Here is a 115343-nt window from a genome sequence, read left to right on the forward strand (position 1 = left end):
CTCGACAACGACGAGAAAGACCTGAGCTTTGATACGCAAGACAGCGCGCCCTTTATGCCAAAATGCCGCGTGATCGATCCCTATGAGTTTCACTGGCACGATGAGAATCGCCCCAACATCAACTGGTCTTCTGCCGTGCTATATGAAACGCACGTTAAAGGCTTTACCCAGTTAAATCCGGCCATCCCTGCCCCTTTGCGCGGCACCTTTGAGGGCATGGCCCACAAGGCGTCAGTGGATTACATCAAAAGCTTAGGCATTACTTCCGTTGAGCTGATGCCGGTACATTGGTTCCCGGACGATCAGCACCTGCTGGATAAGGGATTAAGAAACTACTGGGGCTACAACTCCCTCGCGTTTTTTGCGCCAGCACACCGCTATTTCGGTCCGCGCGGTATCCAGGGCTTCCGCGATATGGTGCGCGCCTTCCACGATGCCGGTATCGAGGTAATCCTCGACGTGGTCTACAACCACACGGCGGAAGGGAATGAGCTTGGCCCGACGCTCTCCTTTAAGGGCATCGACAACTTCTCCTATTATCGTACGTTGTCCGATAACCACCGCTATTACATTAATGACACCGGTACCGGCAATACCGTTAACACCTCCCATCCCCGCGTGCTGCAACTGATCATGGACTCGCTGCGCTACTGGGTGGAGTTTATGCATGTTGACGGCTTTCGTTTTGATCTCGGCACGATTCTGGGCCGGGAACCTGAAGGCTTTGACCAGCGCGGCGGCTTTTTCGATGCCATAAGCCAGGACCCGCTGTTGTCCCGCGTGAAGCTGATCGGCGAACCCTGGGACATCGGGCCTGGCGGCTATCAGGTCGGCGGATTTCCACCAGGCTGGGCTGAATGGAACGATCAGTACCGCGACACCGTGCGTGAATACTGGAAAGGCGACCATGTTTCGACCGATTTTGCCGCACGCCTGCTTGGTTCGGGCGATCTCTACGATCAACGCCGCAGAAGGCCGTGGGCCGGCGTCAACTTCATTACCGCCCACGACGGCTTTACCCTGAATGACCTGGTGTCCTATAACCATAAACACAACAATGCCAACGGCGAGAAGAATCGTGACGGGCATAACCATAACCGCTCCTACAATTATGGTGTGGAAGGCCCCACCGAGCGGCCAGAGATCAATAGCGTACGTGAGCGGCAAAAACGTAACTTCCTGGCGACGCTGCTGTTCTCCCACGGTACGCCGATGCTGCTAGCCGGGGATGAATTTGGTCGCAGCCAGGGCGGGAACAATAACGGCTACTGCCAGGACAGTGATATTTCATGGTTCCACTGGGATAACCTGCCTGAATCCGCCGAGGCGTTGCGTCAGTTCACGCGCCAGGTGATTGCCCTGCGCGCGCAGCAACCTCTGCTGCGCCGCGAAAGCTGGCGTGATGGCCTGATCGTCAAGTGGTACAACCCCGGCGGCGGCTATCAGTTACCCGAACAGTGGCATCAAGGCACCACGCTGGGCTTATACCTCAGCCAGCCGGATCTGCCCGAGGAACCGGGGCTGTGGCAGGATGTGCTGATCTTGTTCAACCCCTATAAAGGTGCTGTACCCTTTGTTATCCCTACCACTGAAGGCGGGGGCTGGACACTGGAACTCTCCACCTCCGACAACGTAGCGCCTGGTAAGATTTTCGATCAGGAAACCGAATTTCCTCTGGAAGGCCGCAGCCTGGCGCTGTTCCGCCGCCCCTGATGCCCTGAGCAGGCTGCCTGTTGCAGCCTGCCTCTGCCGGGTAAAATTTGCCCGCCCTGCACCTTGCCGGACAATGGGTTATGGAACGATAATTATGCAGATGGCACCCTGAGCGGGCAGTTGCCGCTATACAACGTCACCCGCAATCCCCTACACTAAAGCAAATGCATGCGCCAAAATGTTGATATGAGTAGTAAAAACCGACCCGTCCTGACTAACACCAACAAAGTTAACGCTTAATGCCGACAGATAAAATTTATGCTGAGAAGCAGCTGCCCAGCGCCCTGCGCAACACCTGGCGGTTGTTCTACCGTAATACCAGCGCCATGGTCGGATTATACGGCTTTGCTGCGCTGCTGTTGCTGTGCGTATTTGGCGGTGTGCTGGCCCCTTATGGCATCGATCAGCAGTTTCTTGGCTATCAGTTGCTGCCGCCTTCATGGTCACACTATGGCGATGTCTCCTTCTTCCTTGGCACCGACGATCTGGGCCGCGACCTGCTCAGCCGCCTGCTGAGCGGTGCCGCACCCACGGTAGGCTCGGCGATTCTGGTCACGCTGTGGGCTACGCTCTTTGCCCTGCTGTTGGGCGTGCTCGCCGGGATCACCCGTGGATTACGTTCGGCCATCCTTAACCATATTCTCGATACCTTGCTGTCGATCCCCTCACTGCTGTTAGCGATTATCGTGGTGGCCTTTCTCGGTCCCCGGCTGGAACACGCGATGCTCGCAGTGTTGCTGGCGCTGTTGCCGCGTATGGTGCGTGAAATCTATTTTGCGGTACACGATGAGCTGGAAAAAGAGTATGTGGTTGCCGCCCGTCTGGACGGGGCCAGCAATGTCGATCTGCTGTGGCACGCCATTCTGCCCAACGTCTTGCCGCTGTTGATCACCGAAGTGACCCGTTCCTTGTCACTGGCTATCCTTGATATTGCAGCACTCGGTTTTCTCGACCTTGGGGCGCAATTGCCCTCACCGGAATGGGGCGCGATGCTGGGTGACTCACTGGAGTTGATTTATGTCGCCCCCTGGACCGTTATGTTGCCCGGTGCTGCGCTGATGTTCAGTGTTTTAATGATTAACTTACTGGGCGAAGGATTACGCCGCGCGGTTGAAGCGGGGGTGGAGTAATGCCATTACTGGACATTCGTAATCTGACCATTGAGTTTATGACCGCCGATGGCCCGGTGAAAGCGGTTGATCGTATCAACCTGACCCTGAATGAAGGGGAAATTCGCGGGCTGCTTGGGGAGTCTGGCTCGGGGAAAAGCCTGGTGGCGAAGGCTATCTGTGGCGTGACCAAAGATAACTGGCGCGTCAGCGCGGACCGCATGCGCTTTGACGATATTGACCTGCTGCGTTTAACGCCGCGGGAACGGCGTAAAATCATCGGCCATAACGTCTCGATGATTTTCCAGGAACCGCAGTCCTGTCTGGACCCTTCCGAGCGCATTGGCCGTCAGTTGATGCAGGCGATTCCAGCGTGGACCTTCAAGGGCAACTGGTATCAGCGCCTGTGGTTCTGGCGTAAACAGCGTGCCATTGAGTTACTGCACCGTGTGGGCATTAAAGATCATAAAGATATCATGCGCAGTTTTCCGTATGAGCTCACCGAAGGCGAATGCCAAAAAGTGATGATCGCCATTGCACTGGCAAACCAGCCGCGTCTGCTGATTGCCGATGAGCCGACCAATGCCATGGAACCCACCACGCAGGCACAAATTTTCCGCCTGCTAAGCCGTTTGAATCAGAACAACAACACCACCATTTTGTTGATCAGCCATGACCTGCGCACCATGAGCTACTGGGCTGACCGGATCAACGTGATGTATTGCGGCCAGACGGTGGAAACGGCACAAAGTGAAGAGTTAATGACGTCACCCCATCATCCTTATACGCAGGCGCTGATCCGCGCTATGCCAGACTTCGGCCGTGCACTGCCGCCGAAAAGCCGCCTGAACACCTTACAAGGGGCCATTCCTTCGCTGGAGAGCCTGCCGATTGGCTGCCGTCTCGGCCCGCGCTGCCCTTACGCTCAGCGTCAGTGCATTGAGGCACCGCGTCTGAGCGGCAATAAAAGCCACCTTTTCGCCTGCCATTTCCCGCTTAACATGGAGCGCCCCTGAACATGGAAACGCTGCTGGAAGTGCGCAACCTGAGTAAAACCTACCGTTACCGCACGGGCCTGTTTCGCCGTCAACACGTCGAGGCGGTCAAAAACGTCAGTTTTACCCTGCGGGAAAAGCAGACGCTGGCGATCATCGGCGAAAACGGTTCTGGTAAATCGACGCTCGCCAAAATGCTGAGTGGCGTGGTTGACCCCACCGAAGGCGAGATTTTGATTGGCAATCACCCGTTGGAATTTGGCGATTACGGCTACCGTAGCCAGGTCATACGCATGATCTTCCAGGACCCGTCAACCTCCATGAATCCCCGCCAGCGCGTCAGTCAGATGCTCGATCTACCGCTGCGGCTGAACACGGAACTGGACGATGAAGCGCGCGAGAAACGCATTATTGCAACATTACGTCAGGTAGGATTACTCCGTGACCATGCGGGCTATTATCCGCATATGCTGGCACCAGGCCAAAAACAGCGTCTGGCGCTGGCACGCGCACTGATTTTGCAACCTAAGGTGATCATCGCTGATGAAGCGCTGGCATCACTGGATATGACCATGCGTTCACAGCAGGTCAACCTGATGCTGGAGCTGCAAGAAAAGCATGGTCTGACCTATATTTACGTGACACAGCACCTGGGAATGATGAAACATATCAGTGACCAGGTGCTGGTAATGCATCAGGGAGAAGTGGTCGAGCGCGGCGGCACTGCCGACGTGCTGGCTGCTCCTCTGCACGATCTGACGAAACGTCTGATCACCAGCCACTTTGGCGATGCTTTAACCGCCGAAGCCTGGCGGCGCGATGCCTGACAGAGTGCGGGCTGTGGGAAATCGCGCCCTGATTTACCTGATTTGGGAGAGACGTGCTAGAATCGCACGTCGATTAACGTCGGGCGCTGAAAAAAGAAGCACAGCGTCCGCCAACTACAATGACCATAAGGATTACAGCTATGGGTTTTCTTTCCGGTAAGCGCATTCTGATTACTGGCGTTGCCAGTAAACTTTCCATTGCCTACGGTATTGCGCAGGCGATGCACAAACAGGGCGCAGAACTGGCTTTCACCTACCAAAACGACAAGTTAAAAGGTCGCGTGGAAGAGTTCGCTAAAGAACTGGGTTCAGACATTGTTCTGCCATGTGATGTAGCAGAAGACGAGAGCATTACTGCCCTGTTCACTGAGCTGGCTAAAACCTGGCCTAAGTTTGACGGTTTCGTTCACTCAATCGGTTTCGCACCGGGCGACCAGCTCGATGGCGACTATGTGAATGCCGTTACCCGTGAAGGTTTCAAAATCGCTCACGACATCAGCGCATACAGCTTTGTTGCGATGGCGAAAGAGTGCCGTGCGATGCTGAACCCGAATTCAGCCCTGCTGACCCTGTCTTACCTGGGTGCAGAGCGCGCTATCCCTAACTACAACGTTATGGGTCTGGCGAAAGCTTCTCTGGAAGCTAACGTGCGTTACATGGCTAACGCGATGGGTCCAGAAGGTACGCGTGTTAACGCCGTATCTGCCGGTCCAATCCGCACTCTGGCTGCTTCAGGCATCAAAGATTTCCGTAAGATGCTGTCACACTGTGAAGCCGTTACCCCTATCCGCCGCACTGTAACCATCGAAGACGTAGGTAACTCTGCTGCCTTCCTGTGTTCAGACCTGGCAGGTGGTATCACTGGTGAAGTGGTACACGTTGATGGCGGCTTCAGCATTGCCGCAATGAACGAGCTGGAACTGAAATAAGTACCTCGGGCGAGCGCTGCTCGCCCGTCTCCCCCCGCGTTATAGCTGTTCGCTATTAATTATCACCGATCATTCTTTTGCCTCTGTCCCGGCTTCGGCGACGATACCTGCTGCGCTTACCGCCCCTTTTTTTAGCGTCGCGTCGGTCCACTTTGACCGTTTTTGCAAAAGGAATCCTCATGGAACAACGCCGCTCACCCGGTCACGATCAGTGGTTTTACGAGAGTCAATCCCGTCCACAAACTCAGTCTGTCGCGCCACTGGTGCCAGAGGCCGCCTGGATCGAAGATCGTTTCTTACTGGGGCTACAGCAGGATGCGCAAGCACTTCAGCCGCTGTTACAGCAGTTCCAGCCCGCGTTGCTTGCCGCGCGCGACTTAAGTCATATTCTGTTTCCCGATAAAGTGACAACGTCACTTACTCATACTCTAACGCTGTATGACCGCCTGAGCATCGCCCTCACCGTGGCGCAGGTCGCGGGTGTACAGCGACTGTGTAATCACTATTCCGCTCGCCTTAATCCGTTACCCGGCCCGGATTCGTCACGCGAGAGCAATAACCGCCTGACGCAAATTACGCAATATGCTCGCCAGTTGGCAACACAGCCCGAACTGATTACCCAGGCTTCGCTACAAGCTCTCGACGCCGTAGGGCTAACCGAGCCAGACATTGTCACACTGAACCAGGTGATTGGTTATGTCAGCTATCAGGCTCGCGTCGTCGCGGGGGTACACGCGCTGCTGGGGTTACCGGTGCGCTGGTTGCCCGGCACCACGCAACCGGCAGATGCAGAAGCCAGGGGATTTGGTCGCCCTCCGGAGTGGCGTCCGGGCCTGAAAGCCCTCGAACTGCGTTATGCCAACGCCAGCCAACTGGCCGCGGTGACCTTATGCCAGACGCAGTTGGGTATGGACGATGCGGTATGGCTACTGGCGCATGACGATGCGGCCTTACAGGGTTGGGCCATCCTGATCGGTAAACTGGAGCATCAGCCAGATAGCCCGCAGGCCCTTGCCAGCGCCGTTGCGGCGCGTATCAGTGGCAGCCGCCGGGTGTTCGCCGAATATCAGGGCAATCTCGGTGAGAGTCTGATTGCCGGGATAGATTCGGCACCAGCAGAACAGAGTGACGTGATTGCGTTAGCGGCACAGCTCACCCGTGCGCCCGAGCGTTTCAGCGCAGCTCATTTGCAGCCGTTACTCAATGCCGGCTGGCAGCCTGAGGCGTTATTCGGGCTTATCCAGGCGACGGCCTTAAGCAACTGGAATAGCCGCCTGTGGTATGCCTTAGGTGAAGCGGCTTAATTTCACACTCGGCATCGGGTTGCGCCTGCGCAGCCCGTTTCCTGAGCCACCAGACATTTTGCGCAAAAATAATCGCATCACCGCCAGCTTTTAGTCCAGGTATGGCAACCCTTCCTCAATTCTCCCATTTATCTCACAGAAAGAAATAAATATTACCTTAATATTCAGCTTGTTATTTTTTAATCATCAATAAATTGATTTTGAGCAAACTCCATCATCTTTGCGCTATCTTATTCATTAGTTACCGGTATAATTTACTCAAGCTTGTAGCTTGCAAGCCGCTCCACAACCCATGAGAGGTGACAAATGCGTAAATTACTTATCGCTGTTGCTGCAACTGGAATGGTGTTATCAGGGATGATGGAAGTGGCTCAGGCCAGAGAGAATGTGGCCGGTCAGGTCAGTTTTTACGGGGCAATTTATGACAGCGGTTGCAAGGTAGAAACCCAATCTCAGGTGCTGGCGGTGGTGTGTTTTCCTGCCAACCGCCCGCACAGCAAAGTGAATCAACTCATTACAAAACAGCAGCTGCTCCCCGCTCACTATGGGAGCAGCCAGTTAAAATGGGTGGATGAGGCGCATCACACTGGCATCATCACCTTTAATTACGTCTAGTGGCTACCCGCTGCCCAGCGCGCTTTTCACCTGCTGGGCAATCTCCTCCACCTTCGGCCCATAGATCACCTGGACATCATGCTCACCGATGCGCTTGACGCCGTTGGCCCCCGTGGTCATTAAGGTTTCATCGGCCACTTCCGCCATTTGTTTTACCCGCACGCGTAACCGGGTGAAACAGCAGTCGACATCTTCAATATTCGCGTCACCGCCAAGCCCACTGATGATCACCTGCGTGCGTTCGCTGGCCTCAACCTGGGGAGTCGGCTGCTGCTCCTCGCGTTCACGACCCGGCGTTTCAACCCGCATTCGGGTAATGACCCAGCGGAAAACCACGTAATAGAGTGGTGCATAGAGGGCCCCGAGGGCTAACGTCCACCACCAGTGCGTTTTGCTGCCACCAAGAATGCCAAACACCACCAGATCAATCGCCCCTCCCTGCACATTACCAATCATCAAATGCAGTAACGACATCAGCATAAATGAGAGGCCGGTCATCACAGCATGAAACAGGTACAAAACGGGTGAGACAAAAATAAAACAGAACTCCAGCGGCTCGGTAATGCCCGTGGTAAACGAAGTTAACGCGCCCGCCAACATCAGCGCTTTCACCCGATTTTTATGCTCGGGTCGGGCGGTGTGATAGATAGCCGCTGCCGCCGCCGGTAAGCCAAACATCATCACCGGAATTTTACCCTGCGCTAAAAACTGAGTGGCGTGACGTAAGGTCTCTTCAGGCACCGATCCCGGATTGGTCAGCGAGGCGTTAAAGATATTCAGCGCACCAATGATGGTTTGTCCGTCTACCGTGGCCATCCCGCCAATGGGCGTGAAGCGCACGGTTTCATTGAGGATATGGTGTAGCCCAGTCGGGATGAGCAAGCGTTCCAGCGTGCCCAGCATCAGCGCCCCATACTGCCCGCTTTTGCCGATCATCGTTCCGAGCCAGGCAATACCTTCACCAAGCGTCGGCCAGATCAGGGCGAGCAGTACGCCGATCAGCGGCAGTATCACCACGGTGACAATCGGCACGAAACGACGGCCGGAAAAGAAGCTGATCGCCATGGGGAGTTGCTGAGTATAAAAACGGTTATGCAGTGCGACCGTGGTTAACCCGGCAATCACCCCACCCAGCACGCTCATGTTGTAGGTAAAAATTCCCAGCATTTCAATATATTCGGCGGAGGTTACCAACGCGCGGGTTTGATCCATCCCACTTTGCTGCAACGCCTGGGGTGTTGTGGTCGCCGCCGTCAGCCCCTGAGCGGCCAGCGTCGCGCTGATGCCCACATGCATGGCAATAAACCCAATCACTGCCGCAAACGCCGCAGTTGGCTTCTCCGCCTTCGCTAAACCAATCGCACTGGCCACGGCAAAAAACAGCGGCAAATTAGCAAACAGCGCCCCGGCCACTTTACGAATAAAACTGATAATCAACTGTGGCAGCGGCCAATGGGCAAACACATCACCCGTGATGGCCGGATTTTGCAGCGCGGCGGCTAAACCGAGGAAGATACCGGCGGCAGCAATCACCGAAATCGGCATCATCAGCGCCTTACCAAAGGCGTGAATTTGACTGGTCAGGTTCTGCATCGGGTGCATCCTTTATCCAATTTTAGTAAAAAAGTATGTGTCACCCTGACCAAAACCACCTGTTTTGCTGCCATAACCCGGCACAAAACTTGACCCTGTTCACATAAATCCCCTCGCGGGATAGGTAATAACTATCACCTGATTATTTTAATCAATTAGACGATCCCGCCCGCAAACCTCACACTTTGCATTACTATTTCCATAACAACCTCATAACAAGCCGTCGGAAATCAGCATGAAATTCAAACGCAAAATTCAACCTTATCGCGCCGCAGCGGGCGGCTGGGGTTCACTGGAAGCGACGACCCGCTTCGTACTCGACAGTAAAGCGGCATTGAAGAATATGCGTAACCTCTTGCGCATGAATAAAGCACGCGGCTTTGACTGCCCCGGCTGTGCCTGGGGTGATGACAACAAAAGCACCTTTAGCTTCTGTGAAAATGGCGCCAAAGCGGTGACGTGGGAAGCCACCCGCCGCATCGTAGATAACGCCTTTTTCGCCCAACACAGCGTCAGTAAGCTGTATCAGCAAAGTGACTATTTCCTTGAGTATCAGGGACGTCTGACGCAGCCGATGCGCTATAACAGCGAAACCGATCACTATGAGCCAGTGACCTGGGATGACGCCTTTGCGCTGATCGCCGAACATATCCAGGCGATGGATAATCCCGACCAGATGGAACTCTACACCTCTGGTCGCGCCAGTAATGAAGCGTCCTGGCTGTATCAGCTGTTTGGTCGCATGCACGGTTCGAATAATTTCCCGGACTGCTCCAATATGTGCCACGAAGCCAGCGGTTCCGGTTTGAAGCGCAGTATTGGCGTGGGTAAAGGGACCATCAGGCTGGATGATTTTGACCATGCTGAGGCCATTTTTGTCTTCGGGCAGAATCCCGGCACCAACCACCCTCGCATGCTGCATAGCCTGCGTCATGCCGCCGACCACGGCGCGCGGATTGTCACCTTTAACACGCTGCGTGAACGTGGCCTGGAGCGTTTTGCCGATCCGCAAAAGCCGCTGGAAGTGGTGACGTCAATGGCGGGAACCATCAGCTCCGCCTACTACCAGCCGAACCTCGGCGGCGATATGGCGGCGATTCGCGGCATGGTAAAAGCCCTGCTTGAAGCGCATCGTGCGTTGGTCAGCCAACAGCAGCCGGGTCTGTTTGACGAAGATTTCCTGGCAGCCAACACGCAGGGCGTGAATGACTATTTCACCGCCGTGGATAACACGGGCTGGCCGCAGATCGTGCAGCAATCGGGTTTGAGTGAACAACAGATTCGCGAAGCCGCTGAGATCTATCGCAGCGCAAAACGGGTGATCTGTACCTGGGCCATGGGGATTACCCAGCACAAGCACTCGGTAGATAGCGTGCGTGAAATTGTGAACCTCCAGTTGCTGTTTGGACAGCTGGGCAAAAAAGGCGCTGGGCTGTGTCCGGTGCGTGGTCACAGTAATGTGCAGGGTAACCGCACCATGGGGATTGATGAGAAGCCGTCTGCCGCCTTCCTCGATGCGCTGGGCAAACACTTTAATTTTGAGCCACCCCGCGCCGCTGGGCATAACACCGTAGAAGCGCTGGAAGCGATGCTGCGCGATGAAGTCAAAGTGCTGATCGCCCTCGGCGGTAATCTGGCCGCTGCCGCGCCAGACTCTCCGCGAACCGAAGAGGCGATGAGCCGCTGTGGTCTGACGGTACACATCAGTACCAAGCTCAACCGTAGCCATCTGGTGCCGGGCGGGGACAGCCTGATTTTACCGACGCTGGGACGGACGGAACGTGATGAGCAGGCCAACGGCAATCAGTTTATTACCGTTGAAGACTCTTTCAGCATGGTGCACGCCTCTGAAGGGGTGGGGATTCCCCTGTCACCGCTTCAGCGTTCTGAAACCGCCATCGTTGCCGGTATTGCCCATGCGGTACTGGGCAGTGAGAAAGTGGACTGGCTGGCGATGGCAGGCGATTACAGCCTGATCCGCGATCACATCGCCGCCACCATTCCTGGCTTCCAGGATTTTAATCTGCGCTGCGATATTCCTGGCGGTTTCTATCTGGGCAATGCGGCGGCGGATCTGCGCTTCAATACCCCATCAGGCAAGGCGGAATTCAGTGCGGCAGCCCTGCCCGATTCCCTGTTCCCGCAGCTTGAGGGGCAGCAGGTGCCGTTCACGCTCCAGACGCTGCGCTCTCACGACCAGTACAACACCACGATTTATGGCCTTGATGACCGCTACCGTGGCGTGTATGGCCAGCGTGAAGTGGTGTTTATCAACCCGGAAGATCTGCAAGCTCTGGGGATGACAGAGGGCCAGTTGGTGGATATTGAAACGCTGTGGAATGATGGCATTACGCGCCGTGTCAGCGGCTTCAAACTGGTGCCCTACAATATTCCACGCGGCAATCTCGCCGCCTACTACCCAGAAACCAACCCGCTGGTGCCTCTGAGCAGCTATGGCGACGGGAGTGGCACCCCAACCTCGAAATCAGTACCGGTCAGTCTCTCCCCGAGTGAAGACGCTGTTTCTCTGCGTATTGCCTGATATATCAAAAGCCGGGAAACCGGCTTTTCCCCCCTTTTTGCCTTGCTGTGACGGCATGAATCGCGTAAAACTGTCAGCCGCTAATAGGCCACGAAACGAAAGACGCTATGTTCCAGGATAACCCGCTGCTAGCGCAGCTCAAAGAGAAGCTCCACGCGCAGACTCCTCGCGCGGAAGGTGTGGTGAAAGCCACAGATAAAGGTTTCGGCTTTCTTGAAGTCGACGCGCAGAAAAGCTACTTCATCCCACCTCCACAGATGAAGAAAGTGATGCATGGCGATCGTATCGTTGCGCTGATCAAAACGGATAAAGATCGCGAAAGTGCTGAACCAGAGTCGCTGGTTGAGCCGTTCCTCAGCCGCTTCGTCGGCCGTATTCAGAAAAAAGATGACCGCCTGTCCATCGTGCCGGATCATCCTTTGTTAAAAGACGCTATTCCTTGCCGCCCGGTACGCGAACTGCAACATGATTTCCAGGCAGGTGACTGGGCCGTTGCTGAAATGCGCCGCCACCCGCTCAAGGGCGATCGTGGGTTTTACGCTGAGCTGACGGAGTTTGTTGTCACTGCGGATGACCACCTGGCACCGTGGTGGGTAACGCTGTCACGCCACAATCTCGAACGCGAAGCGCCGGAAGTTGCCTTCAACGATACGCTGGAAGAGAATCTCACGCGTGAAGATCTTACCGCGCTGGATTTCGTCACTATCGACAGCGCCAGCACCGAAGATATGGATGATGCGCTGCACGTCGAAGCCCTGGACGATGGTCAGCTGCGTTTAACGATCGCCATTGCTGACCCAACCGCCTATGTGGCCGAAGGTAGCGAGCTGGACAAGGTTGCCGCTAAGCGCGCCTTCACCAACTATCTGCCTGGTTTTAATATTCCAATGCTGCCACGCGCGCTGTCTGACGACATCTGTTCGCTGCGTCCAAATGTGCGCCGTCCGGTACTGGCCTGCCGTGTCACGCTCGCCGCCGATGGTACGCCAGCCGCTGATGTGCAGTTCTTCGCAGCCTGGATCGAGTCAAAAGCCAAACTGGTTTATGACGAAGTCTCCGACTGGCTGGAAGGCCAGGGCGAATGGCAGCCGACCACCGAAGCGATTGCAGAACAGATTCGTCTGCTGCATCGCGTTTGCCAGGCACGCAGTGCATGGCGTCAAAACCACGCGCTGGTGTTTAAAGATCGCCCAGACTACCGTTTTGTCCTGGGTGAGAAAGGTGAAGTACTGGATATCGTTGCGGAACAGCGTCGCATCGCGAACCGCATCGTTGAAGAGTGCATGATTCTGGCAAATATCTGTGCCGCCCATGTACTGGCCGACCGTCTGGGCTTCGGGATCTACAACCTGCACACCGGGTTTGATACTGCGAATGCTGAACTGGCCGCCGCAGTGCTGGCAAATCACGGCATCACCGTTGATCCGGTCAGTATTGCCACGCTGGAAGGTTTCCGTGTGCTGCGCCGTCAGCTTGATGCTGAACCGACTCAGTACCTCGATAGCCGTATCCGTCGTTTCCAGACCTTTGCGGAAATCAGCACCCAGCCAGGCCCGCACTTCGGTCTGGGACTGGAAGCCTACGCCACCTGGACCTCACCAATCCGTAAGTTTGGCGACATGATCAACCACCGTTTGCTGAAGGCGATTATCCGTGGTGACGAAGCCGCGCGTCCGGATGACAACCTGACCGTGATCATGGGTGAACGTCGTCGTCTGAACCGTATGGCAGAGCGTGATGTGGGTGACTGGCTGTACGCCCGCTTCCTTTCCCCTTCTGCAGGGACCGATCGCAAATTCAGCGCAGAGATCATTGATGTCTCTCGCGGTGGCATGCGCGTTCGCCTGCTGGAGAACGGTGCGGTGGCCTTTATCCCGGCTCCGTTCATTCACGCCGTGCGTGATGAACTGGTTTGCAGCCAGGAGAACGGCACCGTGCAGATCAAAGGTGAAGTGGCTTACCGCGTGACCGACATTATTGATGTCACCATCGCCGAAGTGCGTATGGAAACGCGTAGCGTTGTGGCTCGCCCAGCCGCCTGAGCATAAAGCCGTGCGGGATAAATCGCTTTATCCCGCACTTTTCTCTTTTCATTACGCCCGCTTATAATTTTGCTCCATGCTTCACACTTCTCTCCTGATTCTCTTTCCCTAATATTTCCTTACATTACTTTTAACTTGTTGTTTCCGATCGCCCTTTTTCCGATCCCAACAAGGAGCTTTGTCATGAAGAACGTCAAAACCGGTATCCTCTGGTTCGCTGTGGCGTTAATAGGTGCAGTAGCCTTTGCCATGCTGGCACTGAATCGCGGTGAGCATGTCAATGCCCTGTGGTTAGTGGTCGCCGCCGTAGCCTGCTACAGCATTGCTTATCGTTTTTATAGCCTGTTTATTGCACGTAACATTTTTGAACTGGATGACAGACGCCTTACACCAGCAGAACGTCTGAATGATGGTCTGGATTATGTGCCCACCAATAAATGGGTGTTGTTTGGTCACCACTTTGCTGCGATTGCCGGAGCAGGTCCGTTGGTCGGGCCGGTACTGGCGGCGCAAATGGGTTTCCTGCCCGGCACGTTATGGATTTTAGTCGGTGTGATGCTGGCGGGTGCCGTACAGGACTTCCTGATACTGTTTATCTCTACGCGCCGCGATGGCCGATCGCTGGGTGAAATGGCACGTCAGGAGCTGGGGCATTTTGCCGGCGTGGTGACCATGCTCGGGGCGTTTGGCGTGATGATCATCATTCTCTCCGCACTGGCGTTAGTGGTGGTTAAAGCGCTGGCGAAAAGCCCGTGGGGCCTGTTTACCCTGGCGGCCACCATTCCCATTGCGCTGTTCATGGGCATTTACATGCGCTTCCTGCGGCCGGGAAAAATTGCGGAAGTCTCCCTGATTGGCTTTGTGCTGATGATGGCCGCGATTATTTATGGCGGCCAGGTGGCCACCGACCCATTCTGGGGGCCGTTCTTCACGCTGAAAGGCACTACGCTGACCTGGGTGCTGGTGATTTATGGCTTTATCGCTTCGGTGTTACCGGTGTGGCTGCTGCTGGCTCCCCGTGACTATCTCTCCACGTTCCTGAAAATTGGCGTCATTATCGGGCTGGCGGTGGGGATTGTCGTTGCGATGCCAGAGCTGAAAATGCCTGCGGTGACGCGTTTTGTTGACGGCACCGGACCGGTCTTCTCCGGTGCACTGTTCCCGTTCCTGTTCATCACCATTGCCTGTGGGGCCATTTCTGGCTTCCATGCGCTGGTGTCCAGTGGCACCACGCCGAAACTGGTTGAGCGAGAAAGTCATATTCGCTTTATTGGCTATGGTGCCATGCTGATGGAATCCTTTGTCGCCATCATGGCGCTTATCTGTGCCACGGTTATCGATCCAGGCGTCTATTTCGCCCTCAATGCACCCGCGGCACTGATTGGCACCACCGTTGAAAGCGCCTCGCAGGCAATAAACGGCTGGGGCTTCGTGGTGACACCTGAGATGCTCAGCGGTATTGCGCGTGATGTGGGTGAAAGCTCTATTCTGTCGCGCGCCGGTGGCGCACCGACGTTTGCCGTCGGCATGGCGCATATCATTACCGATGTGTTCAACAGCCGGGCGATGATGGCGTTCTGGTATCACTTTGCCATTCTGTTTGAAGCCCTGTTTATCCTGACTGCTGTGGATGCCGGTACGCGCGCCTGCCGTTTCATGGTGCAAGATCTGGTGGGTACGGTGGTGCCTTCTCTTGCCAATAACCGTTCGTGGATCGGTAATATTGCCGGGACGGCGGTAGCAGTAGCCGGTTGGGGGTTCTTTGTTTATCAGGGCGTGGTTGACCCCCTGGGCGGGATCAATACCCTGTGGCCGCTGTTTGGTATCGGCAACCAGATGCTGGCATCAATGGCACTGATCCTCGGTACGGTCGTGTTATTTAAAATGAAAAAACAGCGCTATGCCTGGGTCACTATTCTGCCAACCGCATGGCTGTTTATCACGTCCATGACCGCAGGATGGCAGAAAATCTTCCATGAAAAACCGTCTATCGGCTTTTTGGCACAGGCGAACAAGTTCAGTAAAGGGATTGCCGATGGGGTGGTGATTGCCCCGGCGAAAAGCGTGGCAGACATGCAGACCATTGTGCTGAGTAATCAGATCAATGCCTTGCTGTGCGGCTTCTTTATGCTGGTTGCCGTGACCATGCTGGTGGCGGCCTTCTTTGTGATTCGTCGTGCACTACATAGCGAAAATCCGACTGTGCATGAATCAGCTGTGAAACTGCGTGAGGAGGTGCGTCATGTCCGCTAAACTCTGCCCGCCGCTGCGCTTGCAAGGCCCATTACAGATTTCACGCTGTATGGCCCTCGCCCTGCCAGCAGGATCACGCTGGCAGCGTATGTGGAAAGGGATAAAAGAGAGCTTTCGCTTAATGGTTGGCGTGCGTGATTATCAATATTATCTGTCGCATATGCGTCAAAACCATCCCCAAACCACACCCATGACTGAAAAGGAGTTTCACCGCTACTGCCTGAATGCCCGCTTCCCGAGCGAGCCAGGGAAAGTGGGGAAATGTCCTTGTTAATGAAATAGTTAAGCCCCGCATGGCGGGGCTTAATTTTGGTTTTATTTTTGCGACAAAAAATTTATTTCGCTTACATCTTGTGCTGAAGTCACGGCTTCAATAGTGTTGCTAAAATAACGAGATAAAGTTTGCAAATGTTTGTCCCGGAGGAGATACCATGACCGATGAACAAGGGCAAACCTTGTTGTATACCTTGTTCGGCACCACCAGCCCACACTGGCGGCTGGCGGCAGACAGTGACGCCCTGAATCTGGCAGCAGATGAGAAATCGACCACCCAGCACGCTTTAGCCTTGTTACCTGCACAGGCTGCCTTGCTCCGCAGTATGACGGTCATCACATCCAGTATTAATCTTACCCTGCTGCTACACGGTGAAGCAGTGCCAATGCACTTTGTCGGTCGCAAGGTCAATCAAAGCTCCTGGGCGGGCACGGCTTCAGCCTGGGGCGATACTACCGCAGTAGCACGCGATCTGACGCAAGGGCTGTCGTTTGCCGAACAGGTGGTGTCTGAAGCCAATTCTGTCATCGTCATCCTCGACCAGCGTGGCTATATCCAACGCTTCAACCGCCTGAGTGAAGAGTACACCGGGTTGAAGGAACAGGAAGTGATTGGCCGCAATGTGTTCCAGCTATTTATGACAAAAGATGAAGCGGCGGCCTCGCGGCGCAACATCGCTGGTTTCTTCCGTGATGGTCACTCTTATGAAGTAGAACGTTGGATTAAAACGAAAAAAGGTCAACGCCTGTTTCTGTTTCGCAATAAATTTGTCCACAGCGGCAGTGGCAAAAACGAAATTTTTCTTATCTGTTCTGGTACGGATATTACGGAGGAGCGACGCGCCCAGGAGCGGCTGCGCGTCCTGGCCAATACCGATACCATCACCGGGTTACCTAACCGGAATGCCATCCATCAGAAAATCAGTGATGCGCTGGAGATCGCCGGTGATAAACAGACTGGCGTGGTCTATCTCGACCTGGATAACTTCAAGAAAGCCAACGATGCCTACGGCCATATTTTTGGCGATCAGCTGCTACAGGCCGTTTCCCTGGCGATCCTGAGTTGCCTCGGCAAGCAGCAAACGCTGGCTCGTTTAGGGGGGGACGAGTTCCTGATCCTCGCCGAAGATACCAGCCTGGCGGCACTGGAAGCGATGGCCTGCCGTATTCTGGATCGCCTGCGCCAGCCGTTCCGCATCGGCCTGATCGAAGTGTATAGCGGCTGCTCATTGGGTATTGCACTCGCCCCGCTCCATGGCGATACGCGCGAGAATTTGATTCGCAATGCCGATACCGCGATGTATCACGCCAAAGAGAATGGTCGGGGACGTTTCTGTCTGTTTGCCAGCGAGATGAATCAGCGGGTGTTTGAATTCCTCTGGCTGGATACCAACCTGCGTAAAGCGCTGGAGCAAAACCAGCTGACGATTTTCTATCAGCCGAAGCTGGATCGCGATGGTGTAGTGCGAAGCGCCGAAGCGCTGGTGCGCTGGAATTCACCCGAACGCGGGATGATTTCACCCGCCAGTTTTATCCCCTACGCCGAGGAGTCGGGTCTGATTGTGCCGTTAGGCCGTTGGGTCATGCTCGCCGTCCTGCATCAGGTGGTTGAGTGGCAGAAACAGGGGATCTTCCTGCGTGTGGCCGTCAACGTTTCTGCGCGCCAGCTACTGGACCAGAGCATTTACAGCGATCTGCGCCAGGCATTAAGTGACTGTGGCCTAACCACCTGCCCGATTGATATTGAACTGACGGAGAGCTGTCTGATTGAGAACGAGGCGCTGGCATTGACCCTGATGAAACAATTCCAGGAGCTGGGCGCGGAAGTTCACCTCGATGACTTTGGCACCGGCTACTCCTCGCTTTCCCAACTGGCCCGCGTGCCGATTAACGCCATCAAGCTGGATCAGAGTTTCATTCGTAATATCAATCAACAACCGGTTTCCCAGTCACTGGTAAGGGCGATTGTTGCGGTTGCCGATGCGTTGGGACTGGCCGTGATCGCGGAAGGGATTGAGACAGCAGAAGAAGAAAAATTCGTGCTCGATAATGGCGTGGATGGCCGTCAGGGTTACCTGTATGCAAAGCCAATGCCCGCAGAGCAACTGGGGCATTGGCTGAAGCATCCTGCCCAGGTCTAACGACGAGGGCGAAGATTAGCCCGCTTTACGCAACGCGGAGGCGATGTGGCGGTTTTGCCGCTGCACCAGACGCTCCATGTAGGCGATATCTTTCGCTTCCAGGGTAAACGCGTAATCGACCCAGTCTTCGGTGATATCCATTAACTCGGTGCGCGTCAGTTGTAAAACTCGCTGACGTGCTTTGAGCATCGCCCTGACGCCATTCAACTTAGGCCGTAGCGTATCAATCAGGGTACGGGTTGTGTGATAGGCCTCACCTGGCTGGAAGACTTTGTCGATCAGGCCACGGGTTTGATACCAGTCAGCGCTGTGCGACTCCCCTTCCATAATTAACTCCTCTGCCAGTTTCATCCCCGCACGACGCGCCACCAGTGAATAACCGCCCATGCCAGGGAACAGATTAAAGGCGATTTCCGGGAAGCCCATCCGCGCATTATCCTGTGCCAGAATGAAGTGGTGCGCCAGAGCCGCTTCAAAACCGCCGCCCAGGGCACTGCCTTCAATCATCGCCAGCGTTACCGCGCCAGTATCAAAGCCCCGTGCGGCAGCGTGGATGCAATCGACGCACGCGCGCGCATAAGCTCGCAATGCTTCCCGACGGTTGTTACGAATACAATCGACAAAAAAGCCCAGATCGCCACCGGCGTTAAACATCTGCGGCACCAGTGAACCCGTCACCCAAAAATCAATGGGGATACCGGCACGTTGAGCGGTATAACTCAGGTTCATGATCTCCTCCATCAAGGCGTGGTTAAAGCTTGGACGGGGCTGCGCACGCAGTAGCATCCACATGGTGTGTCTACCTTCCTCATAGTAAGCAGCGAGTTGAGTCATTTGCCCGGCTTCAGTGAACAGGCGGCAGGTAGGCTGATTGATTACTGTCATAATTCTTTCCTCTGGTTATTTGATGCGTTTATACGCACAACCAGCCTAATGCAGAGTCGGTAGTTACCAAATCGGATATTGATTTTACTGGTAAAATCTCAAGTTATTCCCCGCACTTAAGCGCAGGGAATAAATTAACTTATGTGAAAGAATTATCAGGATTCTGATCGAAGGGGCGTTAGCGGGCCTGACCATACCAGGCATTTTTACCGTGCTTACGCAGGTAGTGGAGGTCGAGCAAGCTTTGCTGCATCTGACTGAGCTGAGGTTGCAATTGCTGACTGTGCAGCGCCATACAGGCGACCTCCTCCAGTACCACAGCACTGTGTACCGCTGCGCCGGCATCTTTCCCCCAGCAGAATGGGCCGTGCGCATTGACCAGAATCGCCGGTACTGCCAGCGGCTCCTGCACCGACTCGATGATCACCTGCCCGGTGTTCCACTCATAATCGTGTTCAATCTCTTCTGTGCGCATCAGGCGGGTACAGGGGATTGCGCCATAAAATTCGTCCGCATGTGTCGTGCCCAAAGGAAGAATCGTGCGTCCCGCCTGCGCCCAAATGGTGGCATAGCGGGAATGGGTGTGCACAATGCCCCCCACTTCCGGCCAGGCAAGATACAGTGCCCGGTGGGTTGCGGTATCTGAGGAGGGGCGTAACCGCCCTTCCAGGGTTTCACCACTGGCAAGATCCACCACCACCATATCTTCCGCCCGCATATCGCGATAATCGACCCCGGAAGGTTTGATCACTAAAACTCCGTGTTCACGGTCTACCGCGCTCACATTACCCCAGGTGAATGTCACCAGTTGATAATGTGGCAAAGCCAGGTTTGCCTCCAGCACCTGCTGTTTTAGCTGCTCCAGCATCGTTGCTCTCCTCCAGCGAAATAATACTCATAGTGTGAACACTTTCATTCCGGGGGTGTTATGGAGGGCGTGGCTGTTGAGGTAGCGGAAACTGACTGTGTGAAAAAAAATGTGCGGGGAATTCGGAGTTTTCTTCCTACGTGCTGCGCGATCGTTGCATAAAATTTACTCAGATACCGGCTGGAACTCACCCTCTGCCTGGTATCGTTTTCCCGCCAGTCCTCTCTGCTCATCAAATTATGTTGTTGCCATCACGGAAGGGGCGTTCGGACCTGGCGCAGGAGAGATGAGAAATGAAGTACCACCTATACTTACTGGGTTGCCTCTGTGTGAAACCCAAGGAGACGTTATGACAACGACAACAAAACGCATTGCAACTACTGTGCTGGTCGCGACGTTGGTGATCGCGCTGAGTGGTTGTTCGAACATGTCCCGTCGCGACCGTAATACGGCTATTGGTGCCGGTGCCGGTGCGGTTGGTGGCTCTTTGCTGACGCACGGCAGTGCGCTAGGGACGATTGGTGGGGCCGCTGTGGGGGGTATTGTCGGCCATCAGGTCGACTAATCGCTGCCCGTTTTTGCTCTCACAGCTACACAATATATGCGGGCGACATACAAGCCGCCCGTTTCTCTTATCCGCCAGCCAGCTTAACTTTCATACCTTTGGCTTCAAGTAACGTTTTGAGTAAATCCCGGTTGTCACCCTGAATTTCAATCACGCCCTCTTTTACTGCGCCGCCACAACCGCACTTTTTCTTTAATTCAGCGGCAAGTTTTGCCAATCCGGCATCGTCCAGATCCACACCGCTGATTAAACAGACGCCTTTGCCTTTACGGCCACTGGTCTGGCGCTGGATGCGTACAATGCCATCCCCTTTCGGGCGCGCCACTTTGACCTCTTCCTGACGGATGCGGCCACTGTCGGTGGAGTAGACCAGGCGATTTTCTTCAGCCATTACGCCACCTCCAGACTCTTGAGGATAGCCTGCAACGTGGCGGCTGGGTCAGCTGACTGGGTAACCGGACGTCCGATAACCATATAATCCACGCCGGCCTGCTGTGCCTGCTGCGGGGTCATGATGCGACGTTGGTCGCCTGCGTCACTGCCAACCGGGCGAATGCCTGGCGTGACCAGTGCGAAGTCCTGGCCGATGACCTGTTTGAAGCGTGCCGCTTCCTGAGCTGAACACACTACGCCATCCAAACCACATTCACGGGTAAGACGAGCCAGTCGCTCAGCCTGTTCAGCCGGGCTCAGCGTGATCCCTAACCCTTTCAGGTCCTCTTCGTCCATGCTGGTCAGTACGGTGACAGCAATCAACAGCGGTGCATCTTTGCCAAACGGCAGCAGTGCTTCACGCGCCGCGTTCATCATCCGCGCGCCACCACTGGCGTGTACATTGACCATCCAGACGCCAAGATCCGCCGCCGCTGCCACTGCATGGGCGGTGGTATTCGGGATGTCATGGAATTTTAAATCGAGGAACACCTCAAACCCACGCTGTTGCAGATCGCGCACCAACGAAGGGCCATAGAGGGTAAACATCTCTTTGCCCACTTTCAGGCGGCAACTGGTGGGGTCGATGCCATCAACGAAACGCAGCGCGTCATTGATATTGTGATAGTCGAGCGCCACCAGAATCGGTGAAGCAATCGCGGTCTGAACGTGAGACATGACTTTTCCTCGGCAATGGGCAAACGGCGTGCATTCTACCCGCTCCGACCATCATCGACAAACGTTGCTGCATAAAACACGTTAAACAGTCACCGCACGCACCCATCAGTGCGCAGCGGCTGTCAGTATGTTGTAACTAGATGGCAAAATTTAGGGGAAAAGGACGTTTACTGTCCATCCAGCCCGCGAATCGGCTTAACGGTAGACCAGGTTCGACAAGAAGGGCAATGCCAGTAAAGTGCACTGCCGGTAAATCCGCACTTCTGGCAGCGATAACGCGGTTTGGTGCGGATTTGCTCGCCAACCATGTCACGCAGCACCATCAGCCCCTCTTTGGCACGTCCCTCTTCGGCTTCATGCAGATGGTAGTCCATCAGGCGCTGGAAAACGCGCATGGTAGGATGACGTTGCAACTGACGGTTGATATACACCTGTGCGGCTTCACTGCCCTGCTGGCGCTCAATAATATCCGCCAGATACAGTTCCGCCGATGCCCCACTGTTCTCATCCACACAACGCTGTACAAACGCAGCCCAGGCCTCAGGCTGATTAAGGCGTTGATAGCAGATATCCAGCATCGGCAGCATTTCACTGACCAGCTCAACATCTTGTTCCAGCACTTTTTGCAGGCGTTCTGCGGCTTTGGCGTACTCTTCACGCTCCATTAAAATACGCCCGGTCATAATGGAAATGCGTGCTGAATTGCGGTCGTAGCCTTCGCCTTTTTTCAGCAAGGTCATCGCGCGATCGAGATCGTCGCTGCTCATTGCCTGTAGGGCCAGTTCGCAATAGAAGTGAGCAATATCGATTTTTTGCTTGTCTTTACCCAGGCGCACCAGCTTCTCAGCAACTTCGATTGCCTGCTGCCACTCGCTGGTGGATTGCTGGATCACTAACAGCTGTTGCAGTGCACCAATGCGGAAATCGGTCTCATCAATCAATTGCGTGAACATGTCTTCCGCGCGATCGTACAAACCTGCGGCCATGTAATCGCGCCCCAGTTGCTGTACGGCCAGCAGGCGCTGTTCGTAACTCAACGACGCACTTTCCATTAATGACTGGTGAATGCGGATCGCCCGGTCAACTTCGCCACGGGAGCGGAAAAGATTACCCAGCGTCAGGTGAGCTTCGACCGTGCCGCTGTCCTCTTTAAGCATATCGAGGAACAGATCAACCGCTTTGTCCTGCTGATTGGAGAGCAAGAAGTTGACGCCTGCGACATACTCGCGCGACAGGCGATTGGCGTCCTGTTGTTTATCCTGGTGCGCACTGCGTCGGCCCATGTACCAACCGTAGGCAGCCGCAACAGGAAGTAACAGAAACAGCAGTTCGAGCATGATCGATCAGTCCCGGGCAACTGGTGTGCTGGCATTCTGCGCTTGTAAACGCTTCAACTTGCGCTGGGCATGAGCCAGTGAGACACGAAGACGCAGCCAGAACAATCCACAAATGGCCCAGCCCAACAAGAAGCCTGCGCCAAACAGGGTTGCCAGCAGCGTTGAAATGCGGAATTGTCCCTGTGCTAACAGATAGTTAAAGGTAACAACCTGGTCGTTATGCGTACCGAGCGTGACGGAAATGATAAAAATGACCAATACCACTAAAAAAATCAGCAAATATTTCACAGTGCATCCTGTTGTGAGGTTATCCGGTACGAGTATGCCAAAATTGCGACAAAAATGCTGCCCTCCAGCGCACATGCTGAAGGACTGTTTGTTTAGCATCACTCTTTATATGGGGTTGAGGAACATAATTACAATCCATTATTACGCTCTTGTACCTCTTTTTGCTCAACCGGCGGCAGGGTCAACGGCCCACAGAAACGCTGCGCGAGCCAGGTGGCTACGCTAACCCATACCCCGGCAACCACCGTTGCCATGACCAGATCCCGTGGCCAGTGCATGCCTAATAGCAACCGGCTAGCCATCACCGCGCAGGCCCAACCAAAAATGATCACCAGCGTCAGGTAGCGTTTGCGCGGCCAGAGTAGCCCCACAGCCAACAGCGCCCAACTGGCGGCAAACAGGGTATGACCCGAGGGAAAAGCAAAGCCGGTTTCAAATGCCCAGTGGCGTTTTAACCAGCCAGGTACGGTCTGCTCATCCACCAGTAAACGATTGACCATGGCACTGCGTTCAGTGCGCGTTTGCTGATAAAAGACCCGCTCATCAATACCGTGATGCTGTTCCAGCCACACCACATAGGGACGCGCTTCCTGCACCTGATTTTTAATCAGTGAGCCGGTATATTGCCCTGCAATCACCGTCACATTCATGATCGCCAGCAGTACCAGCGCAGGCTTAAGGCGAAAGCGCAGGCACCATAATACCCAGGCGCTAATCAGCAGGCTGGTCAGGGTGCCCCATGGACGGGTGACCGTTTCGGTGACGGCAAAAAAGAGTTTTAATTTCAGGTCACTGGCTCCGGGCTGCCAGTGCCAACCCGTCAGCCAGACGGTGATCGGCATGACCAGTAAGAGCGCCGTTGCCAGTGAAATCCGCCGCAAAATGTTCAACATGCCATACCCTGATTCAGATTAATCAATTCGACTATGCATAACTTTAGCTTAAAAAAGAATAACATAAGTTGTTGCAGCGTAGATAATCGTGCTTTATCACTATAATCGCTCTGACTGAGTAACCGCCCTGCGGTGGCTTATGGCAGAATAGTGTCAGTTTTTCAGGCCACTCTGGCCTGTGCGTTATCCCGATGATAGCGCATCCTCTGAAGGTTCTGGAGAGTTACATGCAGCTTAAACGAGTGGCAGAAGCCAAACTGCCTACACCTTGGGGTGATTTCCTGATGGTGGGATTTGAAGAACTGGCAACAGGACACGATCATGTTGCACTGGTTTATGGCGATATTAACGATGGCTCGCCCGTGTTGGCGCGCGTCCATTCTGAGTGTCTGACGGGCGATGCGCTTTTCAGCCTGCGCTGTGATTGTGGTTTCCAACTGGAAGCCGCGCTGAATGCCATCGCTGAAGAGGGACGCGGTGCGTTGCTGTACCACCGTCAGGAAGGCCGCAACATTGGCTTGTTGAACAAAATCCGCGCTTATGCCTTGCAGGATAAGGGCTACGATACCGTAGAAGCCAACCATCAGTTGGGTTTCGCCGCAGACGAACGTGATTTCACGCTGTGCGCGGATATGTTCAAACTGCTGGGTGTGGATGAAGTGCGCCTGTTAACCAATAACCCGCGCAAAGTCGAGATCCTCACAGAGGCGGGTATTAACATTGTTGAACGTGTGCCACTCATCGTCGGGCGCAACCCGAAAAATGCCCACTATCTCGATACTAAAGCCGAGAAAATGGGCCATCTGCTGTCGAAAGAGTAATTGCGCCGGCTGCCAGACCCTGCGGTCTGGCACTGTGACGTTATGATTTCAGCATATTGCGTATGACATAGTGCAGAATGCCGTCATTGCGATAGTAGTCCAGTTCGTTGCCGGTATCGATCCGGCAACGGGTTGTCACCGTCCGCCGCTCCCCGTTTGGATAGGTGATTTCCACCGCCACCGCTGCACCGGGAGATAGCTGACTCAGGTTCAGCACATCAATCTGCTCCTCCCCGGTCAGTCCCAGGGTTTTACGGTTGACGCCCTCAGGAAACTCCAGCGGCAAAATCCCCATACCAATCAGGTTCGAGCGGTGAATACGTTCAAATGACTCGGCAATAACTACTCGCACGCCCTGCAAGCGTGGCCCTTTGGCGGCCCAGTCACGGCTGGAGCCGGAGCCATACTCTTTACCGGCAACCACCGCCAGCGGTGTGCCTTCAGCCTGATACAACATGGCCGCGTCATAAATCGCCAACTGTTCGCCGCTGGGGTAATGGCGGGTATAGCCCCCTTCCACGCCCGGCACCATTTCATTTCGAATACGGATATTTGCAAACGTGCCGCGCATCATCACTTCATGATTACCCCGGCGTGAACCATACGAGTTGAAGTCTTCACGTGCTACGCCATGCTGTTGCAAATAGCGCCCTGCTGGACTGTCGGCTTTAATACTGCCTGCCGGAGAGATGTGATCGGTGGTGACGGAGTCTCCGAGCAAGGCCAGAAGTCGTGCGCCTTTAATATCCTGAACCGGTGCTGGCTGCGCTTCCATGCCGTCAAAGAAGGGAGAAAGACGAATATAGGTTGAATCTTCATCCCAGTCGTAGGTAGCGGCTTCACTGACTTTAATTTGTTGCCACTCTGGCGTACCGTCAAACACTTCGGCGTACTCTTTGTGGAACATGCTGACGTCAACTTGTGCCACCGCAGCCGCGATCTCTTCAGGTGAAGGCCAGATCTGTTTCAGGTACACCGGCTGCCCGTGACGATCGGTTCCCAGAGGCTCACTCTCCAGATTGATTTTCATATTCCCCGCCAGCGCATAGGCCACCACCAGCGGTGGAGAGGCCAGCCAGTTGGTTTTCACCAGCGGATGGATGCGCCCCTCGAAATTACGGTTACCAGACAGCACCGCCCCTACAGTCAGGTCGCCGCTGCGGATCGCCGCCTCAATCGCATCCGGTAACGGTCCAGAGTTCCCGATGCAGGTAGTACAACCGTAACCCACCAGATTAAAGCCGAGTTCATCGAGGTACGGGGTCAATCCGGCATGCGCCAGATAATCAGACACCACTTTTGATCCGGGAGCCAGTGAGGCTTTCACCCAGGGTTTGCGCTGTAGCCCAAGCTCCACCGCTTTTTGCGCCAGCAGACCGGCAGCCATCAAAACGCTGGGATTGGAGGTGTTAGTACAGGAAGTAATGGCACTGATCACCACCGCACCGTCTGCTAGCGTCACCGTCTCCCCGCTCTGTTCATCCCGGTAACTCACCGATTTATCGGCATGTTCCGGTAAATTCACTTCCAGTTCGGTGCTGGCGACAAAAGCCTGTGGCACATCGGCCAGCGCCACCCGATCTTGTGGCCGTTTCGGCCCCGCCAGACTGGACTCTACGCTGTTCATGTCTAATGCCAGCGTGCTGGTGAAGATCGGTTCATCGCCAGGATGACGCCACATCCCTTGTGCGCGAGCGTAGGCTTCCACCATGGCAATTTGGTCGCTGTCGCGCCCGGTCAGGGTCATATAACTCAGCGTCACTTCATCAATGGGGAAGAAGCCGCAGGTTGCGCCATATTCCGGCGCCATATTGGCAATGGTCGCCCGGTCTGCCAGCGGTAAATCCGCCAGGCCATCGCCATAAAATTCGACAAATTTGCCCACAACGCCGTGTTTGCGCAGCATCTGGGTAACGGTCAACACTAAATCCGTCGCGGTAATCCCGGCACGCAGTTTACCCGTAAGTTTGAAGCCGACCACATCCGGGATCAGCATGGAGACTGGCTGGCCGAGCATGGCGGCTTCCGCCTCGATGCCACCGACACCCCAGCCTAAAACACCCAATCCATTAATCATCGTGGTATGTGAATCGGTGCCAACTAGCGTGTCCGGCCAGGCCCACGTCTTATCGCCCACCTGTTGCTGCCAAATTGCTTTGCCAAGGTATTCAAGATTAACCTGATGGCAAATCCCGGTGCCTGGCGGCACAACACGAAACTGATCAAAGGCCCGTTGCCCCCAGCGCAGGAATACGTACCGCTCATGATTGCGCGACATTTCCAGCTGCACGTTCTGTTCAAAGGCATCTTCATTGCCGAAACGGTCAACGGTAACGGAGTGGTCAATGACCAGGTCAACCGGCGACAGGGGATTCACTTTTGCCACGTCCCCGCCCAGCCGCTGAACCGCTTCACGCATCGCCGCCAGATCGACTACCGCAGGCACACCCGTGAAATCCTGCATTAATACCCGCGCCGGACGGTAGGCAATTTCCCGGTCAGCATGGGCCTGCTGCTGCCACGTTACCAACGCCTGGATATCCTCTGCGGTCACCGAGATGCCGTCCTGCCAGCGCAGTAAATTTTCCAGTAATACTTTAAGGGATTTGGGCAGTCGCTCAACGCTACCTAGCTGAGGTTCGACTTTCGCCAGGCTGAAATAGTGGTATTGATGTTGATTGACCTGAAGGGTGTCCTGACTTTGCTCACGTAATGTAACTGGCATAGCGCCTCCTTATTATTTCCCTGTTTAACCTCAAGGTTGGCAAGGTTACTAATAAAGATAGCGTAAATTACTGCTAACAATTTGATTACAACACAAATTGCCACATGCCAGAAAGCAAAAAACCCCGTCTTTATCACGGGGTTTAATTGAATAATCAGCGCGTTACAAGGTTAGCCACAGGGCAAGCGCCCAAAAACTTAATGAGAATGCATAGACGCCGAACCATGATACTGATGTCATGTTCATCTTATACCTCCGCCAGATTCAGGCGAAAAAATCCCACAATCATCATCCTGAGTGGATGATACCGATTTGCTGAGTGAGAAATTGGGCTTTTAATATGCCCACCGGATGGCCGGTAAATAAGAAGAATTATTATTTAGCTGTCTGACATTGCTTACTGCTGTTATTTGTTCTTAGGTTCCATCAATGACTCTATAAAGCAGCGCTGCTGGTCATTAACTTGCCAGGATTTGGGTATCGCCTTCTCTTCCCGGGCCGTATCTTTGACTTTGCTCTCACAAGAAGGCGCTTTGCGTTTCTGGTTTGCAACGCGAATTTTCCAGTTACAGCTTCTCGCCAGCATATTATTAACTCCAGAAACGCCAAATCATCATTCCAACCACTACCCAGAATAGGGCAGACATCGCGAATACCGCTAACCAGGCCTTACGACGGATGTCACCAGAGCGCTCAGCCTTGTTGCTCTTAGCCCGGAATTCCGGTTGTACAGTCAGTCTTGTAGTCATAGCTTTTGATAATCACTCTCAATAAAACGATTGATAACAACGATTAATCTTTAGGACGAATCCTAAACGGCTAATCACCAAAAATCCAGTTATTTTTATTGAGCACTACGATTAAGCCTATTTATCAAATCACATCATTAAGCAATGTTAATGTTGTTTATCTCATTCAAATTAATCGAAAATTTCTTCGAAAAATTTGAGTTAAAATGTATTTAGATCCACTTATAAATAGAGTAAACATTTAAAAGCCTTAATCTATAAGCCCGACTTCATCTTGTTAAGTTGAGTATGGGAATATTCCTGGCAACAGGCAAAAGAAAAGCGTAAGAATTGTGTTCTGATTCTCATTTGAGAGAGAACAATGAAAAAACCTGTGAGCTATGTTTCATTTACAAAACATTTGCAAAATTATGGCAAGAAAAACATCACCGTAGAAGGTTATTAAGGCTGCTGTGAACAGCCTTAGGCTGGATAATAACCAGGCGAATTATTTAAAGGGGAGCTTTATATCCTTAAACATCGCTTCAATGTCTTCATTGGAACGTAAAGCCACCGCCGTATCGACGACGTCACGGGTCAGGTGAGGTGCAAAACGTTGAATAAAATCATACATATAGCTGCGTAAGAAGGTGCTGCGGCGGAAACCAATTTTGGTCGTGCTGTTGGTGAATATTTCAGCAGCTTCAATCCGCACCAGATCCGGATCGGAAACCGGGTCTACTGCCATACTGGCAATAACGCCCACCCCTAACCCCAGCCGGACATACGTTTTAATGACGTCGGCATCGGTTGCAGTAAACACAATACGTGGCGTAAGTCCGGCACGGTTGAAAGCGGTATCCAGTTCCGAGCGACCGGTAAAGCCAAAGGTGTAGGTGACCAGAGGATACTCAGACAGTTCCTCAATCGTGACCTGGGCTTTGTTCGCCAGTGGATGGTCTGGCGTCACTACAATAGAGCGATTCCAGTGGTAACAAGGCAGCATGATCAAATCGTCATAGAGGTGTAACGCTTCCGTCGCGATGGCGAAATCCGCATTGCCCTTAGAAACCGCTTCGGCAATCTGCGTCGGTGATCCCTGATGCATGTGCAGCGAGACTCGGGGATAGCGTTCAATAAACCCTTTGATTACGCCAGGTAATGCATAACGCGCCTGTGTATGGGTGGTTGCGACATACAATGAGCCTTTATCTGGCCAGGTATGCTCTCCCGCAACCGACTTAATCGCATCCACTTTGGACAGCACTTCACGCGCGATGCGGATAATTTCCTCACCGGCGGGCGTGACCTGCGTAAGATGTTTACCACTGCGGGCAAAAATTTGAACGCCCAACTCATCTTCCAGCATACGCACCTGTTTACTGATGCCAGGCTGCGAGGTATAGAGGCCTTCCGCCGTCGAAGAGACGTTGAGGTTATGGTTAACCACTTCGACGATGTAGCGTAACTGCTGCAATTTCATATCAGATCTGTCTCCGTAAGCGACAGCACCGGGTCCCTGGTAGCCCCTTAATACGGTGCCAGTGGCAGAGTGTCAGGAAAATTCGGAAGTTCTATAACCACTATATCATTCCGGAGACAAGAGTAGAACGTTTAGGTATAAGGCGGAGAAAAAAAGACCCGCTGGAAGCGGGCCTTTTGTGAGGCGAATTTACTTTTTGGTTTCCTGCCACTGACCATCAACATAGAATGCTGACCAGCCCGTTGCCTTACCCTCTTTTTCAGAGGAGACATACTGCTGTTTGGTTTTACGGCTGAAACGTACCTGAGTTTTGTTACCTTCAGGGTCCGTTGCCGGAGCCTCTGCCAGATACTTCAACTTTTCTGGCAAGCGATCGGCGAAGCGTTGCAGCTCTTCCACTAACGGTGCACGGGTTTCACGTGATTTAGGGAAAGTGTTTGCTGCAAGGAACACTCCTGCTGCGCCATCACGCAACACGAAATAGGCATCTGATTTTTCACAGGCCAGTTCAGGTAACGGCACCGGATCTTCTTTCGGCGGCGCGACATCACCGTTGCGCAGGATCTTGCGGGTGTTTTTACACTCATCATTGGTACAGGCCATGTACTTGCCGAAACGCCCCATTTTCAGGTGCATTTCAGAACCACATTTTTCGCACTCAACAATCGGGCCATCGTAGCCTTTGATACGGAATTCACCCTGTTCGATTTCGTAACCGTCACACTCTGGGTTGTTACCGCAGACATGCAGCTTACGCTGGTTATCGATCAGGTAGCTATCCATTGCGGTACCACACTTGCCACAACGGCGGCGCGCGCGTAGGGCATTGGTTTCCGCATCATCCCCTTCCAGAACGTTCAGTACTTCATTTTCAGGAATGAGGTTAATGGTTTGTTTGCAGCGCTCTTTTGGCGGCAGCGCATAGCCAGAGCAGCCAAGGAACACACCGGTACTGGCGGTACGAATGCCCATTTGACGGCTACAGGTCGGGCAGTCAATCGAGGTCAGTACCATCTGATTGGGTTGCATGCCGCCCTCTTCCGGATCTTTCTCCGCCTGGTCCAGCTGTTGGCTGAAATCGGCAAAGAAGGAGTCGAGCACGCCTTTCCACTCGGCCTGGTTATTGGCTACCTGGTCGAGGCTGTTTTCCATCAGTGCGGTGAAATCGTAGTTCATCAGTTCGCGGAAATTATTTTCCAGGCGATCGGTAACGATTTCCCCCATCTTTTCCGCATAGAAGCGACGGTTCTCTGCCCGTACATAACCGCGATCCTGAATGGTGGAGATGATTGAGGCATAGGTCGAAGGACGACCAATTCCACGCTTCTCCAGCTCACGCACCAGTGAGGCTTCGCTGAAGCGCGCCGGGGGTTTGGTAAAGTGCTGGCTCGGCAGTAACTGCACCAGATCCAACGCTTCGCCAACACCGATCGGCGGCAGCGTATGATCTTCATCATTTTTACGCAGCGCAGGCATCACTTTGGTCCAGCCATCGAAACGCAGGGTGCGACCCTTGGCTTTCAGGCGGAAGTCAGCCGCTTTGACCGTCAGTGTGGTCGAGTCGTACTGGGCAGGCACCATCTGACAGGCCACAAACTGACGCCAGATCAGCTGATACAGCCTTTGTGCATCCGCCTCCATGTCTTTAAGTTGCTCAGACTGGACATTGACGTCCGATGGGCGAATCGCTTCGTGCGCCTCTTGCGAATTTTCTTTGCTGGCATAGGAGTTGGCGCTCTCCGGCAGGTATTTGCTGCCGAAGTTATCTTCAATATATCCACGCGCCATCGCCACCGCGTCCTGACTCAGGTTGGTTGAGTCGGTACGCATATAGGTGATGTGACCCGCTTCATACAGGCGCTGCGCCAGCATCATGGTCTTCTTCACGCCAAAGCTGAGGCGCGTGCTCGCGGCTTGTTGCAGAGTGGACGTAATGTAGGGTGCACCCGGCTTGCTGCTGGTCGGTTTATCTTCACGTTCCAGCACTTCGTAACGGGCTTTCTCCAGTACCGCAACCGCCGCAAGCGTCTGCTCACGATTGACCGGACGGAAAGGTTTTTCACCCTGATGGCTGACTTCCACCGGCAACGCATCGCCTTTTGGCGTGGTGAGATCGGCTTTCAGCTCCCAGTACTCTTCCGGGACAAAGGCTTTGATTTCGCGTTCACGTTCCACCAGCAGGCGAACGGCAACGGACTGTACGCGTCCTGCAGAGAGGCCGCGCGCAATTTTCTTCCAGAGCAGTGGCGAAACCATATAACCCACCACGCGGTCCATAAAGCGGCGCGCCTGCTGGGCATTAACACGATCGATATTCAGCTCGCCAGGGGTTTCAAATGCCTGACGGATCGCGTTTTTGGTGATTTCGTTAAACACCACACGACTAAAACGTTTGTCATCACCACCGATCACTTCCCGCAGGTGCCATGCGATGGCCTCCCCTTCGCGGTCAAGGTCGGTTGCGAGGTAGATGTGGTCAGCATTTTCAGCCAGCGCTTTTAACTCGGCGACCACTTTTTCCTTGCCGGGCAGAATCTGATAGTCAGCCTGCCAACCGTGCCAGGGATCAACGCCCATACGGCTAACCAGCGCAGACTTCTCGTCCTTTTTGACCTTCTTAGCGGGTTTGGTCGCCGCTGCGTCGGCACTCTTTTTGCTGGCTGAACCGCTGGTCGGCAAATCACGAATATGACCGACGCTGGATTTAACCACGTAGTCATTACCGAGATATTTATTGATAGTTTTGGCTTTTGCCGGGGACTCAACAATTACGAGTGCTTTACCCATATCTACCTTTTACCTAATTAAAACGTCCTGAAACGGGAGAGAATGTACTGCCCGCAAACCTGAATGGCTTCAATATTGTGGACATTGAATCCGCTTTCAAGGTGGCTGGGCCAATCTCAGGCAGGTCTGTATGGCTACTACAACATCTTGATTACTGACGCGTTTTCCGCCTGATGCCACCGCACTTCCTGGTGCGATCCCCCTATAAACTGAGTGGCCCACACTCTACCTGATAAAATCTGTTACGCAACTTAATTAGCACTGAGCTGATTTTTTCGCCAGTTTTTTCACACAGTTAAGATAAATACTGAGTGACGCTTCACGCCGAAGAATAATGAAAAAAATGCCGCCGAGGGACAGTAACATCTGGCAGAGTATAGAGAAAAAAAGAGAAGATTCCTGGCGAGCAAAGAAAAAGGCAAAGCCGATGCTTTGCCTTGTCTGCTACGTTAGAGCAATGGGCGTTCCCCACGGTGCCAGAGTTTTACCAGCAAACGCTCTGCAGCGTGGCTGGCACTGGCGCTGAAACGGTCCATCATTTTACGACGACGCGCATAATGTACGCGCAGTACGCTGAAATGATGCATTTGTTTGATGATCACATCGTCACTGGTGGCGATAGCATCCACGAGGTCGAGATCCAACGCCTGACGACCATACCAGTGCTCACCGGTCGCCACTTTTTCCAGATCGAGCTTCGGTCGCATCTGGTGAACAAAGCTTTTGAACAGCTGATGTGTTTCATCGAGATCTTCACGAAACTTTTCGCGGCCTTCATCGGTGTTTTCGCCAAACAGCGTCAGAGTGCGTTTATATTGCCCAGCGGTGTGAAGTTCCACATCAATATCATTGCGTTTAAGCAGGCGATTAAAGTTAGGGATCTGTGCCACTACACCGATTGAACCCAGAATGGCGAACGGAGCGGCAACAATATGATCGGCCACACAAGCCATCATGTAGCCGCCACTGGCCGCCACTTTATCCACGGTCGCCGTGATGCGCAGCCCACCTTCACGCAGACGCTGCAATTGGGAAGCCGCCAGACCATAGCCATGCACCACCCCACCAGGGCTTTCCAGACGGATCAGGACTTCATCCCCTGGCGTGGCAACCGCCAGAATCGCCGTGACTTCTTCACGCAGGCCGCTGACTTCGTGGGCATCAACGCTACCTTTAAAATCAATCACGTAGAGAGTCGGTTTCGCTGCTGCCACCGTGCCCTGCTTCGCATCGCGTTTTGCCGCTTTCGCCTTGAGCTTTTCCTCTTTCTTATGCTGCTTCTGCCACAGCTTCTGCGCCTCTGGCTTCATCTTGGCCAAACGCAGATCATCCTGCATTTGCTGATAATCATCGCTGAGGTCAGTGAGCTGGAGATGCCCAGCCTGGTTGCGTTTACGTTGCGCGGCGTTGACCACGATCAAAACAATAGCGGCAACAGCGACCACCAGCGTCACGACTTTTGCTAAAAATAACCCATAGCTGAAAAGGAGATCCATTCGGCTGCCTTCTTATTAAACAGAGTTTTAGATACGTCAGTAAGTTTACCTGCTTTACCGTTTCTCGTCGCCAGGCATGACATCCTCGTTTACAGATTGCATGGCACAGGTTTGCACCGGACGCTAAAATCAGGCATAAAGCGTGCTTTAGCGAGACTTAACACAGGACGGCAAGCGTGCTCTATCAACCTGAAAACGATTTACTGCAAGACAAGCATATTCTGGTCACTGGCGCTTCCGACGGTATTGGTCGCGAGGCCGCGCTGACGTATGCCCGTTTCGGCGCAAAACTGATTTTACTGGGCCGGGATACAGTGCGCTTACAGTCGGTTGCTGATGAAATACAGCAGGTGAGCGGTCATGCGGCAACGTGGCATACCTTTGACTTTAGCCATGCTACGCCGGAGAGCAGCCAGAAACTCGTCGCACAGGTCGCGCAACAGGTGCCCCGTCTCGATGGTGTCTTACACAATGCCGGGATCCTGGGTGAAATTGTGCCAATGAGCGAGATTGATCCACAGGTCTGGCGGCAAGTGATGCAGGTGAATGTGGATGCCACTTTCTGGCTGACTCAGGCGCTGTTGCCACTGCTGTTGAAATCACCTCAGGCCTCGCTGATTTTTACCACCTCCAGCGTGGGGCGCGTGGGGCGTGCAGGTTGGGGTTCGTATGCGGTCTCGAAGTTTGCCACTGAGGGCATGATGCAGGTGCTGGCCGACGAGTATCAAGGGCAGTCTCTGCGCATTAACTGTATCAATCCGGGTGGAACCCGCACCAAAATGCGTGCCAGTGCATTCCCGGATGAAAATGCGCAGAAGCTGAAAACCCCCGCCGATCTGATGCCGCTCTATCTGTGGCTGATGGGCAAAGACAGCGCAGCAGAGAACGGCAAAAGCTTCGATGCTCAGCCAGGACGCAAAGCCGGACCCGCAGAGTAATGGGCGAACAACGTCATCAGCAGCGTCAGCAGCGCCTGAAAGAACAGGTTGACGCGCGCATCGCTGCCGCGACTGAAGTGCGTGGAATTTTGATGGTGTTTACTGGTAACGGTAAAGGGAAAACCACCGCGGCGTTTGGCACCGCCTTACGCGCCTGCGGCCACGGCAAGCAAGTCGGCGTGATTCAGTTTATTAAAGGCGAGTGGCCCAACGGTGAACGCAATCTGCTGGAGCCGCACGGGGTAGAGTTTCAGGTGATGGCGACGGGTTTTACCTGGGACACGCAAAACCGCCAGACCGACACCGAAGCCTGCCTTGGCGTCTGGCAACATGCCCTGCGCATGCTGGCTGATAGCCGTCTGGATCTGGTGATCCTGGATGAAATCACCTACATGGTGAGCATGGATTATCTGCCGCTGGAAGCGCTGGTTAGCGCGCTACAGCATCGTCCTGCCCATCAGAGCGTCATTATTACCGGGCGCGGTTGTCATCGAACGCTGACAGAAATGGCGGATACCGTCACAGAAATGCGCCCGGTCAAGCACGCCTTTGATGCCGGCATTCAGGCGCAACAAGGCATCGACTGGTGATCTGACGTTTTTAAATAAAAAAAACCCGGCTTAGCCGGGTTTTGCAAACACGTCTTCTTTAATTAGCTGCCGCGCTTAGGTGCGCTGCGGCGAGTATTAGTACCGGTTTGCGTATGACGTTTTACCGCACGGCGGATCTGATTAGCCTTAGTACGACGGCGATCTTTCTCCACAGCCAGTTTAGTCACGGTTTCTTCATCCATGTCGACCAGCGTGCGCAGGTAGTTCACCGCAGGCAGATCCATTTCGGTCCAGCCGCCACGTGGCAGACCTTTTGGCAGTGCAATATCACCGTAACGCACACGGATCAGACGGCTAACCTGCACGCCAACTGCTTCCCACAGACGACGAACTTCGCGGTTACGCCCTTCAGTCAGGGTGACGTTGTACCACTGGTTGATCCCTTCACCGCCGCTAAACTTCAGCGTTTTGAATGCGGCGGGGCCATCTTCCAACTGAACGCCTTTGCTAAGCTGACGAATTTTATCGTCATCAACCTGACCAAAGACGCGCACGGCATACTCGCGCTCAACTTCACGGCTTGGGTGCATCAGACGGTTTGCCAGTTCACCATCAGTAGTGAATAACAGCAGACCGCAGGTGTTGACATCCAGACGTCCTACCGCAATCCAGCGTGAACCGCGCAGACGTGGCAGGCGATCAAACACCGTTGGACGCCCTTCTGGATCATTACGGGTGCAGAGCTCGCCTTCTGGTTTGTAATAAGCCAGTACGCGACACACTTCCGTGGTGGATTCTGCGATGGAGACCAAATGACCATCAATACGAATTTTCAGGCCTTTGTCATTTTCGACGCGATCACCCAGGGTGGCCAATTTGCCATCAACGCTTACGCGGCCTGCGGCGATTTTTGCTTCGATTTCACGACGCGAACCGTGGCCGGCACGCGCTAAAACTTTTTGTAACTTCTCGCTCATGGAGCTGCCTCACTGTCGCCTTCCCAGGCGTCGGATTTGAATAGCTTAATACTTATAAATCAATAGGTTATATTGACCTTCGGGTGCTATTATACAGGATGTACAACACGAAGTAACGCTTAATGTTGTCGCGATACTAACCAAAGAACGAATCGTAAGATCAGTGAGTTGAAAATTAAATTATGCAAAATGGAGTAATAATCACTTTATGCTCTGCTATTCACAAAAATACATCTGGTTAGTCGTTATAAGGATCAAAGTTGACCTTTTCACGCGCCTCTTCTATAGTTCTTAGAAGGGGTATGCATCCTGCAGCCTGATATTACTCAATTTCTCTAAAAAAAAATTAATTAAATTAATATATATCTTAAAGAGGTCCTATGTCAGACTTTCTTTTAGCTTCCCATAATTCACGTCGTTCTAACAGTAGATCAAATACAAGTAATAGCTCACAGCAGACTAGTGACTTGCTAAATACTTCTTTTTCCAGTGATAATGTTTTTGAAGAGGGAGTCACTATTCCTATAGCCGAGGGTATAAAGCTTACATCCTCAGACCCTGAGTTCAGTACAAATAAGAATAACAAATATCAACTAAAGAAATCAAAAAAACATGATAAAACTTACAAGTATATTTTAAGTGAAACTGGCTCTGACGTTATATCTGTCACTAACAAAAACATCACAGTTGTCGAATATGCAACACCTGAAACCATCATTCCTGCTGGAAGGTCTCTTTTGCTGCTGAATAATGTTTTCTCTAAAATCAGTGATGGAAATTATAAATTCAACCTTACTGTTCCCGATAGTTGCATCCAGTCCACTGAGTACATACTAAACACTGCTCTTGGACAGGTGAATAATGATGGTAAGTTCCCCTTCCTCAAAGAAGCTAGAGATGAACCCTTCGAGGAACGCTATTCTCATAACTTAATCATTGAATTTGAAAATAAACCTAAAAAAAACAGTAAACTGAAAAAATTCCCTGCACTAAATATTAGTCAGGATGAGAATTTCAGGGAGAAATTTGTTAATGCCAACAAGAAATATAGTTTTAACACTTTAAGCAAGAATCTAATGGTGGGTAATGGCATCATCGCGCTCAACACCTTAGACCCAGATTCTGTATTTCATATCAGTGCTGTCGTTGCTGCATATGCTGAAAATGGTATTATAAAAACGTTTCTAGTATCAGATGCTGATGAAAAAGACAGAAGTGAACTCAAAAACTACTCAATTAGCGGAGGTAAGCTTACCAAAAAAGACGTTATAAAATTGCCCAAAATTACCTCGATACGTATGATTGCTGTTAATGATTATAATTTTAAACAATGGCAAGGATACGACCCTCAGACCCCACATGAACCAGGACAATTCTCCAGTGAAAATGGCTTTTTGATTGGAAAAGTCAATGTAAGAAAAAAATGAAACCTCATTATATATACATAACCATCTTGATTATTTTATGTTCATGCAGGCAGCGGTGTATTTTATATTTTTCACCTGTTATTTTATCTCAATGAAAGTTTCGTTCTACCACCTGCATACATTAGAATAAATTATGTATTGTTGGTCTACTAAAATGAAAGGTGGTCCATGTTAGTAATTTCACTTAAAACAGTTACTTTAACTACAGCTACATAAAAAAAACCACATCACCCTAACAAGTTGAGTTAAATTTCCGTATAAGACTTAAAACCCTTAATCAAATAACCTTCACTTGAATTATCTTAGGCACAGTAGTATTAATAATATAAAAATATACATTTGTTGTTATATACATTAAATAAAAACACGCTAAATCAGAGAGTTGCAGACAAACGCTTTGGTTGATGCATAAAAGAAATTTAATTACATGCCATGAATCTTCACCAGGGATTTACCGGCATGTCTGAATGAAGATCACTCCATGAGAAAACGACTGCTCGTGCCTGCGCTTGCTGCGCTGGGCTTGTGCGGCTGTTCGGTGGGTCATACCGAATACAGCCGTACTGCACTGTCACATGTTGATATGAGCTTTACCGGCGCGCCCACCATTCTGGGGCTGGGTACGCTGGGCACCACCATTCCCCTTACGCCTGAATACAGCCTGACTGCCGCCCACGTGGCAAAATTTGCCTTACAGCGGGTTAAGGCCTATCACCCGTATTGTGACGTTGCGATTATTTATCATAAAAACTCACCCTACACGCTGACAAAATTCCGCAGCAGTGAAATGGGCGAACCGATTAAAATGTACGGCTACAGTTTTGTTAGCGCATTGCCAGTTGAGTCGGAGGGGGTTAATTTAGCCCGGACCACTATCCGTAACCTCTGGAATAAAAAACCCTGCATGGCGGTGGCTTCTAATGCCGGTGTGGTTCAGGGCATGTCCGGCGGCGGTGTTTATAATCGTGATGATACGTTGGCGGGTGTCATCGTTGGTTATACCAGCGGGATTAAAAATAACCGCAGTGGCAAAGTTTTCCTGAAAGATGTGTCACTCTACATTCCCTATGGGGAATTCAAAACCTGGCTGCAAAGTAATATTAATCAGGCACCGGGTAACAGTGCCTGAGGGAATCATCAGCGGAAGGGGTTGGGATCGCCGGCCCCGACCCGCACTACGGCAGGCGCATCGTCAGTCAGGTCCACCACCGTGGTAGGCTGTTGACCCAGCGTGCCGCCATCCAGAATCAGATCGACCAGCTTGCCAATGCTGTGCTGGATATCTTCTGGATCAGATTCCGTGAAGTCATTACCTGGTAAAATCAGCGACGTTGACATCAACGGCTCATTTAAGCGCTCCAGCAACGCCAGGGCCACAGGATGCTCCGGCACACGTAAACCGATGGTTTTACGCTTTTCATTCATGAGGCGACGAGGCACTTCTTTCGTGGCTTTCAGAATAAAGGTGTACTGGCCCGGCGTGTTATTTTTCAGCAGACGAAAAGCACTGTTATCCACCTGCGAATAAACCGACAGTTCAGAAAGGTCACGGCACATCAGCGTGAAATTGTGATTGCCGTCCAACTGGCGAATACGGCAAATGCGCTCCATGGCATTTTTATCTTCCAGGCGGCATCCCAGCGCGTAACCGGAATCGGTGGGATAGACAATCACGCTACCTTTATTCAGATAATCTACCGCCTGGTTAATCAGGCGCGGCTGTGGGTTATCCGGATGAATATGAAAACGTTGACTCATAACAAACCTCTTATCACCTTGCGGTGTTTATTATCTCGGTGCAAGCGCCGGGAAACGCTCCCAAACTGGCTGTACGCCGCCAGGTAGCCACAGCTTGCGCCCCAGTTCAATCCATGGGCAGGGCTGATGAAAATCAGAGCCCTGTGAGCCCGCCAGGTCATGTTCCTGCGCCCACAGGCTGTGCTGTGTACGCTCATGGGGGGCCTGTTGGCACTGTGCCACCTCCATCGCGTCACCGCCTGCGGCTTTAAACCACGCAATCAGGCGTTTCAACCACTTAGTCGAAAGGCCGTAACGCCCAGGGTGCGCCAGCACGGCGCAGCCACCTGCCTCATGGATGGCGGTGACGGCTTCCTCAATTGTACACCAGAGTGGGGGCACATAACCGGTTTTGCCACGCGCCAGATACTGTTTGAATACCTGAACCATGGTATCCGCTTTACCCAGCTCAATAAGGTAACGCGCAAAGTGACCACGGGTAATAACCCCCTCGCCTGCCAGCCTGCGCGCGCCCGCCAGTGTATCCGGAATACGCGCTTTTTCCAGCCGTTCTGCGATGCGCTCCGCACGCTGTTGACGAAACTCACGCTGTGCAGCCAGCAAGCGCTGTAGCGCGGGATGCTGCGGATCGATCTGTAATCCGACGATGTGGATCTCATGGTTTTCCCACAGCGTCGAAATTTCCACGCCCGGCACTACTTTCAAGGGCAGTTGCTGATCGATCACCGTTTGCTGCGCCTCGGCAATGCCATCGACAGAGTCGTGATCGGTTATCGCCAGCACGCCAACACGATGGGTGACTGCACGTTGTACCAGTTCTGAAGGGGTAAGTAATCCGTCCGATGCCCGGGTATGGCTATGGAGATCGTACAGAGGAAAACGTGGGATCTCGCTCAAGATGCCGTCCTGCATTGTTGAATTTGCCGGGCATGATAACGATTTTGTTTGATGATGAAAAAGGCTATTGACTTTTCTTATGCGAACCCGTTAACTAGTACGCAAGTTCACAATACATCTCAGGGTGAAAATCATGGCTGTTAATCAGATGCTGTTCAAAGGGTGGTGGCGCAACGTTCCCAGTTTCGGGCGACGTTGTCCTGCACACTTTGTTTAATCGCCGTGCAGAACCCCTGAGCCCGCCTAGCAGCGGGCTTTTTTTTAGGCGTAATTCAGAGAATTGATCATGCCAAATGCGAAACCAACATTGAAGTTAATCACCAGCAGCGCACCGTATCGTGAAGATCCTGCTGCGGTGTTTCACCAGCTGTGTGGCGCTCGTCCAGCAACGCTGTTACTGGAATCCGCTGACATTGACAGCAAACGCAATCTAAAAAGCCTGCTGATTGTTGATAGCGCTCTGCGTATTACCGCGTTGCATAACCGCGTAAACATTCAGGCACTGTCTGAAAATGGCCGCGCACTGTTACCGCTGCTGGATGCGGCCTTGCCTGCTGAAGTGGAAATCAACGCACGCCCTGATGGCCGGGAACTGGTGTTTCATCCGGTACAACAGGCGCAGGATGAAGACTCGCGTTTACAGTCACTGTCGGTATTTGACGCACTGCGCCTGATTCCAACACTGATTAACACCCCGGCAGATGAGCGGGATGCGATGTTGCTTGGCGGGTTATTCGCCTATGACCTGGTGGCAGGTTTTGAAGAACTCCCGACGCTCAGCAGTGAACAGCGTTGCCCGGATTACTGCTTCTATCTGGCAGAAACTTTGTTGGTATTAGATCACCAGCAGCAAAGTGCGCGTTTGCAGGCCAGCTTGTTCGCGCCTTCTACCAGCGAATTCCAGCGTCTGCAAAGCCGCCTGGAGCAGTTGCACGGACAAATGTTACAACCCGCGCTGCCATTGCCGGTTCAGCAAGTGCCAGAGATGACGCTGACCACCAGCCAGAGTGATGAAGACTACTGCAACGTGGTGCGTGAGATGCAGCAGGCAATCCGCGTGGGTGAGATTTTCCAGGTGGTGCCTTCACGCCGCTTCTCCCTGCCTTGCCCTTCTCCGCTGGCCGCCTATGACACGCTGAAGAACAGCAACCCTAGCCCCTATATGTTCTTTATGCAGGATCAGGATTTCAGCCTGTTTGGTGCCTCACCAGAGAGTTCGCTGAAATACGATGCGCCTTCTCGCCAAATTGAAATCTATCCGATTGCCGGTACGCGCCCACGTGGCCGCCATGCGGATGGTTCACTGGATCGCGATCTCGACAGCCGGATTGAGCTGGAGATGCGCACCGACCATAAAGAGCTGGCCGAACACCTGATGCTGGTGGATCTGGCTCGTAACGATTTAGCACGTATCTGCGTACCGGGCAGCCGCTATGTAGCGGACCTGACCAAAGTCGACCGTTACTCCTTTGTGATGCACCTCGTTTCCCGCGTGGTGGGTAAACTGCGTGAAGACCTTGATGTCCTGCACGCCTACCGTGCCTGTATGAACATGGGCACACTGAGCGGCGCGCCAAAAGTCCGTGCAATGCAGCTGATTGCCGCAGCTGAAGGAACACGTCGCGGCAGCTATGGCGGCGCCGTCGGTTACTTCACCGCCCATGGCGATCTCGACACCTGCATCGTCATTCGCTCGGCCTATGTGGAGGATGGTGTTGCGACCGTTCAAGCAGGTGCCGGTGTGGTACTCGACTCCAACCCGCAGGCGGAAGCGGACGAAAGCCGTAACAAAGCGCGTGCGGTACTGCGCGCAATTGCCAGCGCCCATCACTGTAAGGAGATTTTCTGATGGCCGATATCTTACTTCTCGACAACATCGACTCCTTTACCTACAACCTGGTGGATCAACTGCGCGCCTTTGGCCACAACGTGGTCATTTACCGTAACACCGTGCCAGCGGCGCTTTTAATCGAACGCCTGCAGCAGATGGAAAATCCTATTCTGATGCTGTCACCTGGCCCTGGCGCACCTAAAGATGCAGGCTGCATGCCTGAGCTGCTCCAGACCCTGCGTGGTCGGCTGCCGATTATCGGTATCTGCCTGGGCCACCAGGCGATTGTAGAAGCCTACGGCGGACATGTGGGTCAGGCGGGTGAGATCCTGCACGGTAAAGCCTCAGCTATCAGCCACGATGAGAGCGAAATGTTCCGTGGATTGAGCAACCCGCTGCCCGTTGCCCGCTATCACTCACTGGTCGGCAGCAACACCCCGGCTGACCTGACCATTAACGCCAGCTACAACGGCATGGTGATGGCAGTGCGTCATGATGCCGACCGCGTGTGCGGTTTCCAGTTCCATCCCGAATCTATTCTCACCACTCAGGGTGCGCGTCTGCTGGAGCAGACGTTGGCCTGGGCGCTGGCGAAGTAACAGGAAGATGACTATGCAAGCAATTCTGGAGAAACTGTATCAGGCCGAGACGTTGAGCCAGGCGGAGAGCCATAGCCTGTTCAGCGCAATTATTACCGGACAACTGGAACCCACACAGCTGGCAGCGGCGCTTATCGCGATGAAAGTGCGCGGTGAAACTCCGGCGGAGATCGCCGGTGCAGCCACCGCACTGCTGGAAGACGCACGTCCCTTCCCGCGTCCGGATTATGCCTTCGCGGATATCGTCGGAACAGGCGGTGACGGTAGCAACAGCATTAATATTTCCACCGCCAGCGCATTTGTTGCCGCAACGTGTGGTGTCAAAGTGGCTAAACACGGTAACCGCAGCGTATCGAGCAAATCTGGTTCGTCAGATCTGTTGGCCGCCTTTGGCATCAGCCTGGATATGCCAGCACCGCAGGCGCGTAAGGCCCTGGACGATCTCAACGTGTGCTTCCTGTTTGCGCCGCAGTATCACACCGGTTTCCGTCACGCGATGCCTGTGCGCCAACAGTTGAAAACCCGTACGCTGTTTAACGTACTGGGGCCGTTAATCAACCCCGCGCGCCCCCCTCTGGCAGTGATTGGCGTCTACAGCGCCGAGCTGGTTGGGCCGATTGCAGAAACCCTGAAAGCGTTGGGCTATCAGCGTGCCGCAGTGGTACACGGCGGTGGAATGGATGAAGTGGCCATCCACAGCGTGACCCATGTTGCTGAACTGCGTGATGGCGAAATTACCCGTTATCAGCTGACGCCAGAAGACTTTGGTTTTGGCTTCCGTCCGCAAGAATCTCTGGCAGGCGGAACCCCGGAAGAAAACCGTGACATTCTCACGCGATTACTCCAGGGTAAGGGCGAGCGAGCCCATGAAGAAGCGGTTGCGATGAATGTGGCCCTGCTGTTGAAAGTGTTTGGGAATGAAGATTTGCGTGACAATGCGCAGCGTGCGCTGACTGCGATCCACAGCGGTCAGGCCTATGAACGTGTTGTTGCTCTGGCAGCAAGAGGATAATCATGCAAGGTACGATTTTAGCGAAAATTGTGGCAGACAAAGCCGAATGGGTAGCAGCACGTAAGCAGCAACAGCCTTTAGCCACCTTCCAGCATCTGGTAGAGCCGACAGCGCGTAGTTTCTACGATGCCCTGCACGGTAAGCACAGCGCGTTTATTCTCGAGTGCAAAAAGGCTTCTCCGTCTAAAGGACTGATTCGGGAAGATTTCGATCCCGCAACGATCGCCGCTATCTATCGCCCGTTCGCTGCTGCGGTTTCCGTCCTCACCGACGAAAAATATTTCCAGGGCAGCTTCGATTTTCTGCCCATCGTCAGTCAGGTTTTGACCCAGCCCGTGCTGTGTAAAGACTTCATGATTGATGAATATCAAATTTATCTGGCACGCCACTATCAGGCAGATGCCATTCTGCTGATGCTCTCAGTGCTCGACGACGAACAATACCGTCATCTGGCTGCCGTCGCCCATAGCCTGAAAATGGGCATTCTGACCGAAGTCAGTAATGAAGAAGAGCTGGAACGAGCCATTGCGCTGGAAGCCAAAGTGGTGGGTATCAACAATCGCGATCTGCGTGATATGTCGATTGACCTGAACCGGACTCGCCAGTTAGCGCCGCGTCTGGGTGCCGGTGTCACCGTGATTAGCGAGTCAGGCATTCACAACTATCGCCAGATTCGTGAGCTGAGCCATTTTGCTAACGGCTTCCTGATTGGTTCTGCACTGATGGAAGAGCAGGATCTCCCTGCTGCGGTACGTCGGGTGATTCTGGGTGATAACAAAGTCTGTGGCCTGACGCGAGCTGAAGATGCGCGTGCTGCCTGTGACGCGGGCGCCCTCTACGGCGGTCTGATTTTTGCCCAGGGTTCGCCACGTCAGATTGATGCTGCACAGGCGGCATCAGTACAGTCAGGTGCCCCACTGAGCTATGTTGGCGTGTTCCGTAATGCCCCGATCGACGAGGTACATGACCTCGCGACGAGCCTAAAGCTGAAAGCGGTTCAGCTGCATGGTGATGAAGACCAGGCCTATGTAGCGACGCTGCGCCAGCAACTTCCGGCTGACATCCAGATTTGGAAAGCCTTGAAAGTTGACGCAGACCTTCCTGCGCGCGATTGGGCACATATCGATCGCTACGTGTTGGATAACGGCAACGGTGGCACGGGCCAGCAATTCAACTGGCAGCTGCTACAGGGGCAAGATTTGAGCAACGTGCTGTTGGCTGGCGGACTGAATGCCGATAACTGCGTCGAAGCTGCGCAACTGGGCTGTGCCGGTCTGGATTTCAACTCCGGCGTTGAGCAGGCCCCCGGCATCAAAGATGCCGCCAAAATCGCGGCTGTATTCCAGAAGCTGCGCGCGTACTGAATTTACCAGGCCTGCATAATGCAGGCTGGAGAAAAGGAAAAACAAGATGACGTTACTGAACCCCTATTTTGGTGAATTTGGCGGTATGTACGTACCCCAGTTGCTGATGCCGGCGTTAGAACAGCTTGAAGCGGCTTTCGTTGAGGCGCAAAAAGATCCCGAATTTCAGGCAGAGTTTACTGACCTGCTGAAAAATTATGCGGGCCGTCCTACCGCGCTGACACTGTGTAGCAATCTGACCAAAGGCACCAAAACTCGCCTGTATCTGAAGCGCGAAGATCTGCTGCACGGCGGCGCGCACAAGACTAACCAGGTGCTGGGTCAGGCACTGCTGGCTAAGCGTATGGGTAAGAAAGAGATCATCGCTGAGACGGGTGCGGGGCAGCACGGTGTTGCATCGGCGCTGGCCTGTGCTCTGCTGGGTATGAAATGCCGTATCTACATGGGCGCGAAAGACGTTGAGCGTCAGTCACCTAACGTGTTCAGAATGCGTCTGATGGGCGCAGAAGTGATCCCGGTACACAGCGGCTCAGCCACCCTCAAAGATGCCTGTAACGAAGCGCTGCGTGACTGGTCTGGCAGCTATGAAACGTCACACTACATGCTGGGTACTGCGGCTGGCCCGCACCCCTTCCCGACCATTGTGCGTGAATTCCAGCGCATGATTGGCGAAGAGACCAAAGCACAAATCCTCGAAAAAGAGGGGCGTCTGCCGGATGCCGTGGTGGCCTGCGTGGGCGGTGGCTCGAATGCAATTGGTATGTTCGCCGATTTCATTGAAGAGAGCAGCGTGAAGCTGATTGGCGTGGAGCCTGCGGGCCACGGTATCGAAACGGGAGAACATGGCGCGCCGCTCAAGCACGGTCGTCTGGGTATCTATTTCGGCATGAAAGCGCCAATGATGCAGACGGCAGAGGGGCAGATCGAAGAGTCTTACTCTATCTCCGCGGGTCTGGATTTCCCTTCAGTAGGGCCACAGCACGCGCACCTGAACAGCATTGGTCGCGCTGACTATGTTTCCATCACCGATGATGAAGCTCTGGACGCATTCAAGGCGCTCTCACGCGGCGAAGGGATCATTCCAGCGCTGGAATCTTCCCATGCGCTGGCACATGCCCTGAAGATGATCCGCGAGAACCCAGAAAAAGAGCAACTGTTAGTGGTGAACCTGTCAGGCCGCGGTGATAAAGACATCTTTACCGTACACGATATCCTGAAAGCGAAGGGAGAAATTTAATGGAACGTTATGACCAGTTATTTAAGCGTCTTAAAGCCAACAACGAGGGCGCTTTCGTTCCATTTGTGACGCTGGGCGACCCTTCCCCGGCCCTGTCGCTGCGCATCATTGATGCGCTGGTCGAAGGCGGTGCCGATGCGCTGGAGTTAGGCATTCCCTTTTCCGATCCACTGGCAGATGGTCCGACTATCCAGAACGCAACCCTGCGCGCTTTTGCCGCCGGAACCACAGTCGCCCAGTGTTTTGACCTGCTTACCCAGGTGCGCCAGAAGTACCCGGAATTACCCATTGGCCTGCTGATGTATGCCAACCTGGTGTTCAGCAACGGTATCGATAATTTTTATGCCCGTTGTGCTGAAGCTGGCGTAGATTCTGTGCTGGTTGCCGATGTGCCGGTGGAAGAGTCCGCGCCTTTCCGCCAGGCGGCGTTGCGCTACAACATCGCCCCGATCTTTATCTGCCCACCCAACGCCAGTGACGATCTGCTGCGTCAGATTGCCTCACACGGTCGCGGGTATACCTACCTGCTGTCACGCGCGGGTGTAACGGGTGCAGAGAACCGCGCCAGCACGCCGCTGACGCATCTGGTCAACAAACTCCGTGAGTATAACGCGGCGCCGCCTATTCAGGGCTTTGGTATTTCTGAGCCAGGACAGGTTAAGGAAGCCATTGCCGCAGGGGCAGCCGGGGCCATTTCAGGATCGGCGGTGGTGAAGATCATTGAACGTCATCACAATGAGCCAGAAGTGATGCTGGAAGCGCTGAAAACTTTCGTCACCAATCTGAAAGCAGCCAGCCGCTAACGCTTTGCCGCAGAAACAACAATGCCAGCCGGGAGAAACCGGCTGGCATTTTTTTACAGGATGCTCAGCGTATCAGTGCAGTTCAGCCCAGGACTCTTTTCCTGCCCCCATGTCGAACTGCTGCAAACGAATTTGCTGGTAACGCCCCGTACACACGCCAGGCACAATCAGATGGCTGGCAAACTTCTCCAGCTCTTTCATCAGACTGTTAAATATCGGCTGTCCACTGTTATCGGCAGTGAACTGCGGGTCCATGATAATGCCTTCAAAACAGCGCTCACTCATCGCCCGGTTACCGGTTTGCGAAGCAGAACCCAGGTTGCCCAACCATACCCGATTATAACGGCAGAGTTGATCGAGAACCTGATTATCACGTCCGTTAATAATGTGCGGGAAATCCTCGTCAATCACCAGACGTAAAAACGGTAACGCTTTTATCTGCTGACTGAGCCGCGTGATCTGATTAATACGACAGGCGATGCCAAAGCTAATACGTACGGCTAACAAACGCTTATAACGACTAAAGTACCAGGCTTTATTTTCAATTTTGCGTAAAAATTCGCTGAATTTTACTGCGCAGGTAAACTGATCCGGATAGTAAATCCCTGTGATCCTTCCATCTTCACAATGAAGAACTGTACAAAGTTTATCCATTATTGACTCTCTTACATGGATAGCGTGGCGACCGGTTGATTCTACACTTCTTACCTGGTGCTGGCAGCATCTGTTCGATATATAAGCGCCTGATAAGTAGCTATTTTTTAATTTTAGGATTAAATACCCTTTCACATTCCAGAGTATCGGCAGCCGAAAACACAAACTTTAGCAGAATTTTACCCGCGACACTGCGGGTTTAATATCAATTATGCAAAAGCCGACTGGAATACATCATTAGCGCTCACGCATATTAACAATGCGTTATAGCCGGAGTATTTACCGTATAACTTTCAAACCATTTACTGTCATTTGCAGTTCACGACTGCCCACGTCAAAGGAGACGTCATTGCGATCGCCCACCGCATACCGCGATTTGAGCACCGCATCGAACTGGGTTTTAAACGCCATCAATGCTTGCGCCAGCGTATCAACAATCTCCTGCGGCTGGTCGCTCTGGGTATCCACATAGTGCTTCTCAATACCCCGCGCGTAAAACCACTCTTCTAGCAAAAACAGCTGCTCCTGCTCATTCTGATGCGGGATATAATACGCCGCTTTGAACAGCGCCAGCATGTCAGCCAGAGTGAATACCATTGCCCTGCTCCGTTGCTTCATCCTGTCACTCAGTATAGACCGCTGTCAGGAAATAAGAATCAATGCTAATGGGACGGCGGTTTACACGGTGTAAAGTAATGGTGACTTTTTTGATGCGACCGCATCACGCAATAGCATGATGGGGATGTTATCACCCGCTCTGGCACTACAACGGAACGAACAGAACCCACTCCAGGCCGTTTTTCGCACGATTGCGCGATTAGCCGTTGGCAGAAATCAGGAGGCAGGGGGTTAATTTTATTGTCAGAATCAACGCCAAAACGGTGCGCCCCTAATTATCTCACTGCCACGATGAACGCTTTCCTTTAATCCATATATATATGAAATATTCGTTCTGCCAAAATCTATTAATGTCATAGTAAATAATTAGTCTGCTTAATATTTTGTGATCGCCATATGCAGGATAACGTAATTGCCCGCGCTGAACTCACCTTTACCCCTGAGGTTTCTCCCGGCATAATTCTGCATGAAAATTCATCATCAGCCAGGGATTCACAATGAAAAAAGGACTGTTACTCGTGTGCAGTATATGGGGCGCTTTGATGGTGCCGAATGCGCAGGCGCAACCGCCGGGCCGAAATATTGATCAACAGCTGCTCAGCTGTAAGAACAAGGCCGTCAGTACGCTGGATTCACAGGATTGCTACAGCATGGCCGCCACGGCCTGGGATCACGAGCTGAATGCCCAGTATCAGGCGCTGATGCAGGGTCAAAGCGATGCGTTTAAAACCCAGCTACGCACCTCACAGCGTGCCTGGATCAAATATAAAGACAGCTATTACGAAGCCATGAACGCGTTTTACCAGCAGCAACAGGGGACAATCTGGACGCTGGTGGCAGCGGAGCAAAAGTTAAATGTGATCAGAGATAAAGCGCTGGACCTGTGGCGTTTGCGCCAAAGCACCGATTTAGCAGGTTAACGCGTAATGGCCCTGCTGGCAGGGCCACCGCGTGAAATCAGAAACGATAGCCGACGCCGAAGAAGAATACCCATGGATCAATGCGGGTATTAATGCTTTGCCGTTCTCCGGCCGCTTTAAAGCGCACTTTGGTGTCAATATCCATGTACCAGAGCGATGCATTTAACATCCAGTGGTCGTTCAATTGATAATCCAGCCCCACCTGCCCCGCAGCACCCCATGAATTTTTAACGCTGAGATCGCTCAGGCCTGCGTCCTGTCCGGTTTGATTAAAATGCGCATCAAAGAAATTGGTGTAGTTAATCCCTGCGCCAATATAAGGCTGGAACGGGTTTTTCGGGTCGAGGAAATAGTATTGTGCCATCAGCGTCGGCGGTAATTGTCGCACAGTAGCTAGCGTGCCCGTAGCGTGTAAGCCCACTTTGTGACGAAACGGCGTTGCGGCCAGCAGTTCAACACCAATATGATCGGTCGCCATATAGGTAAATGTCAGGCCAAGCTGGGTATTGTTATCGACTTTAAAGCCCCCCATGCCCAGTACATTATCCGAACCTTCATTAGGACGTACCGTGGCACTTCCCGCTCTGATAAAGAAATCTCCAGCCTGATGAGCCAGTGCAACTTGGGGTAACAGAGCGGCTAATAGCCATGCGCATTTTGTCAGTTTCATCGACACTCCTTGCTAAATGAAATAAGCAGAAAAAATTCAGCCCCGTTTCTAGACCTTTTAGGCACAAATTGCACCCTCTACCTTTATTCATCATCCGGTATAAAGCATTAGATTGATCTCGATCAATTAAGCCTAATGTTTTAACCCGCAGAGAGACATTTCAGAAAAATTGCAACGCCGACAAACTCATGCACCACAAGACCGCGGGCTTCACCTCTTAACAAAAGCCATCACAGAACTTAATCAACTCACTGAAAACTCATTAGCCAGCATCATCAATATGATCGTTTTCCGCTGGAGAAGAGGCTATGCATTATCAGTCGCTGCTAAATGTCATTCGAGCATCACTCTATAAACCGGAGGAGTTTAAGTTCGTTACTGGAAATCACAGCGACATTAGCGTTTTCATTAAAAATGGCCATATTATGGGTTTTACCCGCATCCTGGAAAATAGCGATAATGCCTGCCTGACTTTTTATCGCTACGGGCTTTACGATTATGACCAGCACTTACTGTATCGCTGCGAATGTCTGTTTTCGGCCAGAAAAGAGTACTCGTTTGCTGACTGGATGCTGATGTGCCCGGTCAATCGTTTTTCACTTTGCGATGCGACACTGGAGCAATTTCTCAGCCCGCCGCAGCCATAAAACAGACGCACTGCGCACTATTTACCCATCTCCCCCGGCGTGAAGGTATTTTTTCACGCATCTTTACCTGTTATGACATAAAGTTATGCCATTGCCGCTGCCAGCTACGCGTCATACCATGTACAATCCTCCGGTTAACTAAACCGGTTTGTCCAAGGAGTGTGCATGTCTATCACGGCGAGTTCGTTATACCGTGAAACTGGAAATTTTTTCCGTCATCAGTTGTTCACCACGGTACTCATGTGTCTGCTGACCGCCTTTATCACTTATGTGATCGGTCATGCCCTCACGCCGGGCGGCGATCAGCTTTCACTGCTCAACCAGAATGATGACAACGCATCATCTCTGTTTGAACTCATCCAGAATATGTCCCCTGAACAGCAGCGTATTCTGCTGCGGGCTTCAGCTGCTGGCACTTTCGCCGCACTGATCGGCAACACGCTGCTGTTAGGCGGCATGCTGTTTCTGATCCCACTGGTCTCTTCAGGTCAACGCGTTAGCGCACTGCGAGCGATTGGGGCTTCTGCACCTGTGCTGCCCAAACTGCTGCTGCAAACCTTCCTCATTACCCTGATTGTGCAAATTGGCTTTATGGTCGTGATGGTCCCGGGCATCGTGCTGGCCGTGCTGCTGTCACTCTCACCGGTGATGCTGGCCAATAACAAGATGGGCGTGATTGGCGCAATGCGAGCCAGTATGGCGCTGGCGTGGAAGAACGTGAGGCTGGTAGCGCCCGCCGTGATCATGTGGCTGCTGGCAAAAATTGTGCTGATGTTTTTCATCACCTCAATTCCCTCCTTGCCGACCGATCTGGCCGCAGTGTTGATCAACGCGTTAGGCAATCTGGTATCAGCCTTGCTGATTATCTATCTTAGCCGGCTGTATATGCTGCTGCGTTAACGCTGGAAAGCATCAGGAAAAACTATGAAGCAGTTACTCGACTTTCTTCCTTTAGTAGTGTTTTTTATCTTCTATAAGCTGTACGACATTTTTGTCGCTTCAGGTGCCCTGATTGCCGCCACCGGTCTGGCTTTGGTGGTGAGCTGGGTGCTGTACCGCAAGTTAGAAAAGATGACAATCTTCACCTTCGTGCTGGTGACCGTGTTTGGCGGCTTAACGCTGGTGTTCCACAACGATGAATTTATCAAGTGGAAAGTCACCGTGATCTACAGCCTGTTTGGTCTGGCGCTGCTGTTTAGCCAATGGTTCATGGCTAAACCTTTGATTCAGAGCATGCTGGGAAAAGAGCTCCAGCTGCCGGATTACGTCTGGCGTCGTCTGAATATCGCGTGGGCGCTGTTCTTCTTTGCCTGCGGTATCGTAAATATTTACGTCGCATTTTGGTTATCGGAAGCTTTTTGGGTTAATTTTAAAGTGTTCGGTCTGACCGCGCTAACCCTACTCTTTACGCTGTTCAGTGGCATCTATATCTGGCGGAAGATGCCGCAAGAAGAAAAAAAATAATGAAAACCGCCCGGCTCAGCCGGGCTTTTTTTTCACCTGTAGAAGACCCGGAAGCAATGGAAGAGAATCGTACTACGCCGCAAGGCGAGATGGTGTTACGTACCCTGGCGATGCCAGCGGATACGAATGCAAATGGTGACATTTTCGGCGGTTGGCTAATGTCGCAAATGGATATGGGAGGCGCGATTCTGGCGAAGGAGATTGCGGAAGGACGTGTGGTCACAGTGCGCGTGGACGGCATGACCTTTCTCAAACCGGTGGCCGTTGGCGATGTTGTCAGTTGCCATGCCCGCTGCATCCGCAGCGGCACCAGTTCCATGACCATTAACGTTGAAGTCTGGATCAAGAAGGTTTCTTCAGAGCCGATTGGCCAGACCTACTGCGCAACAGAGGCCATCTTTATCTATGTTGCGGTCGATGGTGAAGGTAACCCTCGTCCGCTGCCGCCGGGTAAAGCGCATCAAGGGCAACAAATCGCCTGATAATAAAAAGGCGGTCATTTGACCGCCTTTTTTACTATTCGATACTCGCGCCTCCGGTGAGGCGGAATACGATATTCATGGTGAGATTAGTGCCCGGCCGTCCTGGCTGATAACGCCATTTGCGCATCGCCTGCTTCACTTCACGTTCAAACATGTTACGTGGATCTGCATACAGGATCTGGATGTTGCCAACGCGGCCATCGCTATCCACATCAAACTGCACCCGCACTTTACCTTCAATACGGAGCGCATAGGCGCGTGATGGATATTCTGGCTTACCAACGCTGACTGCCTTCGGCCCGTCACTAACGGATTGGGTTGGCGCTGGCGTGGATTTCGGCGCTGAAGTCGGCTTCACTGCATCCGTTGGCGCATCCTGTTTTACCGGGCTGGCCACTTTTGCTGGTTCCTGACGTGGTTTCTCTTCACGCTTAGGCTCCACTCGCTTGTGCACCGGTTTCGGCTTCGGCTTTGGAATCGGTTTAGGAATTGGAACGGGAACCGGCTTAGGTGGTTCAGGATCGGGAACCGGTTCAGGTTCTGGCTCAGGTTCGGGTGCTGGCGGTTGGACTTCAGCCGGTGCGGGCTGAGGCTGTACCACCGGAGCCACTAAGGACACGCTGATGGGCTGTGATGCTTTGGGCACCTCAATAACCTGATGCAAAGAAGCATACAGGATGCCACCAATCACTCCACCGTGCAGCACAACGGAGAACAAGACAGAAAGAGGCGTTCGTTTCGGCAAAGGCGTAGTCAGCGTGGTCATAACAGTCAAATTCATTGAGTGAAGCGCCGATTGTAAATGCAAATAGCAATCAGTTTCAATAATCAGCTGCGATCTGCTGAAAGAAAAGCCAGTATTACCCCAAAAGGCGGTCTAAAACGGCGGTAATTATCTTTCGTTTGCACTCTGATTAACGATCACTTAACGTGTTGCCAAATTTGACGCTCAACAGGAGCTGTAAAGTGCTTTACGTCATTTATGCTGAAGACCACGCTGATTCACTGGAAAAACGCAACTCGGTGCGCCCGGCGCACGTTGCCCGCCTGCAACTGCTGCGGGATGAAGGTCGCTTAATTATTGCCGGCCCAATGCCCGCGGTAGATAGCAATGAACCCGGCGCGGCAGGTTTTAGCGGATCGGTCATTATTGCTGAATTTGCTTCACTGGAATCGGCGCAATCATGGGCTAATGATGATCCCTACATTGCCGCAGGCGTTTACCAGAACGTCAACGTGAAGCCTTTCAAGCGCACTTTCTGATTTGTTTAGCGCAGTGAGCGCTCAGGCTCACTGCGTGATTTCGGAGTTGTCATGCAGGCGTTGATTCTCGCCCTTCTTCTGTTAATCGCGGTTTTGCTGGGAAGCGCGCTTTGGCTCTGGCGTCGCCGTGGCTGGCGCAACCGTAAACATCAAATCGTATTTTTAATTGTGCTGGCCGCAGCCCTGCAGTTGGTCAATATTAAATTGCTCACCACAGGACTGTAGCGTGTCAGGCGTTTTGAGTGATAAATAAGATGGCGCGGCGCTGCTGTTGCGCCAGCTGATAGCGAATGCCGGTAATGCGCTTGTAACGACGTGACTGCCCTTCCAGCCAGCGGGAACGACGACGTTGCACCTGACGCATCATTCTCCAGCGCGTAACTTCACTTCTGCTTTTTCTCATTTTCCCCTCACCCTCAGTCATCTGGACGCGGTGCATTATAAAGATTTGTTGCTAAATGCCAATTCGGTTTGCTTATCGTCATACAAATCTGTCAGGGGTTTCGCAATCTGGCATCTCAACGTAAACTTTGACCCTCAGTGCATGAAACGGATGTTCAATTAATGACCCTCTTTTATACCCTGGTCAGCGGTTTACTGGTTTTTGGCTACTGGCTGCTGATTGCCGGGGTAACGCTGCGCATTTTGATGAAACGCCGTACCGCCACCTCTGCTATGGCGTGGCTGCTGGTGATTTATATTCTGCCGCTGGTGGGTATCATCGCTTACCTGTTGTTTGGCGAACTCAATCTCGGCAAGCGCCGTGCGGAACGCGCCCGCGTCATGTGGCCTGCAACCGCTAAATGGATGCAGGATCTCAAAACGTGTCGCACGATTTTTGCCACTGAACACAGTAGCGTGGCGCAGTCTCTGTTTCAGCTGTGTGAAAATCGCCAGGGCATTGCCGGGGTCAAAGGCAATCAGTTACAGCTGTTAACCAGCGCTGACGATGTGATGCAGGCACTGATTCGTGACATTCAACTGGCGCGCCATAACATCGAAATGGTGTTTTATATCTGGCAACCAGGCGGCCTGGCGGATGAGGTGGCACAGACATTAATGGGCGCAGCACGCCGTGGCGTACACTGCCGTCTGATGCTGGATTCCGCAGGCAGCGTGGCCTTTTTCCGCAGCCCGTGGCCGATGCTGATGCGCAGCGCGGGTATTGAAGTGGTTGAGGCACTGCAAGTCAGTGTACTGCGCGTATTTCTCCGGCGGATGGATTTGCGCCAGCACCGGAAGGTGGTGCTGATTGATAACTATATTGCCTACACTGGCAGCATGAATATGGTTGATCCCCGCTACTTTAAGCAAGATGCAGGCGTCGGACAGTGGGTCGATTTAATGGCGCGTATGGAAGGCCCGGTCGCCACCACCATGGGGATCGTGTTCAGCTGTGACTGGGAAATAGAAACTGGCAAACGCATTCTGCCCCCAGCGCCGACCAACACGATCATGCCGTTTGAGCAAGAGAGCGGACATACCATTCAGGTTATCGCCTCAGGCCCTGGCTTCCCGGAAGAGATGATTCACCAGGCGTTACTCACCGCCATCTACTCCGCGCGTGAACATCTGGTCATGACCACCCCCTACTTTGTGCCCAGCGATGACCTGCTCCATGCCATTTGCACCGCGGCCCTGAGAGGGGTTGAAGTGAGCATTATTCTCCCGCGACACAATGACTCAATGCTGGTCGGCTGGGCTAGCCGGGCCTTCTTCGCCGAAATGCTGGAAGCGGGGGTAAAAATTTATCAGTTCGAGGATGGCCTGCTGCACACCAAAAGTGTGCTGGTGGATGGGCAGCTGAGTCTGGTTGGCACCGTAAACCTCGACATGCGTAGCCTGTGGCTAAATTTTGAAATTACCCTGGTGGTAGATGATGCCGGTTTTGGCAGCGATTTGGCCTGCGTACAAGATGATTACATCGCGCGCTCACGCCTGTTAGACCGTCAGCGCTGGGCAAAACGTGCCTGGTGGCAGCGCATCGTTGAACGACTGTTTTACTTCTTCAGCCCTTTACTGTAAAACGAGCCACAATGTGATGCAGTAAGGGTTAACGGGAACCATCATGGACTTAAATAATCGCCTTAGCGAAGATGAAACGCTGGAACAGGCTTACGATATTTTTCTTGAGCTGGCTGGAGATAACCTCGACCCCGCCGATATCATCCTGTTCAATCTGCAGTTCGAAGAGCGCGGCGGTGCCGAACTGTTTGATCCCTCCGATGACTGGCATGAACACGTTGATTTCGATCTGAATCCGGACTTCTTCGCTGAAGTGGTGATTGGCCTGGGTGAAGCAGACGGTGAACCGATCACTGATGTGTTTGCACGCGTGCTGCTGTGCCGTGAGAAAGACCATAAGCTCTGCCACATTCTGTGGCGTGAGTAAGAGAGAGTAAAGGGCACCCTGTGGTGCCCTTCTTCTTATTGCTTATAGCGGATCAACTTTCAGACAAGACACCGCATGGCGGAAGCTGCCTTCCAGCAAAGGTTCGGTGCGCGCACACTCTGGCCCGGCAATCGGGCAGCGAGTGCGGAACACACAGCCTGAAGGCGGATCAATCGGTGAAGGCAATTCTCCCTGCAACAGCTGGATTTTCTTGTTCCGCTCAATGTCGGGATCGGGGATCGGTACCGCTGACATCAGTGCACGCGTGTAAGGATGTTGCGGATGGCGATACACTTCTTCCCACCTCCCCAACTCCACTGCATGTCCGAGATACATCACCAAAACCCGGTCAGAGATGTGCTTAACCACCGCCAAATCATGCGCGATGAAAATCAGCGACAGGCCCATTTCACGCTGCAACTGTTGCAGTAAATTCACTACCTGCGCCTGAATGGACACATCCAGCGCCGACACCGGTTCATCGCAGATAATCAGCTTCGGTTCGAGAATCAAGGCGCGCGCAATACCGATACGTTGACACTGGCCGCCGGAAAATTCATGCGGATAGCGGTTAATCAGATTTGGCAGCAGCCCGACTTTCAGCATCATGCCTTTCACCCGATCGCGAATTGCCTCACGTGAGAGTTCAGGATGATAGGTGCGTAACGGTTCGGCGATAATATCCCCTACCGTCATACGCGGGTTTAGCGAGGCCAGCGGGTCCTGGAAAATCATCTGAATGTCGCTGCGTGCGGCGCGCCACACCGCTTCGCTCTGCCCGAGCAGATCGCTGCCCAGCCAGCTCACCCGACCACTGGAGGCTTTCACCAGCCCAATGATTGCACGAGCCAGCGTCGATTTGCCACAGCCTGACTCACCCACCACCCCCAACGTCTCACCGGGATAGAGTCGTAAGCTTACGCCCTCAACCGCTTTCAGGGTTTTGTGCTCGCCACCAAACCAGCGTTTGCCCTGCTTTACATCAAAGTGCACGCGCAGGTTTTCTACTTCTAACAACGGGGTACTTTCTGCATTGATCGTCATACCAGCTCCTCCACCGGTTTGAAGCAGGCACGCAAACGCTGCGGCGCAAACGGTGCCAGCGCCGGAGACTGACTACACGCGGGCATGGCATGGGGACAACGTGGCTGGAACGGGCAGCCCGTAGGCAAGTGCAGTAGGTTGGGTGGATTACCTGGAATCGTCACCAGGCTCTCCCCTTCGGTATCCAGCCGGGGAACGGCGCTGAGCAACCCCTGCGAATAAGGGTGAGTGGGATGATAAAAAATATCGCGGGCGCTGCCATATTCCATGGTCCGCCCGGCATACATCACCAGCACTTTGTCGCAGATCCCCGCCACCACGCCAAGATCGTGAGTGATCATAATGATGGCCGTATTGAACTCGTGTTTGAGTTCATTCAGTAATGTCATGATCTGTGCCTGTACCGTCACATCCAACGCCGTGGTGGGTTCATCGGCAATCAGCAGTTTAGGTCGACACAACAGCGCCATCGCGATCATTACACGCTGGCGCATCCCACCGGAAAACTCATGGGGGTACATCTTCATGCGTTTACGTGCTTCCGGCATCTTCACCGCATCCAGCATCTGCACCGCAGCGGAAAAGGCTTCCGCCCGGCCCATACCTTTATGCAACTGCAACACTTCCGTCAGTTGCTCACCCACTCGCATGTAGGGGTTTAGCGAGGTCATGGGGTCCTGGAAGATCATCGCTATCTGTTCAGCACGTAACTGATTCAGCTTTTTCTCTGGCAGATTGAGGATCTCATTGCCATTGAAACGCGCGGAACCGCTGATCCGGCCATTTTTTGCCAGTAATCCCATTAAAGCGAACGCGGTCTGTGATTTACCGGAGCCAGACTCACCGACAATGCCGAGGGTTTCACCGGCGCGGAGAGAAAAATTAAGATCGTTTACTGCGGTCACATCCCCATCATGGGTCTTAAAGGTGACGCGTAGATCCTGCACCTCCAACAGTAATGGATTTCCGGCCCTGGCGTGCTGCGCCGATTGAATATCATGCAGAGTCATGGCAGTTCCTCAACGATCTTTCGGGTCGAGCGCATCACGCAGCCCGTCGCCGATAAAATTAAAACAGAACAGCGTTACCACCAGAAACCCGGCAGGAAACATCAGTAACCACGGCGAGACTTCCATTGAGTTCGCCCCATCGCTGAGCAGCGCCCCCCAGCTACTCAGGGGTTCCTGCGTCCCGAGGCCGAGGAAGCTCAGGAAAGATTCAAACAGAATCATATTCGGCACCAGCAGCGAGGCGTACACCACCACCACACCCAGTACGTTGGGCACAATGTGGCGCAGAACAATGCTGAAGGTTGAAACACCACCCACCTGCGCCGCCTCAATAAACTCCTTGCGTTTCAGACTCAGGGTTTGACCGCGCACGATACGCGCCATATCCAGCCATGAGACCATCCCGATCGCCACAAAGATCAGCAGGATGTTGCGGCCAAAAAAGGTCACCAGCAAAATCACAAAGAACATGAAGGGAAAGGCGTTGAGAATTTCCAGTACGCGCATCATTAACGAGTCGGTTTTGCCGCCCAGATAACCGGCCAAAGCGCCATATAACGTGCCGACAATAACGGCGATCAGCGCGGAAGCCACCCCCACCATCAGTGAAATACGTCCGCCAATGGCTACGCGTACCAGCAGATCGCGCCCGGAAGAGTCGGTACCAAACCAGTGGCCCGATGTGGTGTCTGGCGCACTGGACATCATGCCCCAGTCGGTATCATCAAACGCAAAGTGGGACAGCAGAGGCGCAAAAATCACAAACAGCGTAATCACCAGCAGTACCAGTAAACTGAATAACGCAGCACGGTTATGGACAAAGCGACGGCGCGCGTCCTGCCACAGACTACGGCCTTCGACTTCCAGCTTTTCACTGAAAGCTTCCAGAGCCACGCTGTTTTTCTTACCTGACATCATAGCGAACTCCGGATTTAGTAGCGGATTTTGGGATCGATCACGGCATACAACACGTCAACGATGGCATTAAACAGGATGGTTAATACCCCGACTAAAATGGTCAGGCTCATCACCAGTGAGTAGTCACGGTTCAATGCCCCATTGACGAACAGCTGACCAATTCCCGGTAATCCGTAAATGGACTCAATCACCATAGAACCGGTAATGATCCCCACGAACGCCGGGCCCATGTAGGAGAGTACGGGTAACAGTGCCGGTTTTAACGCATGACGTAACACGATGCGCCGCATTGGCAGGCCTTTGGCCCGGGCGGTTCGAATAAAGTTAGAGTGCATCACTTCAATCATCGAGCCGCGCATAATTCGTGCAATGCTGGCGATATACGCCAGAGACAGCGCCACCATCGGCAGTATCATGTAGCTCAACTGCCCCCCATTCCAGCCACCGCCCGGCAACCAGCGCAGCGTAATAGCAAAAATCAGTACTAACAGCGGGGCAACGACAAAGCTCGGGATCACCACGCCGGTCATTGCCACCCCCATGACCACATAATCCCAGCGGCTGTTTTGTCGCAGCGCGGCGATGACACCCGCCGTCACCCCCAGTACCACGGCGAGTAAAAACGCCGCCAGCCCCAGCTTGGCAGACACCGGGAACGCATGAGAAACCAGATAGTTAACGGAGTAATCTTTGTATTTAAACGAGGGACCAAAATCACCGTGACCTAACTGCACCAGATAGTCGAGGTACTGTTTGCCAATGGGATCATTGAGATGATATTTGGCTTCAATGTTCGCCATGACTTCTGGCGCGAGGGTACGCTCACCGCTAAATGGGCTGCCCGGAGCCAAACGCATCATAAAAAATGAGATGGTAATCAGCACGAATAGCGTGGGGATCGCCTCTAATAGACGACGCAAAATAAATTTCAACATAACCTTACCTGCCAGACATTTGCTTCACAAAACCTGAGGGGCAAAGCCCCCCAGAGAAAGTCACTTAGTGTTTGATAATGTATAAGTTTTTGTCATAAACGTTATCCAGCGGATCTTTACCGGTATAGCCACCCACATAAGGTTTCACCAGGCGGGTGTTGGCGTAGTAGTAAACCGGTACGATGGCAGAATCTTTATCCAGGATCTGTTCTGCTTTAACGTAATCTGCGGTACGTGCTTTTTCATCGGTGGCCGCCAGTGCATCTTTCATGACGCTATCAAACTCTGCGCTCTTATAATGCGAGGTGTTATTGCTACTGTCTGACTGCAACGTATTCAGGAAGGAAGTCGGTTCATTGTAATCCGCACACCAGGCGGCGCGTGCCACGTCATAATTGCCCTGATGACGCGTATCAAGGTAGGTTTTCCACTCCTGATTCTCCAGCTTAACGTCCACGCCAATATTCTTCTTCCAGATGGATGACGCAGCAATCGCCAGTTTTTTATGCAGATCGGAGGTGTTATACAGCAGGTTAAACGTTAATGGCTTCGCAGCGGTATATCCCGCTTCTGCCAACAGTTTTTTCGCCTCTTCATTTCGCTTAGCCTGATCCCATTTGAACCAGTCTGGTGGCAGCAGTTGGTTATCAAAACCATCGGTGGCAGGCGGGGTGAAGCTGTAAGCCGGCGTTTGTCCCTGCGCCAGCACTTTGTCCACGATGATGTCGCGATCCAGGCCCAGTTTTAACGCTGCGCGTACCCGAGGATCGGTGAACGGGGCTTTCTGATTGTTGATTTCGTAATAGTAAGTGCACAGATAAGGCGTCACGACCAGCTCTTTGCCATTATCCCGCTGCAGCTTTTTGAACAGCTCAATCGGCAAGTTGTTATAGGTCATATCGCTACCGTTGCTGGAGAAGTAGCGATTGACGTCACTGACTTCAGAGCTGATCGGCAAGAAGGTGACCTTATCCAGCGTGGTATGCGCATTGTCCCAATACTCTGGATTGCGTACCACAGTCAGCTGTTCGTTAATTACATGGGACTGGACCTTAAAGGCGCCGTTACCTACCCAGTTCTGTGGCAGCGTCCACTGTTCGCCAAACTTCTCTACCACAGGTTTATAGACCGGTGACATTGAACTGTGGATCAGCAGTTTATAGAAGTACGGCACCGGTTCACTGAGCGTGACCTGTAAAGTGTGGTCATCCAGCGCTTTCACCCCAAGGTCGGTGATCGGCTTCTTACCCGCAATGATCTCATCCACATTCAGCAGATGGCCATATTGCAGGTAACTGGCATAAGGTGAAGCGGTTTTTGGATCGGCCAGGCGCTCCCAACTGTAGACAAAGTCCTGAGCGGTAACCGGTGCGCCGTTGGACCATTTCGCCTCTTTGCGCAGGTGGAAAGTCCAGACCTTGAAGTCTTTATTATCCCAGCTCTCTGCGACGCCGGGGATTGGGTGCCCCTGCTCATCGCTGATCACCAGACCTTCCAGAATGTCACGACTGACATTCGATTCCGGCACGCCTTCAATTTTATGGGGATCCAGTGACTGCACTTCACTGCCATTCCCCTTAATCAACTCTTGCTTTGCCGCCAGTTCTACGCCAGCGGGGACTTGAGCGGCCCAGGCAGAGAATTGCCCCATGCTGTTCAACGCCGCGATAACACCTAATGTAACCAGACTTTTTTTTGTGATGTGAACCATTACTTAACTCCAGTTTTATTGTTTCCGCCGCGTCAGGTTGCCCGGCGGTGCTTTATGTTGTGCTAACGATCACTTGTGCTGTTTTGCCCGATTTCATCGTGGTGACACAAACTCACTACAGGCTTAAGCAATTTCCGTACTCATTTGACTAAAACAACTAAAAAAAAAGCCAGCAGGCCTTATTGCATTGGGAAAATGTTATCTAAATCACAATATGGTGATTGATTTAGCGGGTTAAATCTTAATTTCCATAAAAAAATAACACGATAAGCCTATGAAAAGTAATACCTAAAGCCTGACATTCGATAAATCACACCGTAAAAGATCGCCACCATCACTCACTTGCTGCCAAAGCCACTTAATTAACTAAGATATCTTGATATGCGCGATGCCATTCACCACAAAGTAGCGTAATATCAGCTTTTTGTGTTGTGATAAAAATCACAAACGTTCTGCAAATTTTGCATTGAGCAGGTGGGAGAAGTAATAAATGTGATAATGAAGGGATTTTTATTAGCCAATGGCACGATTGCACCACAAAAGAACATTACGCCCTTTTATGGTGCAGTAAATTGCAGAATAAATGATTCGCGCCCTGAAATAACAGAATATTTAACCAAGCAGCCCAGGAAACAGAGATTTAATTCCGGCGACAATAAACTCAATCCCCAGCGCCATCAGCAGCAGCCCCATAATACGGGTGACGACGTTGATCCCTGTCTGCCCTAATACTTTCACCATCAGGGGGGCGGCACGAAACAGCAGCCAACAGCAGCCTGCAAACAGCGCAATGGCCAGGCTGAAACCGAGTAAATTTTGCCAGTTGTGGTAACGGGTGCTCCAGACAATGGTCGAACTGATGGCACCGGGACCGGCCATCAGGGGCAACGCCAGAGGCACCACGCCAATACTTTCACGAATGGCCGTTTCTGATTTCTCCTGTTTGTTCTGTTTATCTTCACCCAACTTACCGCTGATCATCGACATCGCAATGGTCATCACCAGAATGCCGCCCGCAATGCGGAACGAATCGATTGAGATACCAAACAGATGCAAGATGCCATCGCCGAGGAACAGTGCCGTCCAGAGAATTATCGCGACCGCAAGATTGGCGGTGAGGTTGGTTTTATTCCGTTCCGCCAGCCCCTGAAAGCGCGTCATACTGATAAAAACCGGGATGATGCCGATCGGGTTGACTAAGGCGAACAGCCCAATAAAAAACTTGATGTAGCCGGAGAGATCAAGCACGACAGTATTCAAAGACAACTCCCTGAGTAGTAGTGAAACGAACCGAAATCAGTCAGCCATTGTTAGCATAGCTTGCCCCGCTATTCAGCGCAGAATCGGCGGAAAAAAATCTGGAAACTTGCAACCCATCTTACCTAAAGGCGCTAGCTGAATGGTGTCAGCTTGCACAGAAATTGACCCAGATCATATTTTCTACCCGGATTCCGATCTACGCTATCCCCTGTCAGAGAGTCCTTTTCCTCCAACCTGGCTAAATGGTTTTCGTAAACAGGCCGTTGAACACCGGTTTACGAAAAAAATTTAACTTCTCGTCAGGAGATTATTATGACTGTCAGTAATGTCACTGAACTCAACACTCTGGTTGCCAGAGTGAAATCCGCTCAACAAACCTATGCCACTTTTAGCCAGGAACAGGTTGACCGCATTTTCCGCGCGGCAGCCCTCGCAGCGGCAGATGCACGCATCCCTCTCGCCAAACTGGCGGTAGCGGAATCCGGCATGGGCGTGGTGGAAGATAAAGTCATTAAAAACCACTTCGCCTCTGAGTACATCTACAACGCCTACAAAGATGAGCAGACCTGCGGCGTATTAGCCACCGACAGCGCGTTCGGCACCATGACCATCGCTGAGCCGGTAGGTCTGATTTGCGGTATCGTCCCGACAACCAACCCAACGTCAACCGCCATTTTCAAAGCGCTCATCAGCCTGAAAACACGCAACGGCATTATCTTCTCACCCCATCCACGGGCAAAAAACGCCACCAATGAAGCCGCTAACATCGTACTGAAAGCCGCTGTGGCGGCGGGCGCGCCGGCCGATATTATCGGCTGGATTGATACCCCCTCCGTTGAGCTCTCCAATGCCTTGATGCATCACCCCGATATCAATCTGATTCTCGCCACCGGCGGCCCCGGCATGGTGAAAGCCGCCTACAGCTCCGGTAAGCCAGCGATTGGCGTCGGTGCCGGTAATACGCCGGTCGTCATTGATGAAACCGCAGATATTAAACGTGCGGTAGCCTCAATCCTGATGTCGAAAACCTTTGATAACGGCGTAATCTGCGCCTCTGAGCAATCAGTGATTGTCACCGATACCGTGTATGCAGCGGTGCGGGAGCGCTTCGCCAGCCACGGCGCTTATCTGCTACAGGGGAAAGAACTGGCGGCAGTACAGGGATTAATCCTGAAAAACGGCGCACTGAATGCCGCGATTGTCGGCCAGTCTGCGCATGCCATCGCCGCGCTTGCCGGTATCAACGTCCCTGAGGATACTCGCATACTGATCGGCGAAGTGAGCCAGATTGATGAGTCTGAACCCTTTGCCCACGAAAAACTCTCGCCAACCCTTGCCATGTACCGCGCCAAAGATTTCCGCGATGCGGTGGCAAAAGCAGAACAGCTGGTGGCACTGGGCGGCATTGGTCATACATCCTGCCTTTACACCGATCAGGATAATCAAAAACCGCGCGTCAGCTATTTTGGTGAACGCATGAAAACGGCGCGCATCCTAATCAATACCCCTGCATCTCAGGGTGGGATCGGCGACCTGTATAACTTTAAACTCGCACCTTCTCTGACCCTGGGCTGTGGCTCATGGGGCGGAAACTCAATTTCTGAAAATGTCGGTCCAAAACACCTGATTAACCGGAAAACAGTCGCGATGCGAGCCGAAAATATGCTGTGGCATAAATTACCAAAATCCATCTACTTCCGTCGTGGTTGCCTGCCGTTAGCCCTGGAAGAACTGGCCGTAGATGGCGCAAAACGTGCATTTATCGTGACTGACCGCTTCCTGTTCAACAACGGCTATGCCGAGCAGGTGACGCAGGTATTAAAGCAGCACGGTGTTGAAACCGACATTTTCTTTGAGGTTGAAGCAGATCCAACCTTATCTACCGTACAGAAAGGTGCGGTTCAGATGCGCAGCTTCAAACCGGATGTGATCATCGCACTCGGCGGGGGATCGCCGATGGATGCGGCTAAAATCATGTGGGTGATGTATGAACACCCCACTACGGATTTCGCCGACCTTGCACTGCGCTTTATGGATATCCGTAAACGTATCTACCGCTTCCCGACTATGGGTGAGAAAGCCCGTTTTGTGGCCATTAGCACCACTTCCGGTACCGGTTCTGAAGTGACGCCTTTTGCCGTGGTCACTGATGACAAGACAGGCCTGAAATATCCGCTGGCAGACTACGCATTAACGCCAGACATGGCGATTGTCGATGCCAACCTGGTAATGGAGATGCCTCGTTCACTGTGCGCGTACGGTGGCATAGATGCGGTCACGCATGCACTGGAAGCCTACGTTTCCGTCCTGGCCAGTGAGTTCTCCGATGGTCAGGCCTTGCAGGCGCTGAAAATGTTGAAAGGGTATTTGCCTGCCAGTTATGCGTCAGGAGCACAGGATCCGGTCGCTCGCGAGAAGGTCCACAATGCCTCAACCATCGCTGGGATCGCTTTTGCGAATGCCTTCCTCGGCGTGTGTCACTCTATGGCGCATAAACTGGGGTCCGGTTTCCACTTAGCGCATGGCCTCTCAAATGCGCTGCTGCTGACCAACGTTATTCGCTACAACGCGAATGATAATCCGACCAAACAAACGGCCTTCAGTCAGTATGACCGTCCTCAGGCACGCCGCCGCTACGCTGAAATTGCCGATCACCTTGAGCTGTCTCAGCCAGGCGATAAAACCGCCCAAAAGATTGAACGTTTAATTGCCTGGCTGGAAGAACTGAAAACACAGTTAGGCATTCCCGCTTCGATTCGTGAGGCAGGCGTTAATGAAGCAGACTTCCTCGCGGCAGTGGATAAACTCGCCGAAGATGCGTTTGACGACCAATGTACCGGTGCTAACCCACGCTATCCGCTGATCAGTGAGTTACGTCAGGTGATGATCGACAGTTATTATGGCCGCCCATACGTTGAGCATGCAGTGACGGTAGCGGAAACTCCGGTTGAAGAAGAAGCCGTTATCCGGAAAGGTAAAACCGGGCAAAAACAGACGTCATAATTGCGTCTGAGTCTGATAATAAAAAAACCCGCCATTGCGCGGGTTTTTATCTGTTACTCCGACGCTTCCTGATGGTGGAAACCGTGGATAGCCTGAAGCGATCCCTCTTCAATCGCCTGCTTATAGTGTTTACGGCACACCGAGATATACCGCTCGTTGCCGCCAATCACCACCTGCTCGCCTTCGCTAAATGGCTTACCTGCGCTATCCAGCCTTAAAACCATACTGGCTTTACGTCCGCAGTGGCAAATCGTCTTCAATTCGACCAGTTTATCCGCCCATGCCAGCAAATATTGGCTACCACCAAATAACTCACCGCGAAAATCAGTACGCAGGCCATAGCACAATACCGGAATATCGAGTTTGTCCACCACATCAGAGAGCTGTCTGACCTGCTCTTTGGTTAAAAACTGGCACTCATCCACCAGCACGCAGTGGATAGGCTGCTCATGGTGCTGAGCGGCGATCTCTTGATCCAGGCACGTGTTGTCATTATATAGCGAGGCAGGGGCGCTAAGGCCGATACGCGAAGTCACACTGCCCGCCCCAAAGCGGTCATCAATTTCGGCAGTATAAATCAGGGTACGCATTCCGCGTTCCTGATAGTTCCATGAGGACTGCAACAAGGCAGTCGATTTACCTGCATTCATCGCAGAGTAATAAAAGTAGAGTTGGGCCATGAGTACTGCCTTTGAAGAACAATCAATCGCGAAGTGCCACAGTTTATCACAATCTCCTGCTTTCGCTGCGTAAAGCAGCATCTGTTTTGTACTTAACGCGTTCAAATCACATTACTTGAATAAGTAAGATGTATCTTTAATGTTTTTTACCGGCTGGTCAATTCCCCACTAAAATGCATGACTCACTTGGCTTGATGAAAATAGGATTCATGAAGTCGTACAGATATTTTAATTTTGTGCTTAATTTTCTATTGCAGTAATTTTTTTCGCCAACTATTATTAACCCGCACCTCACCTATTTATATTTATTCCGAGATCAAACAAATGAGCGAAGCACTTAAAAGCCTTAACAATATTCGTACACTGCGTGCCCAGGCAAGAGAGTTTTCACTGGAAACTCTGGAAGAAATGCTGGAGAAACTGGAAGTCGTAGTGACTGAACGCCGTGATGAAGAGTCACACGTGCAGGCTGAAAGTGAAGAGCGTCTGCGCAAACTGGCCCAGTATCGTGAAATGCTGCTGGCTGATGGCATTGATCCAAATGAACTGCTGAGCGCCTTGGGTGAAGTAAAAAATGCACCTAAAGCGAAACGCGCAGCTCGCCCGGCTAAATATCAATATGTTGATGAAAACGGCGAAACGCGTACCTGGACTGGCCAGGGTCGTACCCCCGCAGTGATTAAAAAAGCTATCGACGAACAGGGTAAACAGCTTGAGGATTTCCTGCTGTAATAAACCCGGCTTGTAGCAACTCGGATATCATTTCTATTTTTCACCAGGTAAAAGGAAGCTTTGCAGCTTCCTTTTTTATTGCTTTTACACGCCGTAATAATCGCGATACCAGTTCACGAATTGCTGTACACCGGTACTCACTGACGTTTGGGGTTTGAATCCTGTAATGTCAAACAATGCGCGGGTATCAGCACTGGTTTCAAGCACATCACCAGGCTGCATAGGTAACAGATTCTTCTCTGCTTTAAACCCTAATGCCTGTTCCAGCGCTTCGATATAACTCATCAAGGTCACGGGACTGCTGTTGCCAATATTATACACCCGATACGGCGCAGAGCTTGTCGCTGGTGTCCCCTGCTCCACCGTCCATGCGGGGTCGGCCTGCGGGATGACGTCTTGCACCCGCATAATCGCTTCTACAATATCGTCAATATAGGTGAAATCACGTTTCATCTGCCCGTGGTTGTAAACATCGATGGCCTCACCAGCCAACATCGCACGGGTAAACTTAAACAGTGCCATATCAGGTCTGCCCCATGGGCCATACACGGTGAAGAAGCGCAAGCCAGTGGTAGGCAGCTGATAGAGATGGGAATAGGTGTGGGACATTAACTCATTGGCTTTTTTCGTCGCTGCATACAGTGAAACAGGATGATCGACACTGTCCGCGGTTGAAAAAGGCATTTTACGGTTAAGGCCATAAACTGAACTGGAAGAGGCATACAGCAGATGTTCAATTTTATGGTGACGGCACCCCTCAAGAATATTGAGATGGCCAATCAGATTAGCATCCGCATAAGCGTGAGGATTCTCAATGGAATAGCGTACGCCAGCCTGAGCCGCGAGGTGTATTACGCGCTGAAAACTGTGCAGTTTAAACAGTGCAGCAATACCCTCGCGATCGGCCAGTTCGCACTTAGCAAAATGAAACTGGCCGTCTGATTTTAACAGGGAAAGACGTGATAACTTCAGGTTAACGTCGTAATAGTCATTCAGGTTGTCCAGACCAACAACCTGATGACCGGCGGCCAACAGGCGTTGGCAAACATGAAAACCAATAAAGCCTGCGGCACCGGTAACCAGAAATTTCATACTTCCCTCGTTAATTATACAATTTGTAAAGACGCTCCGCGGCCGATTGCATAATAAACGAAACCGCGTTTGCTGAGACGCTCCGGATCATACAGGTTACGACCATCAAAGATCACGGGTTCTTTCAAACCATTTTTAATGGTATCAAAGTCCGGCGCACGGAAATTCTGCCATTCCGTACAGATAACCAGTCCATCTGCGCCCTGCAGTGCAGCCTCTTTGGTTCCCATCAAGCGGAAATCATTGCGGTTGCCATAAACACGCTGAGCTTCATCCATCGCTTCTGGATCGTATGCCTGGACGGAAGCACCCGCTTCCCACAGCGCTTCGATCAGCACACGACTGGATGCTTCACGCATATCATCGGTATTCGGTTTAAACGCCAGTCCCCACAGCGCGAAGGTTTTACCACGCAGGTCATCACCGAAATGACGACGGATAAAACCAAACAGCTTATGCTTCTGGCTGTCGTTCACATCCTCTACCGCTTGCAGCAGACGTGGTTTATAGCCGATTGACTCCGCGGTGCGAATTAACGCCTGCACATCTTTCGGGAAGCATGAACCGCCGTAGCCACAGCCAGGATAGATAAAGCTGTAACCAATACGTGAATCCGATCCAATGCCCTGACGTACTTTCTCAACGTCTGCACCCAATTTTTCGGCCAGATTTGAGATTTCGTTCATGAAGCTGATCTTGGTCGCTAACATGCAGTTAGCCGCATACTTCGTCAGCTCCGCACTGCGGATATCCATCAAGATCATGCGATCGTGATTGCGGTTGAACGGTTCATACAGTTCACGCAGCAGATCAACCACTTCGTCGTTGTCGGTACCGACAACGATACGTTCCGGACGCATACAGTCAGTGACTGCTGCACCCTCTTTCAGAAACTCTGGGTTAGAAACAACGTCGAATGAGAGATCAACGCCACGGGCCTTAAGCGTTTCATTCATTACGGCACGCACTTTATCTGCAGTGCCTACCGGAACCGTGGATTTATCCAGAATCACTTTGTGATCCTGCATATGTTGCGCGATGGTACGCGCCACCGCAGTAACATATTTCAGATCGGCGGAGCCGTCTTCATCTGGCGGCGTTCCCACGGCGATAAACTGCATTACCCCGTGATTTACCCCGTCTTCCGCATTGGTGGAAAACTTCAGACGACCCGCTTCGTAGTTTGACATGACAAGTGGCGTCAAACCCGGTTCGAAAATTGGGATAATACCCTTTTTCAGGTTCTCTACTTTGGTTGCGTCGACATCAATACATAAGACATCATGCCCGACTTCGGCCAACACCGCCGCCTGAACCAGACCGACATAGCCGATACCAAATACAGTAACTTTCATTGAGCTATCCTGTGTTGATCAGTTATTTTTTGTTACCGACCGCGCTCTCAAGCCATTGAGAGAAGTCTTTACCCAGCACCGGATGGCGTACGCCATACTCGACGAATGCCTGCATGTAGCCCAGTTTGTTACCACAGTCATGGCTTACGCCAGTCAGGTGATAAGCTTCAACGGTCTCTTTTTCCATCAGCATGGCGATAGAATCCGTTAACTGCACTTCACCGCCTGCACCTGGAGGGGTTTTCGCCAGCAGAGGCCAGATATCTGCAGAGAGTACATAACGACCCACCACAGCAAGATTTGAAGGTGCTTCAGCTGCTTTAGGTTTTTCCACTACGCCGACCATCGGTGCGCTTTCACCTGCGTTCAGGCTGGCACCTTTGCAGTCCACCACGCCGTACGCGGTCACGTCCGCTACTGGCTCAACCATGATCTGGCTGCGGCCAGACTCTTCGTAACGGCTCAGCATCTGCGCCAGGTTGTCTTTGGTGAGATCAGATTCGTATTCATCGATGATCACGTCTGGCAGGATCACCGCAAACGGCTCATCACCCACTAATGGGTGGGCGCACATCACGGCATGACCCAGACCTTTAGCGATACCCTGACGTACCTGCATGATGGTGACATGCGGTGGGCAAATAGACTGGATTTCATCTAACAGCTGACGCTTAACGCGTTTTTCCAGCATCGCTTCCAGTTCAAAACTGGTGTCGAAGTGGTTTTCAATGGAGTTTTTAGACGAGTGCGTAACCAGAATAATTTCGTTAATTCCCGCTGCAATGCATTCGTTAACGACATACTGGATCAGTGGCTTATCAACCAGCGGCAACATCTCTTTTGGAATCGCTTTTGTAGCAGGCAACATACGGGTGCCCAAGCCAGCAACAGGGATTACCGCTTTCTTTACCTTGGATTTGAAGCCAGACATCAAGATACCTCTCTAATAGGCCGCTCAAGTTAATACTTGATAAGTCGGTTAAAAACGAAATGAGTATACATATACTCGTGCGTGGATTTATCCTGGAAGGGTTCAATCCGCTGAATTTAAGACAATTGCCTAAGTGTAAGGCTTAGAGTTGGCCCTGTCTTTAAGGTTCAGCGAATTAAAACTTATCTGCTTATTCTTCGCTCGAAAGCATCAACCGGAGACGCCCACCGGCTCCCCAAACGTGGCATTGCCAGCGCTCAGCCCGTTGGCTTATCTGATTTAGATAGGTATTACCTGTTGTTCCTAACGGAACACCGTTACTGAGTTGTATTTGATGGGATTGTATATCCAACGTCGCGTTTAAACCGGCAGAAACCAGAATCAGGTTTTTTAAACCACTATGGTAGTAGCCGACTAAAAGCGGGAACTGTCCGGTGAGATTCGCCTGTTTTAACAAGAGATTGACCTGGCGTAATAAACCGTTAAGTTCAGGCAAACGCTGTTTTTGCCCCGAAAGCTGCTCCTGCAACAGGCCGTTAAATAAGGCTCGTAGTAACAATGCCGCCAGTACACCGTTATCCCCGGCGCGAGTGACGTCCAGGCAGTAGAATGCCAGGTCATTATCGGACAGTGCAGCAATGTCCAGTACCAGACCGGGTTGTTCAGCCATCGTCAACTGGCGATAGTTAAAACGGCAATGCGCGACATTGAGCTGTACCGGCGGTTGTAATTGTTTGAGTAGCTTGGCTGCCGCAGGCGGATTGCTCACCAGTGCGTCCCAGTCCTGGAAAAGCTGTTCGTCCTCCTCAACTTTTGACGTGAACATCGACGGGTAGAGACATTCGAACACGGCCTCTCGAAAACGCTCAAGATTTTTAAGCGGTTTAAGTAACACATCCTGAACGCCCAAACGCAAAACATGGGCGATGTCTGCCATGTTCTCGGTGGCAGAAATGATGAGAATAGGCACACTGTTGCCGCTCATACGGATGTGCTCAACCAGTTTCCCGCCGTTCATCTGCGGCATTTCAAGGTCGCAAATGATTAAATCTGCGTTCTGCTTTTCCAGTAATGTGATGGCTTCCAGCCCATTTTCAGCCGGCATCGTTTTCGCCCCCAACGCCGTTAAAATACCTTCCAGCATTGAACGGAAAACGGCCTCGTCTTCAACAATTAGGATTGTTTTGCCGAGTAGTGGTTTTTCCATTCTCTCCCCCTGCGTACCAGATAGTTCAATAGTGGTTCATAAAACTGCATTGCGCCTTTAAGAATTGACTGAAGTAGGCCCAGTTTAGAAAAATGCCACTATCTGTCTCTGATCAGTGGTACCAGTTCATCCATTTGTTTCTCTACCGCTGCCCAACCTGCCGCGATGGCCTCATCTGCACGATGAAAATCCAGCGTCGAGATTTGTGGGCAAAACGGTTGAATAAGTACATCCGGAGGATCACCTGCCATCCGGTTGCGTTTTAATCGGTTTTCCAGCACCTGAATCGAGGTACTCATGATTTCCATCGCGCCGGGCGTCTGGCTTATGCGCCGCTGGCGCAGGCCCGTAATGCGCTGACGAATTTTTTTGCCCCAGCTCAGCGCCTCTGCGGCTGCGGCTTCTTCACTGCTTTGCGGGGTGACCGACAATAAATCCTGCTGCATCAAGTGCGCATCATGTTGTAAGTCCACTGCGATAACGATGTCAGCACCCAGCGCTCGGGTGAGCGAAACAGGCACCGGATTAACCACCGCACCGTCCACCAGCCAGTAACCGTTGTAACCGACCGGAGGGAGTAAGCCCGGCATGCTGCAGGATGCGCGTACCGCCTGGTGCAGTTCGCCTTCCGTCAGCCAGAGCTCGCGGCCAGTGCTGAGATTGGTCGCCACGACGCCAAACGGTTTGAGACTCTGTTCAAGCGTCTTTTCACCTATCAGCTGCCGCACATGGCTAAAAACACGTTCACCTCGCAAGAGTCCGCCGCGCTGCCAGGAAAAATCCATGAGACGGATGACATCCCAGTAACGAAAGGCCGTAACCCATTTTTCCATCACCGGCAAACGCTGATTAACGTATGCTGCCCCTACCAACGCACCCACTGAACAACCTGCCACCACATCGATCTGAATGCCTGCTTTTTCCAGCGCGTTGATTACGCCAATGTGCGCCCATCCTTTGGCGGCCCCTGAACCAAGAGCCAGTCCAATTTTTACCTGTCTCATTTCACCTCTGGTATTGGCGTCAATGCGTAGCATCGCCGAGCAGTGTCAGCTACCATAGCAACGTTTATGATTCGTCGTTATCACTCTCAGGAGATGAAGTGTCCCAGGAATGTCCTTGCTGCAGTGGTGAGCAGTATAGCTTATGTTGCGCACCCTATATTGACGGTACGCAAATTCCCGCCACGGCAGAACGCCTTATGCGTTCACGCTACACGGCCTATGTCCAGCAAAATGCTGCTTATCTGGTTGCCACCTGGCACCCTTCTCAACAACGGCCTGAACTCTTACAAGCCTTAACAGAGAGTTTTTCTGGTAGCGAATGGCTGGGCTTGAATGTAACCCGTTGTTTTGCCGGACTCCATGAGAATGAAGCATTTGTGACATTTTTTGCGAGATACCGCGAAAAAGCACAACTTCACCATCTGCATGAGTGTTCGCGCTTTGTCCGTGAGGATCAACGCTGGTACTATATCGACGGTACCGCGCCTGAGCTCGGCCGGAATGATCCCTGTCCCTGTGGCTCGGGGAAAAAATACAAAAAGTGCTGTAACTGAGCCTATTGTTATTTAAACAGTTACCACCCTTTTAATGCTTTGACAGGACTCTGATTGAGATGCAAGCGCAAACCATTCAACGAAAAGTTTTACGTACTATCTGCCCGGACGCAAAAGGCCTGATCGCCAAAATCACCAATATTTGTTACAAGCACGAGCTGAATATCGTGCAGAACAATGAGTTCGTCGATCACCGCACCGGGCGTTTTTTCATGCGCACAGAGCTGGAAGGGATTTTTAACGACAACACACTGCTGGCGGATCTCGACAGCGCACTGCCTACGGGTTCCGTGCGTGAATTGCAGAGTTCTGGTCGCCGCCGTGTCGTCATTCTGGTCACCAAAGAGGCGCACTGCCTGGGTGACCTGTTGATGAAAAGCGCGTTTGGCGGTCTGGATATGGAAATTGCCGCCGTCATTGGCAACCACGAAACCCTGCGCTCACTGGTTGAACGCTTCGATATTCCTTTCGAGCTGGTAAGCCATGAAGGGTTGACGCGAGAAGAACATGATAACCGCATGGCGGATGAAATTGACCGCTATCAGCCTGATTACGTGGTGTTGGCGAAATACATGCGCGTCCTGACGCCTGGTTTCGTTCAGCGCTTCCCCAATCAGATCATCAACATCCACCACTCGTTCTTACCTGCGTTCATTGGTGCGCGCCCTTACCATCAGGCCTATGAACGTGGTGTGAAGATCATTGGTGCTACCGCGCACTATGTGAATGATAACCTTGATGAAGGCCCGATCATTATGCAGGACGTGATCAACGTCGATCACAGCTATACCGCAGAAGAGATGATGCGCGCGGGTCGTGATGTTGAAAAAAACGTGTTGAGCCGCGCACTGGATAAAGTGCTGGGCCAGCGCGTCTTTGTGTACGGCAACCGCACTATCATCCTGTAATTGCCTGCTTCTGACGCTGCATTTGTGTGATAATGCAGCGTCACGGGCAAAAAAACGGCAAACGATTCATTTTTTCATTTTCAATGCTTTACACGCTTCCGGCATTTGGTATGATGCGCCCCGCCTTAAGGCACAAACATTCAGTAAGTGGGCGGGATTCCCGAGCGGCCAAAGGGAGCAGACTGTAAATCTGCCGTCATCGACTTCGAAGGTTCGAATCCTTCTCCCGCCACCATCTGAATCGGTTTGTTAACCCGGCAACACAATTAGCGCATTACCCTGGTGGGATTCCCGAGCGGCCAAAGGGAGCAGACTGTAAATCTGCCGTCATCGACTTCGAAGGTTCGAATCCTTCTCCCACCACCATTATCTTCCTGTTTTTATTTCTGCATTACTCCTCTAGCCTGCACAATTTTCACGCTGATTTTATCTGTCATGCGATATCACTATGGCAACGCCTTATTGCCGGTGTTAATGCTTAACTTCCGGTACAAAAGTCGTTACCATCCAGCGCTACCCCACTCACACAATGGGTCTTTCCATGAAATTTGTCTCCTTCAATATTAATGGCTTACGTGCTCGTCCGCATCAGCTAGCTGCCCTGGTTGAAAAGCATCAACCTGATGTTATCGGTTTGCAGGAAACCAAAGTCCATGATGATATGTTCCCACTCGAAGAGGTGGCAAAACTGGGCTATAACGTCTTCTACCACGGTCAGAAAGGCCATTATGGCGTTGCGCTGTTGACCAAAGCACAGCCGGTTGAAGTGCGTCGTGGTTTTGTTAATGATGATGAAGAGGCGCAACGTCGCATCATCATGGCAGAAATCCCCAGCCCTATCGGTAATATCATCGTCATTAACGGTTACTTCCCACAAGGCGAAAGCCGTGACCATCCGACCAAATTCCCGGCCAAAGCGAAGTTCTATCAGGATTTGCAAGCGCATCTGGAAACCCACCTCACCGCCGACCAGCCGGTGATGATCATGGGTGATATGAACATCAGCAGCACCGATTTGGATATCGGCATCGGTGAAGATAACCGCAAGCGTTGGTTACGCACCGGTAAATGTTCATTCCTGCCAGAAGAGCGTGAGTGGATGGACCGTCTGATGAACTGGGGTCTGGTGGATACCTGGCGCGCACGTAACCCGGAAGCAAACGACCAGTTCTCTTGGTTCGATTACCGCTCAAAAGGCTTTGATGATAATCGTGGTCTGCGTATCGATCTGCTGTTGGCTAGCCAACCGTTAGCAGCACATTGCATTGACAGTGGCATTGATTATGAACTGCGCGCAATGGAAAAACCTTCCGACCATGCGCCAATCTGGTCAACTTTTCAGTTTTAACTGAACTGCCGCGTGGCTCTCTGCCACGCGGTCAAACACCGGTAAGCCTCAGGCTGCCGGTTTTTTTTTGCGTCTGGTTCGGGATGCCGAACGCGATTTATCCGGCGCAGAAAGACCTCGCAGCCCCTGCATCGTCGGCTGTTGCCGTGCATGGACGATCAGGTCGGTCAGCACAGAGACCAGCGGCTGCATAAACTCATCATAGCGGCAATTTTTTTCACTGATGCGCGTCAGGGTCGACTCCCAGTGAGCGGTCATGTCGGGCCGTGCGGCCATTTCTGGCAGCGCATGAATCAGCGCCCGACCAGCCTCCGAAGCGTGGATATAGCGCCCCTTCTTCACCAGGAAAGTACGCCGGAACAGCAGTTCTATGATCCCGGCGCGCGTGGCTTCTGTACCTAATCCATCCGTAGCACGCAGCACCTTTTTAAGATCTTTATCTTGCACAAAACGCGCAATGCCCGTCATGGCTGACAGCAATGTGGCATCGGTAAAGGGGCGCGGTGGCTGAGTCTGTTTCGCCAGGACTTCCCCGCGCTCACACAGCAAGTTATCGCCTTTGGCCACCACCGGCAGTGGCATGCCATCGTTCTCTTCATCGCGTTCTTTGTTGCCTAACAGAGCACGCCAGCCTGCTTCGGCGAGGAAACGGGCTTTAGCAACAAATTTGCCGCCATTGATCTCCAGATCGATGCCACATTTGCGGAATACCGCATCCGGGCAGAACTGCATCAAATATTGCCGTGCAATCAGCTCATAGACCTGTTGTTCATTGCTGCTCAGTTTGACCGCGCTGCTACGGGCAGTGGGAATAATCGCGTGGTGCGCGTCCACTTTTTTATCATCCCAACAGCGGTTTCGCCGCTCAGGATCGAAGTCCGCCGGAGGGGTTAACGCGTTTTGGTGCACCTGAATCGCGTTCAGCACACTATGACGGCCAGCAAAATGTTCTTCCGGCAGGTAACGGCTATCGGAACGTGGATAGGTAATCAGTTTGTGGGTTTCATACAGGCGCTGACAGAGATCGAGCACCTCTTGCGCACTAAAGCCAAAACGTTTTGCGGCCTCGATTTGCAGACTAGAGAGTGAAAATGGCAGCGGTGCAGGCTCGGTTTCACGCTTATCGTTATAAGCGGTGACCAACGCCGGTTTGCCGCCAATTCGTTCTGCTACGTGATCGGCTAACGGTCGATGGAGCAAACGCCCTTCGTCATCCTGCCAGGGTTCACAGGCTTCACTCGGCACCCAGCTGGCAATAAAGCGCTGCTGTTCCGGGGTGACGATGTGGGCTTTCACCTCAAAATAGTCTTTGGGGATAAAGTTTTCAATTTCTTCATCGCGTCGCACCACCAGGCCCAGTACCGGGGTCTGGACGCGGCCCACCGAGAGCACGCCATTATACCCGGCATTTCGGCCGAGTAATGTCCAGGCACGGGTCATATTGATACCGTAGAGCCAGTCTGCCCGCGCACGCGCCAGCGCAGAAACGCACAGAGGGATGAAGTCGCGGTTGGAACGCAAACGCCCAATCGCCCGCTCAACCGCCTGGGGGTTGAGATCGTTGATCAGGCAACGCTGCACATTTTGCCGCTTCTCGGCGGGCAGTTGCAGGAAGTCCAGGACTTCGTCCACTAACAGCTGCCCCTCACGATCCGGGTCACCTGCATGCACCACTTCATGAGCCTGCGCCAGCAATCCCTCAATGACTTTCAGCTGTTTTGCTACAGAGGGCTTCGGCTGTAAACGCCACTTCTCAGGCACAATCGGCAGGTCGGCCAGCGACCAGCGGGCAAAACGCCCGTCATACGCTTCCGGCTGCGCTTGCTCCAGCAAATGGCCCACGCACCAGGTCACCACCTGATCGTTGCCACAGGCGATAAAACCATCGCCACGGCGATGGGGTTTCGGTAAAACATCGGCGATTGCACGCCCAAGGCTGGGTTTTTCAGCAATAAACAAACGCATCGGCCCTGGATTCTCCAACATAATGAGAGCTGACAACACAGCAGATGCGCTATGGTAGCCTGCCTTGGCTAAGGTGATAAGAGCACGCAGCGCGCTTCGCGATCTTTCGCACAGGAACTGTTCAACCGGTGGGGTAACCGGTTGAAAATGGCTAAAAAATCAGAAATAACTGATGAAAGGTGTGCTGTCCACAGGCAGTACAGTGGTACTGCTTTTCAACTGTGGAGTCCCCAGGTAGAGGAAACCAACAATCGCATCCTGCTCACGGCAACCAAAGGCAGCTTTTACTTTTGGATGATCCGTCCACGGGCCACTGCGCCAGATACCATTAAAGCCCTGAGCCTGCGCGGCCATCTGCATTGCCATCACGGCACAACCGGCAGAAACCACCTGCTCCCACTGCGGCACCTTAGGATGCTCAGTACAATGCGCAACGACGGTAATAATCAAAGGTGCGCGAAACGGTGACTGGCTGGCTTTCTCAATCGCTTTCTCATCCAGTTGCTGCTCGCGAGCCGCCTGCTCCAGCAACTGGCTGAAACGTTCACGGCCTTCATTCTCTACCAGAATAAAACGCCAAGGCTGAAGACCACCATGATCTGGCGCGCGTAAACCCGCCTGCAGGATATTTTCCAGCGCCTGTCCGGCAGGCGCCGGTTCTGCCAGGCGCGAAGCCGATCGGCGGTTTTTTAGTAATTCAAGGGCATCCATTTGCCTTCTCCATTGTCACTATTCAGGTTTTATCCTGGCACAGGCGGATTTTTTTTGTAACAGTCCGGTGTGATTTCCTGCTGACATTTCCCCTGCTGCTCTTTAGGATTAGGGCCGTTATGGAGAGCGTTTAACGCGCTCCGGTTGAGTGAATATGGAGAGTCTATGCGCACATTGTGGCGAATAATCGCAGGCCTGTTTCGCGGGATCTGGCGAGTATTGAATTTTATCCGGGAATTTATCCTCAATCTGTTCCTGATCGTGCTGATTTTGGTCGGGGTCGGGATTTGGCTACAGGTGAGTAGCGGCAACAAAGAAGCGGCGGCACAGGTACAACAGGGCGCGCTGAAACTCGATCTCAGCGGCGTCATTGTTGATAAGCCATCGGTCAGCAACCGTCTGAGTCGTTTGGGACGCTCACTGCTGGGCACCAACAGCGACCGTTTACAGGAAAACTCACTGTTTGACCTCGTTGATGCCATTCGTCAGGCAAAAGGGGATAAAAACATCACCGGTATCGTGCTGGATCTGCGTAATTTTGCCGGTGGTGATCAGCCTTCGCTGCAATACGTGGGGAAAGCCCTGCGCGAGTTTCGTGACAGCGGCAAACCGGTGTACGCGCTGGGTGACAGCTATAGCCAGGCGCAATACTACCTCGCGAGCTTCGCTAACAAAATTTACCTCTCCCCGCAGGGCACGGTAGATCTGCACGGTTTTGCCACCAATGGCCTGTACTTCAAAGCCTTGCTGGATAAACTGCAAGTGACCTCACACGTTTTCCGCGTCGGCACCTATAAATCTGCCGTGGAACCGTTCCTGCGTGATGATATGTCTCCTGCCGCGCGCGATGCCGATAGCCGCTGGATTGGCCAGTTATGGCAGAACTATCTCAACACCGTCTCAGCGAACCGCCAGATTACCCCAGAGCAAGTGTTCCCTGGCGCACAGGGGATGTTAACTCTGCTGCAAACCCTGCAGGGTGATACGGCGAAGTATGCCTTGCAGAGCAAGTTGGTTGATGAACTCGCAAGCCGCGCGGCGGCCGATCAACAGATGGTGAAAACCTTTGGTTGGGATAAGCAAACCAATGACTATCGCAGCGTCAGCATCTATGACTACACCCTCAAGCAGCCGCCCTCCACTGACAGTGGCAACATCGCAGTGATCCTCGCAAGCGGTGCCATCATGGACGGTGAAGAAACGCCAGGCAACGTTGGCGGCGATACCACTGCCGCACAAATTCGTGCCGCGCGTCTCGATCCGAAAATCAAGGCGATTATCCTGCGCGTGAATAGCCCAGGGGGCAGCGTTAGCGCTTCCGAAGCCATTCGTGAAGAGTTACAAGCCGCACATGCAGCCGGTAAGCCGGTGGTTATCTCCATGGGCGGTATGGCCGCTTCTGGTGGCTACTGGATCTCAACGCCAGGTGATTATCTCATCGCCAGCCCAACTACCTTAACCGGCTCGATTGGTATCTTCGGTGTCATTAATACGGTGGAGAATACGTTGAGCAGCATTGGCGTGCATACTGATGGCGTCGCAACCTCGCCGCTGGCGGATGTTGCCACGACCAAGGCACTGCCACCGGAAGTTCAGCAGTTAATGCAGCTCACCATTGAGAACGGCTATCACAACTTTGTCGGTCTGGTGGCCGCTTCACGCCATAAAACCCCAGAGCAAATTGATGCTATCGCACAGGGCCACGTCTGGACCGGTGCTGACGCGAAAGCCAACGGGCTGGTTGATGCCTTGGGTGACTTCGATGACGCCGTGAAAAAAGCGGCTGAGCTCGCTAAAGTCGCGCAGCCACAGCTGAAATGGTATCAGGATGAGCCGGGTCTGGTGGACCTGCTGCTCGGACAGATGGATGCCTCCGTGCGCGCGGTCGTGCCTGATACGCTGAAAGCGATGCTGCCTGCGCCGATGCTGGATGTGATGAGCGCGCTGAAATCACAACCGGGTCTGTTAGATAACCTGAATGATCCACAAAACCGCTATGCCTTCTGCCTGAACTGCGGCGAAGTGCGATAAAGCTCGCAGCCCGAACGTTGTTCGGGCTGCTTTTCCCCGCCATACCCCTTATACTGCGCTTTTTACGGCAAGCCCGAGTTTATAATGCAAAAAAAGAAAATCTACGTAGCCTACACTGGCGGTACGATCGGCATGCAGCGTTCTGCACAGGGCTATATCCCTGTTTCCGGTCACTTACAGCAACAAGTCGCAGCGATGCCTGAGTTCCATCGTCCAGAGATGCCTGAGTTCACGATCCACGAATATCAGCCATTAATGGACTCCTCTGATATGACTCCAAAGGACTGGCAATCGATTGCTGACGATATTCAGCAAAATTACGATGCCTATGACGGTTTCGTCATTTTGCACGGCACCGACACCATGGCATTTACTGCCTCTGCCCTCTCCTTCATGCTGGAGAATCTGGCGAAACCGGTGATCGTCACGGGTTCACAAATCCCGCTTGCTGAACTGCGTTCAGACGGTCAGCAAAACTTGCTGAACTCGCTGTATGTCGCGGCGAATTACCCGATTAATGAAGTGTCACTGTTCTTTAACAACACGCTGTTCCGGGGTAACCGTACCACCAAAGCCCATGCAGATGGCTTTAACGCGTTTGCTTCACCGAATCTTAGCCCGCTGCTGGAAGCTGGCATCCATATTCGCCGCCTGAATACCCCGCCGGCCCCACAGGGGTCTGGGGCACTGGTGGTGAATACCATCACGCCACAGCCGATTGGTGTCGTGACCATTTACCCGGGCATTTCTGCGGATGTGGTGCGTAACTTCCTGCGCCAGCCGGTCAAAGCACTGATTTTACGCTCTTACGGCGTGGGCAATGCCCCGCAAAACGCCGAGTTCCTCGCGGAACTGCACGAGGCGCATGAGCGTGGGATCGTGGTGGTAAACCTGACCCAATGTATCTCCGGTAAGGTCAACATGGGTGGCTACGCCACCGGTAATGCGCTGGAACATGCAGGCGTAATCAGTGGCTTTGATTTAACGGTTGAAGCAGCGCTAACCAAGCTGCACTTCCTGTTGAGCCAAGACCTTTCCAGCGAGCAGATTCGTGATCTGATGCAGCAGAACCTGCGTGGCGAACTGACGAACGAGTGAAGTGGAGCGGAACCTATGAAGCGGGCACTCATTATCATTGATATACAAAACGATTTCTGCCCAGGCGGGCCGATGGCCGTCAAGGAAGGCGATCTGACTGTTAACGTAGCAAACCGCTATGCACGAGAGTTCCGTCGAAAAGGTGAATATGTTCTGGCGTTACAGGACTGGCATCCTGCCAATCATGGCAGTTTCGCTTCAGTTTCTGGCGAGCCTGTTTATACGCTGGGCGAGTTAAATGGACTGGCACAGATTTGGTGGCCAGACCATGGTGTACAAGGGTCGGTGGGGGCAGATTTGCATCCCGATCTGGATCGTAGTCTGATTGATGCGCTGTTCTACAAAGGTCAGGACATTGATGTCGACAGTTACAGTGCCTTCTTCGATAACGGCCATCGTCGTAAAACCGAGCTGGATAGCTGGCTGCGGGAACGCGATGTGACCGATTTAGTGGTGTTAGGCATTGCTACCGATTACTGCGTGAAGTATACGGTGCTGGACGCACTGGAGCTGGGATACAACGTTGAAGTCGTGGTAGAGGGCTGTCGCGGCGTTAACCTGAACCCGGATGATAGTACCATCGCACTGTCACAAATGGCGGCACAGGGCGCTGTGATGATCTAAACACAACAGGCGGTAGATGCTACCGCCTGTCTTCCCGCTTAGTGCAGATTGATCCGCGTCACTTCCGGCTCGATGCCGAACTCTTCTTTCAGTTGCTTCTTACTTTTCATCACCATCTGACCGTCAGTACCCACCGTCATATGCTGAGGATCCTCGTTGTTACGTGCCTGCCATAACAGAACGAGCTGAAGGCAATGCTCACGCTGTTCCGGCGTTAACGCCACACCATCAGGCCATTTGCCGGTTTCCACTGCCGTCGCCAGGCGCTGATACACTTCTGGCGTCATGGCTTCAATCATCGCTGCCAATTCCTGCTTCATGCATTAGCCCTTAATTTCGCTGCCCTGCTGGTCGGTAAAGCTGAGCGAGGCTGAATTGACACAGTAGCGTTCACCCGTAGGCCCTGGGCCATCCGGGAAGACATGACCGAGGTGCGCATCACAGCTACCGCAACGGATCTCAATGCGGTGCATTCCGTGTGTCATCTTCCAGATAGCGGATCGCATCATCGTTTACCGGCTGATAAAAGCTTGGCCAGCCGCAGCCTGATTCGTATTTGGTTTCAGAAAGGAACAACGGTGCTGCACAAACCAGACAATGATAGATACCCGCGTCTTTATTGTGTAACAACGCACCGGTAAAAGGGGGTTCTGTACCGCGATGTTGCGTGACATAGCGTTGCATCTCACTTAACTCTGCAAGCTTTGCCTCGAAGGTAGTGTCTTTGGCCATAAACGAGTCCGGGGGGTGTTATTCTGAAAATTCAGCTACTATTTTAACAAACATGCAGTATTCGTGGGTCTTTTTTCGTGCGCTCAGTCGCTCTGCGCCCTCTGTCGTTAAGAATTGTGATTACGATCACCTTTTATCTCTGCCATCTCTTTAAACTTCGGCGGTCAGCAAAAACAAAGGCCGGTTGCCAGCCTGACGCAAGCGTTTGCGTAGGGAATAATTCCTACGCCAGGAATTGATGCTGAACAACAATTGACACGATTCCGCTTGACGCCTGGCAAGGTTTTTGTAATTTTACTGCCAACCTTTTATTCACTGACAAACAGCTGGTGGAATATATGACTATCAAAGTAGGTATCAACGGTTTTGGCCGTATCGGTCGCATCGTTTTCCGTGCTGCGCAGCAGCGTCAAGACATCGAAATCGTTGCAATCAACGATCTGCTGGACGCTGAATACATGGCGTACATGCTGAAATATGACTCTACTCATGGTCGTTTCGACGGCACCGTAGAAGTTCAGGATGGCGCACTGGTGGTTAACGGTAAAAAAATCCGTGTTACCTCTGAACGTGATCCTGCCAACCTGAAATGGGACGAAGCCGGTGTTGATGTGGTTGCTGAAGCAACCGGTATCTTCCTGACCGACGAAACTGCCCGTAAACACATTCAGGCCGGTGCTAAGAAAGTTGTTCTGACTGGTCCATCTAAAGATGCGACCCCAATGTTTGTTCGTGGTGCAAACTTCGACAAATACGAAGGCCAGGATATCGTTTCTAACGCCTCTTGCACCACTAACTGCCTGGCACCACTGGCTAAAGTGATCAACGACAACTTCGGTATCGTTGAAGGTCTGATGACCACTGTTCACGCAACTACCGCTACCCAGAAAACCGTTGATGGCCCGTCTCACAAAGACTGGCGCGGCGGCCGTGGCGCAGCTCAGAACATCATCCCATCTTCTACTGGTGCTGCTAAGGCCGTGGGTGTGGTGCTGCCAGAGCTGAAAGGCAAGCTGACCGGTATGGCGTTCCGCGTTCCTACCCCGAACGTCTCTGTGGTTGACCTGACTGTGCGTCTGGAAAAAGCCGCGACTTTCGAGCAGATCGTTGCAGCTGTTAAGAAAGCCGCTGCGGGCGACATGAAAGACGTGCTGGGCTGGACCGAAGATGAAGTGGTTTCTACCGACTTCAACGGCGAAGTACTGACTTCTGTGTTCGACGTTAAAGCGTCTATCGCACTGAACGATAACTTTGTGAAACTGGTTTCATGGTATGACAACGAAACGGGTTACTCCAACAAAGTTCTCGACCTGATTGCACTGGTTGCTGCGAAGTAATTTCGCCACAACATAGCAACGATAAGGGCGACTTCGGTCGCCTTTTTTATTGCCTTAACCACGGAGGTTTTATGCACGACACGCTATTTTCTTTACCGGTAGTGAAGCAAATCTCCCCCTATCTTTCACTTCGGCAAAAAGATGAGCTGCCGCTATTAATCATTAACCACCCTTTGGTACGCGCTGCGATTGCGACTCAGGGCGCTCATCTCCTCGCCTGGCAGCCCGCGGGCGAAAAGCCGGTGCTGTGGCTGAGCGAAAAGACGCCATTCCAGAGCGGAAAAGCCTTACGCGGCGGAGTCCCCATCTGTTGGCCATGGTTTGGCCCGGCAGGAAATCCGGCTCATGGCTTTGCCCGCACACAAACCTGGACCCTGTCGGCACATAACGCGGACGAAAAAGGCGTGATGCTGACCTTCGTGCTGGAGTCGAATGCACAAACGCAGAAGTTATGGCCACATGAATTTACCCTGATCGCGCGGTTCCGCCTGGGTCAACACTGTGAGATTGAGCTGGAAGCCCACGGCGAGTTTTCTGCCACCGCCGCGCTGCACAGCTATTTTAACGTCGCAGATATTAAGCAGGTTGAGGTCAGTGGACTGGGTCCGCATTTTATTGACAAGGTCAACGCGGATGCTGAGGGGCAAAGCGAGGGCAAACAGCGTTACCCTGGGCGAATCGACCGTATATTTACCCAGCCTGCCGACTGCTCAGTGATCCACGATGGTGCAGGCGCACGTGCTATTGAAATTTATCATCACTATCAAAGTGATGTTGTTACCTGGAATCCAGGGCCAGAGCTCTCTTGCAGCATGGCGGATATGAGCAACGATGGCTATAAAACCATGGTGTGCGTAGAAACGGCGCGTATCCATGAACCGCTGATCAGTGCAGCTGAACGCCCTGCCCGACTGGCAAGCACGTTCAGACTGCGCACTGATAAAACTTAAACGACATCAAGCGTGAGCTTATGCTGTGGCGGCGGGAAAGCCTGATTCAGGGCCATCAGCACCTCGTCATGCAAGGTGACTTCCAATGCCGCAGCATTGTCGCGCACATGTGCCACCGAACTGGCTTTTGGAATGGCAATCACCCCGTCGCGACGGATCGCCCAGGCCAGTAGCAACTGCGCCACGCTGATATTCAGCTGCTGCGCCGATTCCACAACCAGCGGATGACTAAACAACGTTTGGCGGAGTCGGCCCGCCTGCGCCAGTGGGCAGTAGGCCATGATCGGGATCTCGCGCTGCTGGCAATCTGGCAACAGATCGTATTCGATGCCTCGCGAGGCCAGATGGTAAAGCACCTGGTTAGTCGCACAACCAGTGCCGCCAGGTTCCTGCCACAGCTCTTCCAGATCATCGACGTCAAAGTTCGATACCCCCCAATGGCGAATTTTCCCCTGCTGCTGGAGTAGTTCCATGGCACGAATCGTCTCCTCTAACGGAATATTACCGCGCCAGTGAAGCAGGTAGAGATCCAGCCGGTCGGTATTAAGGCGACGTAAACTACGTTCACAGGCCTCAACGGCATCGACTTCACTGGCATTCCACGGATACACCTTGGAGACTAAAAATGCCCGATCGCGACGCCCGCGTAGTGCCTCTCCAACCACCTCTTCCGCACCGCCGTCAGCATACATTTCAGCAGTGTCGATAACACGCAGTCCCTGTTCCAGTCCAGCCTGTAAGGCACTCACCTCTTGTTGCCGTAAGCCCGGATCATCGCCCATAAACCAGGTGCCCTGACCGATGGCGGGTAACGGCATTTCTCCGGGAAAAATGACTGACTTTGTCACAATGCTCTCCTGCACAATTTTGGTGCCCTGTTTTGGGGTGTCACAGAATTACCCCCCATAATGGTGCATGCTCAATCACAAAATAGGCTTTCCCCTGAGTGTTAACCTTTGCGACAGGTTAAACAAAATGGCACTCAGGGGGATGACAACAATATGGCATACGCGTTAAGTTTGAATTGCTTCACAATTTATTCACGCCATAAATATAACAATGTTCATAAGGTCTGAAGCAACACCTTTGTCAGACTTTCTCTCCCAGGCCAAGGTGCCGCTGGAGGTGCCCCATTTGAGGCAGATTTCATCGTGAACTTTTGCGCTTCGCTAATGCCGTTATCAGACTTTGTTATTGATTAATCGCTAAATGATCGACAATCGCAGAGAAAATTTCTTCAATGCCATCTACAGTTAGAAGTAAGACGAGTAAGCAGTACGAGCAGAGTAACCATAAGAATTGTGTATCTGGATAAAAACATCAGGTTGGCATGAGGGTTGCTGTACTCATTAAGAGAATATCTTCCGGGAGCTGCACGAGCATTGTAATTACGCTCCTTTACCTGTGCTAAAAACGAAAGGACGGGCATCGCTATGAATATATTCGATCACTATCGTCAGCGCTACGAAGCTGCTAAAGACGAAGAGTTCAGCTTGCAGGAATTTCTCACTATCTGTAAGCAGGACCGCAGTGCATACGCAAACGCCGCAGAGCGACTGTTAACGGCTATTGGTGAGCCGGTGATGGTTGATACTGCCCAGGAGCCTCGCCTTTCTCGCCTCTTCTCTAACCGTGTGATCGCCCGCTATCCGGCGTTCGAAGAATTTTACGGCATGGAAGAAGCCATTGAGCAGATCGTCTCCTATCTCAAACATGCCGCCCAGGGACTGGAAGAGAAGAAACAGATTCTCTACCTGCTCGGCCCGGTTGGGGGTGGTAAATCCTCCCTGGCGGAGCGGCTAAAATCACTGATGCAGCGCGTGCCAATCTACGTGCTGAGCGCCGATGGCGAACGTAGCCCGGTTAACGATCATCCTCTGTGCCTGTTTAATCCGCAGGAAGACGCCAATATTCTGGAGAAAGAATATGGCGTTTCCCGGCGTTACCTTGGCACCATTATGTCGCCGTGGGCGGCTAAACGCCTGCATGAGTTTGGCGGTGATATTACTCGCTTCAAAGTCGTAAAAGTCTGGCCATCCATTCTGGAACAGTTGGCCATTGCCAAAACTGAACCGGGTGATGAGAACAACCAGGATATTTCCGCCCTAGTCGGTAAAGTGGATATCCGTAAGTTGGAAAACCATGCGCAGAACGATCCCGACGCCTACGGTTATTCTGGTGCGCTGTGCCGTGCGAACCAGGGCATCATGGAATTCGTCGAGATGTTCAAGGCACCGATTAAAGTGCTGCACCCCCTGCTGACCGCCACGCAGGAAGGTAACTATAACGGGACTGAGGGTATCTCTGCCCTGCCGTTTAACGGGATTATCCTTGCGCACTCTAACGAATCTGAGTGGGTGACGTTCCGTAACAACAAAAACAACGAGGCCTTCCTCGACCGTGTTTACATTGTAAAAGTGCCTTACTGCCTGCGTGTATCGGAAGAGATTAAGATTTACGAGAAACTGTTAAACAGCAGTGAATTGCTCTCTGCACCTTGCGCACCGGGCACCCTGGAAACGCTGGCTCGCTTCTCGATTCTTTCTCGTTTGAAAGAGCCGGAAAACTCCAGCATCTACTCAAAAATGCGCGTCTATGACGGGGAAAGCCTGAAAGATACCGATCCGAAATCTAAGTCCTGGCAGGAGTACCACGATTACGCCGGGGTTGATGAGGGCATGAACGGTCTCTCCACCCGTTTCGCGTTTAAAATCCTGTCACGCGTGTTTAACTTTGACCACGCGGAAGTGGCGGCTAACCCGGTTCATCTGTTCTACGTGTTGGAACAGCAGATCGAACGTGAGCAATTCCCGCAGGAGCTGGCAGAGAAATACCTTGAGCACCTGAAAGGCTATCTGATCCCTAAATATGCGGAGTTCATCGGCAAAGAGATTCAGACTGCGTATCTGGAATCTTACTCTGAATATGGTCAGAACATTTTTGACCGCTACGTGACCTATGCGGACTTCTGGATTCAGGATCAAGAGTATCGCGATCCTGATACCGGGCAGTTATTTGACCGTGAGTCACTGAATGCTGAGCTGGAGAAAATCGAGAAACCGGCGGGTATCAGTAACCCGAAAGATTTCCGTAACGAGATTGTCAACTTCGTGCTGCGCGCCCGTGCCCATAATAGTGGCCGCAATCCGAACTGGACCAGTTACGAGAAGTTACGCACCGTGATCGAGAAAAAAATGTTCTCCAACACGGAAGAGCTGCTGCCGGTGATTTCGTTCAATACCAAAACATCGACCGATGAGCAGAAAAAACATGATGATTTTGTCGACCGCATGATGGAGAAAGGCTATACGCGCAAGCAAGTTCGCCTGCTGTGCGAATGGTATCTGCGCGTGCGTAAGTCTTCATAATCATCGTCTGTAAGCAAGCGTTTCTATCAGGGTCGGCTTTGGCCGACCCGGCTTACAATGCAGTTTGGGGGAATTTTATGGCCTATTTCATCGATCGGCGATTAAACGGCAAAAATAAAAGTGCGGTCAACCGGCAGCGCTTTTTACGTCGTTATAAATCGCAAATCAAGCAGTCGATCTCCGAGGCCATCAATAAACGCTCGGTGACCGATGTTGAGAGCGGTGAGTCTGTTTCCATTCCAATTGACGATATCAACGAGCCAAGTTTCCATCAGGGCCGCGGTGGCAGCCGTCATCGCGTCCATCCAGGGAACGACCACTTTGTGCAGAATGACCGCATCGAACGCCAGCAAGGTGGTGGCGGAGGCGGCGGTGGTGGCCAGGGTAATGCCAGCCAGGATGGTGAAGGACAGGATGAATTTGTCTTCCAGATCTCAAAAGATGAGTATCTGGATTTGCTGTTTGAAGATCTGGCGCTGCCTAATTTGCGCAAAAATCAGCACCGCCAGTTGAACGAGTATAAAACCCATCGGGCGGGATTCACGGCCAATGGCGTTCCCGCTAATATCAGTGTGGTCCGTTCTTTGCAGAACTCGCTGGCACGTCGCACCGCCATGACGGCGGGCAAGCGTCGCATGCTACGTGAACTGGAAGAGACCCTGAGTGAAGTCGAAAACGCGGAACCGGTGCAACTGCTGGAAGAGGAGCGTTTACGCAAGGAGATCGCCGAATTGCGTGCGCGTATCGACCGCGTGCCGTTTATCGATACCTTCGATTTGCGCTACAAAAACTTTGAGAAGCGCCCCGAGCCTTCCAGCCAGGCGGTGATGTTCTGCCTGATGGACGTCTCCGGTTCGATGGATCAAGCCACGAAAGATATGGCAAAACGCTTTTATATTCTGCTCTATCTGTTCCTGAGCCGGACGTATAAAAACGTTGATGTGGTGTACATTCGTCACCATACGCAGGCCAAAGAGGTGGATGAGCAGGAGTTCTTCTACTCCCAGGAAACCGGCGGGACCATTGTCTCCAGCGCACTGAAGTTGATGGATGAAGTGGTTAAAGAACGCTACGATCCGGCGCAGTGGAACATTTACGCCGCTCAAGCCTCGGACGGTGATAACTGGGCGGATGATTCACCGCTATGTCATGAAATTTTGGCAAAACACATTTTGCCTGTGGTGCGCTACTACAGCTATATCGAAATCACTCGCCGTGCGCATCAGACGCTATGGCGTGAGTACGAGCACCTGCAATCCGTGTTTGATAATTTTGCCATCCAGCATATTCGTGAACCGGAAGATATCTATCCGGTATTCCGTGAGCTGTTTCGTAAGCAGGTTGAAGAACCGCGTTAACACAGGCAAAAGCAGTCATCTCTGGCTGCTTTTTTCTTCTATCCCAATAAATACTCAAAACTTAAACAACTATCAGGATGTTGCGAGTACAACACCCCCCTGTTGTTTAATCGCCGCTTAGCCATTCAGCGTGATAGTGGCATTCCTCTCCTGCGGCAAACGTCGCGCCTCAAGATAGACTGAACGCCAGTATGGGTTGTTCAGCGAAGAACGCGTGACACCCTGGCTGGAGGATGCATGGAGGAAATTGTCATTCAGGTCATAGAACCCAACGTGCAACTCCCCTTTGATGCGGAAGAACACCAGATCGCCCGGTTGCAGGCTACTCTTCTTCACCGGTTTACCCATACGGATAAGTTCGGCGGTGGTGATGCGATCCATATTCATATTGAAGCGATCGTGCAGCGTACGCCAGACAAACCCGGAGCAATCCACCCCTTTTAGCTGCGTACCGCCCCACTGGTAGGGCGAACCTTCCCAATGATGCATTTGATCGTGTAATGCCGCCACAACCGCAATCATGTCTGGATTCGCAGTAGCAGCGCCTTGATCGGCGGTTTGGTTAACCGGCTGCTGCCCCTTATGGCTGGAGCAGGCAGTCACACAAAATATCAGAGCAAGAATCGCGAGTTTGTGCACAGGTTTGTCCATGAGGCAAATAAACCGTCATTAATGGCCATTTCAGGCGGTTAAGGGGCAATTATTGTGTCAAATTAGCAAATTGACACATAAAAGAAAGTATAGAATCGTGGTGTCAGCGCACAAAAATGCAAAATTTTATTTCATAATTACCGTGCAGCACTGTATCAGACCGGTATCTATGGCAGATGAGGTGTTAAGATGTTCATGACAAAACTGGCCTCTAAAGCGGTAAAAGCACTCAGAGCGCCATTTATCTGCATCTTATACTTGCAACCGTTTGTTTAACCACTATCTTGGATGGGGTCCCTACCCTGATTTACCGCACATTTTGCTCTGCAGGAGATCCCCTTTTTGAACACCAGCGTTATTTACAGTCTTTTCATTATCGGTTCCGTGCTGGTGGCCGCCAGCATCCTGCTCAGTTCATTTTCATCCCGTTTAGGGATCCCCATTCTGGTTATCTTCCTGGCGCTTGGGATGCTGACCGGCGTGGACGGCATCGGCGGCATCGCCTTTGATAACTACCCCGTCGCCTACCTGGTGTCTAACCTCGCGCTGGCCGTGATTCTGCTCGATGGTGGTATGCGTACCAAAGCCAGCTCCTTGCGCGTGGCTCTGGGGCCTGCGCTATCGCTGTCGACCATTGGCGTGCTAATTACCGCAGGGTTGACGGGTATGATGGCCGCCTGGCTATTTAACCTCGATATCATGCAGGGCTTTTTGATTGGTGCCATCATCGGCTCAACCGATGCCGCAGCGGTCTTTTCCCTGTTGGGCGATAAGGGGTTGAACGAGCGCGTCAGCGCCACCCTGGAGATTGAGTCGGGTAGCAACGACCCGATGGCCGTATTTTTAACCATCACCCTGATAGAGATGATTCAACAAGGCCAACATGGATTAAGCTGGATGTTCCTTGTCCATCTGGTGCAGCAGTTCGGCTTAGGTATTGTGCTTGGCCTCGGTGGCGGTTGGTCACTACAGCAAATTATCAATCGCATCAGCCTGCCTCAGGGCCTGTATCCTCTGCTGGCGGTCAGCGGGGGCATTCTGGTTTTCGCCCTCACCACCCTACTGGAAGGCAGCGGCATTCTGGCGGTTTATCTGTGTGGATTCCTGTTAGGCAATAGCCCAATCCGCAACCGCTACGGCATTCTACAAACCTTTGATGGCATGGCATGGCTGAGCCAAATTGGCATGTTCATCGTGCTTGGCCTGCTGGTCACCCCGTCTGACTTATGGCATATCGCGGTGCCCGCGATGATTCTTTCCCTGTGGCTGATTCTGGTGGCGCGTCCGCTGTCAATTCTGGTGGGGCTACTGCCGTTCCGTGGTTTTACCGGACGTGAACGCATCTTCATCAGTTGGGTAGGATTACGTGGGGCGGTCCCCATCATTCTGGCGGTGTTCCCGATGATGGCCGGGTTGGAAAACGCCCGTCTTTACTTCAATATCGCCTTCTTTGTGGTATTAGTGTCGTTAATGCTTCAGGGCACATCACTGGGGTTTGCGGCGAAAAAAGCCAAGGTCATTGTTCCTCCCACCGCGTCCCCCATCAGCCGCGTTGGGCTGGATATTCACCCGGAAAATCCGTGGGAACAGTTTGTTTACCAACTGAGTGCGGATAACTGGTGTGTCGGCGCTGCGCTGCGTGATTTACAAATGCCGCGCGACACCCGGATCGCCGCGCTGTTTCGCGACAATGTGCTGCTGCCCACCGGCAACAACACGCGGCTAAAAGAGGGGGATGTGCTGTGCGTGATTGGACGTGAACGCGATCTCTCCGCGCTGGGCAAAATGTTTAGCCAGTCACCGCCTGTTGCCATGGACCAACGCTTCTTTGGTGACTTTATTCTGGATGCCGAAGCACGGTTGGGGGATGTGGCGCAAATTTATGGCCTCGACATCAATGAAGAAACCAACCAGCAGCAGTCACTGGGTCAGTTGATTATGGCGATGCTGGGCAGTACCCCGGTGGTGGGCGATCAGGTCGAATGGAATAATCTTATCTGGACCGTGGCAGAGAAAGAGGACAACCGTATCGCCAAAATTGGGGTTAAGGTCACAGAAGAGAGAGAATAATCTGAAAGCCACTGGCGTTGATCCGTGCCATAAATGACTATGGTTATCTTATGGTCAATTTACTGGGGGTTGCTATGGGTCATGTAGTCAAGATTGGGCGCTATGAAATCGTTGATGCTGAGTTCAATCCCAACAATGTGCGGGACGTCAGCATCCCCTGCAATACCAATCCAGGCCTGAGTTATCAGCTGGATGGTTGGGATCACGAAACCAGCGTCCCGGCGTGGATCGATGGTCGTCGCATGGATCTGAAAATCGACCATTACGATAAAGAACAGGACAGCTGGGTGTTAAACCGCCCCGCTTAATTGTTTTCGCCAGCCTTGGTGGCTGGCGTTTATTCTGATATATGGCGTTAATCCTAAAAAAATTATTTTCCTTGCCGTGTCATTCATTTTCCCTCTTCAGCAAAGTGCCCGCTTGGTTAAAAAGTAATTTAAGATTTTTACCCTGTTCCCAGTGTTCTCCTTCTAATGCATACTCCCTGAGTCGTCATTTTATTCTAAAAGTAAAACATGTACTCGCCGAAGGTGAATGCATTGCTTTGATTTATCTATCTTTTTAGCTTCCTGGCTTGCAGTCCTGTGGCAATGACATTCTCATCCTGAACGCGTACTTGATTCTGGTCAGACCATCTTTTACTCCAGTAAAGAGAGCAGGTTATATGGCAAGTACAATAGTTTTAAATGCAAACACTCGCTCATGGAGCGGGTTCCGTAAAAATATTATCGTTAAATTAGCGCTAAGCATTTCCGATTTACTTGCCCTCAACCTGGCCCTGTTTTTATCAGCGGTGACTATTCAGGGAATATGGGGCGATTTGAACAGCTTCATTCCACCGCAACAGATTGAGTACCGTTTTGTGGCGCAATTCGTGATGTCTGTCCTATGCACAGGATGGTTCTGGATGCGCTTACGCCACTACACCTATCGCAAACCTTTCTGGTTCGAGCTGAAAGAGATTGTCAAAACCCTGGTGGTCTTCTCCCTGCTTGATCTGGCACTGATTGCTTTCTCCAAATGGGACTTCTCGCGTCTGGTATGGTTGTTTAGCTGGAGCTTTGCCCTGCTGCTGCTGCCGCTGTTTCGTTCCATCGTAAAACATGCCATTAACCGTGCCGGTCAGTGGCAGAAAGAGACCATTATTATTGGTTCCGGTAAGAATGCCCGTGAAGCCTACGCCGCATTGCAGAGTGAAGAGATCTTAGGCTACAACGTACAGGCTTTTATTGCGGTGGAGTGTGATGAGCAACGGCCAGAGAGCGTTAATGGCGTGCCGGTTATCACCTGGAAAGATATTAACTGGCAGACCATAGACCGTGAGAATACCCAGTTCATCGTGGCTATGGAGTTTGAGCAGCAGCCGGTACGCGACAAATGGCTGAAATTCCTCTCTAAAATGAAATGCCGTTCGGTGTCAGTGGTGCCTACACTGCGCGGCGTGCCACTGTATGGCACAGACATGTCATTTATTTTCAGCCACGAAGTGATGATCCTGCGCGTCAGCAATAATCTGGCGAAGCACTCTTCACGCCTGCTGAAACGCACTTTCGATATCGTTGTTGCCTCCATACTGCTGCTGTTCCTCGCGCCCGTATTTGGCTTGCTGTGTTTTATGGTTAAACGAGACGGCGGTAATGCCATTTACGGTCATGAACGTGTGGGGCATGAGGGCCAGAAGTTTAAGTGCCTGAAGTTTCGCTCAATGGTAACCAACTCTAAAGAGGTACTCGAAACGTTACTCGCCACCAGTGAGGAAGCCCGGGCAGAGTGGGATCGGGATTTCAAACTGAAAAACGATCCGCGTATCACCAAAATTGGCGGATTTCTGCGGAAAACAAGCCTGGATGAGCTGCCCCAACTCTGGAATGTCTTGCGTGGCGAGATGAGTCTGGTCGGGCCGCGTCCGGTGATTGAAGCAGAGCTGGAACGCTATGCTGGCGACGTGGATTATTATCTGATGGCGAAACCGGGAATGACCGGTTTGTGGCAGGTCAGCGGGCGTAATGATATCGACTACGATACCCGCGTCTACTTTGACTCCTGGTATGTGAAAAACTGGGCGTTGTGGACTGACATTGCGATCCTGTTTAAAACCGCTGGTGTGGTTTTCCGCCGTGACGGTGCCTACTGAGTAAGGTTGATTGTCATACCTGATACCAGGTATGACAATTTCTCCCTGCCCACTCTTCCCTTTTCCCGCCTGAATCATTACCCTCTCAAATCTTTTTCCTCTGAAAACACCGGCCTGCCATGCAAAAATTTACTCTGTTACTGCTCAGTCTGGTCCTGCTGGCCCCGCTCGGTATTGACCTTTATCTGCCCACGCTGCCGCAAATTGCGCTGGGACTGAATACACCAATTGAAAACATACAAACCACAATCCCGATTTTTCTGTTGGTGATGGGGATCGGCCAGTTGGTCAGTGGCCCGCTGGTGGATAACTATGGCCGTAAACCCATCGCCATCGCTGGGCTGCTGTTATATTTCACAGGCAGCGCCATCGCCGCCACTGCAACCAGTTGGCCGCTGTTTTTAACGGCGCGCCTGGTGCAAGGCTGTGCGGTATGTTGTAGTGCTGTGGTTGCATTCAGCGGCGTGCGAGACCGCCTGCAAGGGGATGACGCGGCCCGCGCGTATGGCTTCCTCAATGGTGCGCTGAATATTGTCCCTGCCCTTGCCCCACTGCTGGGCGGCCTGTTGGCTCAGGCATTTGGCTGGCGCGCGCCTTTTTGGTTCCTGTGCGTTTATGCGGCGGTGATCTTGCTGCTGGTAATGCGTTTCTTACCCGAAACTCGCCCGGCAGATACGCTGCGGGTACGCGGGCTGCCGTTGCGCCAGTACGCTGCGATTCTGCGCTCTGGCCGCTTTATCGCTTTTGCTTGTGCTAATGCTGGCGCATTAGGCATGGTGCTGACGTATGTGTCTCTGGCACCGGATGTGTTGATGACCAGCGGCGGGCTCACTGCCCTGCAGTTCTCTATCGCATTTGGGTTGAATGGTTTTTGGATCATGTTCGTTAGCACCATCGCTAACCGTACGATCCGTAAAGTCGGCAGGCCGTTCTGCCTGATGGTGGGCACCTTTGCCATGCTGGTGGGTGCAGCCCTGCTCACCGGCGGTCAGCATCTTTTCGCCGCACAGCTACAGACACACTGGGCACTCTATATGATCCCGGTAGGTATCTCAGTCGCGGGTCTTGCCTTTACCGTTGGTCCTGCCACCAGCTATGCGCTGGAGCCGTATCAGCAACAGGCGGGCGTGGCCTCTGCACTGCAAGGATTTATTCAAATGGCAGGAGCCGCCAGCGCCAGTTTGCTGGTAGTGGCGTTGCCGATCGCAGCAAAGTCGGCACTGGCGCTGATGATGCTGGTAGGTGCAGCGCTGGCGTTGATCGCCTGGCGCTGCAGTAAGCGCGTACAGGGAACCCTGCGCGAAATTAAATAACCTGCACCGGTACGCGTGGTGCCAGAGCACACATCAGCTCATAGCCTACCGTACCGGCTGCTTTTGCCACCTGATCGATTTTGACCTGATTGCCCCAGAGTTCCACGGTTGAGCCAATACCCGCATCCGGGCATGGGGTCAGATCGACCGTAATCATATCCATTGAAACTGCCCCAACGACTTGCGTCAGAATGCCATCCACAGCCACTGGCGTGCCACTCGGCGCGTGACGTGGATAACCATCGGCATAACCACAGGCGACAACACCGATACGCTGCGGCTGCGAGGCACGATAACGATAGCCATAGCCGACACCGTCTCCAGTCTGGAGCTGTTGCACACCAATGATCTCACTTTGTAGGGTCATCACCGGTTTCAGGCCGGTTTCTGCAATATCTTGCCACTCACCGCTGGGCGATGCGCCATACAGAATGATCCCCGGACGTACCCAGTCGTAGTGCGCTTCAGGATGCCACAATGTGCAGGCAGAATTAGAGAGCGAACGCGGCACGGCCAGCCCTTCGGCGGCTTGCTCAATACGCTGAAGCGGCTCCACCAACCCTTGCGGATTCTCTGCGTCGGCAAAATGCGCCATTAAGGTCATATCGCCAACATTCGGTAAGGCACGCAACTTCTGCCACACATTGTGCAGCTGTTCCGGGCGGAACCCGAGACGGTTCATCCCGCTATTCACTTTGACGTAGATATCAATTGGCGCGGAAAGCGATGCGTTGGCAATCGCCTGAATCTGCCAACTGCTGTGTACGCTAGTGGTTAAGCGATAGCGATCAATCAGGTCCAGGTCTTCCGCGTGGAAAAAGCCTTCAAGCAACAAAATGGGCTTTTGCCATCCCGCCTCGCGCAGCAGGATTGCTTCTTCCATATTCAACAGTGCAAAACCATCGGTGGCTGACAGGCTCTGCCAGACACGGGCAATACCGTGACCATAGGCATTAGCCTTCACCACTGACCAGATACGCGAATCCGGTGCTGCCTGACGTGCAACAGACAGGTTATGACGCAGCGCTTGCTGATCAATGGTGGCAAAAACGGGACGTGACATTCTACTTCTCCCTGATGCTTAACGGGTCGCGCTGGCATCACGCAGTGGCGCGGCCTGCCCGGAATTCCCCGACAAATAACGAAACACGGACAGATCGTCTGCTGCAATGGCTGGACGCTTGCCGGAAATTAAATCGGCCAACAGCTGGCCTGAACCGCAGGCCATTGTCCATCCCAGCGTCCCGTGACCGGTGTTGAGCCACAGATTGCTGAGCGGCGTTGCACCCACGATTGGCGTGCCGTCTGGCGTCATTGGACGCAAACCGGTCCAGAAGCTGGCCTGTTCAATGTGACCGCCTTCAGGATAGAGATCGCGCACAACCATCTCCAGTGTTTCCCGACGCGCAGGCAACAGTTTGGTGTTAAAACCAACAATTTCCGCCATGCCACCTACCCGAATACGCTGATCGAAGCGGGTTACCGCCACTTTGTAGGTTTCATCCAGAATGGTAGAGACCGGCGCAGCAGCGCTGTCTTTTACCGGGATGGTCAGGGAATAGCCCTTCAGCGGATAAACCGGGATATCCACAATATTGTGCAACAGCGCGGTAGAGTAAGAGCCAAACGCCACCACGTAGGCATCCGCTTTGATCACTTCCTCACCACACTTCACGCCGTAAATGCGATTACCTTCGCGCAGTAGCTGATCGACAGAGGTGTTAAAGCGGAACTTCACGCCCGCCTCAGCGGCCATTTTTGCCAGACGCTGCGTAAACAGTTGGCAGTCGCCGGTTTCATCATTCGGCAGGCGCAAGCCACCCGTGAGTTTATGCTGGGTTGCGGCCAGTGCCGGTTCGATGCGCGATAACTCACTCGCCTTCAGGAGTTCATAGGGCACGCCCGCTTCCTGTAATACGGCAATATCTTTACTGGCGCTTTCATACTGTTGCTCGGTGCGGAACAGTTGCAGCGTGCCGCCCTGACGCCCTTCATAGGCGATGCCGGTGGCCTCTCGCAGCGTTTTCAGGCAATCACGGCTGTATTCGGCGATCCGCACCATGCGGGCTTTATTCTGCTGGTAGTGGTTCATGTCACAGTTACGCAGCATATTCCACATCCACTCAAGCTGGAATCGGCTGCCGTCGAGGCGGATCGCCAGAGGAGCATGGCGCTGGAACATCCATTTAACTGCTTTTAGCGGAACACCTGGTGCCGCCCAGGGGGCTGCATATCCGGGAGAGATCTGGCCTGCATTGCCTGCGCTGGTCTCCAGCGCGGCATTTTCCTGGCGATCAATCACCGTTACTTCATGACCGGCTTGCGCCAGATACCAGGCACTTGCCACGCCCACTACACCACTTCCAAGAATCACTACCCGCATACGTCCCCCGACGAACCCGATGAGCACAATCATCTACAATTTAAACGTTAGCCAGAGCATCTGCCATGGCTACTACTCACAAAATCTGTGAATTCATTTCACCCTGGTTTACGAATTTGGGTAACTAAAATCTTTTTCAAATTAAAAATACAGTGATTTATGCGCTTTATTGTTCAAAGATTAATCATTCACATGACAAAAACAGTTAAAAGCACTTTTTTCAGCACATTCAATCGGGGTAATAACTTTGACTTATAAACAGCTATTAAATCCTGACTTTTCAGGATAATTAGAATTAAATTCCACGGTAGGTTTTTTTTGATTTAAAGAAGTGATTTTCTACCAAATATTTAAATTGAGTTCTGGTTTCGGATAGGAGACAGTGAACTATCATTGAAGTGTGTGCGCAGTAGTTTCAGGTTCTCCAGGGCGCAGGATGAGGCCCCTATATCACCACGACCGCCTTAATTGGTTGGCAAAACAGAGGTGCGCTATGACGACATTCTTTGACGATCCTATCAAGCATAATCAACGTCTCAGTGACGGGCCTGACTGGACCTTTGAGCTCCTCGATGTGTATCTGGCGGAAATCGACCGGGTGGCAAAACTGTACCGTCTCGATACCTACCCGCACCAGATTGAAGTGATTACCTCCGAACAGATGATGGATGCCTATTCCAGCGTGGGTATGCCCATCAACTACGCCCACTGGTCGTTTGGTAAAAAATTCATTGAAACAGAACAACGCTATAAACACGGGCAGCAAGGTCTGGCCTATGAGATTGTCATCAACTCCAATCCCTGTATTGCTTATCTAATGGAAGAGAACACGATGACCATGCAGGCGCTGGTGATGGCTCATGCCTGCTACGGGCATAACTCTTTCTTTAAAAATAACTATCTGTTCCGCAGTTGGACCGATGCCAGTTCGATTGTTGACTACCTGTTGTTTGCGAAAAAATACATCGCGGATTGTGAAGAGCGTTACGGTGTTGAAGAGGTGGAGCGACTGCTCGACTCCTGCCATGCCTTGATGAACTATGGCGTAGACCGCTATAAACGCCCGCAGAAGATCTCTCTACAGGAAGAGACTGCGCGCCAGAAAAGCCGGGAAGAGTATCTGCAAAGCCAGGTGAATACCCTGTGGCGCACGCTGCCAAGACGTGACAAAGAAGAAGTGCACGTACAGGCTTCCCGCTACCCTTCTGAGCCACAAGAAAACTTGCTCTACTTTATGGAGAAAAATGCGCCGTTGCTGGAACCCTGGCAGCGTGAGATTTTGCGCATTGTGCGTAAAGTCAGCCAGTATTTTTATCCGCAAAAACAGACGCAGGTGATGAACGAAGGGTGGGCCACTTTCTGGCACTACACCATCCTTAACCATCTGTACGATGAAGGGAAAGTCACAGAACGGTTTATGATGGAGTTCCTGCATAGTCACACCAATGTGATCTATCAGCCCTCCTACAACAGCCAGTGGTACAGCGGGATCAACCCGTATGCCCTGGGTTTTGCGATGTTCCAGGATATTAAACGCATTTGCCAGCAGCCCACCGAAGAAGATCGCTACTGGTTCCCAGACATCGCCGGGTCTGACTGGCTGGAAACGCTGCATTTTGCCATGCGTGAATTTAAGGACGAGAGCTTTATCAGCCAGTTCCTGTCACCTAAAGTGATGCGCGACTTCCGCCTGTTTACGGTACTGGATGACGATCGTAACAACTTCCTCGAGATCGCGGCGATCCACGATGAATCCGGTTACCGGGCGATTCGTCAGCAGCTCTCCGCACAATATAACCTGAGCAACCTCGAACCGAATATTCAGGTGTATAACGTAGATCTGCGCGGGGATCGCTCCCTCACCCTGCGTTATGTTCCGCAGAGCAGAACACCGCTGGATCGCAGCCGTCGTGATGTGCTGAAACACGTGCATCGTTTGTGGGGCTTCGATGTGATTCTGGAGCAGCAAAACGAGGATGGTGGCGTGGAACTGCTGGACCGCTGCCCACCGCGCGGCTCCCCTTCCCTGTAAGCATGAAAAAAGCGGCTCTGGTGGCCGCTTTTTTTATCTCTGTGCAATTAACGCTTTGGACTGAGGTCTTCCGGTAAATTGCCCTGCATGCTGTGCCAGATTTCACCGCTGCGACGACCGTATTCACGCACGGCTTCCACAATCATCTCCTGCGTTGGCTGTGCATCACACAACGCCAACAGCTGACGGTAGAAATCGGCAGCCAGCTTGCGAGCTTCCTGATTAGAGAAGAAGTGACGTCCGACGCGAGTATATAAGCCTTTCAGCCCATTCAGAATCAAACCATAAATCGGGTTGCCTGAAGCAAAAGCCAGCCCGCGGAAAATACGGTAATCCAGTTCAGTAAAGCTCTCTGCTTGATCGCCAGCCTGGTTAACCGCTTCCAGCACGCTGCGCGCTTTATCGGCATGGTGGCGGATCGCCCGGCTAATAAAAATGGAGGCGACGTTGGTGCGCACGGATAACACGTTGTCGATTAACACGGGGACACTATCGTGATCGAGGCGGGCGAGAGTTTCGAGAATATTGAGGCCCGAGGTTTCCCAAAAATCATTCACTTTGGTGGGTTTACCGTGCTGAATGGTGAGCCAGCCATCGCGAGCCAGGCGCTGTAACACCTCGCGCAGGGTGGTGCGCGTGACACCAATCAGTTCCGACAGCTCACGCTCAGCCGGGAGGATCGAACCGGGGGGAAAGCGGCTATTCCAGATGCTTTCAATAATGTACTCTTCAGCAAATCCCGCAGGGCTTTGCGCCTTTATCACCATAGCCGTTTTCTCGTCGCTTTCTCTCTCATAATGGGGCTCATCATACCAGAGGCAAAAAGCGGGATATAGTTGAAGCCACGGGAAAAACGTGAGTAGCTGAAAAAAATTGCACTTTAGACTACAGATAAATGTAATCGGTTAACCGTTTGCGGCATTTCTGATTAAGATCATATTTATGCACTCTTTTTCCCCCCTCGACAGATGGCATCCACCGTCCGATGGTTTACACTGCGTGACGTTACTATTTACAGGGAAAACCTTATGTTGCGATATCTGAATCAATCCTCACATGGGCGTGGTGCATGGTTGCTGTTGGCCCTCACAGCATTCGGACTGGAGTTAACCGCACTGTGGTTTCAGCATGTGATGCTACTCAAACCCTGCGTAATGTGTATTTATGAACGTTGCGCCCTGTTTGGCGTGATGGGTGCTGGCATCGTGGGGGCTATCGCCCCGAAGACACCGCTGCGCTATGTTGCATTACTAATCTGGATTGGCAGTGCGATTAAGGGTCTGAGTCTGGCCTGGGAACACACCATGATCCAGTTGCACCCCAACCCATTCGTGACCTGTGATTTTGCCGCCCACTTCCCAACCTGGCTGCCACTGGACAAATGGCTGCCGTCAGTCTTTGTTGCCACTGGCGACTGTGCCGAGCGCAGCTGGACGCTGTTCAACCTGAGTATGCCACAATGGCTGGTCGGGATTTTTGCCCTGTATTTACTGGTGGCCGTGCTGGTGCTGATCGCGCAGATCCTGCGTCCGGCAAAACGCGACCTGTTTGGGCGCTGAGTCAGACCCCGTGCTGGTCGGGACGGTCGATAATATGGTCTTCCCAGTTCCTCACTTCACTCTCCCGTACGGCGATGTAGCGCACAGAAATACGCTGTGCATGCATCGCCTGCTTGCTGCCACTCAGCAACGGATGCCACGCCGGTAGCGTCTTGCCTTCACCCAGTAAACGATAGGCACAGGTGCGCGGAAGCCAGTTAAAACTGGTCAGGTTCTCACGTGTCAGTTTGATGCAGTCCGGCTCATATTCGAAACGGCGCTCATAGTTACGGCAGGAACAGGTGCGGATGTTAAGCTGATTACACGCCACATTGGTGAAATAAATCTCATCGGTATCGGCATCCTGCAGCTTGTTCAGGCAGCATTGGCCACAACCGTCACATAAGGATTCCCATTCCTCATCGCTCATCTGCTCCAGCGTTCGGGTCTGCCAGAAAGGAATGTCGCTCATGTTAATACCCACATAAAAAGTAAACCGCACCTTATAGCGATTCAGGTGCGGCGTTGCAAGTTTTACAGCACGCGCGTACTGATGGTTTGGCCGGCAAGCGAGACTTCCAGCGTATCACCGCTGCGCATTGGGCCCACACCTTCCGGCGTACCGGTCAGAATGACATCACCTGCGCGCAGAGTGAAGAAGCGACTCATGTAGGCAATCAGCGGTAAGATTTTATGAATCATATCTGCCGTGGTGCCATGCTGGCGCACTTCACCGTTCACCACCAGTTTAAGCTCCGTGTCCTGCGGGTCGCCCTGGAACTCACTCGCGGGAATAAATCCAGACATTGGGCTGGAGTTATCAAAACCTTTCGATTTTTCCCATGGCTGGCCTGCTTTCTTCAGACCGGCCTGAACATCACGCAAAGTGAGATCCAGCGCAATACCATAACCGGCAATGGCTTTCGCCACATGTTCTTCACTGGCGTGCTTCAGCGTTGCGCCAATCAGCACCGCTAACTCAACTTCGTGGTGGACTTCACCAAACTCACCAGGAATTTGTAGTGGTTCGCGTAAGTCGCAAATGGCGGTTTCCGGTTTGATGAACACCACTGGCTCGGTGGGGGTAGCGCTACCCATCTCTTTGATATGTTTAGCATAGTTACTGCCTACGCAGACCACTTTGCTGGTTGGGTAATCGAGTAACGCGCCTTGCCAATTACGATGCTGATACATGCTAATCCCCTGCTTAATTTATGTTTGCCGCCAGCTTAGCTGGCGATGTGCTATTCCTTTGACCGTCGGAACGCGACAGCAAAGACATAATAAGCTGGATTGACCACGAAGTTGATGCAGAAATTGTCATAATGCATAAATGAAGCGGCTACGGTCAGTACCGTAGCCGACCGGGCGAGCAGCCCGGTAAAATATATTCGCCAGATCGGGCGTCTTATATTATTTTTACAGATGAATCTGAATTACGCTTTTTTACCGCGCTCAAGATGGCTGGCAAGCAGGTTTTCTACTGGCGGTGGGATTTGTAAATAAAAGCCCTGCTCTTCCAGCGCCTGACGCACCTTATTAATGTCAGCATTGGCCAGCGTTTCGCGCCCGGCGAGGTTAATCACCATCGCCAGCTGCGGCTTGCCGAAACCGCGCAGCAGCTCTTCCGGGACGCGGGAAAAATCGTCCTTTTTTTCAACATAGAGATATGTCTGGTCACGTTGCGGGCTTCTGTAGATCACACAAAACATATTTTTTACTCGAATTAACAAAGATGGTGGCTTGCCTGAATATAGCAGTAACTATAACATGCTTGCAGTACTTCGAATATTGACTGCTCTGACTTAAATGCGATTTATCCGGCACGGGTCAGGCGGTCCATGGAACAGGACGAATCGGGACAGATGTCACAAACGCCAATTGAATTAAAAGGGAGTAGTTTCACCCTGTCTGTTGTCCACCTGCACCAGGCGCAGCCGGAGGTTATTCGCCAGGCACTGCAGGAGAAAATCGCGCAAGCGCCTCAGTTCCTGAAAAATGCCCCGGTAGTCCTCAATGTTGCAGGATTAGAGGGACCGGTAAACTGGAAGCAGTTACAGCAGGCCGTGCTTGCCACCGGCTTACGCATTATCGGCGTCAGCGGTTGTAAGGACGAAACACTGAAGCGAACGCTGACACGCGCAGGCATTCCGGTGTTAACGGAAGGGAAAGAGGGTAAGAAACGTGAAGAGCCCAAAGCCCCTGTCGAACCGGAAAAACCCGTTGTGTTAGCCGAACCCGCCATTAATAAAACCCGCGTGATCAATACTCCAGTGCGTTCTGGTCAGCAAATTTATGCCCGCAATGCTGACCTGATTGTCACCAGTCACGTGAGCGCTGGGGCAGAACTGGTCGCAGACGGTAATATCCATGTCTACGGCATGATGCGCGGTCGTGCGCTGGCGGGTGCCAGTGGCGATCGCGCCTGCCAGATTTTCTGCACCAATCTTTCAGCCGAGCTGGTCTCCATTGCCGGAGAGTATTGGATTAGCGATCAGATACCGGCAGAATTTTATACCAAAGCCGCACGCCTCAGCCTCAAAGATGGCGAGCTGGCAATACAGACTCTTAGTTAAGGCCCCTTTTCTTTCGTTAAGGAAATCAACATTATGGCACGCATTATTGTAGTTACATCAGGTAAAGGGGGCGTTGGCAAGACCACGTCAAGCGCGGCCATTGCGACGGGATTAGCGCAAAAAGGCAAAAAAACCGTCGTCATCGATTTTGACATTGGCCTGCGTAACCTTGACCTGATCATGGGGTGTGAGCGCCGCGTGGTGTATGACTTTGTTAACGTGATTCAGGGTGATGCCACGCTGAATCAGGCATTGATTCGTGACAAGCGCACCGAGCAGCTCTACGTTCTCCCCGCTTCACAAACGCGTGACAAAGACGCACTGACCCGTGAAGGGGTTGAAAAAGTGCTGAACGACCTGACTGCCATGGAGTTCGATTTTATCGTCTGTGACTCCCCAGCCGGTATCGAAACCGGGGCATTAATGGCGCTCTACTTTGCCGATGAAGCCATCATTACCACCAACCCGGAAGTCTCTTCAGTCCGTGACTCAGACCGTATTCTTGGCATTATCTCTTCCAAGTCTCGTCGTGCTGAAAACGGTGAAGATCCGGTGAAAGAGCACTTGCTGCTCACCCGTTACAACCCGGGTCGCGTTAGCCGTGGCGATATGCTCAGCATGGAAGATGTGCTGGAAATTCTGCGTATTCCACTGGTCGGTGTCATTCCAGAAGACCAGTCGGTGCTTCGCGCCTCTAACCAGGGTGAGCCTGTGATTCTTGACGATGAGTCAGATGCAGGTAAAGCCTATGCCGACACCGTGGAACGTTTACTCGGTGAAGAACGCCCCTTCCGCTTTATTGAAGAAGAGAAGAAGGGTTTCCTGAAACGCCTGTTCGGGGGATAAACCATGGCATTACTCGATTTCTTTTTATCCCGAAAGAAGAACACCGCTAACATCGCGAAAGAGCGGTTACAGATTATCGTTGCTGAGCGCAGAAGAGGCGACAGCGAGCCGCACTATCTGCCGCAGCTGAAGCGCGATATTCTGGAAGTGATCTGCAAATACGTGAAGATTGATCCAGAAATGGTCACCGTTCAACTGGAACAACGCGGTGAAGACATTTCGATTCTGGAGCTCAATGTGACGCTGCCAGAAGCGGAAGAAGCGGAAAAATAACGCGCGAAATCCCCCCTACTATCAGGGGGGATTTTTTTAAGCGGAGGCCAGTATGGCGTCGATATCCGCTTTCATCAGTTCACCACGCCAGCCGGTGAGCAGCTCTGGAGTGCGCGTCTGTGGACGAATGCCCCAGTGCACATTCAGCACCTGGTTGATTTGACGGCGTGAAGCCAATAACTCAGGGCTGAAACCACTGCTTTCGCTGGTTGCCTGCACCACCCCTTTGATTGCCTTAAAGATCTGCTTGTAGCCCGCATGGTCGATAAGATTAGGCAACGGTGCTGGCAAACTCGCTTCGTCGAGTTGCTGTGCCTGCTCAACCAAATCCAGCAAGGTTTTGCCATGGAAGCGAATCTCATGTCCGCCCAGTCCAAGGTGTGATAATTCGCCCAGCGAACCCGGCTGATAACGCGCGACTTTCCACAGGTTCTCTTCACGTACAATGAAGTTCACCGCCATATCTTTTTCACGCGCCAGACGCAGACGCCAGTCGGCCATCAACTGCAGTGCCGCAAGCTGACGCGGACGTAACTGCCAGGCGTTGGTAATATCGCGCCAGGCATCCTGTGGGTCCAGCACGTCGAGGCGACGTTGGCACAGGGTATTACACTCACTGAGTGCAGCGTTGAGCGTACCCGCTTCTTCCGCCTGTTTAACTAACTGGTGCGCAATTGGCAGCAGCCAGAAGACATCACCCGCCGCATATTCACACTGGCGTTCGGTTAACGGGCGCGCCAGCCAGTCGGTACGGGCTTCGCTCTTATCCAGTTCAACCTGATGATAATGCGCTACCATCGCGGCAAAGCCCCAGGAGAGGTTCTGCCCGGCAAACGCGGCCAGAATTTGGGTATCAATCATGGGTTGCGGCAGCACGGCGAAGCGGTGCAGGAACACTTCCAAATCTTCGCCACCGGCGTGGAGGAATTTCGTGACCGCGCTGTCCGTCAGCAAATCGATAAAGGGTTGCCAGTCGCGGATTTCTAGCGGATCGATTAATACCAGCTGTTCGCCATCATATAACTGGATCAGACCCAGTTGAGGATAGTAAGTCCGCGTACGCACGAATTCGGTATCCAGTGCGACAGCAGCGTGTTGGCGCGCTTGCTGACAAACTGCCGCCAGCGCCTGATCCTCGGTTATCAGTGAATAGTTCACGTTACATATTTCGCCATCCCTCCAAAGGGACGACGCCTCTAATTAGTACAACAAAAACGCCGGACAAGGCCGGCGTTCAACCATAAGGGTGGCGCAAACTACGCTGCGCCAGTTTTCACTTCGTCCCGCAGCGCGCGACGTAAAATCTTACCAACGTTGGTTTTAGGCAGTTCATCCCGGAACTCAATCACTTTCGGCACTTTGTAGCCCGTGAGCTGGCTGCGGCAGTGGCTCAACAGCTCTTCTTTGGTCAGGCTGGGATCTTTCTTCACGATACAGACTTTAACCGCTTCACCGGTTAAATCGCTCGGAATGCCGATGGCTGCCGCTTCACGCACTTTCGGGTGCTGCATCAGCACATCCTCAATCTCATTGGGATAGACATTGAAGCCCGAAACCAGAATCATATCTTTTTTACGGTCCACCACGCGGATAAAGCCTTCTGCGTCAACGGTAACAATATCACCGCTCAGGAGCCAGCCATTTTTCAGTGCTTCGTCAGTGGCTTCTGGCCGCTGCCAGTAGCCTTTCATCACCTGTGGACCACGGATGCACAGTTCTCCTGGTTCACCCAACGGCACCTCTTCACCCTGATCGTTCACCACACAGATATCCGTAGAGGGTACGGGTAAACCGATGCTACCGGTGTGATGTGTAATGTCATAGGGATTCACCGACACCAGCGGTGAGCACTCCGTCAGACCATACCCTTCCAGCAGGTAGTGACCGGTGAGTTTTTCCCAACGCTCAGCGACCGCATGATGCACGGCCATCCCACCGCCAGCCACCAGTCGCGCGGCAGAGAAGTCGATACGGGTGAAATTAGGATCATTCATCAGGGCATTAAACAATGTGTTTACCCCGGTAATGGTAGTGAAACGGAAGTTTCGCAGCGCTTTGACAAAGCCGGGAATATCACGCGGATTGGTGATCAGTAAATTGTGACCGCCCAAATCAATAAACAGCAGGCAGTTCACGGTGAGCGCAAAGATATGATAGAGCGGCAGCGGCGTCACAACCCGCTCTTCCCCAGGGCGCAGCAGTGAACCGTATGTTGCTTTAAATTGCTCCAGGTTTGCCTGGATGTTGCCATGGGTCAGCATCGCGCCTTTGGCAACGCCCGTGGTGCCACCGGTGTATTGCAGGAAAGCCAGATCGTCGTTGGTCACTTCAGGACGCTGATATTTCAGCGCTTCACCCTGACGTAAAGCCTGATGGAAGGAGATCGCCCCAGGGAGGTGGAACGACGGCACCAGACGTTTAATGTGCTTCACGACCGCATTCACCAACGTGCCTTTCAGCGCACCCAGCGCATCACCCAACTGAGTTAAGACAACGTGTTTCACCGCCGTTTCGCCGATCACTTTTTCCAGCGTATGGGCGAAGTTGGCCACAATCACAATCGCTTTCGCGCCGCTGTCCTGGAGTTGGTGTTTCAGCTCTCTGGGGGTATAAAGCGGATTCACATTCACCACGACCAGGCCCGCGCGCAGTACGCCCATCAACGCTACCGGGTATTGCAGCAAATTGGGCATCATTAACGCAACGCGATCGCCACGCTCTAACTGCAATCCGTGCTGCAACCAGGCGGCAAAAGCCCGACTCTGCTGCTCAAGTTGGTTGAATGACAGGCACTTGCCCATGTTTTCAAACGCGGTTTTGTCACCATAGCGTTCGACGGCCTGTTCAAACAGCTCAATCAGCGATTGATAGCGGTCTGCATTAATTTCTGCCGGCACATCTGCCGGATAGCGCTTTAGCCAAACCTTATTCAAGGATCCACCCCGATAATTATACTGAATCGCCATAGCCGCCTCGCTGGTTACGCATGAATTAACAATATTTTAACTGACTGTACCAGTTTGCTCTGCGTGGAATCGCAGCCTTGCGAGACGCATCACTAAAATCGCGTCGACTATGGCCCTGAAAAATAAAAGCCCGGTCGGGTGTGTCGCGACCGGGCTGAAAAATAAGTCAAAACAGCTGTCAGGATTACTCTGTCAGGATGGTATCAACCTGAGCCGGTGCCGGTGGGAAAGCCCAGAACGGCGGGGGTCCCCAGTAGCCACCCCGATGACGGGTTGGGCCATACCAAACCCAGTTATCCATGGGTGCAGCAGAAGACACAACCTGGCGCTGCATACGCCAACGTTGATAACCACGCACATCGACAACCACAAAATCGTAGCTTGCCTGACCCACTACCCCTTTTTCCGTACCTCGAATAGTACCCAGTACGGTGACATACTGATTAGCCACATCAACAGGATCGACGAAGCTGTGCACATCGGCATAGATTCGCCCTTTTGATGCGCTACCCAGAATCGGTCGCGCGCCCTCATCCAGCGGCTGGGTAGCAATTTCCAACCGCGTGACGCCATTGCGATTGGTCACCTGCACCACTTTACCGCCGAAGCGTGCTTCCTGGCCCACATACAGCTTAGGCGCATTGAGCACGCGAGTAATATCTTGCTGTGGTAATGCTGACGATCCTTTAATGCTATCCGGCACGCTGGCACAGCCACTTAATAGCAGGGCACAGCTCAACAGAACGCCGGAGATTCCTTTACGATTGATAGGCATAGCGTACCTCCTGGTCTTTCCTGCTTAGACTTACTAAATGAGAATAAGTTGCGTCTCAGTTAGCGTCCTGGCAGTTTTTTCCACGCCACTTCATTACGCAGATACACCGGTTCAGCCGCCTCTACCGCTACGGTTTTACCCGCTTGCCAGGCCTGCAGGGCCAGCGGCAGCATATCTTCGGCGGCAGGCAGCGTAACGCCACTGTCGCTGAGGGTCAGGCTATGGTTCTGTTGCAACTCAGGCCAGGCTTGCCAGCCAGTCCCCGCCGTTGCCCACTCGCCCTCCAGCGCCTGCATCCGGGCCAGGGCCGCCGCCGGTGAAAGCACGCTTTCTGTGGTTTCACCGTGCCAGACGCCATCGGCATCGCGCTGGTATTCTGCCCAGTACACTTCACCCATACGTGCATCGATCGCGGTGAGTACCTGACAGGCACCAGAGGTGCGCCATGCACCTTCAGCCAGCGTCATCAGCGTTGAAATACCCGCCATCGGCAGATTCGCGCCCAACGCCAGCCCCTGGGCGATACCAATCCCGATACGCACGCCGGTAAAACTGCCCGGCCCACGACCAAAGGCTAACAGATCAATCTCTTGTAATTTCAATGCCTGGGCGGTCAGCAGCTCCTGCACCAGTGGCAGAATACGTTGAGTGTGATCGCGTGGCGCAATCTCAAAGCGCGCATCCTGTTGCTCATGATTGAGCACGGCACAGGAGCAGGCTTCCGTTGCGGTGTCGAGGGCTAAAATTCGGGCAGACATAACATCCTCAGATGATTCAAAAACGGCGCGCATCTTAACACACGCCGGGGAAAATTACTGGCTGGGTTGCTGGCGAACGAACGCAATGGCCCGGTCGATACTGCGTGTGCGTGGCGTCGGCGGCAAACTGTTCAGGAACAGTGCGCCATAGGGCCGCGAAACCAGACGTTGATCGCAGATAACCAGCACGCCCCGGTCATCAACATCACGAATCAGTCGCCCTACGCCCTGTTTCAGGGTGATCACCGCATCAGGCAGCTGTACCTCTTTGAAAGGATCGCCCCCGCGCAAGCGGCAATCTTCCATGCGTGCCTTGAGTAAGGGATCTTCCGGGGAGGTAAACGGCAGCTTATCGATAATCACCAACGACAGCGCATCTCCCCGCACATCCACCCCTTCCCAGAAGCTGCTGGTCGCCACCAGCAGGGCATTACCGGCATCCAGGAACTGCTTCAGCAGCTGCCCTTTACTGGTTTCACCCTGCACTAAGACCGGCAAGGTCATAGAGGCCCGAAATTCTGCGGCTAACTCACGCATCATCAGGTGCGAGGTACAGAGGAAGAAACAGCGCCCTTTGTTCGCGTCGATCAGCGGTTTCATCATCGCCGCCAACTGACGGCCCCCACCGCGTTGGTTGGGCTCGGGAAGATTGCGCGGGACACACAACAAGGCTTGACGGGCATAATCAAACGGGCTGTCGAGAATCAGGGTTTTGGCGTTGGATACGCCGAGACGATCGGCAAAGTGCCCCATCTCATCATCCACCGCCAGCGTCGCGGAGGTAAAGACCCAGGCCGCTTTACGGTTATCCATCACCTCGCGGAAGCGCTCAGCGACAGAAAGCGGCGTCAGTGCGAGAACAAAATGGCGCGAACTGCATTCGTACCAGTAACTGAAACCGGGTTCATCAATATTGCGCAGCCGCTTGAGCCGCGTACGATACTGTGCGGCACGCTCATAGGCGGCATCCAGCAGCGCTGAGCGCCCGAGCGAAAGCTTTATGACGTCATAGCACAGCTCCAGCGCGTCATCCAGCAGCGTCAGCATGCGCATAATTTGCTGATCGCTCAGCAGATCGCGCAAATTGCCGCGATAGCCGGGATCGCCCAGCGTCAGCCGAAAATCTTGCGTGCACTGGCTGAGACGGTCAGCCACTTTTTGCAGCTGTTGCGTATCTCGCAGTTCCGTACGGTAGGCGATGGTAATGTCTTTCGCGAGGTCGAGTAGTTGGCGGCTGGCCAGCTGCTGACCAAAATACTGGCTGGCGATATCAGGAATTTGATGGGCTTCATCGAAGATCATCACTTCGGCATCGGGTATTAACTCCCCGAAGCCACTCTCTTTCACCACTAAATCCGCCAGAAACAGGTGATGGTTTACCACCACCACATCCGCATCCATCGCCTTTTTTCGCGCTTTAACCACGAAGCACTCTTTGTAGCGCGGGCAGTCACTGCCGAGGCAGTTGTCATTGGTGCTGGTCACCAGCGGCCACAACGGGCTGTCTTCTGCGACACCGCTACAACTGCTGACATCGCCATCCACCGTCACGCTGGACCAGCTCCGCAGCGTCATTAAGTCGCTCAACGCCTGATCGCGCAGCTCCCCGCCGCTCATGCTTTGCTGTTCCATCCGTTCGAGGCAGAGGTAGTTGGAACGCCCTTTCAGCAACGCCGTTTTACCTGCGAATTTCAGCGCTTTGCCGATGGTGGGTAAATCACGCCCGTATAGCTGATCCTGCAAGGCTTTTGACCCGGTAGAGATGATCACTTTTTTGCCTGCGCGCAGGGCTGGCGCAAGATAGGCATAGGTTTTACCGGTTCCGGTCCCGGCTTCCACCACCAGTTCCCCGCCCGTTTGTACTGCTTGCGCTACCGCTGTTGCCATTTCACGCTGCGCTTCACGCGGCTTAAAACCGGTAATGGCCTGCGCTAACACGCCATCGCTAGAAAAATCGTCTGCCACACACCCTCTCAGCCCGCAGAAAAAACAGGCCTATTATACGCAAATTGCTGCGGGTTGCATGACGTCGGCACCTTAACCCGCCAGGACACGCTTGCGGGATGCCGGGAACTTCTTCAGCTTTTTGGCCGGGCGAATAGGACGGCGCAGCAGTTCACCACCACAGTTTGGGCACTTACCATCAAGTTTATTTTCGGCGCAGGTGACACAGAACGTGCATTCAAATGAGCAAATTCGGGCATCAATGGAGTGAGGGGGCAAATCGATATCACAGCATTCGCAGTTAGGGCGCAGTTCCAGCATGGTTATCTCCTTATAAACAGAGGCCTGATAATGCCACTCCCCCGCCGTGCTGCACAGGATTTGCTGATTTCCGCAGGCCGCTTTTTTGCCGCCGCCAGCTATGACAGAATAACCGCCTGATGAATGCCCACGGTCGGGCAACGCGTTTAAGGATTTTAAAAATGACGATTACACGTATTGATGTGGCTCCACGCATGAGCGAAGCGGTGATCCACAATGACACCGTTTACTACACCAGCGTACCCGAAGACCTGACGGGCGATGCAGAAGCGCAAACCGCAGACGCACTGGCGGTGATTGACAGAATTCTGGCGCGTGTCGGCAGTGATAAGAGCAAAATTCTCGATGCCACCATTTTCCTGACGGAAAAAGCCGATTTTGCCGCGATGAACCGTGCCTGGGATGCGTGGGTCTCGCCGGACAATGCGCCAGTGCGTTGCACCGTACAAGCCGGCTTAATGGACCCACAGTTCAAAGTAGAAATTAAAGTGATTGCGGCACTTTAAACGCGGTCAGTCGTTAGTCTTCGTCGTGTTCTTCATCTTCGAAGCGCATCGCAATCGCCTCGCCCTGATACGTTTCGCGGATCTCCTGCGCCACCAGGGCGATGGCCTGACCACTGGACATCCCTTCAGACATTAACTGATGGATACGCTCCACTGCCTGCTGTTGCTGCTCATGGGACAGTGCCGGTAAACCTGTAAACATAGTGCTCTCCTGATTTTCAGCCGGGTATTATTTCACGGGTAACATTCTGGTGCCAGCCGGGAAAATTTATGTCAGGCTAAGCGCCTCGCTGTAAGACAAAAAGACTCATGACTGCTAAAACGTTATCTTTAGAGTATACGCCACAGGCGTTATCCAATTGGTTCGCGCCTGTGGCTGCTCAGCCGTGGGCGATGCTCCTCAGCTCCGCGCATGCCGAACATCGCGACAGCCGCTTTGATATCATGACGGCGGCCCCACTGGCGACCTTAATCACCCAGGGATCAGTAACCCGAATTGAACAGGCAAGCGGGTGCGAAGAGCACACTGCCGACCCGCTGCAACTGTTGCAGGAGATGCTGGAACAGCACTGCCCGAAGCAGCCTGAACAGCCCGATCTGCCGTTTCTCGGCGGCGCGTTAGGGCTGTTTGGCTATGACTTAGGCCGACGCTTTGAAAGCCTGCCACAGCAGGCCCGTCACGACCTCAACACGCCAGATATGGCGGTCGGGATCTACGACTGGGCGCTGATAGCCGATCATCAGCGACAACGCCTGACGCTGGTGTGCCAGCACGATCCTGCGGCACGACTGACGTGGCTCCGGCAGCAGCAATGCGCCGCAAACGTCCCTTTCCACCTGACGTCTGGCTGGCAATCCAATATGACGCGGGCAGAGTATGGCGAGCGCTTCCAGGCCGTGCAGGATTACATCCGTGCCGGAGACTGCTACCAGATCAACCTTGCCCAGCGCTTCCAGGCGAGCTACGAAGGTGATGAGTGGCAGGCATTTTGCCAGTTGAATCAGGCCAACCGTGCACCTTTCAGTGCTTTTTTACGCCTGCCCACCAGCACCATTTTGAGTTTCTCGCCGGAACGTTTTCTCTGGCTGCGGGAAGGTGAAATTGAAACCCGACCGATCAAGGGCACGCGCCCGCGTATGCCTGATGAAGCGGCCGACCGTGAACAGGCTTTAGCGCTGGCAACGGCGGAGAAAGATCGCGCCGAGAACTTAATGATTGTCGACCTGCTGCGCAATGATATTGGCCGGGTTGCCCAGCCTGGTAGCGTGACGGTGCCGGACCTGTTTGTGGTAGAGCCCTTCCCGGCGGTACACCATCTGGTCAGCACCATTCGCGCACGTTTAACCCCCACCTTACAGGCCAGCGATCTGCTGCGCGCCTGTTTCCCCGGTGGCTCAATCACCGGTGCGCCAAAAATCCGGGCCATGGAAATCATTGATGAACTGGAACCCCACCGCCGCAACGCCTGGTGTGGCAGCATTGGCTACATCAGCAGCTGTGGCACGATGGATACCAGCATTACCATCCGTACGCTGATTGCTGAAGGCCAGCAACTTTACTGTGC

The 115343-nt window shown here is 52.7% G+C and carries 105 protein-coding genes, 2 tRNA genes and 2 pseudogenes (2 of these 109 cut by a window edge); 57 read left to right on the top strand and 52 right to left on the bottom strand.

The window, feature by feature from the left end; all coding sequences use genetic code 11:
* From glgX to B880_RS0104790, 7 genes are all read left to right on the top strand, one after another.
* Window positions 1–1713, top strand: the 3' portion of a protein-coding gene (gene glgX / locus B880_RS0104760) for a glycogen debranching protein GlgX (protein ID WP_017346234.1). 363 nt of this gene lie to the left of the window's left edge; only the last 1713 of its 2076 coding nucleotides appear in the window; the start codon falls outside the window, past its left edge; it ends in the stop codon at window positions 1711–1713.
* Window positions 1714–1952: 239 nt separating this feature from the next.
* Window positions 1953–2843, top strand: coding sequence for a putrescine export ABC transporter permease SapC (sapC, locus tag B880_RS0104765; protein WP_017346235.1), 891 nt, complete (start codon window positions 1953–1955; stop codon window positions 2841–2843).
* A complete protein-coding gene (gene sapD, locus B880_RS0104770) occupies window positions 2843–3838 on the top strand; it encodes a putrescine export ABC transporter ATP-binding protein SapD (protein ID WP_017346236.1) in 996 nt (331 codons plus the stop codon). The genes sapC and sapD overlap by 1 nt, the downstream gene beginning before the upstream one ends.
* A gap of 2 nt (window positions 3839–3840) precedes the next feature.
* Complete coding sequence (gene sapF, locus B880_RS0104775) at window positions 3841–4644, top strand: putrescine export ABC transporter ATP-binding protein SapF (RefSeq protein WP_017346237.1); 804 nt, start codon at window positions 3841–3843, stop codon at window positions 4642–4644.
* 140 nt (window positions 4645–4784) lie between these two features.
* Window positions 4785–5573 carry an enoyl-ACP reductase FabI gene (fabI, locus tag B880_RS0104780; RefSeq protein WP_017346238.1) on the top strand — a complete coding sequence of 263 codons (789 nt, stop codon included), beginning with the start codon at window positions 4785–4787 and terminating at the stop codon, window positions 5571–5573.
* A gap of 179 nt (window positions 5574–5752) precedes the next feature.
* Window positions 5753–6877, top strand: a complete 1125-nt coding sequence (locus tag B880_RS0104785) for a CMD domain-containing protein (protein ID WP_017346239.1) — start codon at window positions 5753–5755, stop codon at window positions 6875–6877.
* Between the two features lie 306 nt (window positions 6878–7183).
* Entirely contained in the window at window positions 7184–7492 is a 309-nt protein-coding gene (locus tag B880_RS0104790) for a type 1 fimbrial protein (protein ID WP_017346240.1), read from the top strand.
* 3 nt (window positions 7493–7495) lie between these two features.
* On the opposite strand, the gene B880_RS0104795 is transcribed toward B880_RS0104790, so the two are convergent.
* Window positions 7496–9085 carry a PTS transporter subunit EIIC gene (locus B880_RS0104795; protein WP_017346241.1) on the bottom strand — a complete coding sequence of 530 codons (1590 nt, stop codon included), beginning with the start codon at window positions 9083–9085 and terminating at the stop codon, window positions 7496–7498.
* Between the two features lie 235 nt (window positions 9086–9320).
* Between B880_RS0104795 and B880_RS0104800 the strand changes: the two genes are divergently transcribed.
* From B880_RS0104800 to pdeR, 5 genes are all read left to right on the top strand, one after another.
* Window positions 9321–11627 (top strand): FdhF/YdeP family oxidoreductase, encoded by a 2307-nt coding sequence (locus tag B880_RS0104800; protein ID WP_017346242.1) that lies wholly within the window; start codon window positions 9321–9323, stop codon window positions 11625–11627.
* Window positions 11628–11734: 107 nt separating this feature from the next.
* The gene (locus tag B880_RS0104805; RefSeq protein ID WP_017346243.1) at window positions 11735–13669 is read left to right on the top strand and encodes an exoribonuclease II; all 1935 of its coding nucleotides are present in this window, start codon (window positions 11735–11737) and stop codon (window positions 13667–13669) included.
* A 183-nt stretch (window positions 13670–13852) separates the two neighbouring features.
* Window positions 13853–15922, top strand: a complete 2070-nt coding sequence (locus B880_RS0104810) for a carbon starvation CstA family protein (RefSeq protein WP_017346244.1) — start codon at window positions 13853–13855, stop codon at window positions 15920–15922.
* Window positions 15912–16196, top strand: a complete 285-nt coding sequence (locus B880_RS0104815; RefSeq protein ID WP_017346245.1) for a CstA-like transporter-associated (seleno)protein — start codon at window positions 15912–15914, stop codon at window positions 16194–16196. The genes B880_RS0104810 and B880_RS0104815 overlap by 11 nt, the downstream gene beginning before the upstream one ends.
* A 157-nt stretch (window positions 16197–16353) precedes the next feature.
* The gene (gene pdeR / locus B880_RS0104820) at window positions 16354–18336 is read left to right on the top strand and encodes a cyclic di-GMP phosphodiesterase (RefSeq protein WP_017346246.1); all 1983 of its coding nucleotides are present in this window, start codon (window positions 16354–16356) and stop codon (window positions 18334–18336) included.
* A gap of 15 nt (window positions 18337–18351) precedes the next feature.
* Here the strand turns inward: pdeR and B880_RS0104825 are convergent, their stop codons facing one another.
* Together B880_RS0104825 and B880_RS0104830 are read right to left on the bottom strand one after the other, a co-directional pair.
* Entirely contained in the window at window positions 18352–19221 is an 870-nt protein-coding gene (locus B880_RS0104825; protein ID WP_017346247.1) for a crotonase/enoyl-CoA hydratase family protein, read from the bottom strand.
* A 178-nt stretch (window positions 19222–19399) separates the two neighbouring features.
* Window positions 19400–20089, bottom strand: a complete 690-nt coding sequence (locus B880_RS0104830; RefSeq protein WP_017346248.1) for an L-ribulose-5-phosphate 4-epimerase — start codon at window positions 20087–20089, stop codon at window positions 19400–19402.
* Between the two features lie 349 nt (window positions 20090–20438).
* Here B880_RS0104830 and osmB point away from each other — a divergent pair, with 349 nt between their 5' ends.
* The gene (gene osmB / locus B880_RS0104835) at window positions 20439–20654 is read left to right on the top strand and encodes an osmotically-inducible lipoprotein OsmB (protein WP_017346249.1); all 216 of its coding nucleotides are present in this window, start codon (window positions 20439–20441) and stop codon (window positions 20652–20654) included.
* Between the two features lie 67 nt (window positions 20655–20721).
* Here the strand turns inward: osmB and yciH are convergent, their stop codons facing one another.
* From yciH to pgpB, 5 genes are all read right to left on the bottom strand, one after another.
* Window positions 20722–21045: a stress response translation initiation inhibitor YciH gene (yciH, locus tag B880_RS0104840; RefSeq protein WP_017346250.1), complete on the bottom strand. Its 324-nt coding sequence runs from the start codon at window positions 21043–21045 to the stop codon at window positions 20722–20724.
* Window positions 21045–21764, bottom strand: coding sequence for an orotidine-5'-phosphate decarboxylase (pyrF, locus tag B880_RS0104845; RefSeq protein ID WP_017346251.1), 720 nt, complete (start codon window positions 21762–21764; stop codon window positions 21045–21047). Before pyrF ends, yciH begins: the two co-directional genes overlap by 1 nt.
* Window positions 21765–21931: 167 nt before the next feature.
* Complete coding sequence (lapB, locus tag B880_RS0104850; RefSeq protein ID WP_017346252.1) at window positions 21932–23101, bottom strand: lipopolysaccharide assembly protein LapB; 1170 nt, start codon at window positions 23099–23101, stop codon at window positions 21932–21934.
* A 6-nt stretch (window positions 23102–23107) separates the two neighbouring features.
* Window positions 23108–23389: a LapA family protein gene (locus B880_RS0104855; protein ID WP_017346253.1), complete on the bottom strand. Its 282-nt coding sequence runs from the start codon at window positions 23387–23389 to the stop codon at window positions 23108–23110.
* A gap of 128 nt (window positions 23390–23517) precedes the next feature.
* Window positions 23518–24282, bottom strand: coding sequence for a phosphatidylglycerophosphatase B (gene pgpB, locus B880_RS0104860; RefSeq protein WP_017346254.1), 765 nt, complete (start codon window positions 24280–24282; stop codon window positions 23518–23520).
* Window positions 24283–24509: 227 nt separating this feature from the next.
* Between pgpB and ribA the strand changes: the two genes are divergently transcribed.
* Complete coding sequence (gene ribA / locus B880_RS0104865) at window positions 24510–25103, top strand: GTP cyclohydrolase II (RefSeq protein WP_017346255.1); 594 nt, start codon at window positions 24510–24512, stop codon at window positions 25101–25103.
* A 40-nt stretch (window positions 25104–25143) separates the two neighbouring features.
* On the opposite strand, the gene acnA is transcribed toward ribA, so the two are convergent.
* The 5 genes from acnA to sohB all read right to left on the bottom strand — a co-directional run bounded on the left by acnA (window position 25144) and on the right by sohB (window position 34322).
* On the bottom strand, window positions 25144–27828 hold the full coding sequence (acnA, locus tag B880_RS0104870; RefSeq protein ID WP_017346256.1) for an aconitate hydratase AcnA: 2685 nt from the start codon (window positions 27826–27828) through the stop codon (window positions 25144–25146).
* Window positions 27829–28418: 590 nt separating this feature from the next.
* Window positions 28419–28577 (bottom strand): YmiA family putative membrane protein, encoded by a 159-nt coding sequence (locus tag B880_RS25935; protein ID WP_071524375.1) that lies wholly within the window; start codon window positions 28575–28577, stop codon window positions 28419–28421.
* 487 nt (window positions 28578–29064) lie between these two features.
* Window positions 29065–30039 (bottom strand): HTH-type transcriptional regulator CysB, encoded by a 975-nt coding sequence (cysB, locus tag B880_RS0104880; protein ID WP_017346258.1) that lies wholly within the window; start codon window positions 30037–30039, stop codon window positions 29065–29067.
* A 189-nt stretch (window positions 30040–30228) separates the two neighbouring features.
* Window positions 30229–32826 (bottom strand): type I DNA topoisomerase, encoded by a 2598-nt coding sequence (topA, locus tag B880_RS0104885; RefSeq protein ID WP_017346259.1) that lies wholly within the window; start codon window positions 32824–32826, stop codon window positions 30229–30231.
* Between the two features lie 449 nt (window positions 32827–33275).
* Window positions 33276–34322 carry a protease SohB gene (sohB, locus tag B880_RS0104895; protein WP_017346261.1) on the bottom strand — a complete coding sequence of 349 codons (1047 nt, stop codon included), beginning with the start codon at window positions 34320–34322 and terminating at the stop codon, window positions 33276–33278.
* 176 nt (window positions 34323–34498) lie between these two features.
* On the opposite strand from sohB, the gene B880_RS0104900 reads away from it, so the two are divergent.
* Together B880_RS0104900 and cobO are read left to right on the top strand one after the other, a co-directional pair.
* Window positions 34499–35260, top strand: coding sequence for a YciK family oxidoreductase (locus tag B880_RS0104900; protein WP_017346262.1), 762 nt, complete (start codon window positions 34499–34501; stop codon window positions 35258–35260).
* Window positions 35260–35850, top strand: a complete 591-nt coding sequence (gene cobO / locus B880_RS0104905) for a cob(I)yrinic acid a,c-diamide adenosyltransferase (protein ID WP_017346263.1) — start codon at window positions 35260–35262, stop codon at window positions 35848–35850. Before B880_RS0104900 ends, cobO begins: the two co-directional genes overlap by 1 nt.
* Window positions 35851–35912: 62 nt before the next feature.
* On the opposite strand, the gene rluB is transcribed toward cobO, so the two are convergent.
* Complete coding sequence (gene rluB, locus B880_RS0104910; protein ID WP_017346264.1) at window positions 35913–36788, bottom strand: 23S rRNA pseudouridine(2605) synthase RluB; 876 nt, start codon at window positions 36786–36788, stop codon at window positions 35913–35915.
* Window positions 36789–37168: 380 nt separating this feature from the next.
* Between rluB and B880_RS0104915 the strand changes: the two genes are divergently transcribed.
* Window positions 37169–38215 carry a hypothetical protein gene (locus tag B880_RS0104915; RefSeq protein ID WP_157060507.1) on the top strand — a complete coding sequence of 349 codons (1047 nt, stop codon included), beginning with the start codon at window positions 37169–37171 and terminating at the stop codon, window positions 38213–38215.
* Window positions 38216–38696: 481 nt separating this feature from the next.
* The gene (locus tag B880_RS0104920; RefSeq protein WP_017346266.1) at window positions 38697–39344 is read left to right on the top strand and encodes a serine protease; all 648 of its coding nucleotides are present in this window, start codon (window positions 38697–38699) and stop codon (window positions 39342–39344) included.
* A gap of 8 nt (window positions 39345–39352) precedes the next feature.
* Here B880_RS0104920 and B880_RS0104925 read toward each other — a convergent pair whose 3' ends face one another.
* Both B880_RS0104925 and rnm read right to left on the bottom strand, forming a co-directional pair.
* On the bottom strand, window positions 39353–39973 hold the full coding sequence (locus B880_RS0104925; RefSeq protein ID WP_017346267.1) for an L-threonylcarbamoyladenylate synthase: 621 nt from the start codon (window positions 39971–39973) through the stop codon (window positions 39353–39355).
* A 30-nt stretch (window positions 39974–40003) separates the two neighbouring features.
* Window positions 40004–40870, bottom strand: a complete 867-nt coding sequence (gene rnm / locus B880_RS0104930) for an RNase RNM (RefSeq protein WP_026042428.1) — start codon at window positions 40868–40870, stop codon at window positions 40004–40006.
* 286 nt (window positions 40871–41156) lie between these two features.
* On the opposite strand from rnm, the gene B880_RS0104935 reads away from it, so the two are divergent.
* The 5 genes and pseudogenes from B880_RS0104935 to trpA all read left to right on the top strand — a co-directional run bounded on the left by B880_RS0104935 (window position 41157) and on the right by trpA (window position 47716).
* Complete coding sequence (locus B880_RS0104935) at window positions 41157–42719, top strand: anthranilate synthase component 1 (protein ID WP_017346269.1); 1563 nt, start codon at window positions 41157–41159, stop codon at window positions 42717–42719.
* Window positions 42719–44312 (top strand): annotated as a pseudogene (trpD, locus tag B880_RS27045) (bifunctional anthranilate synthase glutamate amidotransferase component TrpG/anthranilate phosphoribosyltransferase TrpD). The gene B880_RS0104935 and the pseudogene trpD overlap by 1 nt, the downstream one beginning before the upstream one ends.
* A 2-nt stretch (window positions 44313–44314) precedes the next feature.
* Window positions 44315–45676 carry a bifunctional indole-3-glycerol-phosphate synthase TrpC/phosphoribosylanthranilate isomerase TrpF gene (gene trpCF / locus B880_RS0104950; RefSeq protein WP_017346272.1) on the top strand — a complete coding sequence of 454 codons (1362 nt, stop codon included), beginning with the start codon at window positions 44315–44317 and terminating at the stop codon, window positions 45674–45676.
* Window positions 45677–45722: 46 nt separating this feature from the next.
* Entirely contained in the window at window positions 45723–46913 is a 1191-nt protein-coding gene (gene trpB / locus B880_RS0104955) for a tryptophan synthase subunit beta (RefSeq protein WP_017346273.1), read from the top strand.
* On the top strand, window positions 46913–47716 hold the full coding sequence (trpA, locus tag B880_RS0104960) for a tryptophan synthase subunit alpha (RefSeq protein WP_017346274.1): 804 nt from the start codon (window positions 46913–46915) through the stop codon (window positions 47714–47716). The genes trpB and trpA overlap by 1 nt, the downstream gene beginning before the upstream one ends.
* 72 nt (window positions 47717–47788) lie before the next feature.
* Here trpA and B880_RS0104965 read toward each other — a convergent pair whose 3' ends face one another.
* Both B880_RS0104965 and B880_RS0104970 read right to left on the bottom strand, forming a co-directional pair.
* A complete protein-coding gene (locus tag B880_RS0104965; protein WP_017346275.1) occupies window positions 47789–48370 on the bottom strand; it encodes a hypothetical protein in 582 nt (193 codons plus the stop codon).
* Between the two features lie 279 nt (window positions 48371–48649).
* On the bottom strand, window positions 48650–48967 hold the full coding sequence (locus tag B880_RS0104970) for a hypothetical protein (RefSeq protein ID WP_017346276.1): 318 nt from the start codon (window positions 48965–48967) through the stop codon (window positions 48650–48652).
* Window positions 48968–49485: 518 nt separating this feature from the next.
* Here B880_RS0104970 and B880_RS0104975 point away from each other — a divergent pair.
* Window positions 49486–49908, top strand: coding sequence for a lysozyme inhibitor LprI family protein (locus B880_RS0104975; protein WP_017346277.1), 423 nt, complete (start codon window positions 49486–49488; stop codon window positions 49906–49908).
* 37 nt (window positions 49909–49945) lie between these two features.
* Here B880_RS0104975 and ompW read toward each other — a convergent pair whose 3' ends face one another.
* Window positions 49946–50578, bottom strand: coding sequence for an outer membrane protein OmpW (gene ompW / locus B880_RS0104980; protein ID WP_017346278.1), 633 nt, complete (start codon window positions 50576–50578; stop codon window positions 49946–49948).
* A gap of 308 nt (window positions 50579–50886) precedes the next feature.
* Between ompW and B880_RS0104985 the strand changes: the two genes are divergently transcribed.
* From B880_RS0104985 to yciA, 4 genes are all read left to right on the top strand, one after another.
* Window positions 50887–51225, top strand: a complete 339-nt coding sequence (locus B880_RS0104985) for a hypothetical protein (RefSeq protein ID WP_017346279.1) — start codon at window positions 50887–50889, stop codon at window positions 51223–51225.
* A 165-nt stretch (window positions 51226–51390) separates the two neighbouring features.
* On the top strand, window positions 51391–52125 hold the full coding sequence (locus B880_RS0104990; RefSeq protein WP_017346280.1) for a YciC family protein: 735 nt from the start codon (window positions 51391–51393) through the stop codon (window positions 52123–52125).
* A gap of 24 nt (window positions 52126–52149) precedes the next feature.
* Window positions 52150–52689 carry a septation protein A gene (locus B880_RS0104995; protein WP_017346281.1) on the top strand — a complete coding sequence of 180 codons (540 nt, stop codon included), beginning with the start codon at window positions 52150–52152 and terminating at the stop codon, window positions 52687–52689.
* A gap of 56 nt (window positions 52690–52745) precedes the next feature.
* On the top strand, window positions 52746–53171 hold the full coding sequence (gene yciA / locus B880_RS0105000; RefSeq protein ID WP_026042429.1) for an acyl-CoA thioester hydrolase YciA: 426 nt from the start codon (window positions 52746–52748) through the stop codon (window positions 53169–53171).
* 34 nt (window positions 53172–53205) lie between these two features.
* Here the strand turns inward: yciA and tonB are convergent, their stop codons facing one another.
* Window positions 53206–53937, bottom strand: a complete 732-nt coding sequence (gene tonB, locus B880_RS0105005; RefSeq protein WP_017346283.1) for a TonB system transport protein TonB — start codon at window positions 53935–53937, stop codon at window positions 53206–53208.
* A gap of 200 nt (window positions 53938–54137) precedes the next feature.
* Between tonB and B880_RS0105010 the strand changes: the two genes are divergently transcribed.
* Entirely contained in the window at window positions 54138–54434 is a 297-nt protein-coding gene (locus tag B880_RS0105010) for a YciI family protein (protein ID WP_017346284.1), read from the top strand.
* Between the two features lie 51 nt (window positions 54435–54485).
* Complete coding sequence (locus B880_RS26870) at window positions 54486–54659, top strand: hypothetical protein (protein WP_017346285.1); 174 nt, start codon at window positions 54486–54488, stop codon at window positions 54657–54659.
* Window positions 54660–54663: 4 nt separating this feature from the next.
* Here B880_RS26870 and B880_RS26625 read toward each other — a convergent pair whose 3' ends face one another.
* Window positions 54664–54837, bottom strand: a complete 174-nt coding sequence (locus tag B880_RS26625) for a YciY family protein (protein WP_157060509.1) — start codon at window positions 54835–54837, stop codon at window positions 54664–54666.
* Between the two features lie 161 nt (window positions 54838–54998).
* Between B880_RS26625 and cls the strand changes: the two genes are divergently transcribed.
* Complete coding sequence (gene cls, locus B880_RS0105025; protein WP_017346287.1) at window positions 54999–56459, top strand: cardiolipin synthase; 1461 nt, start codon at window positions 54999–55001, stop codon at window positions 56457–56459.
* 43 nt (window positions 56460–56502) lie between these two features.
* On the top strand, window positions 56503–56826 hold the full coding sequence (locus B880_RS0105030) for an HI1450 family dsDNA-mimic protein (RefSeq protein WP_017346288.1): 324 nt from the start codon (window positions 56503–56505) through the stop codon (window positions 56824–56826).
* A 42-nt stretch (window positions 56827–56868) separates the two neighbouring features.
* On the opposite strand, the gene oppF is transcribed toward B880_RS0105030, so the two are convergent.
* From oppF to B880_RS0105060, 6 genes are all read right to left on the bottom strand, one after another.
* On the bottom strand, window positions 56869–57870 hold the full coding sequence (oppF, locus tag B880_RS0105035; RefSeq protein WP_017346289.1) for a murein tripeptide/oligopeptide ABC transporter ATP binding protein OppF: 1002 nt from the start codon (window positions 57868–57870) through the stop codon (window positions 56869–56871).
* Window positions 57867–58880, bottom strand: a complete 1014-nt coding sequence (locus B880_RS0105040; RefSeq protein ID WP_017346290.1) for an ABC transporter ATP-binding protein — start codon at window positions 58878–58880, stop codon at window positions 57867–57869. Before B880_RS0105040 ends, oppF begins: the two co-directional genes overlap by 4 nt.
* Before the next feature lie 9 nt (window positions 58881–58889).
* Window positions 58890–59798, bottom strand: a complete 909-nt coding sequence (oppC, locus tag B880_RS0105045; RefSeq protein ID WP_017346291.1) for an oligopeptide ABC transporter permease OppC — start codon at window positions 59796–59798, stop codon at window positions 58890–58892.
* A gap of 14 nt (window positions 59799–59812) precedes the next feature.
* Window positions 59813–60733 (bottom strand): oligopeptide ABC transporter permease OppB, encoded by a 921-nt coding sequence (gene oppB, locus B880_RS0105050; protein WP_017346292.1) that lies wholly within the window; start codon window positions 60731–60733, stop codon window positions 59813–59815.
* A gap of 64 nt (window positions 60734–60797) precedes the next feature.
* The gene (oppA, locus tag B880_RS0105055; RefSeq protein ID WP_017346293.1) at window positions 60798–62444 is read right to left on the bottom strand and encodes an oligopeptide ABC transporter substrate-binding protein OppA; all 1647 of its coding nucleotides are present in this window, start codon (window positions 62442–62444) and stop codon (window positions 60798–60800) included.
* Between the two features lie 612 nt (window positions 62445–63056).
* Window positions 63057–63704, bottom strand: coding sequence for a YchE family NAAT transporter (locus tag B880_RS0105060; protein WP_017346294.1), 648 nt, complete (start codon window positions 63702–63704; stop codon window positions 63057–63059).
* Window positions 63705–64016: 312 nt separating this feature from the next.
* On the opposite strand from B880_RS0105060, the gene adhE reads away from it, so the two are divergent.
* Complete coding sequence (adhE, locus tag B880_RS0105065) at window positions 64017–66707, top strand: bifunctional acetaldehyde-CoA/alcohol dehydrogenase (RefSeq protein ID WP_017346295.1); 2691 nt, start codon at window positions 64017–64019, stop codon at window positions 66705–66707.
* Between the two features lie 53 nt (window positions 66708–66760).
* On the opposite strand, the gene tdk is transcribed toward adhE, so the two are convergent.
* Window positions 66761–67387 carry a thymidine kinase gene (tdk, locus tag B880_RS0105070; RefSeq protein ID WP_017346296.1) on the bottom strand — a complete coding sequence of 209 codons (627 nt, stop codon included), beginning with the start codon at window positions 67385–67387 and terminating at the stop codon, window positions 66761–66763.
* Between the two features lie 324 nt (window positions 67388–67711).
* On the opposite strand from tdk, the gene hns reads away from it, so the two are divergent.
* On the top strand, window positions 67712–68119 hold the full coding sequence (gene hns / locus B880_RS0105075) for a histone-like nucleoid-structuring protein H-NS (protein WP_017346297.1): 408 nt from the start codon (window positions 67712–67714) through the stop codon (window positions 68117–68119).
* A gap of 84 nt (window positions 68120–68203) precedes the next feature.
* Here the strand turns inward: hns and B880_RS0105080 are convergent, their stop codons facing one another.
* From B880_RS0105080 to rssA, 5 genes are all read right to left on the bottom strand, one after another.
* Complete coding sequence (locus tag B880_RS0105080) at window positions 68204–69211, bottom strand: NAD-dependent epimerase (protein ID WP_017346298.1); 1008 nt, start codon at window positions 69209–69211, stop codon at window positions 68204–68206.
* Window positions 69212–69225: 14 nt separating this feature from the next.
* Window positions 69226–70566, bottom strand: a complete 1341-nt coding sequence (locus B880_RS0105085) for a UDP-glucose dehydrogenase family protein (protein WP_017346299.1) — start codon at window positions 70564–70566, stop codon at window positions 69226–69228.
* A gap of 22 nt (window positions 70567–70588) precedes the next feature.
* Complete coding sequence (gene galU / locus B880_RS0105090; RefSeq protein ID WP_017346300.1) at window positions 70589–71497, bottom strand: UTP--glucose-1-phosphate uridylyltransferase GalU; 909 nt, start codon at window positions 71495–71497, stop codon at window positions 70589–70591.
* A gap of 190 nt (window positions 71498–71687) precedes the next feature.
* The gene (rssB, locus tag B880_RS0105095; RefSeq protein WP_017346301.1) at window positions 71688–72704 is read right to left on the bottom strand and encodes a two-component system response regulator RssB; all 1017 of its coding nucleotides are present in this window, start codon (window positions 72702–72704) and stop codon (window positions 71688–71690) included.
* Between the two features lie 98 nt (window positions 72705–72802).
* Window positions 72803–73708 carry a patatin-like phospholipase RssA gene (gene rssA / locus B880_RS0105100; RefSeq protein ID WP_017346302.1) on the bottom strand — a complete coding sequence of 302 codons (906 nt, stop codon included), beginning with the start codon at window positions 73706–73708 and terminating at the stop codon, window positions 72803–72805.
* Window positions 73709–73806: 98 nt separating this feature from the next.
* Here rssA and B880_RS0105105 point away from each other — a divergent pair, with 98 nt between their 5' ends.
* The 5 genes from B880_RS0105105 to xthA all read left to right on the top strand — a co-directional run bounded on the left by B880_RS0105105 (window position 73807) and on the right by xthA (window position 76518).
* Entirely contained in the window at window positions 73807–74262 is a 456-nt protein-coding gene (locus B880_RS0105105; protein ID WP_026042430.1) for a YchJ family protein, read from the top strand.
* A gap of 59 nt (window positions 74263–74321) precedes the next feature.
* Window positions 74322–75170: a formyltetrahydrofolate deformylase gene (gene purU / locus B880_RS0105110; RefSeq protein ID WP_017346304.1), complete on the top strand. Its 849-nt coding sequence runs from the start codon at window positions 74322–74324 to the stop codon at window positions 75168–75170.
* Between the two features lie 150 nt (window positions 75171–75320).
* Window positions 75321–75405, top strand: a tRNA-Tyr gene (locus tag B880_RS0105115).
* Between the two features lie 46 nt (window positions 75406–75451).
* Window positions 75452–75536: transfer RNA gene (locus B880_RS0105120), tRNA-Tyr, on the top strand.
* A gap of 175 nt (window positions 75537–75711) precedes the next feature.
* A complete protein-coding gene (xthA, locus tag B880_RS0105125) occupies window positions 75712–76518 on the top strand; it encodes an exodeoxyribonuclease III (protein WP_017346305.1) in 807 nt (268 codons plus the stop codon).
* 48 nt (window positions 76519–76566) lie between these two features.
* Here xthA and B880_RS0105130 read toward each other — a convergent pair whose 3' ends face one another.
* Window positions 76567–78483 carry a DNA topoisomerase III gene (locus B880_RS0105130; RefSeq protein WP_017346306.1) on the bottom strand — a complete coding sequence of 639 codons (1917 nt, stop codon included), beginning with the start codon at window positions 78481–78483 and terminating at the stop codon, window positions 76567–76569.
* A gap of 159 nt (window positions 78484–78642) precedes the next feature.
* Complete coding sequence (locus B880_RS0105135) at window positions 78643–79194, bottom strand: NAD(P)H nitroreductase (RefSeq protein WP_017346307.1); 552 nt, start codon at window positions 79192–79194, stop codon at window positions 78643–78645.
* 165 nt (window positions 79195–79359) lie between these two features.
* Between B880_RS0105135 and sppA the strand changes: the two genes are divergently transcribed.
* The 3 genes from sppA to pncA all read left to right on the top strand — a co-directional run bounded on the left by sppA (window position 79360) and on the right by pncA (window position 82947).
* A complete protein-coding gene (sppA, locus tag B880_RS0105140; RefSeq protein ID WP_017346308.1) occupies window positions 79360–81225 on the top strand; it encodes a signal peptide peptidase SppA in 1866 nt (621 codons plus the stop codon).
* Between the two features lie 84 nt (window positions 81226–81309).
* Window positions 81310–82323: an asparaginase gene (gene ansA / locus B880_RS0105145; RefSeq protein WP_017346309.1), complete on the top strand. Its 1014-nt coding sequence runs from the start codon at window positions 81310–81312 to the stop codon at window positions 82321–82323.
* 15 nt (window positions 82324–82338) lie between these two features.
* The gene (gene pncA, locus B880_RS0105150) at window positions 82339–82947 is read left to right on the top strand and encodes a bifunctional nicotinamidase/pyrazinamidase (protein WP_017346310.1); all 609 of its coding nucleotides are present in this window, start codon (window positions 82339–82341) and stop codon (window positions 82945–82947) included.
* Window positions 82948–82985: 38 nt separating this feature from the next.
* On the opposite strand, the gene B880_RS0105155 is transcribed toward pncA, so the two are convergent.
* Together B880_RS0105155 and msrB are read right to left on the bottom strand one after the other, a co-directional pair.
* Window positions 82986–83267 (bottom strand): YeaC family protein, encoded by a 282-nt coding sequence (locus B880_RS0105155; protein ID WP_026042431.1) that lies wholly within the window; start codon window positions 83265–83267, stop codon window positions 82986–82988.
* A gap of 3 nt (window positions 83268–83270) precedes the next feature.
* A pseudogene (msrB, locus tag B880_RS24740) lies at window positions 83271–83679 on the bottom strand (peptide-methionine (R)-S-oxide reductase MsrB).
* 338 nt (window positions 83680–84017) lie between these two features.
* Here msrB and gapA point away from each other — a divergent pair.
* Entirely contained in the window at window positions 84018–85016 is a 999-nt protein-coding gene (gene gapA, locus B880_RS0105165; RefSeq protein WP_017346312.1) for a glyceraldehyde-3-phosphate dehydrogenase, read from the top strand.
* Between the two features lie 71 nt (window positions 85017–85087).
* A complete protein-coding gene (locus B880_RS0105170; protein WP_017346313.1) occupies window positions 85088–85966 on the top strand; it encodes a D-hexose-6-phosphate mutarotase in 879 nt (292 codons plus the stop codon).
* On the opposite strand, the gene B880_RS0105175 is transcribed toward B880_RS0105170, so the two are convergent.
* A complete protein-coding gene (locus B880_RS0105175; protein ID WP_017346314.1) occupies window positions 85963–86784 on the bottom strand; it encodes an aldo/keto reductase in 822 nt (273 codons plus the stop codon). The two genes, B880_RS0105170 and B880_RS0105175, sit on opposite strands and share 4 nt — an antisense overlap.
* Before the next feature lie 615 nt (window positions 86785–87399).
* Here B880_RS0105175 and yeaG point away from each other — a divergent pair.
* Window positions 87400–89334 carry a protein kinase YeaG gene (gene yeaG, locus B880_RS0105180; protein ID WP_017346315.1) on the top strand — a complete coding sequence of 645 codons (1935 nt, stop codon included), beginning with the start codon at window positions 87400–87402 and terminating at the stop codon, window positions 89332–89334.
* 77 nt (window positions 89335–89411) lie between these two features.
* A complete protein-coding gene (locus B880_RS0105185) occupies window positions 89412–90692 on the top strand; it encodes a YeaH/YhbH family protein (protein WP_026042433.1) in 1281 nt (426 codons plus the stop codon).
* A 117-nt stretch (window positions 90693–90809) separates the two neighbouring features.
* On the opposite strand, the gene B880_RS0105190 is transcribed toward B880_RS0105185, so the two are convergent.
* Complete coding sequence (locus tag B880_RS0105190) at window positions 90810–91343, bottom strand: NlpC/P60 family protein (RefSeq protein ID WP_017346317.1); 534 nt, start codon at window positions 91341–91343, stop codon at window positions 90810–90812.
* Window positions 91344–91685: 342 nt separating this feature from the next.
* Here B880_RS0105190 and B880_RS0105195 point away from each other — a divergent pair, with 342 nt between their 5' ends.
* The 4 genes from B880_RS0105195 to B880_RS0105210 all read left to right on the top strand — a co-directional run bounded on the left by B880_RS0105195 (window position 91686) and on the right by B880_RS0105210 (window position 96860).
* Complete coding sequence (locus B880_RS0105195; RefSeq protein ID WP_017346318.1) at window positions 91686–93413, top strand: potassium/proton antiporter; 1728 nt, start codon at window positions 91686–91688, stop codon at window positions 93411–93413.
* Window positions 93414–93487: 74 nt separating this feature from the next.
* On the top strand, window positions 93488–93721 hold the full coding sequence (locus tag B880_RS0105200; RefSeq protein WP_017346319.1) for a DUF1480 family protein: 234 nt from the start codon (window positions 93488–93490) through the stop codon (window positions 93719–93721).
* A gap of 356 nt (window positions 93722–94077) precedes the next feature.
* A complete protein-coding gene (gene wbaP / locus B880_RS0105205) occupies window positions 94078–95547 on the top strand; it encodes an undecaprenyl-phosphate galactose phosphotransferase WbaP (protein ID WP_026042434.1) in 1470 nt (489 codons plus the stop codon).
* 119 nt (window positions 95548–95666) lie between these two features.
* Complete coding sequence (locus B880_RS0105210; protein ID WP_017346321.1) at window positions 95667–96860, top strand: multidrug effflux MFS transporter; 1194 nt, start codon at window positions 95667–95669, stop codon at window positions 96858–96860.
* Here the strand turns inward: B880_RS0105210 and dadX are convergent.
* Together dadX and B880_RS0105220 are read right to left on the bottom strand one after the other, a co-directional pair.
* A complete protein-coding gene (dadX, locus tag B880_RS0105215) occupies window positions 96853–97923 on the bottom strand; it encodes a catabolic alanine racemase DadX (RefSeq protein ID WP_017346322.1) in 1071 nt (356 codons plus the stop codon). The genes B880_RS0105210 and dadX overlap by 8 nt on opposite strands.
* An 18-nt stretch (window positions 97924–97941) precedes the next feature.
* The gene (locus tag B880_RS0105220) at window positions 97942–99243 is read right to left on the bottom strand and encodes a D-amino acid dehydrogenase (protein ID WP_026042435.1); all 1302 of its coding nucleotides are present in this window, start codon (window positions 99241–99243) and stop codon (window positions 97942–97944) included.
* A gap of 493 nt (window positions 99244–99736) precedes the next feature.
* On the opposite strand from B880_RS0105220, the gene B880_RS0105225 reads away from it, so the two are divergent.
* Window positions 99737–101275: a SpoVR family protein gene (locus tag B880_RS0105225; protein WP_017346324.1), complete on the top strand. Its 1539-nt coding sequence runs from the start codon at window positions 99737–99739 to the stop codon at window positions 101273–101275.
* Between the two features lie 47 nt (window positions 101276–101322).
* Here the strand turns inward: B880_RS0105225 and fadR are convergent, their stop codons facing one another.
* Window positions 101323–102042: a fatty acid metabolism transcriptional regulator FadR gene (gene fadR, locus B880_RS0105230; RefSeq protein WP_017346325.1), complete on the bottom strand. Its 720-nt coding sequence runs from the start codon at window positions 102040–102042 to the stop codon at window positions 101323–101325.
* Window positions 102043–102303: 261 nt separating this feature from the next.
* On the opposite strand from fadR, the gene dsbB reads away from it, so the two are divergent.
* Window positions 102304–102834: a disulfide bond formation protein DsbB gene (gene dsbB / locus B880_RS0105235; RefSeq protein WP_017346326.1), complete on the top strand. Its 531-nt coding sequence runs from the start codon at window positions 102304–102306 to the stop codon at window positions 102832–102834.
* A gap of 1 nt (window position 102835) precedes the next feature.
* Here the strand turns inward: dsbB and B880_RS0105240 are convergent, their stop codons facing one another.
* From B880_RS0105240 to B880_RS0105250, 3 genes are all read right to left on the bottom strand, one after another.
* Window positions 102836–103285 (bottom strand): YcgN family cysteine cluster protein, encoded by a 450-nt coding sequence (locus tag B880_RS0105240; protein WP_017346327.1) that lies wholly within the window; start codon window positions 103283–103285, stop codon window positions 102836–102838.
* Window positions 103286–103347: 62 nt separating this feature from the next.
* On the bottom strand, window positions 103348–104007 hold the full coding sequence (locus tag B880_RS0105245; protein ID WP_017346328.1) for a fumarylacetoacetate hydrolase family protein: 660 nt from the start codon (window positions 104005–104007) through the stop codon (window positions 103348–103350).
* A gap of 242 nt (window positions 104008–104249) precedes the next feature.
* On the bottom strand, window positions 104250–104525 hold the full coding sequence (locus tag B880_RS0105250; RefSeq protein ID WP_017346329.1) for a YcgL domain-containing protein: 276 nt from the start codon (window positions 104523–104525) through the stop codon (window positions 104250–104252).
* A gap of 153 nt (window positions 104526–104678) precedes the next feature.
* Here B880_RS0105250 and minC point away from each other — a divergent pair, with 153 nt between their 5' ends.
* The 3 genes from minC to minE are packed head-to-tail and all read left to right on the top strand — an operon-like array spanning window position 104679 to window position 106508.
* Window positions 104679–105389 carry a septum site-determining protein MinC gene (gene minC / locus B880_RS0105255; protein WP_026042436.1) on the top strand — a complete coding sequence of 237 codons (711 nt, stop codon included), beginning with the start codon at window positions 104679–104681 and terminating at the stop codon, window positions 105387–105389.
* A gap of 33 nt (window positions 105390–105422) precedes the next feature.
* Window positions 105423–106235, top strand: a complete 813-nt coding sequence (gene minD, locus B880_RS0105260; protein ID WP_017346331.1) for a septum site-determining protein MinD — start codon at window positions 105423–105425, stop codon at window positions 106233–106235.
* A gap of 3 nt (window positions 106236–106238) precedes the next feature.
* Window positions 106239–106508: a cell division topological specificity factor MinE gene (minE, locus tag B880_RS0105265; RefSeq protein WP_017346332.1), complete on the top strand. Its 270-nt coding sequence runs from the start codon at window positions 106239–106241 to the stop codon at window positions 106506–106508.
* Window positions 106509–106544: 36 nt separating this feature from the next.
* Here the strand turns inward: minE and rnd are convergent, their stop codons facing one another.
* From rnd to B880_RS0105295, 6 genes are all read right to left on the bottom strand, one after another.
* Window positions 106545–107666 carry a ribonuclease D gene (gene rnd / locus B880_RS0105270; protein WP_017346333.1) on the bottom strand — a complete coding sequence of 374 codons (1122 nt, stop codon included), beginning with the start codon at window positions 107664–107666 and terminating at the stop codon, window positions 106545–106547.
* A gap of 98 nt (window positions 107667–107764) precedes the next feature.
* Window positions 107765–109441 carry a long-chain-fatty-acid--CoA ligase FadD gene (gene fadD / locus B880_RS0105275; protein ID WP_157060510.1) on the bottom strand — a complete coding sequence of 559 codons (1677 nt, stop codon included), beginning with the start codon at window positions 109439–109441 and terminating at the stop codon, window positions 107765–107767.
* Window positions 109442–109658: 217 nt separating this feature from the next.
* Window positions 109659–110249: a Slp family lipoprotein gene (locus tag B880_RS0105280; protein WP_017346335.1), complete on the bottom strand. Its 591-nt coding sequence runs from the start codon at window positions 110247–110249 to the stop codon at window positions 109659–109661.
* 59 nt (window positions 110250–110308) lie between these two features.
* Window positions 110309–111007, bottom strand: coding sequence for a tRNA (adenosine(37)-N6)-threonylcarbamoyltransferase complex dimerization subunit type 1 TsaB (gene tsaB, locus B880_RS0105285; protein ID WP_026042437.1), 699 nt, complete (start codon window positions 111005–111007; stop codon window positions 110309–110311).
* Between the two features lie 54 nt (window positions 111008–111061).
* Window positions 111062–112972: an ATP-dependent DNA helicase gene (locus B880_RS0105290; protein WP_017346337.1), complete on the bottom strand. Its 1911-nt coding sequence runs from the start codon at window positions 112970–112972 to the stop codon at window positions 111062–111064.
* Window positions 112973–113044: 72 nt separating this feature from the next.
* Entirely contained in the window at window positions 113045–113272 is a 228-nt protein-coding gene (locus tag B880_RS0105295) for a DUF1272 domain-containing protein (protein WP_017346338.1), read from the bottom strand.
* A gap of 161 nt (window positions 113273–113433) precedes the next feature.
* Here B880_RS0105295 and B880_RS0105300 point away from each other — a divergent pair, with 161 nt between their 5' ends.
* On the top strand, window positions 113434–113778 hold the full coding sequence (locus B880_RS0105300) for a RidA family protein (protein WP_017346340.1): 345 nt from the start codon (window positions 113434–113436) through the stop codon (window positions 113776–113778).
* Window positions 113779–113791: 13 nt separating this feature from the next.
* On the opposite strand, the gene B880_RS0105305 is transcribed toward B880_RS0105300, so the two are convergent.
* On the bottom strand, window positions 113792–113980 hold the full coding sequence (locus B880_RS0105305) for a YoaH family protein (protein WP_017346341.1): 189 nt from the start codon (window positions 113978–113980) through the stop codon (window positions 113792–113794).
* Window positions 113981–114087: 107 nt separating this feature from the next.
* Here B880_RS0105305 and pabB point away from each other — a divergent pair, with 107 nt between their 5' ends.
* Window positions 114088–115343: the 5' portion of an aminodeoxychorismate synthase component 1 gene (gene pabB / locus B880_RS0105310; RefSeq protein ID WP_017346342.1), read on the top strand. Its footprint extends 106 nt past the window's final position; the window shows 1256 of its 1362 coding nt (coding positions 1–1256); it begins with the start codon at window positions 114088–114090; the stop codon falls past the right edge of the window.

It is taken from the genome of Pantoea sp. A4, from assembly GCF_000295955.2.
Classification (GTDB): domain Bacteria; phylum Pseudomonadota; class Gammaproteobacteria; order Enterobacterales; family Enterobacteriaceae; genus Pantoea; species Pantoea multigeneris.

Bases quoted from the DNA above. Each gene is read 5' to 3' on its own strand.
- sapC (WP_017346235.1), top strand. From the start codon at position 1,953: ATGCCGACAGATAAAATTTATGCTGAGAAGCAGCTGCCCAGCGCCCTG.
- sapD (WP_017346236.1), top strand. From the start codon at position 2,843: ATGCCATTACTGGACATTCGTAATCTGACCATTGAGTTTATGACCGCC.
- sapF (WP_017346237.1), top strand. From the start codon at position 3,841: ATGGAAACGCTGCTGGAAGTGCGCAACCTGAGTAAAACCTACCGTTAC.
- fabI (WP_017346238.1), top strand. From the start codon at position 4,785: ATGGGTTTTCTTTCCGGTAAGCGCATTCTGATTACTGGCGTTGCCAGT.
- B880_RS0104785 (WP_017346239.1), top strand. From the start codon at position 5,753: ATGGAACAACGCCGCTCACCCGGTCACGATCAGTGGTTTTACGAGAGT.
- B880_RS0104790 (WP_017346240.1), top strand. From the start codon at position 7,184: ATGCGTAAATTACTTATCGCTGTTGCTGCAACTGGAATGGTGTTATCA.
- B880_RS0104795 (WP_017346241.1), bottom strand. From the start codon at position 9,085: ATGCAGAACCTGACCAGTCAAATTCACGCCTTTGGTAAGGCGCTGATG.
- B880_RS0104800 (WP_017346242.1), top strand. From the start codon at position 9,321: ATGAAATTCAAACGCAAAATTCAACCTTATCGCGCCGCAGCGGGCGGC.
- B880_RS0104805 (WP_017346243.1), top strand. From the start codon at position 11,735: ATGTTCCAGGATAACCCGCTGCTAGCGCAGCTCAAAGAGAAGCTCCAC.
- B880_RS0104810 (WP_017346244.1), top strand. From the start codon at position 13,853: ATGAAGAACGTCAAAACCGGTATCCTCTGGTTCGCTGTGGCGTTAATA.
- B880_RS0104815 (WP_017346245.1), top strand. From the start codon at position 15,912: ATGTCCGCTAAACTCTGCCCGCCGCTGCGCTTGCAAGGCCCATTACAG.
- pdeR (WP_017346246.1), top strand. From the start codon at position 16,354: ATGACCGATGAACAAGGGCAAACCTTGTTGTATACCTTGTTCGGCACC.
- B880_RS0104825 (WP_017346247.1), bottom strand. From the start codon at position 19,221: ATGACAGTAATCAATCAGCCTACCTGCCGCCTGTTCACTGAAGCCGGG.
- B880_RS0104830 (WP_017346248.1), bottom strand. From the start codon at position 20,089: ATGCTGGAGCAGCTAAAACAGCAGGTGCTGGAGGCAAACCTGGCTTTG.
- osmB (WP_017346249.1), top strand. From the start codon at position 20,439: ATGACAACGACAACAAAACGCATTGCAACTACTGTGCTGGTCGCGACG.
- yciH (WP_017346250.1), bottom strand. From the start codon at position 21,045: ATGGCTGAAGAAAATCGCCTGGTCTACTCCACCGACAGTGGCCGCATC.
- pyrF (WP_017346251.1), bottom strand. From the start codon at position 21,764: ATGTCTCACGTTCAGACCGCGATTGCTTCACCGATTCTGGTGGCGCTC.
- lapB (WP_017346252.1), bottom strand. From the start codon at position 23,101: ATGCTCGAACTGCTGTTTCTGTTACTTCCTGTTGCGGCTGCCTACGGT.
- pgpB (WP_017346254.1), bottom strand. From the start codon at position 24,282: ATGTTGAACATTTTGCGGCGGATTTCACTGGCAACGGCGCTCTTACTG.
- ribA (WP_017346255.1), top strand. From the start codon at position 24,510: ATGCAGCTTAAACGAGTGGCAGAAGCCAAACTGCCTACACCTTGGGGT.
- acnA (WP_017346256.1), bottom strand. From the start codon at position 27,828: ATGCCAGTTACATTACGTGAGCAAAGTCAGGACACCCTTCAGGTCAAT.
- B880_RS25935 (WP_071524375.1), bottom strand. From the start codon at position 28,577: ATGACTACAAGACTGACTGTACAACCGGAATTCCGGGCTAAGAGCAAC.
- cysB (WP_017346258.1), bottom strand. From the start codon at position 30,039: ATGAAATTGCAGCAGTTACGCTACATCGTCGAAGTGGTTAACCATAAC.
- topA (WP_017346259.1), bottom strand. From the start codon at position 32,826: ATGGGTAAAGCACTCGTAATTGTTGAGTCCCCGGCAAAAGCCAAAACT.
- sohB (WP_017346261.1), bottom strand. From the start codon at position 34,322: ATGGATCTCCTTTTCAGCTATGGGTTATTTTTAGCAAAAGTCGTGACG.
- cobO (WP_017346263.1), top strand. From the start codon at position 35,260: ATGGGCGAACAACGTCATCAGCAGCGTCAGCAGCGCCTGAAAGAACAG.
- rluB (WP_017346264.1), bottom strand. From the start codon at position 36,788: ATGAGCGAGAAGTTACAAAAAGTTTTAGCGCGTGCCGGCCACGGTTCG.
- B880_RS0104915 (WP_157060507.1), top strand. From the start codon at position 37,169: ATGTCAGACTTTCTTTTAGCTTCCCATAATTCACGTCGTTCTAACAGT.
- B880_RS0104920 (WP_017346266.1), top strand. From the start codon at position 38,697: ATGAGAAAACGACTGCTCGTGCCTGCGCTTGCTGCGCTGGGCTTGTGC.
- B880_RS0104925 (WP_017346267.1), bottom strand. From the start codon at position 39,973: ATGAGTCAACGTTTTCATATTCATCCGGATAACCCACAGCCGCGCCTG.
- B880_RS0104935 (WP_017346269.1), top strand. From the start codon at position 41,157: ATGCCAAATGCGAAACCAACATTGAAGTTAATCACCAGCAGCGCACCG.
- trpCF (WP_017346272.1), top strand. From the start codon at position 44,315: ATGCAAGGTACGATTTTAGCGAAAATTGTGGCAGACAAAGCCGAATGG.
- trpB (WP_017346273.1), top strand. From the start codon at position 45,723: ATGACGTTACTGAACCCCTATTTTGGTGAATTTGGCGGTATGTACGTA.
- trpA (WP_017346274.1), top strand. From the start codon at position 46,913: ATGGAACGTTATGACCAGTTATTTAAGCGTCTTAAAGCCAACAACGAG.
- B880_RS0104965 (WP_017346275.1), bottom strand. From the start codon at position 48,370: ATGGATAAACTTTGTACAGTTCTTCATTGTGAAGATGGAAGGATCACA.
- B880_RS0104970 (WP_017346276.1), bottom strand. From the start codon at position 48,967: ATGGTATTCACTCTGGCTGACATGCTGGCGCTGTTCAAAGCGGCGTAT.
- B880_RS0104975 (WP_017346277.1), top strand. From the start codon at position 49,486: ATGAAAAAAGGACTGTTACTCGTGTGCAGTATATGGGGCGCTTTGATG.
- ompW (WP_017346278.1), bottom strand. From the start codon at position 50,578: ATGAAACTGACAAAATGCGCATGGCTATTAGCCGCTCTGTTACCCCAA.
- B880_RS0104985 (WP_017346279.1), top strand. From the start codon at position 50,887: ATGCATTATCAGTCGCTGCTAAATGTCATTCGAGCATCACTCTATAAA.
- B880_RS0104990 (WP_017346280.1), top strand. From the start codon at position 51,391: ATGTCTATCACGGCGAGTTCGTTATACCGTGAAACTGGAAATTTTTTC.
- B880_RS0104995 (WP_017346281.1), top strand. From the start codon at position 52,150: ATGAAGCAGTTACTCGACTTTCTTCCTTTAGTAGTGTTTTTTATCTTC.
- yciA (WP_026042429.1), top strand. From the start codon at position 52,746: ATGGAAGAGAATCGTACTACGCCGCAAGGCGAGATGGTGTTACGTACC.
- tonB (WP_017346283.1), bottom strand. From the start codon at position 53,937: ATGACCACGCTGACTACGCCTTTGCCGAAACGAACGCCTCTTTCTGTC.
- B880_RS26870 (WP_017346285.1), top strand. From the start codon at position 54,486: ATGCAGGCGTTGATTCTCGCCCTTCTTCTGTTAATCGCGGTTTTGCTG.
- B880_RS26625 (WP_157060509.1), bottom strand. From the start codon at position 54,837: ATGAGAAAAAGCAGAAGTGAAGTTACGCGCTGGAGAATGATGCGTCAG.
- cls (WP_017346287.1), top strand. From the start codon at position 54,999: ATGACCCTCTTTTATACCCTGGTCAGCGGTTTACTGGTTTTTGGCTAC.
- B880_RS0105030 (WP_017346288.1), top strand. From the start codon at position 56,503: ATGGACTTAAATAATCGCCTTAGCGAAGATGAAACGCTGGAACAGGCT.
- oppF (WP_017346289.1), bottom strand. From the start codon at position 57,870: ATGACGATCAATGCAGAAAGTACCCCGTTGTTAGAAGTAGAAAACCTG.
- B880_RS0105040 (WP_017346290.1), bottom strand. From the start codon at position 58,880: ATGACTCTGCATGATATTCAATCGGCGCAGCACGCCAGGGCCGGAAAT.
- oppC (WP_017346291.1), bottom strand. From the start codon at position 59,798: ATGATGTCAGGTAAGAAAAACAGCGTGGCTCTGGAAGCTTTCAGTGAA.
- oppB (WP_017346292.1), bottom strand. From the start codon at position 60,733: ATGTTGAAATTTATTTTGCGTCGTCTATTAGAGGCGATCCCCACGCTA.
- oppA (WP_017346293.1), bottom strand. From the start codon at position 62,444: ATGGTTCACATCACAAAAAAAAGTCTGGTTACATTAGGTGTTATCGCG.
- adhE (WP_017346295.1), top strand. From the start codon at position 64,017: ATGACTGTCAGTAATGTCACTGAACTCAACACTCTGGTTGCCAGAGTG.
- tdk (WP_017346296.1), bottom strand. From the start codon at position 67,387: ATGGCCCAACTCTACTTTTATTACTCTGCGATGAATGCAGGTAAATCG.
- hns (WP_017346297.1), top strand. From the start codon at position 67,712: ATGAGCGAAGCACTTAAAAGCCTTAACAATATTCGTACACTGCGTGCC.
- B880_RS0105080 (WP_017346298.1), bottom strand. From the start codon at position 69,211: ATGAAATTTCTGGTTACCGGTGCCGCAGGCTTTATTGGTTTTCATGTT.
- B880_RS0105085 (WP_017346299.1), bottom strand. From the start codon at position 70,566: ATGAAAGTTACTGTATTTGGTATCGGCTATGTCGGTCTGGTTCAGGCG.
- galU (WP_017346300.1), bottom strand. From the start codon at position 71,497: ATGTCTGGCTTCAAATCCAAGGTAAAGAAAGCGGTAATCCCTGTTGCT.
- rssB (WP_017346301.1), bottom strand. From the start codon at position 72,704: ATGGAAAAACCACTACTCGGCAAAACAATCCTAATTGTTGAAGACGAG.
- rssA (WP_017346302.1), bottom strand. From the start codon at position 73,708: ATGAGACAGGTAAAAATTGGACTGGCTCTTGGTTCAGGGGCCGCCAAA.
- purU (WP_017346304.1), top strand. From the start codon at position 74,322: ATGCAAGCGCAAACCATTCAACGAAAAGTTTTACGTACTATCTGCCCG.
- xthA (WP_017346305.1), top strand. From the start codon at position 75,712: ATGAAATTTGTCTCCTTCAATATTAATGGCTTACGTGCTCGTCCGCAT.
- B880_RS0105130 (WP_017346306.1), bottom strand. From the start codon at position 78,483: ATGCGTTTGTTTATTGCTGAAAAACCCAGCCTTGGGCGTGCAATCGCC.
- B880_RS0105135 (WP_017346307.1), bottom strand. From the start codon at position 79,194: ATGGATGCCCTTGAATTACTAAAAAACCGCCGATCGGCTTCGCGCCTG.
- sppA (WP_017346308.1), top strand. From the start codon at position 79,360: ATGCGCACATTGTGGCGAATAATCGCAGGCCTGTTTCGCGGGATCTGG.
- ansA (WP_017346309.1), top strand. From the start codon at position 81,310: ATGCAAAAAAAGAAAATCTACGTAGCCTACACTGGCGGTACGATCGGC.
- pncA (WP_017346310.1), top strand. From the start codon at position 82,339: ATGAAGCGGGCACTCATTATCATTGATATACAAAACGATTTCTGCCCA.
- B880_RS0105155 (WP_026042431.1), bottom strand. From the start codon at position 83,267: ATGAAGCAGGAATTGGCAGCGATGATTGAAGCCATGACGCCAGAAGTG.
- gapA (WP_017346312.1), top strand. From the start codon at position 84,018: ATGACTATCAAAGTAGGTATCAACGGTTTTGGCCGTATCGGTCGCATC.
- B880_RS0105170 (WP_017346313.1), top strand. From the start codon at position 85,088: ATGCACGACACGCTATTTTCTTTACCGGTAGTGAAGCAAATCTCCCCC.
- B880_RS0105175 (WP_017346314.1), bottom strand. From the start codon at position 86,784: ATGCCGTTACCCGCCATCGGTCAGGGCACCTGGTTTATGGGCGATGAT.
- yeaG (WP_017346315.1), top strand. From the start codon at position 87,400: ATGAATATATTCGATCACTATCGTCAGCGCTACGAAGCTGCTAAAGAC.
- B880_RS0105185 (WP_026042433.1), top strand. From the start codon at position 89,412: ATGGCCTATTTCATCGATCGGCGATTAAACGGCAAAAATAAAAGTGCG.
- B880_RS0105190 (WP_017346317.1), bottom strand. From the start codon at position 91,343: ATGGACAAACCTGTGCACAAACTCGCGATTCTTGCTCTGATATTTTGT.
- B880_RS0105200 (WP_017346319.1), top strand. From the start codon at position 93,488: ATGGGTCATGTAGTCAAGATTGGGCGCTATGAAATCGTTGATGCTGAG.
- wbaP (WP_026042434.1), top strand. From the start codon at position 94,078: ATGGCAAGTACAATAGTTTTAAATGCAAACACTCGCTCATGGAGCGGG.
- B880_RS0105210 (WP_017346321.1), top strand. From the start codon at position 95,667: ATGCAAAAATTTACTCTGTTACTGCTCAGTCTGGTCCTGCTGGCCCCG.
- dadX (WP_017346322.1), bottom strand. From the start codon at position 97,923: ATGTCACGTCCCGTTTTTGCCACCATTGATCAGCAAGCGCTGCGTCAT.
- B880_RS0105220 (WP_026042435.1), bottom strand. From the start codon at position 99,243: ATGCGGGTAGTGATTCTTGGAAGTGGTGTAGTGGGCGTGGCAAGTGCC.
- B880_RS0105225 (WP_017346324.1), top strand. From the start codon at position 99,737: ATGACGACATTCTTTGACGATCCTATCAAGCATAATCAACGTCTCAGT.
- fadR (WP_017346325.1), bottom strand. From the start codon at position 102,042: ATGGTGATAAAGGCGCAAAGCCCTGCGGGATTTGCTGAAGAGTACATT.
- dsbB (WP_017346326.1), top strand. From the start codon at position 102,304: ATGTTGCGATATCTGAATCAATCCTCACATGGGCGTGGTGCATGGTTG.
- B880_RS0105240 (WP_017346327.1), bottom strand. From the start codon at position 103,285: ATGAGCGACATTCCTTTCTGGCAGACCCGAACGCTGGAGCAGATGAGC.
- B880_RS0105245 (WP_017346328.1), bottom strand. From the start codon at position 104,007: ATGTATCAGCATCGTAATTGGCAAGGCGCGTTACTCGATTACCCAACC.
- B880_RS0105250 (WP_017346329.1), bottom strand. From the start codon at position 104,525: ATGTTTTGTGTGATCTACAGAAGCCCGCAACGTGACCAGACATATCTC.
- minC (WP_026042436.1), top strand. From the start codon at position 104,679: ATGTCACAAACGCCAATTGAATTAAAAGGGAGTAGTTTCACCCTGTCT.
- minD (WP_017346331.1), top strand. From the start codon at position 105,423: ATGGCACGCATTATTGTAGTTACATCAGGTAAAGGGGGCGTTGGCAAG.
- minE (WP_017346332.1), top strand. From the start codon at position 106,239: ATGGCATTACTCGATTTCTTTTTATCCCGAAAGAAGAACACCGCTAAC.
- B880_RS0105280 (WP_017346335.1), bottom strand. From the start codon at position 110,249: ATGCCTATCAATCGTAAAGGAATCTCCGGCGTTCTGTTGAGCTGTGCC.
- tsaB (WP_026042437.1), bottom strand. From the start codon at position 111,007: ATGTCTGCCCGAATTTTAGCCCTCGACACCGCAACGGAAGCCTGCTCC.
- B880_RS0105295 (WP_017346338.1), bottom strand. From the start codon at position 113,272: ATGCTGGAACTGCGCCCTAACTGCGAATGCTGTGATATCGATTTGCCC.
- B880_RS0105300 (WP_017346340.1), top strand. From the start codon at position 113,434: ATGACGATTACACGTATTGATGTGGCTCCACGCATGAGCGAAGCGGTG.
- B880_RS0105305 (WP_017346341.1), bottom strand. From the start codon at position 113,980: ATGTTTACAGGTTTACCGGCACTGTCCCATGAGCAGCAACAGCAGGCA.